The 111,482-nt window shown below is 59.5% G+C and carries 120 protein-coding genes, 1 tRNA gene and 1 pseudogene (2 of these 122 cut by a window edge); 71 read left to right on the top strand and 51 right to left on the bottom strand.

What is annotated here, in order from left to right; all coding sequences use genetic code 11:
• The 9 genes from EK369_RS16380 to EK369_RS16340 form a co-directional block, all read left to right on the top strand.
• On the top strand, positions 1–696 hold the 3' portion of the coding sequence (locus EK369_RS16380) for a polysaccharide pyruvyl transferase family protein (RefSeq protein ID WP_164727024.1). It extends 357 nt beyond the left edge of the window; 696 of the gene's 1,053 nt are visible here — the last part of the coding sequence; its start codon lies off the left edge, out of view; it ends in the stop codon at positions 694–696.
• 374 nt (positions 697–1,070) lie between these two features.
• Complete coding sequence (gene acs, locus EK369_RS16375; protein WP_127115338.1) at positions 1,071–3,035, top strand: acetate--CoA ligase; 1,965 nt, start codon at positions 1,071–1,073, stop codon at positions 3,033–3,035.
• 5 nt (positions 3,036–3,040) lie between these two features.
• Entirely contained in the window at positions 3,041–3,724 is a 684-nt protein-coding gene (locus EK369_RS16370; protein ID WP_127115337.1) for an adenylate kinase, read from the top strand.
• Between the two features lie 78 nt (positions 3,725–3,802).
• Positions 3,803–4,057 carry a DUF4212 domain-containing protein gene (locus EK369_RS16365; RefSeq protein WP_127115336.1) on the top strand — a complete coding sequence of 85 codons (255 nt, stop codon included), beginning with the start codon at positions 3,803–3,805 and terminating at the stop codon, positions 4,055–4,057.
• Between the two features lie 15 nt (positions 4,058–4,072).
• Positions 4,073–5,938 carry a sodium:solute symporter family protein gene (locus tag EK369_RS16360; RefSeq protein ID WP_127115335.1) on the top strand — a complete coding sequence of 622 codons (1,866 nt, stop codon included), beginning with the start codon at positions 4,073–4,075 and terminating at the stop codon, positions 5,936–5,938.
• Positions 5,939–6,046: 108 nt separating this feature from the next.
• Positions 6,047–7,870, top strand: coding sequence for a DUF294 nucleotidyltransferase-like domain-containing protein (locus tag EK369_RS16355; RefSeq protein ID WP_127115334.1), 1,824 nt, complete (start codon positions 6,047–6,049; stop codon positions 7,868–7,870).
• Between the two features lie 63 nt (positions 7,871–7,933).
• Positions 7,934–8,464: a hypothetical protein gene (locus EK369_RS16350; RefSeq protein ID WP_127115333.1), complete on the top strand. Its 531-nt coding sequence runs from the start codon at positions 7,934–7,936 to the stop codon at positions 8,462–8,464.
• A gap of 2 nt (positions 8,465–8,466) precedes the next feature.
• Complete coding sequence (locus EK369_RS16345) at positions 8,467–9,885, top strand: 3'-5' exonuclease (RefSeq protein WP_127115332.1); 1,419 nt, start codon at positions 8,467–8,469, stop codon at positions 9,883–9,885.
• Positions 9,886–9,973: 88 nt separating this feature from the next.
• Complete coding sequence (locus EK369_RS16340; protein ID WP_127115354.1) at positions 9,974–10,471, top strand: flavin reductase family protein; 498 nt, start codon at positions 9,974–9,976, stop codon at positions 10,469–10,471.
• Here the strand turns inward: EK369_RS16340 and EK369_RS16335 are convergent.
• Positions 10,444–11,508 (bottom strand): hypothetical protein, encoded by a 1,065-nt coding sequence (locus EK369_RS16335; RefSeq protein ID WP_127115331.1) that lies wholly within the window; start codon positions 11,506–11,508, stop codon positions 10,444–10,446. The genes EK369_RS16340 and EK369_RS16335 overlap by 28 nt on opposite strands.
• On the opposite strand from EK369_RS16335, the gene EK369_RS16330 reads away from it, so the two are divergent.
• Entirely contained in the window at positions 11,501–12,658 is a 1,158-nt protein-coding gene (locus EK369_RS16330) for a bifunctional enoyl-CoA hydratase/phosphate acetyltransferase (RefSeq protein WP_127115330.1), read from the top strand. The genes EK369_RS16335 and EK369_RS16330 overlap by 8 nt on opposite strands.
• A complete protein-coding gene (locus EK369_RS16325; RefSeq protein WP_127115329.1) occupies positions 12,655–13,815 on the top strand; it encodes an acetate/propionate family kinase in 1,161 nt (386 codons plus the stop codon). Before EK369_RS16330 ends, EK369_RS16325 begins: the two co-directional genes overlap by 4 nt.
• Positions 13,816–13,828: 13 nt before the next feature.
• On the opposite strand, the gene EK369_RS16320 is transcribed toward EK369_RS16325, so the two are convergent.
• A tRNA-Thr gene (locus EK369_RS16320) sits at positions 13,829–13,904 on the bottom strand.
• A gap of 50 nt (positions 13,905–13,954) precedes the next feature.
• A complete protein-coding gene (locus EK369_RS16315) occupies positions 13,955–15,610 on the bottom strand; it encodes an ABC transporter permease (protein ID WP_235871452.1) in 1,656 nt (551 codons plus the stop codon).
• Between the two features lie 84 nt (positions 15,611–15,694).
• On the opposite strand from EK369_RS16315, the gene EK369_RS16310 reads away from it, so the two are divergent.
• Positions 15,695–16,573, top strand: a complete 879-nt coding sequence (locus EK369_RS16310; protein ID WP_127115328.1) for a hypothetical protein — start codon at positions 15,695–15,697, stop codon at positions 16,571–16,573.
• A 12-nt stretch (positions 16,574–16,585) separates the two neighbouring features.
• On the opposite strand, the gene EK369_RS16305 is transcribed toward EK369_RS16310, so the two are convergent.
• Positions 16,586–16,846: a DUF2312 domain-containing protein gene (locus tag EK369_RS16305; protein ID WP_127115327.1), complete on the bottom strand. Its 261-nt coding sequence runs from the start codon at positions 16,844–16,846 to the stop codon at positions 16,586–16,588.
• Between the two features lie 172 nt (positions 16,847–17,018).
• On the opposite strand from EK369_RS16305, the gene EK369_RS16300 reads away from it, so the two are divergent.
• Positions 17,019–17,234, top strand: a complete 216-nt coding sequence (locus EK369_RS16300) for a hypothetical protein (protein ID WP_127115326.1) — start codon at positions 17,019–17,021, stop codon at positions 17,232–17,234.
• A gap of 3 nt (positions 17,235–17,237) precedes the next feature.
• On the opposite strand, the gene EK369_RS16295 is transcribed toward EK369_RS16300, so the two are convergent.
• From EK369_RS16295 to EK369_RS16280, 4 genes are all read right to left on the bottom strand, one after another.
• Positions 17,238–17,768 carry a 3-hydroxyacyl-CoA dehydrogenase family protein gene (locus tag EK369_RS16295; protein WP_127115325.1) on the bottom strand — a complete coding sequence of 177 codons (531 nt, stop codon included), beginning with the start codon at positions 17,766–17,768 and terminating at the stop codon, positions 17,238–17,240.
• A gap of 9 nt (positions 17,769–17,777) precedes the next feature.
• A complete protein-coding gene (locus EK369_RS16290; protein WP_164727023.1) occupies positions 17,778–19,331 on the bottom strand; it encodes a 3-hydroxyacyl-CoA dehydrogenase NAD-binding domain-containing protein in 1,554 nt (517 codons plus the stop codon).
• Between the two features lie 150 nt (positions 19,332–19,481).
• Positions 19,482–19,697, bottom strand: coding sequence for a hypothetical protein (locus EK369_RS16285; RefSeq protein WP_127115323.1), 216 nt, complete (start codon positions 19,695–19,697; stop codon positions 19,482–19,484).
• A gap of 24 nt (positions 19,698–19,721) precedes the next feature.
• Entirely contained in the window at positions 19,722–20,051 is a 330-nt protein-coding gene (locus tag EK369_RS16280) for a TraR/DksA family transcriptional regulator (protein ID WP_127115322.1), read from the bottom strand.
• Positions 20,052–20,186: 135 nt separating this feature from the next.
• On the opposite strand from EK369_RS16280, the gene EK369_RS16275 reads away from it, so the two are divergent.
• From EK369_RS16275 to EK369_RS16260, 4 genes are all read left to right on the top strand, one after another.
• Positions 20,187–21,050, top strand: a complete 864-nt coding sequence (locus tag EK369_RS16275) for an MBL fold metallo-hydrolase (RefSeq protein WP_127115321.1) — start codon at positions 20,187–20,189, stop codon at positions 21,048–21,050.
• 91 nt (positions 21,051–21,141) lie between these two features.
• Entirely contained in the window at positions 21,142–21,567 is a 426-nt protein-coding gene (locus EK369_RS16270; protein ID WP_127115352.1) for a YeeE/YedE family protein, read from the top strand.
• Entirely contained in the window at positions 21,567–22,001 is a 435-nt protein-coding gene (locus tag EK369_RS16265; RefSeq protein ID WP_127115320.1) for a DUF6691 family protein, read from the top strand. The genes EK369_RS16270 and EK369_RS16265 overlap by 1 nt, the downstream gene beginning before the upstream one ends.
• An 11-nt stretch (positions 22,002–22,012) precedes the next feature.
• Positions 22,013–22,438, top strand: a complete 426-nt coding sequence (locus tag EK369_RS16260) for a protein tyrosine phosphatase family protein (RefSeq protein WP_127115319.1) — start codon at positions 22,013–22,015, stop codon at positions 22,436–22,438.
• Between the two features lie 2 nt (positions 22,439–22,440).
• Here the strand turns inward: EK369_RS16260 and EK369_RS16255 are convergent, their stop codons facing one another.
• The 5 genes from EK369_RS16255 to EK369_RS16235 form a co-directional block, all read right to left on the bottom strand.
• Positions 22,441–23,526 carry a FliM/FliN family flagellar motor C-terminal domain-containing protein gene (locus EK369_RS16255; RefSeq protein WP_127115318.1) on the bottom strand — a complete coding sequence of 362 codons (1,086 nt, stop codon included), beginning with the start codon at positions 23,524–23,526 and terminating at the stop codon, positions 22,441–22,443.
• Between the two features lie 71 nt (positions 23,527–23,597).
• Positions 23,598–26,288, bottom strand: coding sequence for an ATP-binding protein (locus EK369_RS16250; RefSeq protein ID WP_127115317.1), 2,691 nt, complete (start codon positions 26,286–26,288; stop codon positions 23,598–23,600).
• The gene (locus EK369_RS16245) at positions 26,289–26,555 is read right to left on the bottom strand and encodes a hypothetical protein (RefSeq protein WP_164727022.1); all 267 of its coding nucleotides are present in this window, start codon (positions 26,553–26,555) and stop codon (positions 26,289–26,291) included.
• The gene (locus EK369_RS16240; RefSeq protein ID WP_127115315.1) at positions 26,552–26,920 is read right to left on the bottom strand and encodes a response regulator transcription factor; all 369 of its coding nucleotides are present in this window, start codon (positions 26,918–26,920) and stop codon (positions 26,552–26,554) included. The genes EK369_RS16245 and EK369_RS16240 overlap by 4 nt, the downstream gene beginning before the upstream one ends.
• Positions 26,921–26,992: 72 nt before the next feature.
• Positions 26,993–28,291, bottom strand: coding sequence for a helix-turn-helix domain-containing protein (locus EK369_RS16235; RefSeq protein WP_127115314.1), 1,299 nt, complete (start codon positions 28,289–28,291; stop codon positions 26,993–26,995).
• 214 nt (positions 28,292–28,505) lie between these two features.
• On the opposite strand from EK369_RS16235, the gene EK369_RS16230 reads away from it, so the two are divergent.
• From EK369_RS16230 to EK369_RS16205, 6 genes are all read left to right on the top strand, one after another.
• On the top strand, positions 28,506–29,855 hold the full coding sequence (locus EK369_RS16230; protein WP_127115313.1) for a substrate-binding protein: 1,350 nt from the start codon (positions 28,506–28,508) through the stop codon (positions 29,853–29,855).
• Positions 29,856–29,958: 103 nt separating this feature from the next.
• The gene (locus EK369_RS16225; protein ID WP_127115312.1) at positions 29,959–30,981 is read left to right on the top strand and encodes a branched-chain amino acid ABC transporter permease; all 1,023 of its coding nucleotides are present in this window, start codon (positions 29,959–29,961) and stop codon (positions 30,979–30,981) included.
• A 4-nt stretch (positions 30,982–30,985) separates the two neighbouring features.
• Positions 30,986–32,194: a branched-chain amino acid ABC transporter permease gene (locus tag EK369_RS16220; RefSeq protein WP_127115311.1), complete on the top strand. Its 1,209-nt coding sequence runs from the start codon at positions 30,986–30,988 to the stop codon at positions 32,192–32,194.
• 3 nt (positions 32,195–32,197) lie between these two features.
• A complete protein-coding gene (locus tag EK369_RS16215) occupies positions 32,198–32,953 on the top strand; it encodes an ABC transporter ATP-binding protein (protein WP_127115310.1) in 756 nt (251 codons plus the stop codon).
• 12 nt (positions 32,954–32,965) lie between these two features.
• Entirely contained in the window at positions 32,966–33,721 is a 756-nt protein-coding gene (locus EK369_RS16210) for an ABC transporter ATP-binding protein (protein WP_127115309.1), read from the top strand.
• Between the two features lie 154 nt (positions 33,722–33,875).
• A complete protein-coding gene (locus tag EK369_RS16205) occupies positions 33,876–34,784 on the top strand; it encodes a DMT family transporter (protein ID WP_127115308.1) in 909 nt (302 codons plus the stop codon).
• Here EK369_RS16205 and EK369_RS16200 read toward each other — a convergent pair.
• Positions 34,711–35,418, bottom strand: a complete 708-nt coding sequence (locus EK369_RS16200; protein WP_306461219.1) for a thiamine diphosphokinase — start codon at positions 35,416–35,418, stop codon at positions 34,711–34,713. The genes EK369_RS16205 and EK369_RS16200 overlap by 74 nt on opposite strands.
• A 143-nt stretch (positions 35,419–35,561) precedes the next feature.
• Between EK369_RS16200 and EK369_RS16195 the strand changes: the two genes are divergently transcribed.
• On the top strand, positions 35,562–37,583 hold the full coding sequence (locus EK369_RS16195; protein WP_127115306.1) for a prolipoprotein diacylglyceryl transferase: 2,022 nt from the start codon (positions 35,562–35,564) through the stop codon (positions 37,581–37,583).
• Between the two features lie 65 nt (positions 37,584–37,648).
• Here EK369_RS16195 and EK369_RS16190 read toward each other — a convergent pair whose 3' ends face one another.
• The 4 genes from EK369_RS16190 to EK369_RS16175 are packed head-to-tail and all read right to left on the bottom strand — an operon-like array spanning position 37,649 to position 41,005.
• Complete coding sequence (locus EK369_RS16190; RefSeq protein ID WP_127115305.1) at positions 37,649–38,122, bottom strand: DUF2269 family protein; 474 nt, start codon at positions 38,120–38,122, stop codon at positions 37,649–37,651.
• Entirely contained in the window at positions 38,119–39,402 is a 1,284-nt protein-coding gene (locus tag EK369_RS16185; RefSeq protein ID WP_127115304.1) for an SDR family oxidoreductase, read from the bottom strand. Before EK369_RS16185 ends, EK369_RS16190 begins: the two co-directional genes overlap by 4 nt.
• 56 nt (positions 39,403–39,458) lie before the next feature.
• Positions 39,459–39,698 (bottom strand): DUF2842 domain-containing protein, encoded by a 240-nt coding sequence (locus tag EK369_RS16180; protein ID WP_127115303.1) that lies wholly within the window; start codon positions 39,696–39,698, stop codon positions 39,459–39,461.
• A gap of 11 nt (positions 39,699–39,709) precedes the next feature.
• Positions 39,710–41,005 (bottom strand): adenylosuccinate synthase, encoded by a 1,296-nt coding sequence (locus EK369_RS16175; protein ID WP_127115302.1) that lies wholly within the window; start codon positions 41,003–41,005, stop codon positions 39,710–39,712.
• A 136-nt stretch (positions 41,006–41,141) separates the two neighbouring features.
• Between EK369_RS16175 and EK369_RS16170 the strand changes: the two genes are divergently transcribed.
• Entirely contained in the window at positions 41,142–41,537 is a 396-nt protein-coding gene (locus EK369_RS16170) for a DUF6524 family protein (protein ID WP_127115301.1), read from the top strand.
• Between the two features lie 307 nt (positions 41,538–41,844).
• Here EK369_RS16170 and EK369_RS16165 read toward each other — a convergent pair whose 3' ends face one another.
• The 4 genes from EK369_RS16165 to EK369_RS16150 form a co-directional block, all read right to left on the bottom strand.
• On the bottom strand, positions 41,845–42,156 hold the full coding sequence (locus EK369_RS16165; RefSeq protein WP_127115300.1) for a nitrile hydratase accessory protein: 312 nt from the start codon (positions 42,154–42,156) through the stop codon (positions 41,845–41,847).
• Positions 42,153–42,827, bottom strand: a complete 675-nt coding sequence (nthB, locus tag EK369_RS16160) for a nitrile hydratase subunit beta (protein WP_127115299.1) — start codon at positions 42,825–42,827, stop codon at positions 42,153–42,155. Before nthB ends, EK369_RS16165 begins: the two co-directional genes overlap by 4 nt.
• Positions 42,824–43,441, bottom strand: a complete 618-nt coding sequence (nthA, locus tag EK369_RS16155; protein ID WP_127115298.1) for a nitrile hydratase subunit alpha — start codon at positions 43,439–43,441, stop codon at positions 42,824–42,826. Before nthA ends, nthB begins: the two co-directional genes overlap by 4 nt.
• 96 nt (positions 43,442–43,537) lie before the next feature.
• Complete coding sequence (locus tag EK369_RS16150; RefSeq protein ID WP_127115297.1) at positions 43,538–44,323, bottom strand: formate/nitrite transporter family protein; 786 nt, start codon at positions 44,321–44,323, stop codon at positions 43,538–43,540.
• 187 nt (positions 44,324–44,510) lie between these two features.
• Between EK369_RS16150 and EK369_RS16145 the strand changes: the two genes are divergently transcribed.
• The 15 genes from EK369_RS16145 (at position 44,511) to EK369_RS16075 (ending at position 57,758) form a co-directional block, all read left to right on the top strand.
• Positions 44,511–45,431 (top strand): LysR substrate-binding domain-containing protein, encoded by a 921-nt coding sequence (locus EK369_RS16145; RefSeq protein ID WP_127115296.1) that lies wholly within the window; start codon positions 44,511–44,513, stop codon positions 45,429–45,431.
• 130 nt (positions 45,432–45,561) lie between these two features.
• Positions 45,562–47,127 carry a sulfatase gene (locus EK369_RS16140; protein ID WP_127115295.1) on the top strand — a complete coding sequence of 522 codons (1,566 nt, stop codon included), beginning with the start codon at positions 45,562–45,564 and terminating at the stop codon, positions 47,125–47,127.
• Positions 47,128–47,308: 181 nt separating this feature from the next.
• Complete coding sequence (locus tag EK369_RS16135) at positions 47,309–48,313, top strand: lipase family protein (RefSeq protein WP_127115294.1); 1,005 nt, start codon at positions 47,309–47,311, stop codon at positions 48,311–48,313.
• Between the two features lie 178 nt (positions 48,314–48,491).
• Positions 48,492–48,842, top strand: coding sequence for a preprotein translocase subunit SecG (gene secG, locus EK369_RS16130; RefSeq protein WP_127115293.1), 351 nt, complete (start codon positions 48,492–48,494; stop codon positions 48,840–48,842).
• A gap of 215 nt (positions 48,843–49,057) precedes the next feature.
• Entirely contained in the window at positions 49,058–50,701 is a 1,644-nt protein-coding gene (pyrG, locus tag EK369_RS16125; protein ID WP_127115292.1) for a CTP synthase, read from the top strand.
• Positions 50,702–50,812: 111 nt separating this feature from the next.
• Positions 50,813–51,478, top strand: a complete 666-nt coding sequence (locus tag EK369_RS16120) for a hypothetical protein (protein ID WP_127115291.1) — start codon at positions 50,813–50,815, stop codon at positions 51,476–51,478.
• Positions 51,479–51,556: 78 nt separating this feature from the next.
• Positions 51,557–52,252, top strand: coding sequence for a hypothetical protein (locus tag EK369_RS16115; protein WP_127115290.1), 696 nt, complete (start codon positions 51,557–51,559; stop codon positions 52,250–52,252).
• Between the two features lie 27 nt (positions 52,253–52,279).
• Positions 52,280–52,573, top strand: a complete 294-nt coding sequence (locus EK369_RS16110) for a DUF1330 domain-containing protein (RefSeq protein ID WP_127115289.1) — start codon at positions 52,280–52,282, stop codon at positions 52,571–52,573.
• Positions 52,573–52,989: a tellurite resistance TerB family protein gene (locus tag EK369_RS16105; RefSeq protein ID WP_127115288.1), complete on the top strand. Its 417-nt coding sequence runs from the start codon at positions 52,573–52,575 to the stop codon at positions 52,987–52,989. Before EK369_RS16110 ends, EK369_RS16105 begins: the two co-directional genes overlap by 1 nt.
• Before the next feature lie 119 nt (positions 52,990–53,108).
• A complete protein-coding gene (locus EK369_RS16100; RefSeq protein ID WP_127115287.1) occupies positions 53,109–53,546 on the top strand; it encodes a tellurite resistance TerB family protein in 438 nt (145 codons plus the stop codon).
• A complete protein-coding gene (locus EK369_RS16095; protein WP_127115286.1) occupies positions 53,543–54,286 on the top strand; it encodes a phosphate/phosphite/phosphonate ABC transporter substrate-binding protein in 744 nt (247 codons plus the stop codon). The genes EK369_RS16100 and EK369_RS16095 overlap by 4 nt, the downstream gene beginning before the upstream one ends.
• Positions 54,287–54,428: 142 nt before the next feature.
• On the top strand, positions 54,429–55,205 hold the full coding sequence (locus EK369_RS16090) for an ABC transporter ATP-binding protein (protein WP_127115285.1): 777 nt from the start codon (positions 54,429–54,431) through the stop codon (positions 55,203–55,205).
• 29 nt (positions 55,206–55,234) lie between these two features.
• Entirely contained in the window at positions 55,235–55,945 is a 711-nt protein-coding gene (locus tag EK369_RS16085; RefSeq protein WP_127115284.1) for a transporter substrate-binding domain-containing protein, read from the top strand.
• Between the two features lie 125 nt (positions 55,946–56,070).
• Positions 56,071–56,955, top strand: a complete 885-nt coding sequence (locus tag EK369_RS16080) for an ABC transporter permease (protein WP_127115283.1) — start codon at positions 56,071–56,073, stop codon at positions 56,953–56,955.
• Positions 56,952–57,758 carry an ABC transporter permease gene (locus EK369_RS16075; protein ID WP_127115282.1) on the top strand — a complete coding sequence of 269 codons (807 nt, stop codon included), beginning with the start codon at positions 56,952–56,954 and terminating at the stop codon, positions 57,756–57,758. The genes EK369_RS16080 and EK369_RS16075 overlap by 4 nt, the downstream gene beginning before the upstream one ends.
• 16 nt (positions 57,759–57,774) lie before the next feature.
• Here EK369_RS16075 and EK369_RS16070 read toward each other — a convergent pair whose 3' ends face one another.
• Complete coding sequence (locus EK369_RS16070) at positions 57,775–58,188, bottom strand: hypothetical protein (protein WP_127115281.1); 414 nt, start codon at positions 58,186–58,188, stop codon at positions 57,775–57,777.
• Between the two features lie 244 nt (positions 58,189–58,432).
• On the opposite strand from EK369_RS16070, the gene EK369_RS16065 reads away from it, so the two are divergent.
• From EK369_RS16065 to EK369_RS16040, 6 genes are all read left to right on the top strand, one after another.
• The gene (locus EK369_RS16065) at positions 58,433–59,749 is read left to right on the top strand and encodes a glutamine synthetase family protein (RefSeq protein WP_127115280.1); all 1,317 of its coding nucleotides are present in this window, start codon (positions 58,433–58,435) and stop codon (positions 59,747–59,749) included.
• Between the two features lie 131 nt (positions 59,750–59,880).
• Positions 59,881–60,561, top strand: coding sequence for a type 1 glutamine amidotransferase (locus tag EK369_RS16060; protein WP_127115279.1), 681 nt, complete (start codon positions 59,881–59,883; stop codon positions 60,559–60,561).
• Positions 60,561–61,919 (top strand): glutamine synthetase family protein, encoded by a 1,359-nt coding sequence (locus EK369_RS16055; RefSeq protein ID WP_127115278.1) that lies wholly within the window; start codon positions 60,561–60,563, stop codon positions 61,917–61,919. Before EK369_RS16060 ends, EK369_RS16055 begins: the two co-directional genes overlap by 1 nt.
• 84 nt (positions 61,920–62,003) lie before the next feature.
• Positions 62,004–63,311 carry an NAD(P)/FAD-dependent oxidoreductase gene (locus EK369_RS16050; protein ID WP_127115277.1) on the top strand — a complete coding sequence of 436 codons (1,308 nt, stop codon included), beginning with the start codon at positions 62,004–62,006 and terminating at the stop codon, positions 63,309–63,311.
• Positions 63,312–63,463: 152 nt separating this feature from the next.
• Complete coding sequence (locus tag EK369_RS16045) at positions 63,464–64,681, top strand: DegT/DnrJ/EryC1/StrS family aminotransferase (RefSeq protein ID WP_127115276.1); 1,218 nt, start codon at positions 63,464–63,466, stop codon at positions 64,679–64,681.
• A 41-nt stretch (positions 64,682–64,722) separates the two neighbouring features.
• Positions 64,723–65,643: an aminotransferase class IV gene (locus EK369_RS16040; protein ID WP_127115275.1), complete on the top strand. Its 921-nt coding sequence runs from the start codon at positions 64,723–64,725 to the stop codon at positions 65,641–65,643.
• A gap of 142 nt (positions 65,644–65,785) precedes the next feature.
• Here EK369_RS16040 and phaR read toward each other — a convergent pair whose 3' ends face one another.
• The 3 genes from phaR to EK369_RS16025 form a co-directional block, all read right to left on the bottom strand.
• Positions 65,786–66,328 (bottom strand): polyhydroxyalkanoate synthesis repressor PhaR, encoded by a 543-nt coding sequence (gene phaR / locus EK369_RS16035; protein ID WP_127115274.1) that lies wholly within the window; start codon positions 66,326–66,328, stop codon positions 65,786–65,788.
• 153 nt (positions 66,329–66,481) lie between these two features.
• Entirely contained in the window at positions 66,482–66,931 is a 450-nt protein-coding gene (locus EK369_RS16030; RefSeq protein WP_127115273.1) for a phasin, PhaP, read from the bottom strand.
• Positions 66,932–67,060: 129 nt separating this feature from the next.
• A complete protein-coding gene (locus tag EK369_RS16025; protein ID WP_127115351.1) occupies positions 67,061–68,854 on the bottom strand; it encodes a PHA/PHB synthase family protein in 1,794 nt (597 codons plus the stop codon).
• 106 nt (positions 68,855–68,960) lie between these two features.
• Here EK369_RS16025 and phaZ point away from each other — a divergent pair, with 106 nt between their 5' ends.
• A complete protein-coding gene (gene phaZ / locus EK369_RS16020) occupies positions 68,961–70,247 on the top strand; it encodes a polyhydroxyalkanoate depolymerase (RefSeq protein WP_127115272.1) in 1,287 nt (428 codons plus the stop codon).
• Between the two features lie 47 nt (positions 70,248–70,294).
• Here the strand turns inward: phaZ and EK369_RS16015 are convergent, their stop codons facing one another.
• The 5 genes from EK369_RS16015 to EK369_RS15995 form a co-directional block, all read right to left on the bottom strand.
• Complete coding sequence (locus EK369_RS16015; protein WP_127115271.1) at positions 70,295–71,005, bottom strand: alpha/beta fold hydrolase; 711 nt, start codon at positions 71,003–71,005, stop codon at positions 70,295–70,297.
• 86 nt (positions 71,006–71,091) lie between these two features.
• Entirely contained in the window at positions 71,092–71,529 is a 438-nt protein-coding gene (locus EK369_RS16010) for a VOC family protein (protein ID WP_127115270.1), read from the bottom strand.
• A gap of 24 nt (positions 71,530–71,553) precedes the next feature.
• Positions 71,554–72,516 carry an alpha/beta hydrolase gene (locus EK369_RS16005; RefSeq protein WP_235871451.1) on the bottom strand — a complete coding sequence of 321 codons (963 nt, stop codon included), beginning with the start codon at positions 72,514–72,516 and terminating at the stop codon, positions 71,554–71,556.
• Positions 72,517–72,545: 29 nt separating this feature from the next.
• Complete coding sequence (locus tag EK369_RS16000; protein ID WP_127115268.1) at positions 72,546–73,295, bottom strand: alpha/beta fold hydrolase; 750 nt, start codon at positions 73,293–73,295, stop codon at positions 72,546–72,548.
• A 71-nt stretch (positions 73,296–73,366) separates the two neighbouring features.
• On the bottom strand, positions 73,367–73,624 hold the full coding sequence (locus EK369_RS15995) for a hypothetical protein (RefSeq protein WP_127115267.1): 258 nt from the start codon (positions 73,622–73,624) through the stop codon (positions 73,367–73,369).
• A gap of 281 nt (positions 73,625–73,905) precedes the next feature.
• Here EK369_RS15995 and thrS point away from each other — a divergent pair, with 281 nt between their 5' ends.
• The 6 genes from thrS to EK369_RS15965 all read left to right on the top strand — a co-directional run bounded on the left by thrS (position 73,906) and on the right by EK369_RS15965 (position 79,050).
• Positions 73,906–75,888, top strand: coding sequence for a threonine--tRNA ligase (gene thrS, locus EK369_RS15990; RefSeq protein WP_127115266.1), 1,983 nt, complete (start codon positions 73,906–73,908; stop codon positions 75,886–75,888).
• 233 nt (positions 75,889–76,121) lie between these two features.
• Positions 76,122–76,427, top strand: coding sequence for a BufA1 family periplasmic bufferin-type metallophore (locus tag EK369_RS15985; protein ID WP_127115265.1), 306 nt, complete (start codon positions 76,122–76,124; stop codon positions 76,425–76,427).
• A gap of 132 nt (positions 76,428–76,559) precedes the next feature.
• Positions 76,560–76,862 (top strand): BufA1 family periplasmic bufferin-type metallophore, encoded by a 303-nt coding sequence (locus EK369_RS15980; RefSeq protein ID WP_127115264.1) that lies wholly within the window; start codon positions 76,560–76,562, stop codon positions 76,860–76,862.
• A 23-nt stretch (positions 76,863–76,885) separates the two neighbouring features.
• Entirely contained in the window at positions 76,886–77,743 is an 858-nt protein-coding gene (gene bufB, locus EK369_RS15975; protein WP_127115263.1) for an MNIO family bufferin maturase, read from the top strand.
• Positions 77,740–78,489: an HvfC/BufC N-terminal domain-containing protein gene (locus EK369_RS15970; protein WP_127115262.1), complete on the top strand. Its 750-nt coding sequence runs from the start codon at positions 77,740–77,742 to the stop codon at positions 78,487–78,489. The genes bufB and EK369_RS15970 overlap by 4 nt, the downstream gene beginning before the upstream one ends.
• A gap of 9 nt (positions 78,490–78,498) precedes the next feature.
• Positions 78,499–79,050 carry a DoxX family protein gene (locus EK369_RS15965; protein WP_127115261.1) on the top strand — a complete coding sequence of 184 codons (552 nt, stop codon included), beginning with the start codon at positions 78,499–78,501 and terminating at the stop codon, positions 79,048–79,050.
• Here the strand turns inward: EK369_RS15965 and EK369_RS15960 are convergent.
• Complete coding sequence (locus EK369_RS15960) at positions 79,039–79,407, bottom strand: hypothetical protein (protein ID WP_127115260.1); 369 nt, start codon at positions 79,405–79,407, stop codon at positions 79,039–79,041. The genes EK369_RS15965 and EK369_RS15960 overlap by 12 nt on opposite strands.
• Positions 79,408–79,459: 52 nt before the next feature.
• Positions 79,460–79,771: an ArsC/Spx/MgsR family protein gene (locus tag EK369_RS15955; RefSeq protein ID WP_127115259.1), complete on the bottom strand. Its 312-nt coding sequence runs from the start codon at positions 79,769–79,771 to the stop codon at positions 79,460–79,462.
• 209 nt (positions 79,772–79,980) lie between these two features.
• Between EK369_RS15955 and EK369_RS15950 the strand changes: the two genes are divergently transcribed.
• On the top strand, positions 79,981–80,187 hold the full coding sequence (locus tag EK369_RS15950; RefSeq protein ID WP_127115258.1) for a cold-shock protein: 207 nt from the start codon (positions 79,981–79,983) through the stop codon (positions 80,185–80,187).
• Between the two features lie 52 nt (positions 80,188–80,239).
• Here the strand turns inward: EK369_RS15950 and EK369_RS15945 are convergent, their stop codons facing one another.
• The 5 genes from EK369_RS15945 to EK369_RS15925 all read right to left on the bottom strand — a co-directional run bounded on the left by EK369_RS15945 (position 80,240) and on the right by EK369_RS15925 (position 85,776).
• Positions 80,240–80,518: a hypothetical protein gene (locus EK369_RS15945; protein ID WP_164727021.1), complete on the bottom strand. Its 279-nt coding sequence runs from the start codon at positions 80,516–80,518 to the stop codon at positions 80,240–80,242.
• 122 nt (positions 80,519–80,640) lie between these two features.
• Positions 80,641–81,072: a universal stress protein gene (locus tag EK369_RS15940; RefSeq protein WP_127115257.1), complete on the bottom strand. Its 432-nt coding sequence runs from the start codon at positions 81,070–81,072 to the stop codon at positions 80,641–80,643.
• Complete coding sequence (locus tag EK369_RS15935; RefSeq protein ID WP_127115256.1) at positions 81,069–83,690, bottom strand: TRAP transporter permease; 2,622 nt, start codon at positions 83,688–83,690, stop codon at positions 81,069–81,071. The genes EK369_RS15940 and EK369_RS15935 overlap by 4 nt, the downstream gene beginning before the upstream one ends.
• 141 nt (positions 83,691–83,831) lie before the next feature.
• The gene (locus EK369_RS15930; RefSeq protein WP_438672167.1) at positions 83,832–84,782 is read right to left on the bottom strand and encodes a TAXI family TRAP transporter solute-binding subunit; all 951 of its coding nucleotides are present in this window, start codon (positions 84,780–84,782) and stop codon (positions 83,832–83,834) included.
• A 106-nt stretch (positions 84,783–84,888) separates the two neighbouring features.
• Positions 84,889–85,776 carry a MurR/RpiR family transcriptional regulator gene (locus EK369_RS15925; RefSeq protein WP_127115254.1) on the bottom strand — a complete coding sequence of 296 codons (888 nt, stop codon included), beginning with the start codon at positions 85,774–85,776 and terminating at the stop codon, positions 84,889–84,891.
• Positions 85,777–85,858: 82 nt separating this feature from the next.
• Between EK369_RS15925 and EK369_RS15920 the strand changes: the two genes are divergently transcribed.
• On the top strand, positions 85,859–86,743 hold the full coding sequence (locus tag EK369_RS15920) for a beta-keto acid cleavage family enzyme (protein ID WP_235871450.1): 885 nt from the start codon (positions 85,859–85,861) through the stop codon (positions 86,741–86,743).
• A gap of 17 nt (positions 86,744–86,760) precedes the next feature.
• Positions 86,761–88,086 carry an aspartate aminotransferase family protein gene (locus tag EK369_RS15915; RefSeq protein WP_127115253.1) on the top strand — a complete coding sequence of 442 codons (1,326 nt, stop codon included), beginning with the start codon at positions 86,761–86,763 and terminating at the stop codon, positions 88,084–88,086.
• Here the strand turns inward: EK369_RS15915 and EK369_RS15910 are convergent.
• Both EK369_RS15910 and EK369_RS15905 read right to left on the bottom strand, forming a co-directional pair.
• The gene (locus tag EK369_RS15910) at positions 88,083–88,556 is read right to left on the bottom strand and encodes a dihydrofolate reductase (protein ID WP_127115252.1); all 474 of its coding nucleotides are present in this window, start codon (positions 88,554–88,556) and stop codon (positions 88,083–88,085) included. The two genes, EK369_RS15915 and EK369_RS15910, sit on opposite strands and share 4 nt — an antisense overlap.
• 3 nt (positions 88,557–88,559) lie before the next feature.
• Positions 88,560–89,363 carry a thymidylate synthase gene (locus EK369_RS15905; RefSeq protein WP_127115251.1) on the bottom strand — a complete coding sequence of 268 codons (804 nt, stop codon included), beginning with the start codon at positions 89,361–89,363 and terminating at the stop codon, positions 88,560–88,562.
• Positions 89,364–89,495: 132 nt separating this feature from the next.
• Here EK369_RS15905 and EK369_RS15900 point away from each other — a divergent pair, with 132 nt between their 5' ends.
• From EK369_RS15900 to EK369_RS15890, 3 genes are read left to right on the top strand one after another with little or no spacing between them, the layout of a single operon-like run.
• Positions 89,496–89,924 carry a VOC family protein gene (locus EK369_RS15900; RefSeq protein ID WP_127115250.1) on the top strand — a complete coding sequence of 143 codons (429 nt, stop codon included), beginning with the start codon at positions 89,496–89,498 and terminating at the stop codon, positions 89,922–89,924.
• Positions 89,921–90,634, top strand: a complete 714-nt coding sequence (locus EK369_RS15895) for a DUF1194 domain-containing protein (RefSeq protein ID WP_235871449.1) — start codon at positions 89,921–89,923, stop codon at positions 90,632–90,634. The genes EK369_RS15900 and EK369_RS15895 overlap by 4 nt, the downstream gene beginning before the upstream one ends.
• Positions 90,631–91,323, top strand: coding sequence for a DUF1194 domain-containing protein (locus EK369_RS15890; protein WP_127115249.1), 693 nt, complete (start codon positions 90,631–90,633; stop codon positions 91,321–91,323). The genes EK369_RS15895 and EK369_RS15890 overlap by 4 nt, the downstream gene beginning before the upstream one ends.
• 66 nt (positions 91,324–91,389) lie before the next feature.
• On the opposite strand, the gene EK369_RS15885 is transcribed toward EK369_RS15890, so the two are convergent.
• From EK369_RS15885 to EK369_RS15875, 3 genes are all read right to left on the bottom strand, one after another.
• Positions 91,390–91,887: a MarR family winged helix-turn-helix transcriptional regulator gene (locus EK369_RS15885; protein ID WP_127115248.1), complete on the bottom strand. Its 498-nt coding sequence runs from the start codon at positions 91,885–91,887 to the stop codon at positions 91,390–91,392.
• Positions 91,888–91,978: 91 nt separating this feature from the next.
• Positions 91,979–92,242: a succinate dehydrogenase assembly factor 2 gene (locus EK369_RS15880; protein WP_127115247.1), complete on the bottom strand. Its 264-nt coding sequence runs from the start codon at positions 92,240–92,242 to the stop codon at positions 91,979–91,981.
• On the bottom strand, positions 92,235–92,660 hold the full coding sequence (locus tag EK369_RS15875; protein ID WP_127115246.1) for a helix-turn-helix domain-containing protein: 426 nt from the start codon (positions 92,658–92,660) through the stop codon (positions 92,235–92,237). Before EK369_RS15875 ends, EK369_RS15880 begins: the two co-directional genes overlap by 8 nt.
• 86 nt (positions 92,661–92,746) lie before the next feature.
• Between EK369_RS15875 and EK369_RS15870 the strand changes: the two genes are divergently transcribed.
• On the top strand, positions 92,747–93,949 hold the full coding sequence (locus EK369_RS15870) for a pyridoxal phosphate-dependent aminotransferase (protein ID WP_127115245.1): 1,203 nt from the start codon (positions 92,747–92,749) through the stop codon (positions 93,947–93,949).
• Positions 93,950–93,958: 9 nt separating this feature from the next.
• Positions 93,959–94,363, top strand: coding sequence for a hypothetical protein (locus tag EK369_RS15865; protein WP_127115244.1), 405 nt, complete (start codon positions 93,959–93,961; stop codon positions 94,361–94,363).
• Between the two features lie 67 nt (positions 94,364–94,430).
• On the opposite strand, the gene EK369_RS15860 is transcribed toward EK369_RS15865, so the two are convergent.
• A complete protein-coding gene (locus tag EK369_RS15860) occupies positions 94,431–95,786 on the bottom strand; it encodes an MATE family efflux transporter (RefSeq protein ID WP_235871448.1) in 1,356 nt (451 codons plus the stop codon).
• A 110-nt stretch (positions 95,787–95,896) separates the two neighbouring features.
• On the opposite strand from EK369_RS15860, the gene EK369_RS15855 reads away from it, so the two are divergent.
• Positions 95,897–96,538 (top strand): DUF2461 domain-containing protein, encoded by a 642-nt coding sequence (locus EK369_RS15855; RefSeq protein ID WP_127115242.1) that lies wholly within the window; start codon positions 95,897–95,899, stop codon positions 96,536–96,538.
• 19 nt (positions 96,539–96,557) lie between these two features.
• Here the strand turns inward: EK369_RS15855 and ppk2 are convergent, their stop codons facing one another.
• Positions 96,558–97,538, bottom strand: coding sequence for a polyphosphate kinase 2 (gene ppk2, locus EK369_RS15850; RefSeq protein ID WP_127115241.1), 981 nt, complete (start codon positions 97,536–97,538; stop codon positions 96,558–96,560).
• A gap of 203 nt (positions 97,539–97,741) precedes the next feature.
• On the opposite strand from ppk2, the gene EK369_RS15845 reads away from it, so the two are divergent.
• From EK369_RS15845 to EK369_RS15835, 3 genes are all read left to right on the top strand, one after another.
• Positions 97,742–98,026 carry a DUF2218 domain-containing protein gene (locus tag EK369_RS15845; protein WP_127115240.1) on the top strand — a complete coding sequence of 95 codons (285 nt, stop codon included), beginning with the start codon at positions 97,742–97,744 and terminating at the stop codon, positions 98,024–98,026.
• A 108-nt stretch (positions 98,027–98,134) separates the two neighbouring features.
• Complete coding sequence (locus EK369_RS15840) at positions 98,135–98,995, top strand: alpha/beta fold hydrolase (protein ID WP_235871447.1); 861 nt, start codon at positions 98,135–98,137, stop codon at positions 98,993–98,995.
• 27 nt (positions 98,996–99,022) lie between these two features.
• The gene (locus tag EK369_RS15835) at positions 99,023–99,634 is read left to right on the top strand and encodes a glutathione S-transferase family protein (RefSeq protein ID WP_127115238.1); all 612 of its coding nucleotides are present in this window, start codon (positions 99,023–99,025) and stop codon (positions 99,632–99,634) included.
• A 129-nt stretch (positions 99,635–99,763) separates the two neighbouring features.
• Here EK369_RS15835 and EK369_RS15830 read toward each other — a convergent pair.
• Both EK369_RS15830 and EK369_RS15825 read right to left on the bottom strand, forming a co-directional pair.
• Positions 99,764–100,051, bottom strand: a pseudogene (locus EK369_RS15830) (hypothetical protein); the annotation flags it as partial.
• A 33-nt stretch (positions 100,052–100,084) separates the two neighbouring features.
• Positions 100,085–100,708, bottom strand: coding sequence for a redoxin domain-containing protein (locus EK369_RS15825; RefSeq protein WP_164727020.1), 624 nt, complete (start codon positions 100,706–100,708; stop codon positions 100,085–100,087).
• 375 nt (positions 100,709–101,083) lie between these two features.
• Here EK369_RS15825 and parE point away from each other — a divergent pair, with 375 nt between their 5' ends.
• Positions 101,084–103,039 carry a DNA topoisomerase IV subunit B gene (gene parE / locus EK369_RS15820; RefSeq protein ID WP_127115236.1) on the top strand — a complete coding sequence of 652 codons (1,956 nt, stop codon included), beginning with the start codon at positions 101,084–101,086 and terminating at the stop codon, positions 103,037–103,039.
• A 111-nt stretch (positions 103,040–103,150) separates the two neighbouring features.
• Here parE and EK369_RS15815 read toward each other — a convergent pair whose 3' ends face one another.
• Complete coding sequence (locus EK369_RS15815; protein WP_127115235.1) at positions 103,151–103,804, bottom strand: cell envelope integrity protein TolA; 654 nt, start codon at positions 103,802–103,804, stop codon at positions 103,151–103,153.
• Between the two features lie 383 nt (positions 103,805–104,187).
• Here EK369_RS15815 and EK369_RS15810 point away from each other — a divergent pair, with 383 nt between their 5' ends.
• The 4 genes from EK369_RS15810 to EK369_RS15795 all read left to right on the top strand — a co-directional run bounded on the left by EK369_RS15810 (position 104,188) and on the right by EK369_RS15795 (position 106,497).
• A complete protein-coding gene (locus EK369_RS15810; RefSeq protein WP_127115234.1) occupies positions 104,188–104,541 on the top strand; it encodes a hypothetical protein in 354 nt (117 codons plus the stop codon).
• 126 nt (positions 104,542–104,667) lie between these two features.
• Positions 104,668–104,988 carry a hypothetical protein gene (locus EK369_RS15805; protein ID WP_127115233.1) on the top strand — a complete coding sequence of 107 codons (321 nt, stop codon included), beginning with the start codon at positions 104,668–104,670 and terminating at the stop codon, positions 104,986–104,988.
• Between the two features lie 39 nt (positions 104,989–105,027).
• A complete protein-coding gene (locus EK369_RS15800; protein ID WP_127115232.1) occupies positions 105,028–105,699 on the top strand; it encodes a hypothetical protein in 672 nt (223 codons plus the stop codon).
• 51 nt (positions 105,700–105,750) lie between these two features.
• Positions 105,751–106,497, top strand: coding sequence for a hypothetical protein (locus tag EK369_RS15795; protein ID WP_127115231.1), 747 nt, complete (start codon positions 105,751–105,753; stop codon positions 106,495–106,497).
• Between the two features lie 48 nt (positions 106,498–106,545).
• Here the strand turns inward: EK369_RS15795 and EK369_RS15790 are convergent, their stop codons facing one another.
• The 3 genes from EK369_RS15790 to EK369_RS15780 form a co-directional block, all read right to left on the bottom strand.
• Positions 106,546–107,124: a PA14 domain-containing protein gene (locus tag EK369_RS15790; protein ID WP_164727019.1), complete on the bottom strand. Its 579-nt coding sequence runs from the start codon at positions 107,122–107,124 to the stop codon at positions 106,546–106,548.
• A gap of 121 nt (positions 107,125–107,245) precedes the next feature.
• Positions 107,246–107,899 (bottom strand): phosphoglycolate phosphatase, encoded by a 654-nt coding sequence (gene gph / locus EK369_RS15785; protein WP_127115229.1) that lies wholly within the window; start codon positions 107,897–107,899, stop codon positions 107,246–107,248.
• A gap of 87 nt (positions 107,900–107,986) precedes the next feature.
• Complete coding sequence (locus tag EK369_RS15780) at positions 107,987–108,910, bottom strand: MBL fold metallo-hydrolase (protein ID WP_127115228.1); 924 nt, start codon at positions 108,908–108,910, stop codon at positions 107,987–107,989.
• A gap of 338 nt (positions 108,911–109,248) precedes the next feature.
• Here EK369_RS15780 and aceE point away from each other — a divergent pair, with 338 nt between their 5' ends.
• Positions 109,249–111,482: the 5' portion of a pyruvate dehydrogenase (acetyl-transferring), homodimeric type gene (gene aceE / locus EK369_RS15775; RefSeq protein ID WP_127115227.1), read on the top strand. It continues 421 nt past the right edge of the window; 2,234 of the gene's 2,655 nt are visible here — the first part of the coding sequence; the start codon lies at positions 109,249–109,251; its stop codon lies off the right edge, out of view.

The raw sequence follows: 111,482 nt of genomic DNA, 5'->3' as shown, positions 1-111,482 counted from the left end.
GCCTATTTCGGCTCTTTCGTGTCGCCAGAGACAACCCGGATCATCATGTACGCCCCGAGCTCTTCGGCTGAATCTGCGCTGGTCAAGAACGCGGCCACGATTGCGCCGCTGCTGCAGCAGATGCACGCGATTTCCGTGCGGGACGCGCAGACCGGACAGGAGTTGACGCAGACGTATGGTATTGAGGCCCCTCAGGTTCTGGACCCGACCCTGCTGGAGCCCTTCACCGAGGAAACACATGTTGCGCCCCCCTTTCCAAACTATCTGGCTGTCTACGCAGAAAAGACCGAGACCCATACTCAGGCGCTGCGCGCGTTTGCGGATCGCAATGGGCTGAAGCTTGTCGGATTGGGATTTGAAAACCCCGCCTTTGACAAGTGCTACGTCGGCCTCGGCCCCGGAGAATGGATGAGTCTGATGCGGCAATCTTCGGCTGTGTTTACGCATTTTTACCACGGCATCATTTTTGCACTGATCTACGGCAGGCCGCTTTATGCGCATGTGGACAATTCCAAACGCCATAAGGTGCGCAACCTGATCGAGATCGTCGGGCTTGAGCACCTGCTGCATGCGACGCCGGATCAAATCTCGGAAAAGACACTGGACGATCTCGCATATCCCGCGAGCCAGCTGCAGCGCATTGACCCCATGGTTGCGCAGTCTCGTGCGTATCTGAAGCAAGCTCTCTCTTCGTGACGCTGGACTGCCTGTGCGAGTCAGCCTGGCGAGGGTCAAACGGCATACAATCGCATACCGAAACACTTTGTCACACCTAAGTAGTATTGGGTATTTGCGCTAACAGTCTGCCCCTTCAGGATGACTTTGCACTCTCGTCGCAGCATGTTTGACTCTTAATCGATTGCTTTTCTTAGAAATTTTCCCTCACGATCCCGTGAATTTACAAAAATGCACCTCTCCATGGAAAGGTTTTTACAAAAACTTCCTTACCTTTCTGCATGTTATTTCATAATTTTCAGTCTCGACTATGATCCAAGCAACGCTGGATAACTTTATTTTCGCGTTCGCTCGACACAGCCCGAGCCACACCAATTCAAGAGGGAGGAGCCTCAATGTCTTCTGATGCAACTGCAAACCCCAGCTATCCGCCGTCTGCCGAGATGGCCGCCCGCGCCCATGCGGACGAGGCAAAGTATAATGAGATGTATGCGGCGTCGATCAGCGACCCCGAAGCATTCTGGGGTGAGCACGGCAAGCGGGTTGACTGGATCAAGCCCTTTACCAAGGTCAAGAACACCTCGTTTGAACCCGGAAAGATCGATATCAAGTGGTTCGAGGACGGCACGCTGAACGTCAGCGCCAACTGTATCGACCGCCATCTTGAGACACGTGGCAACCAGACCGCAATCATTTTTGAACCCGATGATCCCAAGGAACAGGCACAGAGCATTTCTTATGCCGACCTGCACCGTCGTGTGTGCCGTATGGCAAACATCCTAGAGGATCTGGGCGTGCGCAAAGGCGACCGCGTCATCATCTACCTCCCGATGATCCCGGAAGCTGCTTATGCTATGCTGGCCTGTGCCCGCATTGGCGCCATTCACTCGATCGTCTTCGCGGGCTTTTCCTCGGACGCGCTGGCGGCACGGGTGAATGGCTGTGATGCCAAAGTGGTGATCACTGCCGACACCGCGCCTCGTGGCGGTCGCAAAACACCGCTGAAGTCGAACGTCGACGCCGCCCTGTTGCACTGCAAGGACACGGTTAAGTGTCTTGTTGTAAAGCGCACCGGCGACCAGACCACCTGGATTGCTGATCGCGACTACGATTACAACGAAATGGCGTTTGAGGCGGACGACTACTGCAAGCCGGTTGAGATGAACGCCGAAGATCCGCTGTTCATCCTCTATACCTCGGGTTCGACCGGTCAGCCAAAGGGTGTTGTACACACCACCGGCGGCTATCTGGTTCAGGCGGCCATGACCCATGAATACGTCTTCGACTATCATGACGGGGACATCTACTGGTGCACCGCAGACGTGGGCTGGGTCACCGGCCACAGCTATATCGTCTATGGCCCGCTGGCCAATGGCGCGACCACGCTGATGTTCGAAGGCGTGCCGACCTACCCGGATGCCTCGCGCTTCTGGCAGGTGTGCGAAAAGCATAAAGTAAACCAATTCTACACCGCCCCAACCGCGCTGCGCGCATTGATGGGTCAGGGCGACGAATGGGTCGAGAAATGTGATCTGTCGTCCTTGCGCGTTCTGGGCACCGTGGGTGAGCCGATCAACCCCGAGGCCTGGAACTGGTATTACAACGTCATTGGCGGCGGCAAATGCCCGATCGTCGATACATGGTGGCAGACCGAAACTGGCGCTCACATGATGACCCCCCTGCCCGGTGCCCACGCAACCAAGCCCGGTTCGGCGATGAAACCGTTCTTTGGCGTGCATCCGGTTGTTCTGGACCCGCATTCTGCAGAGATCATCGACGGCAATGGTGTCGAAGGCGTTTTGTGCATGGCCGACAGCTGGCCGTCGCAAATGCGTACGGTCTGGGGTGACCATGAGCGGTTCGAGAAAACCTATTTCTCGGACTACAAGGGTTACTACTTTGCCGGTGACGGCTGCCGTCGCGACGAAGATGGCGACTATTGGATCACAGGTCGCGTCGATGACGTGATCAACGTGTCCGGTCACCGTATGGGTACCGCCGAAGTGGAAAGCGCCCTGGTGGCACATGCTGCCGTGGCCGAGGCTGCCGTGGTGGGCTATCCGCACGACATCAAGGGTCAGGGCATCTATTGCTACGTCACCCTGATGAACGATCAGGAGCCAACCGAAGAGTTGCGCCAGGAACTGCGCAAATGGGTCCGCACCGAGATTGGCCCGATTGCCAGCCCCGACCTGATCCAATGGGCCCCCGGCCTGCCAAAAACCCGGTCGGGCAAGATCATGCGCCGCATCCTGCGCAAGATCGCCGAGAACGACTATGGCGCACTGGGTGACACCTCGACCCTGGCAGAACCGGCGGTGGTCGATGATCTCATCGAAAACCGTATGAACAAAGGCTAAGACACATGCTCGACAATGTTGGAACCGCAGCGCCGGTTCTGATCCTTCTCGGCCCTCCCGGGGCCGGGAAAGGAACTCAGGCGCGCGTATTGGAAGAAAAATTCGGGCTTGTGCAGCTCTCGACTGGCGACCTTTTGCGGGCTGCTGTGGCTGCCGGAACCGAAGCTGGCCTGGCCGCCAAGGCCGTGATGGAAGCTGGTGATCTGGTCAGTGATGAGATCGTGATCAACATCCTGCGCGACCGTCTTCAGGACGATGATTGCGCCAAGGGTGTGATCCTTGATGGCTTTCCACGCACAACTGTTCAGGCCGAGGCGCTGGACGTCCTGCTGGCCGAAAGCGGTCAGAGGATCAACGCCGCGATCAGTCTCGAGGTTGAGGACGCTGCGATGGTGACCCGGATTTCGGGCCGCTACACCTGCGGCGCATGTGGCGAAGGATATCACGACGAATTCAAGCAGCCCGCCAAAGATGGCGTCTGCGACAAATGCGGAGGCACGGAGATGAAACGCCGCGCCGACGACAACGCCGAAACCGTGGCAAGCCGACTTGAAGCTTACCACGCGCAGACGGCACCGCTCATTGCCTATTACGACGGCAAGGGCGCCCTGCAAACAGTCGACGCGATGGGAGACATCAACGCGATTGCAGGAAATCTGAGCGCGATCGTCGCAGCGGCGACCGCGTAAAGGGGAAGTTGTAAGGCAGGCCCCTGCTGCATGGGGGCCGGTCTTATGGAGGAAACGGAAAAGAGGGAGGAGCCTTTCATGGCCGACAACTCATCCAACGCATATTGGTCTGCCAACTTGCGCATCATCAAGATCAGCCTCGTTATCTGGGCGCTGGTCTCATTCGGATTCGGCATTCTGCTGCGTCCCATGCTTGCCGGTATCTCGGTGGGCGGAACCGACCTGGGCTTTTGGTTCGCCCAACAAGGGTCGATCCTTGTCTTCCTGGCGCTGATCTTTTTCTACGCCTGGCGGATGAACAAGCTCGACGCCGAACACGGCGTAGAAGAGTAAGGAGCTCAGGGACAGATGGATCAGTTTACACTTAACTGGATTTTCATTGGCGCGTCCTTCGCGCTTTACATCGGGATCGCAATCTGGGCTCGCGCCGGATCGACCTCGGAATTCTACGCTGCGGGCCGCGGCGTTCACCCCGTGACCAACGGTATGGCGACGGCAGCTGACTGGATGTCGGCCGCATCGTTCATCTCGATGGCGGGCCTCATCGCCTTTACCGGCTATGACAACTCTTCCTTCCTGATGGGTTGGACCGGTGGTTATGTTCTCTTGGCTCTGATGCTGGCACCTTACCTGCGCAAGTTCGGCAAGTTCACCGTTTCGGAATTCATCGGTGACCGTTTCTACAGCCCGACCGCGCGTCTGGTTGCCGTGATCTGTCTGATCGTGGCCTCGACCACCTATGTGATCGGCCAGATGACCGGTGTTGGCGTGGCCTTTGGCCGCTTCCTCGAAGTGGACAAGACAACCGGCCTGTTCATCGGTGCCGCGGTTGTGTTTGCCTATGCGGTTTTCGGCGGCATGAAGGGTGTGACCTACACCCAGGTTGCGCAGTACTGCGTTCTGATCGTTGCCTACACCATTCCGGCAATCTTCATCTCGCTGCAGCTGACCGGCAACCCGATCCCGGGTCTGGGCCTGTTTGGTGACCACGTTGGTTCTGGTGAGCCTCTGTTGGCGAAACTGGACGCTCTGGTGACCGAACTCGGCTTTGCGAGCTACACAGGACACCATGCGGACACGCTCAACATGGTTCTCTTCACCCTGTCGCTGATGATCGGTACCGCGGGTCTGCCCCACGTGATCATGCGCTTCTTCACCGTGCCGCGCGTTGCTGACGCTCGCTGGTCGGCAGGCTGGACCCTGGTGTTCATCGCGCTGCTCTATCTGACGGCTCCTGCTGTTGGTGCCATGGCACGTCTGAACCTGATCGACACTGTCTACCCGAACGGTACGGAGTCGGAATCAATTGACTACGAAGCGCGTCCCGACTGGATGGCGACTTGGGAAACAACTGGCCTGTTGAAGTTCCAAGACATGAACGGCGACGGCAAGATTCAGTGGTACAACGATGGCGGTGTTGGTGCTGCGAAAATGGCGTTGACCAAACTTGAAACCGCAGACAATCCGGACGCTGACAAGATTGCAGCAGCGAAAGAAAAGGTTGCAAGCCTTGAAGCCAAAACCGCTGATTCAGTGTTCACTGCGAACGGCTGGAAAGGCTCGGAACTGTCGGTTAACCGCGACATCCTCGTTCTGGCCAACCCGGAAATCGCACAGCTTCCTGGCTGGGTGATCGCTCTGGTCGCAGCCGGTGGTCTTGCCGCCGCTCTGTCGACCGCTGCGGGTCTGTTGCTCGCGATTTCGTCGGCTGTGTCTCACGACCTTATCAAAGGTGCGATCAACCCGAATATCTCGGAAAAAGGCGAACTTCTGTCCGCCCGGATTGCAATGGCCGTGGCAATCTGTGTGGCAACCTATCTGGGCCTCAACCCTCCGGGCTTCGCTGCACAAACCGTGGCTCTGGCCTTCGGTCTGGCTGCTGCATCGATCTTCCCGGCCTTGATGATGGGCATCTTTACCAAGGTGAACAACAAGGGTGCCGTTGCTGGCATGCTGACCGGCCTGATCGTGACCCTGATCTACATCTTCATGCACAAAGGCTGGTTCTTCATTCCGGGCACCAACCAGTTCACCGATGCAGATCCTCTGCTGGGCACCATCAAGTCGACCTCGTTCGGCGCCATCGGTGCACTGCTTAACTTTGCGGTTGCCTTCATCGTCTCGAAGTCGTCGGATCCGATCCCGGCCGAGATCGAGGAACTGGTCGAAAGCGTGCGTGTACCGAAAGGTGCAGGCGTCGCTCAGGACCACTAAAGACCCATGGTGGGAGGTCCATCTGCGACCCCCCGCCATCTGTAGAATCAGTCCTGTCCGGTCTATACTGGGCAGGACTTTTTCCTTTATCTTTCAAGGCGGTTTTCCATGCCTCTCACCCAAGACCAGATCATCCGATTTCTGAAGTCCGTCCACCCCTACGATGCGCTGCCTGAAGCCGCGATTCAGGAGCTCGCACCGCTCTTTGACGCTTGGGAGGTGGAAAAGGATTTCTCGGTTTACGATTACGGTGAGAAACTGCCGGGCCTGTTTCTGGTCTATGAAGGCATGATCGAGGTTCGTGATGAGAACGATGTCGTTGTCTCGCATCTGGGCATACGCAACTCGTTTGGCGAAAGGGGTCTGTTGCGCGATGGTATGGCCGTGACCAGCGCGCGTGCAGATGAACACTCAATCGTGCTGGTTCTGCCGTCCATCTCGTTTTACAAACTTGTGGAAGAGCACGCGCCGGCCAAGAAATTCTTTGACCGCACTCGGATCGACAAGCCACGCGAAGCCTCTCTTGCGACAAGCCTCGTGGATACGCTGATGGCGCATAGTCCCATGGCCTGCGGACCGGATGCGACCGTGCTGGATGCGGCCCGGATGATGCGAGACAAACGGATCTCGTCACTTTGCGTGACCGAAGGCGACGCACTGACCGGCATCCTGACCACCCGGGATTTGTCAGGCAAGATCCTGGCCGAAGCACGCCCCGTCGATACCCCTGTGCGCGAGGTCATGACCTCCAATCCGGTGACACTGGCCCCGAATGCCATTGGTTCGGATGTGCTACACACAATGATGGAAATGAAAATCGGTCACGTCCCCATCGTCGAGGGGGGCAAGTTGGTGGGTATTGTCACCCAGACTGACCTGACGCGTTTTCAGGCTGTCAGTTCCGCCGAACTGGTGAGTGAAATCGCACACGCGACCACGCCCGGGGAAATGGCCGAGGTTACGGCCCGCATTCCGCAGTTGCTTGTGCAACTTGTGGCAGGAGGCAACCGTCACGAGGTGGTCACCCGCCTGATCACCGACATTGCCGACACCGCCACACGGCGTCTGCTGACGCTGGCCGAGGACAAGCTTGGCGCCCCTCCTGCCCCCTACCTGTGGCTGGCCTGTGGGTCTCAGGGCCGGCAAGAGCAAACCGGTGTCAGCGATCAGGACAATTGCCTGATCCTGCATGACTCGGTGTCCGAGGCGGACATGGGTTATTTTCGTGATCTTGCGACCTTTGTCTGCGATGGTCTCAACACTTGTGGCTACGTCTATTGCCCCGGCGACATGATGGCGACCAACCCGCGCTGGTGTCAGCCGATGAAGGTCTGGAAAGAGTATTTCGCGGGATGGATCAACAAACCCGACCCCGAAGCACAGATGCTCGCGAGCGTGATGTTCGACTTGCGCCCCATTGGTGGCCATAAGCACCTGTTCGAGGATCTGCAGGAAGACACGCTGAACATCGCCAGCAAGAATTCGATTTTTGTGGCGCATATGGTTTCGAACTCGTTGAAACACCAGCCGCCACTGGGTTTGCTGCGTGGGCTTGCAACCATTCGCTCGGGCGAGCGGCGCAACCAGTTGGACATGAAACATAACGGCGTGGTCCCCATCGTCGATCTTGCCCGCATCTATGCGCTGCAAGGGGAGTTGACGGCGGTCAACACACGGGCGCGGCTGGAAGAGGCCGAGGCCAAGGGCGTGTTGTCGAAATCGGGCGCGCGGGACTTGCTGGATGCTTATGATCTGATCGCTGAATCACGCCTGTTGCACCAGGCCAACCTGGTCAAGGATGGCAAGGCGCCAGATAACTATCTGGTGCCTGCCGAATTGTCCGACTTTGAACGCAGCCATCTGCGCGACGCATTTGTCGTCGTGAAATCGCTGCAATCGGCCATCGGGCACGGACGCGGTATGCTGAGTTAACGAAACTCGGATTCTACCTGCCACAGAGGAGTGGTGCAGGCAGGGTCTTTGGGAGGACGCAAAATGTTTATGACACTGGTCGCCACGTTTCTGGCGGGGATCGCCGCCGCGGGTTTCGTGATGCTGCTCAACCACCTGTTGGGCAAAACCGCGGGACGAACCCTGCCCCGTTGGTTCACGCCGATTGCCGCCGGTGCCGCGATGATCTTGGCCGCGATCTCAAGTGAATACAGTTGGTATTCAACAACAAAGGCCAACATGCCACCGGAGTTTGCCGTGGTTCAGACCGTCGACAGCAAGGCGTTTTACCGGCCTTGGACCTATGTCAGACCCTTCGTCGACCGTTTTGTCGCCGTGGACATGGCCTCGGTCCGCAATCATGACTCGCATCCCAACCTGCGGATCGCCGATCTCTTTTTCTATGGGCGTTGGGCGCCCATTCACCAACTGGCCGTGCTTGCCGATTGCGCGAACGGGCAACGCGCGGCCCTTGTTGAAACCATCGAGTTTAACAACGATGGCAGCGTCACCGGGGCCGAATGGATCTCTGCCGAGCGTGGCGATCCCGTTCTCAACAAAATCTGTGGAGGGTAGCGATGTTTACATCCCTCAGTTTGCGCATTCGCATTTTTCTGTTTTTCTGCCTGATCGCCCTTGGCGGCGTGGCTCTTGTACTGTTGGCGATCTATGTCGGCTACCAGCGTTCGCTGGGCGGGGATGTCATGTCGGCCTTTGTTTTCTCCGGCATCCTGTCCGGCTTTGGCCTTGTGGCGCTGACGGTGGGTGTTTGGCTGTTGTTTGACGAAAACGTCGCCAAACCCATTGAGCGGCTGGCCGCCACCATGCGCACGCGGGCACATGCCGGTGTCGATCAGAGGGTGGACACCCATTCCGCGCGCTACCTGGGTGATCTTGCCCCCGCAGCTGAGGCCGTATCGACGGTGCTGAGCCAAACAGCCCTGGAAACGGCTGAAACGGTGGCACAGGAGACCTCGCGGCTGGCATCCGAAAAGGATCGTCTGACGGCCCTGTTGACCGAAATCCCCGTGGCGATGATCCTGGTCAGCCCCAACCACCAGATTGTTTTGTACGACGGTCAGGCGGCAGAGGCCTTGGGACAGATCCATACCCCTCGCCTGAATGCCTCGGTGTTTGATTACTTCAAGGAAAAGTCGCTCAAGGCAGCCTACAAGAAGCTGATCACCACCGGCATGGATGTCTCATTCACCGCTGAAGGTGTTGAGAACAAACTGACATTTGACGCAAGGCTAAAGCCGCTGGGAGACGCGCCGGGGTACATGATCCTGATTGATGATGAGCATGCGCAAATCACGCCCGATGCCCCCCGTCCGCTAGTCTATGACTTTGAATTGATGGAGCGCGAGGTTCAGGCTGAATATGCGATCGAGGACACCCCGATCCGCAAGCTGACATTTGCGGTGTTTGACACCGAAACCACCGGGCTCTTGCCGCATAAGGACGAGATTGTGCAGATCGGTGCCGTCCGCGTCCTGAACGGCAGGATTGTACCGGGAGAAGAGATCAACCAGCTGGTCAATCCCGGCATGAAGATCCCGCCGGCTTCGACCAAGGTGCACAAGGTTACCGATCTCATGGTGGCGAATGCGCCGGATATTCACATCGCCTCGCAACGGTTTCACACCTTTGCCAAGGACTCGGTCATCGTGGCGCATAATGCGCCGTTTGACATGGCGTTTCTGCGTAGGCATGGCAAAGTCAATGGGCTGGATTGGAACCACCCGATCATCGACACGGTCCTTTTGAGTGCGGTCCTGTTCGGAGCTAGTGAAACGCACACGCTGGACGCGTTGTGTGAGCGGCTGAACGTGACCATCCCGCCGGACCTACGCCACACGGCTTTGGGGGACGCCGTCGCCACGGCCGAAGTTCTTTGCCATTTGCTGCCGATGCTGGAATCCCACGGGTACAAGACTTTTGGTCAGGTCGTGGAACAAACCCGCAAACATGGCCGTCTTCTTGAGGACCTGAACTAGACAGGCCCTTGTTTCCACTTGCGTGTGACCTAGTTTCGCGTAAATGCGGTACGATACGCGCGCACAGGAACACTTTGGCAGGCAGGTTATGGCACGGAATTTTGTCCCCGGCACAGACAATACCCGCGATTTTCGCGATGCGTTGGGCTGTTTTGCCACCGGTGTCACGGTCGTCACTGCGCCCGGCAGTCCAGATGGGATTGGCATGACGGCAAATTCGTTTTCGTCCATTTCCCTCAGCCCGCCACTGGTGCTGTGGTCACCTTCGAAAACATCCCTGCGGTATCCATATTTTGCCCAGGCCATGAGGTTCGCAATCCACGTGATGCAGGCAGATCAAAAGGATCTGGCACTGGAATTCGCCCGCCGCGGGGACGCCTTTGACCGCGTGGCGACCGAGTTTGATGAGGATGGCCTGCCGCTCATTCAGGAGTGTCTGGCACGCTTTGTGTGTCGGACCACTGCACTACATGACGGCGGCGATCATGCCATCATCGTTGGTCATGTTGAGCAAGTCATGCTGAACGAGGGCACACCACTGGTGTTTGCCCAAAGCAGCTATGGTGCATTTTCCTCAGGCGGCTGATCTTCGGTGTCGGCAAACTGACCAACTTTCTCCCACCATTCAAACAAGGCCTCGGCCGCCTGTGAATACCAGCCGGACAATGGCACCGTCAGGGGATCCATCGCCGCCAGCTCGTCCGCGTGTTTTGCGACATTCATCGCCAATTCGGGCGCAGCCCCCATGCGGTCATAGCGCCGTGCGCGTTCAAACCGGGTCCAGCCGCGCTTGAACACTTCTTTCTGGATCAAACGCAGGCGTTCACCCGCCTGCAAAGTTGAGAACCGGATGAGATGTGGCAGCAGTGCTTCGGCGTTGCCGGGGCAAGTATTGGAGAAGGCTTGCAACGAATCTTCGGGCGAAAGAGACCAGAACTCATCCGCGATCAGAAAACCAAAATCTTCGATCCCGTGGCGACGTCCCGCGTGTTCCCAGTCAAACCACATCACGCGACCATCCGCTTGAACTGCCGCGTTGCCGGACCGTGCGTCCCATTTCACGAAATGGCGTGGCACGGGCACGATGGCGCGGCTGATTGCAGAGTAATCCGCAGCGGGCGCCGGAATATCGAGTGCAGTGGCCAATTTCCGGCAATCGGTTGCGAACCGTGAGACCCATTTCGCGCTTGATGCGACGGCGGGCACCTCTTCTGTCAGCCCGGTATCGCGGGCCGCCCGCTTAATTTCCCATAGGCTGGTAAAGGCGGCTTCGGCCAAGGATATCTGTCCGTCGCGATCACGTCGGTGCAACTGGGTGCTGAGCCGTCCTTTGCCAACATCCGATTGAAACAACAGCGCCCCTTGAACACCCAACAACTCCGGCACAGGCGCCCCCGCCCTATGCAATGTCTCCAGCACCAGCACTTCACGTTCACGGCGCGAGGCTCGGTGGCGATAGGACGCGATAACGCTGTGATTTTCGAAATGCACACGCAAACTATCACGTGTCTTGCCGCCGGGCGCGGTAATGCCACGAACAGGTTCACCAAACTGCAATTCGGCGAGACGCGAGATTTCCTCGGGCTCGATGCTCTCAGGGTAAGGGGGCTGTGGCGTGCTCATCTGCTCTCGGGCTTGTTTTTTGGGCAGTGTGACGGCAAGGCGCGTTGGAAACAAGGTTATTGGACACCTGCGGCAACGGTTTCCGCGTGGTTCACAAATATTTCTCTGGCACCGGCGCGCGCGAAGGGACATATCAAGCTTAGTTGGCACTGTGGTCGACACTCAGGAGGTTCGCGTGATCTTGCCCATCGATACAACGCCGTCAAACGGCGAAGCCCTGCCCGATATGGGCGAGAGCTTTGCCGCCATACTGAAGGCCACTGGCCCGTTGGACCCCATTGTCACCGCTGTTGTGCACCCCTGTGACGACGCCTCACTGGGTGGCGCCCTGGAAGCACGCGATCAAGGTCTCATTACCCCGCTTCTGGTTGGCCCGGAGGCACGCATCCGAAATGTCGCTGAAGAGAACGATCTGGACCTGACGGGGCTTGAGATCGTCACCAGCCTGCACAGTCACGACTCGGCCCAAAAAGCCGTTCGGCTTGTACACGAAGGCCGAGCACAGGCATTGATGAAGGGGGCGCTGCACACGGATGAGATCATGAGCGAAGTGGTGCACAAAGAGCGCGGGCTGCGTACCGAGCGCCGCATGAGCCATATCTTTGTGCTCGACGTTCCGACCTATTCCAAACTCCTTTTGATCTCGGATGCGGCGATCAACATTTTCCCCGACCTCCAGACCAAGGCCGATATAATTCAAAACGCCATTGAACTTGGTCACGCACTGGGTGTCGACCTGCCCAAGGTTGCCATTCTTTCGGCTGTCGAAACGATCTACCCCAAAATCCCCTCGACCGTGGAAGCGGGTGCACTGTGCAAAATGGCGGATCGCGGCCAGATCACAGGAGGCCTGCTGGACGGCCCGCTGGCCTTTGACAATGCGGTGTCCAAGGAAGCCGCCGAAGCCAAGGGAATCGTGTCCGAGGTGGCCGGCGATCCGGATATCCTGATCGCGCCAGACCTTGAAGCTGGCAACATGATCGCCAAGCAACTCATGTATCTCGCCAGTGCAGATTCTGCAGGCCTTGTTATGGGTGCAAGGGTGCCCGTGATGCTGACCAGCCGGGCCGACGGAACGCTGTCCCGCGTGATTTCTGCGGCACTTGCGCAGCTTGTAGTGCATCACCGGCAAGGAAAATCAATCCTGTGACCAAAGCTATACTTGTCCTGAATGCCGGGAGTTCCTCGGTCAAATACGGTGTTTTCCGCGCAGTTCCCAAGGGTGAATTGCTACTGAAAGGTGTGATCGAGCGGATCGGAAACGGGCCGGAAATCCGCGAAGAGGAGATGCACGAAAAGCTTCCTCTGCCGGATGATGCGGACCACGTTCAGGTTCTGCGCTGGCTGGCGGGCCACCTGTTGGATAGCCTGAAAGACGTCGAGGTCATCGCAGCCGGACACCGCGTGGTGCACGGTGGGCAAGAGTTCGCCACCAGCACCCTGATCACCGCAGAGGTCATTGAACAAATCCGCCTGCTATCCCCCCTGGCCCCGGCACACCAGCCCCACAACCTGGCGGGCATCATCGCAATGGACAGTGTTTGGCCAGATATCCCCCAGGTGGCCTGTTTCGACACGGCCTTTCACCGCACCCAGCCGCGCCTGGCGCAGATGTTTGCTCTGCCCAGGGCGCTGACTGCAGAAGGCGTTTTGCGCTATGGGTTTCATGGTCTGAGCTACGACTATATCGCCTCGCAATTGCCGCAGTATCTGGGAGATGCCGCAGATGGCCGCGTGATCGTGCTGCACCTTGGGCATGGGGCCAGCATCTGCGCAATGGTCGAACGCAAAAGCATGGCCACGACGATGGGATTCACGGCGCTTGACGGGCTGATGATGGGCAAACGTTCTGGCGACATCGATCCCGGTGTGATCTTTTTTCTGATGCGCGACAAGGGCATGTCGTTGAAAGAGGCGGAAGAGGTTATTTCAAATGAATCCGGTCTGTTGGGCGTCTCAGGTTTGAGCAGCGACATGCGGGACCTGACAGCAAGCAACGACCCGGCGGCCACTGAAGCGATTGATCTGTTCTGCTACCGCGCGGCGCGACAGGTCGGGTCCATGGCAGGTGCGATTGGCGGGGTTGATGCAATTGTCTTCACCGCGGGTGTTGGTGAAAATGCGGTGGCCGTGCGTGAGAAAATCCTGGCCCGCTGCACGTGGCTGGGCGCTGAAATCGATCATACCGCAAATGAAGAGGGCGGTGCGCGAATCTCGAAAGAAGGCTGCCAGGTCAGCGCCTGGGTGATTCCAACAAACGAAGAACGGGTAATCGCCGAAGCCACCTGCGCGCTTGTAACTGGGTAGTTTGTTTGAAAAATGGTGCCCCCACACGGACTCGAACCGCGGACCTACTGATTACAAATCAGTTGCTCTACCAGCTGAGCTATAGGGGCACTGGGCGACGGTTTAAGCAGATTGCGCGCGCCCTGCAAGTGCAAAATCATCACCGATTGGCGCGCGCCAAAAGTCCCACCGCGATCATGCCGACTGCAACAATCAGGATGGCCCCCGGGCTGGCATCTCCGAGGTTTTCCAAGCTCGCCTGGTCATGCACGCGCGTTGCAAGCGTGTCGAAATTGAACGGCCTCAAGAGCATAGTCGCGGGCAGCTCCTTGACACAATCGACAAAGACCAAAAGCAGTGCGGACCCAACAGAGGCGCGGATCAGCGGGAAGTAAACCTCGCGCAGGGTTTGTCCTTTGGTGCGGCCCAAGGAACGCGCGGCCATTGGCAGGCTTGGCGACACACGGCCCATTGCACCGTCAGCGGCACCCTGCGCTATGGCAAAGAACCGCACGCAGTAAGACAAGACCAAAGCAAAAGCAGAGCCGGTCATCATCAGACCGACGTCAAATCCGAGTGTTTCAAGGAAGTCAGCCAGACGGTTGTCGAGAAACGCCAGCGGAATAAGAATACCGACGGCCAGGACAGCCCCCGGAGCTGCGTATCCGATGGTTGTGAGCGGCAAGAGCAGCTTGGGCAACGTGCGGCCCGAGAGGCGCACGCCATAGACCAGGAACACGCCAGCCAATACGGTCAACACTGCCGCAGTGCCACCCACGGCTACCGTGTTCACAAGCGCGCGCAGCAACTCAGGATCTGACCAGCGATCGCTGCTGCCCAGTGCGTGACTGAGAATCACGCTCACGGGCAAGACAAACCCCGCAAGAAATGGGATCAGACAGGCAATCGTTGCCGCCCATCCCCACCCATGGGTCAATGCGGTTTGGCCGGGCGGTCGGTGGCGCGTGGTCAGTGAAAAGAACTGCAGCTTTCGACGGCTCGATTTTTCCAGCGTCACAAGCAAGATCACCAACATCAATACGACGCAGGCAATTTGCGCGGCCCCGCCGGCATTGTTGCTTTCAAGCCAGACGCTAAAAATTCCGGTGGTCAGTGTTTGCACGGCAAAATAATCAACCGTGCCAAAGTCGTTCACGGTTTCCATCATGACAATGGCAGTGCCTGCTGCAATGGCCGGGCGCGCCAAGGGCAGGCCAACCCGACAGAAACGCGCAAAAGCCCCGGCCCCAAGCGAGCGCGCCACCTCTTCCCCTGCTCCTGATTGCTCGCGAAAAGCGGCGCGGGCAAGGATATAGACGTAAGGGTAGAGCGCTGCAGACAGGACAATCACGGCAGCACCCATGGACCGGATTTCCGGGAACCAATAGTCGCGCGCTGTTTGCCAGCCAAAGAGCGCGCGCAACCCAGTCTGAACGGGTCCGGCATATTCCAGAAAATCCACCAGCGCATAGGCCCCGACATAGGCCGGGATGGCCAGAGGCAACAGCAGCGCCCATTGCAACCAACGCACGCCCGGGAACGCATACCGGCTGACCAACCAGGCCGCCCCTGTCCCCATGCTTGCCGTGAGAACACCCACACTTGCCATCAGGATCAGCGTGTTACGCAGGTAGCGCGGCAACGTCGTAGAGATCAGGTGACCCCAGATGTTCTCCGTTGGATTGAGGGCCATCCAAAACACGGCTATGATAGGGGCAAGCACAATCACGCAAATCAAAACCGCCCCAATCGACCACGGGCTGAGCTCGCGAAGCGATAGCCGTTTTCGGCCTGCGACTGTTTGCATCTCGGTCATGGCCTTCCTGTTGCCTGAATATGGTTTCACTGTCCAGAAACGAAGATATAATAATCACCTAGAACACGGAAAGTCCGGAATACGATGCAAATTGTCCTTCATACAGGCCTCCACTTTACTGATGAGGGCAAGCTTTTGGGGTCGCTGGCCAAAAACCGAGAGGTCCTGGCCGAGCGCGGGATCTCTTTGCCCAAGCCAAGCAGCTACCGCAACAGGCTGCGCGACCTGCTGAATGATGGCGATGTTGTCCACGGTTCAGAGACGCGCGATGGCTTTGTATTGGGACTAAAGGACAAGCATGTCCAAAGTCCGGACCGGATTGTGCTATCCAATGACAATTTCTTCTGCGTCCCCCGGTTGGCTTTGCGGGACAACACGTATTACCCGGACGCAGAAGAAAAGCTGCAGGATTTCTGCAATCTGTTTCACGGGCTGGACATTGAAGTCTGTCTTGCAGTTCGAAACACGGCAACATTTGTTCCGTCGTTATTGAGCTGTGTTCCAGAAGGCAGCGCCCAGGACATGCTGAGCGGGCTTGTGCCTACTGCCTTGCGTTGGTCCGAGATGGTGCGCCGCCTTCGCGAAGCATTGCCCAATGTTGCACTGACGGTCTGGTGTAACGAGGACACCCCGATCATCTGGGAACAGCTCATGCGGGAAATGGCCGGCGTTGAGCCAACCCTGCATTTGGACGGCGGCGATGACCTTCTGAGCGAGATCATGTCGTCTGAGGGGCTCCGTCGCTACTCGGAGTACCTGAAAAGTCACCCGACTATGACAGAGGTGCAAAAACGCCGCGTGATCGCGGCGTTTCTTGACAAATTTGGTCTTGAAGACGAGCTGGAAGAAGAGCTGGAAGTGCCCGGGTGGAACGAAGAATACATCGATGCGCTGACCGATATCTATGACGAAGATGTCTACGAGATATCACGTGTTCCCGGCATCACACTTGTGACACCCTAAGGCTCCTGAAGCTTAGGACATGCCCAAGGCTTCTTTATACATCGCCAGAACGGCTTCTTCTTCGGCAATATCGTCCTGATCACGCTTGCGCAATGCAATGACCTTGCGCATGACCTTGGTGTCATAGCCGCGCGACTTGGCTTCGGCCATCACCTCTTTCTGTTGGTCTGCGATGTCCTTTTTTTCCATTTCCAGCCTCTCGAACCGTTCGATGAACTGGCGCAGCTCGTCTGCGGTCACTCGGTAAGAGGCGTCGGGGGAATACTCGTTCATGGGGGCTCCTTCAGGGATGGGACCAACTGGGATCGGGGCCAGACCCTAGCCCCCCTGCCCGCGCCCCGCAAGCGGGCTTTTGACCGTTCAGCGGGAAATGCCAAGCGGCCGACGCTTGCGATGGCTTGCGCAATCCTTTAGGCGGTGATCCAACCAAAAATAGGAGTGGCACATGGAGTGGTTGATCTGGAGCGGCGCATTGGTTTCGCTGATTGGGCTTGCGGGGCTCATCCTGTCGATCATCAAGGTGGCCAAGGCACGCAAAGCGGGTTTGACTGACGACGATCTGCGCGCGGCTGTCCAAAAGGTTGTACCGCTCAACATGGGGTCGCTGTTTTTGTCCGTGATCGGACTGATGATGGTCATTCTGGGGATTTTCCTGGCCTAAATCTCAGCCATTCAGGCTTTCAAACCCACGACCGGTCTTGATCAGTTCGGCAAAAATGGCATCGGGCGCCCAAAACTCCGGTTCTTCCTGTTCAAACAGGTGCAGATCGCGTTGGATCGTTAGCAACCCTGCCAGATCGGCTGCCATCATCGGGCCTCCTCGCCACCGTGGAAATCCAAACCCATGGATCATCACCGTGTCGATATCCGAGGGCCGTATGGCAACGCCTTCGCGCAAAAGCCGCGCGCCCTCGTTTGCCATGGCAGCCAGGCAGCGGCGCTGGATTTCCTCGGGCTTGAAGCCTCGCGCGGTAATGCCCTTGCGCTCACGTTCTGCGCGGATCAATGCGATCACCTCGGGGTCTTGCACCCCTTTGGGGTTCCCATCCGTATAGAGGTAGTAGCCGCGCCCGGCTTTCTGACCAAACCGACCCCCATCGCAGAGTCGATCACCAATCGCGACTCGTCGTTCATGCGGATCGCGGTCGTTAGCCAGTTGCGCACGCCTCAGCCAAGGTTGATTGAGGCCGTTCAAATCCTGAACTCAGTAGGGCCCACGGGCCATACCCCAGTTTTCCATGGCCTCGTCGATCAAATAGGGTGTTGCGCCCGCCTCCAGCATCAAATCTGCCGCAAGGTAACAGGCGCTCTGGACGCGGTTGCCGATGTATCCGTCCGACATACGTGATTGAACGGGGAACCTTCCCAGTCGTTTTATCAATGCCAAGCTGGTGGCGGTGGTGTCCGGACTGGTTTCTTCCCCGACAATCACCTCGACCACGCGTGGGGATGTTGCTGGCGGAAAAAAATGCAAGCCAAGAACATCGCCCGGCGCCCCGGTGGCGCGGGCCATTTGGTTCACATCAAGATACGAGGTGCTTGTGGCAAGGATCGCGCCGTCTTTGACCACACCATCGAGCTGGGAAAACACGGCCAGCTTGACGTCCATATCTTCCGGGGCGGCCTCGATCACAAAGTCGACGTTAGACAAGGCCACAAGGTCGCTTGCTCCTGTCAAGGCAACTCGCTGACGATCCCGATCTGATGCAGTTAGTTGAGCGCGTTTGACAGCGCGGTCCAGCGTCAAGTCTACGCGGTTCATCGCGGTTTCAAGTGCGGTCATGTCGCGTTCAACCAAGATGACCTCCAGCCCTGCGGCGAGACAAGACATCGCAATGCCCCGCCCCATTGTGCCGCCACCTACAATCCCGACCTGGGTCACCTCGCGCAGGCGCGCGCCTTTCGATTGGGGAAACGTCGCGGCGCGGTTTTCAGCAACAAAAGCGTGACGCAAAGCCATCGATTGATCCGATGACACCAAAGTTTCAAAAGCGGCCCTCTCAAACGTCACCCCCTGGTCGAAGGGTAATAGCGCGGCGGCCTCAACACAGTTCACGATTTCACGGGGCGCAGCTTCGCGTGTCCTGGCAAGCTTGGACCGCGCTACGGAAATGCTGCGCTGATAGTCCATGGGATCCTCAAACCCGCTCTCAACAGCGCGGGTCGGACGTGGTCCGGCACCTTGATCCACCAGCTCTTGCGCAATGGCTATGGCACCTTCTCTCAGGTCACCTTCGATTAGCGCGTCAAAAAAGACCGCGGCCCTTGGATCGCTGGCTTGCATCGGTTTGCCCGATAGCATCAATTCCAGGGCCAGCTCTGCGCCGGCCAATCGCGGGACCCGTTGCGTGCCTCCGGCCCCCGGCAGGATACCAAGAGACACCTCAGGCAGACCAAAACACGCGTCAACGGTTGCCACTCGGTAATGCGCCCCAAGCGCGATTTCAAACCCGCCTCCCAACACCATTCCGTGCAGCACCGCGATCACCGGTTTCCGGAAGGCTTCGAAACGATCGCAAACATTGGAGATCGTAGGCTCTTGCGGTGTCTGACCGAGTTCAGAGATGTCAGTTCCAACCGGAAAGCTGCGCCCCTCACCCATCACCAGAACCGCCGCCACATCGCTGTCTGCCAAGGCCCGATCCAACCCATCAATCAATCCACGACGCATGGACACAGACAGGGCGTCTCCAGGTGGATTGGACACCGACAAAATGGCGATACCGTCCACGACTTTGTAGCTGACGCTGTCTGCCATCTGTCCCCTCCCCGCACGAACTGTCCTGCACGTTTTGGCATCTGGTCTGTGCCCCAACTTTAGCCGTGAGGCGTCACCTTGCAAGCGCGCAAAGAAAAAGGCACCTCGAACCATATTCGAAGTGCCCTACGATTGGATATGGATCGGTCGCTAAACAGGCATGTTGTCAAAAACGTCCTCGACCTCTTCATCGACAAGCTCAAGATCGAGATCGCGCAGATATGCAGGCACGTGCCCTCCCTGAAAACGGATATTTTCAAGCGCTCTGTGCAGTTTCTGGTGCAATTCGTATCGAAGATCACCCTCTGTGCTCTTGATCTCTTCCGAAATGCCAAGGGCTTGGCGCAAAAGCTCCTCAACCGTCATTGTAATCTCCTCCAAAAAAATGTGTTATTGCGCAACGGCGGCTGCACAGTTTCGACACAATGGCGTGTCGGGCAGAACGTCCAAGCGTTCTGCGGAAATCTCATCACCACAACGGGCGCAAAAGCCGTATTCTTCATCACGAATGCGCTGAAGTGCTGCACGAATACGCGCAATCTCGTCTTGACCGCTCTGGCCGAGTTGCTCCAGCACCTCGTCACCTTCACGTTCGACAGCCAACTCTTCCCAGTCCTTCGAATGCGGCGCATCCAACTCGGCCTCGATGGCGTGCAGGCGCGTATCAAGTTCGGAAAGACGTTTGAGCAAAGCAGATTTTCGCGCGGCAATATCGGTCATCGCGGCCTCCTTAAATTAGCAATGAAACATTGACATGACAGCGCCGAAAAAGCCTTGATTTAGGTCAACAGGATTTCTGGGCTTGAAACATATGCAGCAAACAATATATGTTCGACAACAAATGGAGGATTCCTGATGACACCCGAAGTGACCGCCTTTTTTGACGAGGCAACAAACACAATATCATTTGTTGTGAAAGACCCTGCGGGATCGTCCTGCGCCATTATCGACAGCGTTCTGGATTTTGACTATTCCTCTGGCCGCACGGACACCAAGTCGGCAGACGAAGTGATCGCCTACGTCAAGGACAACAACCTGACCGTTGAATGGTTGCTGGAAAGCCACGTACATGCCGATCACCTCTCTGCCGCGCCCTACATTCAGGAACAGGTCGGCGGCAAGATTGGCATCGGCAAAAACATCACCATCGTGCAGGACACATTTGGCAAGGTGTTTAACGAAGGAACCGAGTTCCAGCGTGACGGCAGCCAGTTCGACCAGCTGTTCACCGAAGGCGACAGCATCATGATTGGCCAGATGCGCGCCGACGTGCTGCACACGCCGGGCCACACCCCTGCTTGCCTGACTTATGTCATCGGCGATTCGGCTTTTGTTGGCGACACGTTGTTCATGCCCGATTTCGGCACGGCGCGCTGTGACTTTCCCGGGGGGTCGTCAGAAACTCTGTACAACTCCATCCAGAAAATCCTCTCGTTGCCGGACGAGACCCGCATTTTTGTGGGCCATGATTACAAAGCACCGGGTCGCGATGAATATGCCTGGGAAACCACCGTCGCAGAACAAAAGGCCCGCAACGTCCATGTTGGCGAAGGTCGCGACAAGGATGCTTTTGTTGAAATGCGTGATACGCGCGATGCGACGCTGGCAATGCCCAAGCTCATCATCCCTTCGTTGCAGGTCAACATGCGGGCTGGCCAGATGCCGGAACCGGATGACCAGGGCGATGTCTTTCTCAAGGTGCCGGTTAATAAGATCTGAGCACGCAATTGGCGGCCTGATGTGACGCGAACCGGTCAGGCCGTGATCAACCACTCACGGGACAAACAAAGGAAACGCAATGTTGGAGACAATTCCAGTCGACTGGATATGGGGCCTTGTCGGCGGCCTGATCATTGGCACCGGTGGTGCCGTTTATCTTCTGGGGAATGGCCGGATCATGGGGGCCAGCGGCATCATCGGCGGGCTGGTCGACGGCTCTGGACGCAACGCGGCAGCAGAGCGCATCACCTTTTTGATTGGGGTCTTTCTGCTGCCAATCTTTCTGAAACCGCTCTATCGGCCGTTTGAAACCCATGCGAGTGAGAACATCGCAGTTCTGGTTGCTGCCGGTCTGCTGGTTGGCATCGGCACGCGGATGGCGAACGGGTGCACCTCGGGCCATGGGGTCTGCGGGATCTCTCGACTTTCCCTGCGCGGTATCGTCGCCACCGTTTTCTACATAGGCGCGGGCGGTCTCGCCGTCGTGTTGTTCCGCCACATTCTGGGGGTGATCTGATGCAGCGTCTCATCTTTGCTTTTGTCGCCGGTGGCCTGTTCGGCGCGGGCCTGTTCGTTTCGGGTATGACCGACACCACCAAAGTCCAAGGTTGGCTTGATGTCTTTGGCAACTGGGATCCCACGCTGGCGTTTGTGATGGGCGGCGCCATGATCCCGATGGCCATTGCCTGGCTTTTGACACGCAACCGCAAGCCTCTTGTTGGAGGCGAGTTCCCGAAACCGTCCGAACCGAAAATTGGGCGCAACCTGGTTCTTGGCTCGGTCATGTTTGGCGCAGGCTGGGGACTCGCGGGCCTTTGCCCAGGACCTTCTGTGGCTTCGTTAAGCTACGGCGGCTGGCCACATTGGGTCTTTTTCGTCGCGATGCTCGCCGGCATGTGGGCCGCCCCCTCTGTGCGCGCACGGCTGGACAAAGCAATCCCCGCAGAATAACCGAGGCAACCATGCAACTACGCCAAGTCACACCCCGCTATTTCGTCTCACCGCAGATTTCTGCGGAGGATATTGCAGCCCTGGCCGAAGCAGGTTTCACCCATGTGATCTGCAACCGCCCCGACGCCGAAGTGCCGCCATCGCATCAAGCGGCTGCAATAGCCGCCGCTGCCGAGGCCGCAGGTCTGACATTTGTGGCCAACCCGCTGACCCATGACACCATGACGCCGGATCGTATGGGGTTGCAACGCGACACGCTAGAAGCGGCCAATGGCAAGGTGCTGGCCTATTGTGCTTCGGGCACCCGGTCGACCGTTGCCTGGACGCTTGGCCATGTTGCCGATCTGGGGGCAGATACGGTTCTTCAGGCGGCGGCAGATGCGGGCTATGATCTTGCGGCGCTACGCCCGCGCCTGGAGATGATGACAGCAGGCTGACGTCAAACAGGCGTCAGCAGATCTCCGGTCTCGGCTTCGTCAAGAAGTGCATCCAGATCATCGCTTCCGGTCTCCGGAGCGCTTTCGATCTGGGTGCGCACATCGTGTTCACCTGGTGTGACAACATCGGTTCCGGTCGACAGCGCAGTCTGAACCTGAGGCTGAGCTGGCATTTCAATGGCCGCTGCTTCAAGCGGGTCATCCAAGTCAGAGTTTACTTGCGTCGATCTTGAGGCCGAGCGCAGCCGCACGGCCCGGAACCCGTTCAGCTGACCCAGATGTACATGGAACGCATGATCCCCTCCCATCGCCTCAAGACGAGTCTGGGCAAGGGCATCGGCAGGAATGTGCAACGTGTCGCCAAGCTTCAGCGCCTGTAGCTCTTTTAGTGGCACGCCTATGCGGGCGATCACTGCATCCAAGGTTGCAGGAGAGGACAACACACCGGATCGCACCGTTTTACGGCCCTCAAGAGGGGCGTCTGTTTCCACGGCTTCAACCTCGGCTTCCGGCAACTCGCCAAAGCCAAGAGACACCATACCTTCGCGCTGCCCCCCACAAAGACGCACCTGAAACGAAAGCACCTGATAGCCACGTACCGGCAAAGCCAAGAGCAATGCGCGCGCGTCCGGTACCATCGCACCAAAGCCCACGCCCTGCCCCCAATCAGCAAGCTCGGCGGATTGCGCTGCCTGACCAAACCGATGCAGTGCAGCATCGACAAATGGCGCCACCAATGCGGCATCCACCCGCGTGGGCCGTCTGTCAGGCTGGCTTGCTGACAGAATGCGGCCGATGGTCAGGTGCTCTACAATCCCGCCCATTACCGGCAAATCCATGGCCAGAAACCCCGGCACCTGCCCCTCCAACACCGCAAAAAGAGCGCCATCTCGGAGGTGATCTGACAAACCTTCCCTTGTGCATTCAATCCGTTGTGCGTCTGCCACGTCTAGCGGCAAAGACAACGCACTTTCCGAGGCCTGCTCCATGGCAAGTCGCATCATCGCCATGACCGACGGCCTCTGGCGTGGCGCGCGCGCCTCTGTCGTCATCCTGCGGAGGACCGAGCCTGTTTTCTCGCTGGCCATTGGGTTTCGCCTGTCTGCCCGTCGTTGGGTCAAGCCTAGGGCAAACTGGTTACCAGAGATTTAAATCGCGCCTAGTGGGCCGGTTTTGCGAGGGAAACAGGCAGCAGCACACGAAAGGCCGCCCCGCCCTGACCTGGCAAATAGTTGATGGATCCATCCAGCCTTACCATAATCTCACGACAGATGGCCAAACCCAGGCCAGCCCCGCCTGCCTTCATTTCACCAACACGGGCAAATTTTTCAAAGATCACAGCCTGGTCCGTCTTGCTGATCCCAGAACCATTGTCGACAAAATCGATCTGAATCTGATTTGCAGATGGCCTGACTACTATCGTCAGTTCCGGCGCATCGGCGTCGCAATACTTTTGCGCGTTACTGATGAGGTTGATAAACACCTGACTCAAACGGTCCAGATCGGTGTTGATCGGGATCGCCTCTTGCGTTCTGTCCCGATAGACGTGCAGTCGCGTGTCAATACTGCCGGTCAAGGCCGAGGAAACAGCGTGATCCAACACGTTGGACAATACGCCCCGTTGAAGGTTCAGATTGACCTGACCGTTCTCCAGCACGCTCAGATCCAATAGATCATCCAGCAATCGCGTCAGCCGGATTGCCTCGCCATGAATGATCGATGAGTATTTCACCTTTTCAGCTTCACTCAGCCGTTCGTTGTCGCGCAAAATCTCGGAAAATGCCCGGATCGACGTCATGGGCGTGCGCAGCTCATGGCTGACCTGACTGAGAAACGCGTCCTTTTGCACCGAAATCTGGGTCAGTTTCTCGTTGGCCTGCCGCAATTGCCGGGCCGTTCTTGCCTGTTCTTCGGACTTGGCTTCCAACTGGCTGGAATGCTCCATCATCTGAGCAGTTTCATCCGCCACAGCCATCAAGTCCCTTACAGAAACAGAGGCACCACCGACGATTTGCCCGATCATGGCATGCGCCGTCGCTGCTCCGACCGAGCCAGATAGCTCGCGCTCAAGCACCTGCAGAAAATCCGGACTGGGGTCGGGAAGGTAGCCGCTGACGCCTTGGCGTCGAGCCTCGGATTCAAACAGCTTCTGAGCCTCTTGTGCGCCAAGGATCCGTTGCGCCATGATCATCAGATCCTCACTCTGTGCAACATTGCCGCTCCACCCCTGTGGTCGGCGAGAGTGCTCAAAGACATTAACGAATTGTGCCCCCTGAAGGCGCTCGAGCGGGGACGGAAAACCCATCAGCGAGGCGACAAAAAACACAAGGGTATTTAGAGAGATGGACCAGAGGATCGCATGGACCAGAGGATCCATCCCATCAATGCCAAAAAAGGCTTGCGGACGCAGCCAACTCAGCCCAAAGGGACCGTTCAGCATCACGCTTTCCGATATCAGTGCACCGCTGCCGAAACTGGGCAGCAATAGCGCATAAGTCCAGACGACAAAACCAACGGATAGCCCCGCAAAAGCCCCGATCCGTGTTGCCCCGCGCCAGAAAATCCCGCCGAGAAGGACGGGCAGAAACTGGGCCACACCGGCAAAGGAAATCAATCCGATCGAAGCCAACGCTGTGCCTCCGCCGGAAAGCTGGAAATAGAGGTAGCCCAGCGCCACCACACCACCGATCGAAATGCGCCGGGACAAGATCACCACGTTGCGCACATCTCCGGAAATCGTCGCGCCGCCTCCGGTCGCAGATAGCCAGATCGGCATGACAATGTGGTTCGAGACCATGGTCGAAAGCGCCAACGCCGCGACAATCACCATGGACGTCGCAGAAGAGAACCCACCAAGAAAGGACAACATCGCAAGGCTCTCATTTCCCGTGGCCAGCGGCAGGGTCAGTACGAACAGGTCCGGGTTTGACCCTTCCGGCAAGAGATCAAGACCCAGCACCGCAATCGGCACCACAAAAAGGCTCATCACCATCAAGTACGCTGGAAAAGCCCAAGACGCCGTGCGTAAATGGCTTTCCCGGTCACTTTCAACCACCATGACCTGAAACATCCGTGGCAGGCACAGAAAGGCTGCTGCTGACAGGAATATCAACGAGGCCCAACGGTCTCCGCGCATCTCCCAACGGCCAATTTCGGACGCATCAATCCGTTGCAGAGTTTCGTCCAGACCACCACCTACGCCCCATACCACAAAGACCCCAACGGCCAGCAGAGCGAACAGCTTAACCACCGCCTCTACGGCAATCGCGATCACCACACCGTGGTGGCGTTCGTTGACGTCCAGGTTGCGGGTGCCAAAAAGAATGGTGAACAGAGCCAGCCCCATGGCAACCCAGAGCGCTGTGGAGTCTTGGTCCGTAATACCCCCTGCAACGGGCTGGCTTTCACTGAAAACTGCAAAGCTAAGCGTGACCGACTGTAACTGCAGGGCGATATAAGGCGTGGTGCCAATGACTGCGAGGATCGTCACGCCGACGGCCAAAAGGTTCGATTTGCCATAGCGCGACGAAATCATGTCGGCGATCGACGTAATGCGCTGACTGCGCCCGATCCGCACCAGCTTGCGCAGGATCCACCACCACCCGACCATGACAAGTGTTGGGCCGATGTAGATCGTCAGATACTCCAGCCCCGAGCGCGCGGCATATCCAACCGCGCCGTAAAAGGTCCAGGCCGTGCAATAGATCGACAGCGACAGCGTGTAGACAAGAGGCGACCGCAGCCAGCCCCCGTGTCCCCGACGCGCCGCGCGCTCTGCAGCAAATGCAACGGTGAACAAGAATGTCACATAGATAAGACAGACTGCGACGAGGATATTCAACGTCGCCATTTAAGTGTCCTTTATGTCCTGCTCTGTCTCGGCCAGTTTTAGCAACTTAGCCATAACCGCCCCCAAAAGCACCATGGCCAGCCAGACTCCGAATAGATAGATGATTGCGGTTGACGTCGATACGTCACTGTCGGGGCCACTGCGCCACAAGAGTGGGACGGCCCATAGCAAGGCGCCAATGACGGGCAGCATTCGGATCATGTCGATCAAGCGGCGGCGGCGATAGCTTTGCCGCTCGAGGAACAGAGGCGTGCGCCTCTCACTCACGATGCAACGAGCTCGCGCACGGCCTCGAGAACCTCGGCATTGGAAAAGGGCTTGGTCATGAAACGACTGGCCCCTGCGCGCTCGGCCATTTCACGGTCTCTCGTTGCCCCCCGCGCAGTCAGCATCAGGACAGGCAAAGATTGGGCGGCGTTGTTCTCGCGCAACTCCTTCAGGATGTCGTACCCACTCTTACCCGGCAACATAACATCCAGAATAAGCAGATCAGGTTGGTTGCCCAGAACCACGTCAACAGCATCATGGCCGTTGGAATGCGTGGACACATTCCACCCATCGCGCGACAGGATAAAACTGATCGCCTCAATAATGTTCGGCTCATCTTCTATAAGAAGAACGCGCTTCCCCATAAATGTCCTTCCTCCCCGTACGCGTATACATCGCGTTTTGCCGATCTTATCCAGCTCTAAAAAGATTCCAAGCTAAATCCCGTCCACCAGGATTGATGGCTCGCGGCGTCCGGCACAGTCTGCGCTTGGACATACCCGACAGGTTGAGCCCACTTCACGCGCATTTTCACTTGCCACTTCCGCCGGGATCACAAGCATAAAGGCACGATAGAGAGGGTCTTCGGTGAAGCCAACCGCGCTCACCGTTTCAGCAATGGCGTAACAATGAAACGGCTTAGCCTCGCGACCTGTCACTGTGACACATCGATAGATCGGATGCATGGGGCGGGCCAGGGCCTGAAACAACGGCCACTTTGGACAGGCCGCAGAAAACCTGGGGACCGGAAAGCCGTCTACAGGTTTGCGCAGTGTCAGGGTGCCCGAATTGTCGCACATGATCAAACCAGCGGGATCCTCCAAAAGGTCATTGGACAGAACCGCAACGCGCCTGAAAACCACCGCCATGGACACCCGAAAGTGACGTGTCAGAGCTTGGAGGTCCAATCCGTGCGCCTGCAATACCTCGGCCACTTCGGCACGGGGCATCTTGCGGGCATCAGAGCGCAACTGCTTCAGAACGCCTAATGCTGCTTTGCGCGCCGCGTGTGTCGTTAAATGCGGCTGGCCCTTTACAAAAGCTTCGATGTCTTCGGCTTCTTCTTCTAGGTGAGGAAACCGATAATCATTGGCCGCCAGCATCACCTCGACCTCTTCCATCGGCGAGGTGAGCGCTGCGTCCGCGTCCCCCGCCCCATCGAGGTACTCCACAAGGCGTTGAGAACTCTCAGCCAGACGCTGGCTGTCTTCGTTGATATTGCGGTGAAAACGATTGCGCCATTCTGGTTCGATCTCCCGCGTGTCTGCCAGGATGCCCGCCGTGGACTTGATCGCCGTCACCATGGTCAGCATTTCGTGCATCGAGGTCGCGAGATGCGGGTCGTGAGTCAGCCGGTCAGTCAGCGTAGCGGCTGTGCGCTCCAGCGCGCCGATACGGCGATGGCCATCGGCAATCAACTCGGCCCAGCCCGGAAATCGACCTGCAAACTCGTCGATCCGGTCCAGTTCCGGCTGTACGTTTCCGGCATCGGCCGCTGCCTCTCGCAGGGTGGAAATCAGCGCAGCCTCGGCACCTTCGCTTAACAGCGACGGCTCCACGCCAAGTACATTGGCAATGTCGACCAACAGCTTACCGCCGATTCTGCGGCGGTTGTGTTCTATGAGATTGAGGTAAGAAGCTGATATCCCCACCTGCCGCGCAAGATCCGACTGCCGCATCCCAGCCATCGCGCGGCGTTCTCTGATCCGACTGCCTGTCAAAGTGTCGCGGGACATGTGGTTTTCCTCGTAGTTTTCAACGGCTTTCCGCAGCGCAGAATAATTTATTTACACAATGCTGCACCAAGGTGTGGATTACTTTACAAAAAAATTGTTGCTTTGAAAGCAGTTGTTGCGAACTTTTCCAACCCTCCCTGATAATGAATTTGCACAAATGTGCCTTTGGCGCGGAGGAGGAGCCCACGCCATTTACACCAAACGGGAGGATTACATGTCCAAAACCAACCTGACACGTCGCGGCGTGCTCAAGACCGGCGCAGTTGCAGGCGCTGGCGTTGCACTGCCCACCATTTTCACGGCGTCGTCCGCTGCTGCCTACACCAATGAGCCCACCGGCTCGTCCGTGACTCTGGGCTTCAACGTGCCCCAGACTGGCCCCTACGCTGATGAAGGCAACGACGAGCTTCTGGCACAACAGCTGGCCGTTGAGCACCTGAACGGCGAAGGCGATGGCGGCTGCCTGAACACCTTCACCTCGAAGGCTCTCAAAGGGAACGGCATCCTGGGCAAGAAGGTCGAGTTCGTCACCGGCGACACCCAGACCAAATCGGACGCAGCCCGCGCATCGGCCAAGTCGATGATCGAAAAAGACGGCGCCATCATGATCAACGGCGGTTCGTCCTCGGGCGTTGCCATCGCGGTTCAGGGTCTCTGCCAAGAGGCGGGCGTTATCTTCATGGCCGGTCTGACCCACTCGAACGACACCACCGGTAAGGACCGCAAGGCAAATGGCTTCCGCCACTTCTTCAACGCCTACATGTCCGCAGCCGCTCTGGCGCCTATCCTGGAAAAGGAACTGGGTGCGGATCGTCGCGCCTATCACCTGACCGCTGACTACACATGGGGTTGGTCGCAGCAGGAATCGATCGCAGCCGCGACCGAAGCCATGGGCTGGGAGACCGTCAACAACGTGCTGACACCGCTGGCATCAACGGACTTCTCGTCCTACATCGCGCCGGTTCTGAACTCCGGTGCTGACGTGCTGGTTCTGAACCACTACGGCGGCAACATGGTGAACTCGCTGACCAACGCGATCCAGTTCGGCATGATGGAAAAAGTCGTGAACAACAAAGACTTCAAGATCGTTGTTCCGCTTTACTCTGAACTGATGGCCGCTGGCGCGGGCGAGAACATCAAAGGCGTGTTCGGCTCGATGAACTACAACTGGCAGCTTCAGAACGAAGGTTCCAAGCAGTTCGTCAAGTCGTTTGGTGAGAAGTACGGCAAGCCGCCATCCAACTCGGCACAGACCTGCTATGCACAGACCCTGCTCTATGCAGACGCCTGTGAACGCGCTGGCACCTTCAACCCCTGTGGTGTTGCAGAAGCCCTGGAAGGCTTCGAATTCGACGGTCTGGGCAACGGCAAGACGCTCTATCGCGCAGACGACCACCAGTGCTTCAAGGACGTTCTGGTCGTGAAGGGTGCAGACAACCCGACCAACCAGTACGACACGCTGGAAATTGTCGAAGTGACCCCTGCGGCACAAGTGACCTACGAACCGAACCACCCAATGTTCGGCGGCGACGAAGCGTCGCTGGGTACATGTAACGCTGGCTAAATCTTAGATAGCCAATCAGCCGACCGCGCCCCGGCGCGGTCGGCAATGCGAATGTCGAGGGAGATATCCCCGACCGCGCCTCTAAACGTCACAGGTGGGAAATATGGACGCGATCCTCCTTCAGATTCTGAACGGGCTCGACAAGGGCTCCGCCTATGCGCTGATTGCGCTTGGGCTCACACTCATTTTCGGCACGCTGGGGGTTGTGAACTTTGCCCACGGCGCGCTGTTCATGATCGGTGCATTCTGCGCTGTTACCCTTCAACGCTTTCTGAGCCTGAGCTTTGAGACAATCAGCGAAACCGAAAAAGACTTTCTCGGCAACCCGCTGAAGGTTGAAACACCCTATGTCGAAAGTTGGTTTGGCACCGAGGTGGGGTCCTCGATCATCGATTGGTCTGTGCCGCTGTCGATCCTGCTGGCGATCCCAATCATGATGCTTGTTGGCCTGATCATGGAGCGCGGGCTGATCAAGCACTTTTACAAGCGCGAACATGCAGACCAGATCCTCGTGACCTTTGGCCTGGCCATCGTGCTTCAGGAAATCGTCAAGTACTACTTCGGCGCAAACCCGATCCAGACCCCGGCCCCCGATGCGCTTTCGGGTGTGGCTAATCTGGGTGCGTGGTTTGGCTTTGAGCTGGCCTATCCTGTCTGGCGGATCGTCTATTTCTGCTTTGCCGCTCTCGTCATATTTGGCGTGTTTGCCTTCTTGCAATTCACCACTTTCGGTATGGTGGTTCGGGCCGGCATGGCCGATCGCGAGACCGTGGGCCTTCTCGGCATCAACATCGACCGCCGCTTTACCATCATGTTTGCCATCGCCGCCGCAGTGGCGGGACTGGCGGGCGTGATGTACGCACCGATTAACCCACCCAACTACCATATGGGCATGGACTTCCTTGTCTTGAGCTTCGTGGTTGTTGTGGTTGGCGGCATGGGCTCTCTGCCCGGCGCCGTTCTGGCAGGGTTCATGCTGGGCATTCTGGAAAGTTTCGCCTCGACCACCTGGGCGACCACCACGATCCCCGGCATCAACCAGATCATCATTTACCTTGTCGCCATCATCGTGCTTCTCACCCGTCCACGCGGGCTGATGGGTCGCAAAGGCGTGATGGAGGAATAAGACTATGCTTGGACTAAACAAGAAAGACACGACTCTTCTTATCGCAGTTGCGGTGCTGACCATGTTTGCACCCTTCTTCCTCAACCCCTTTCCGAGCGACAGCGCCATGGCGCAGTTCAACGCAGGCTATCCCGACCTGATGCAGCGCTTCGTGATCTTCGGGATCTTCGCCATCGGGTTCAACATCCTGTTTGGCCTGACCGGATACCTGTCCTTCGGTCACGCAGCCTTTCTGGGTGTCGGCTCTTACGCAGCAGTGTGGATCTTTAAGCTCTTCACTTACAACGTAGTGCCCGCCATCATCCTGGCCGTGATCGTTGCAGCGGTGTTTTCGGTGCTGATGGGCTATGTGTCCTTGCGGCGCTCAGGGATCTACTTTTCGATCCTGACGCTGGCATTTGCCCAGATGATGTTCGCGCTGGCCTACTCTGTTCTGTCGAACCCCAAGTTCAACCTGACCAACGGTGAAACCGGCCTGCAGGTCTATCCTAATGACCCGCAAATGTTCCACCCCGACAGCATGCAGGATTTCCCACATCTGTTCGGACTATACATGAACAGCACCTACACCATGAACGTCGGCCCCTGGGCGTTTGACTTTAACACAGGCTACTATCTCTGTGCAGTCGTGCTATTGGCGGTGTTCTATCTGGCCATCCGCATCTTCCGCTCGCCCTTTGGCATGATGCTGCGCGCGATCAAATCAAACCAGACCCGTCTGAACTATACCGGTCTGAACCCGCGCCCCTACACGCTGGCTGCCTTTGTGATCTCGGGTGCCTATGCCGGTCTGGCCGGTGGCCTGATGGCTGCGATGGACCCGCTGGCAGGTGCCGAGCGCATGCAGTGGACCGCCTCGGGCGAGGTTGTTCTGATGACCATCCTTGGCGGTACCGGCACCCTGATCGGTCCGGTTCTGGGCGCAGGTTTCATCAAGTACTTCGAGAACATCTTCTCGAAGATCAACGATGCCGTGCTTCATCAGTGGTTCGCCTTCCTGCCTGATGGCCTCGAAGACTTCGTGGTCTTCCTCATCCACCCCTTTGTCGGCAAAGGCTGGCACCTTACTCTGGGTATCCTGTTCATGCTGGTCGTGATCTTCCTGCCCGGTGGTCTGGTCGAAGGCGGACAGCGCATTGGCAAGTGGATCAAATCCCGCGGCAAGTCGAAAGACACCGGCCCCAAAACCGAACCTGCTGAATTAGGAGAGTGACTGATGGGTATTCTTGAAGTCAAAGACGTTGGCAAACGGTTCGGTGGCCTGCAAGCCCTGGGCGATGTCAACCTGAGCGTTAAGGAAAACAGCGTTCACGCCATCATCGGTCCCAACGGGGCCGGCAAATCCACCCTGCTCAACTGTCTCGTGGGCAAGCTGATCCCCGACACCGGCAGCGTCATGTTCGACGGCCAGTCGGTACTGGGGCGCACGCCTTACGAGATCAACCAGATGGGCATCTCCCGTGTGTTCCAGACCCCAGAGATCTTTGGCGATCTCTCGGTGATGGAAAACATGATGATCCCCTGCTTTGCCAAGCGCGACGGGTCATTCCGCATGCACGCGATCGAGAACATGATGTCGGAAAAGGACATCGTGGAAAAAGCCGAAGCCATGCTGGTCGACATGAATATGGCCGACAAGCGTGACATGCACGCGGCCTCGATGTCTCGTGGCGACAAACGTCGCCTCGAGATCGGAATGTGTCTCGCGCAGGAACCGCGTCTCTTGCTGCTCGACGAACCGACCGCAGGCATGGCGCGCGCCGACACCAACAACACCATCGACCTGCTGAAACAGATCAGCGATGAGCGCGACATCACCATCGCCATCATCGAACACGACATGCATGTGGTGTTCAGCCTTGCGCAGCGCATCACCGTGCTGGCCCAGGGCACCCCACTGGTCGAGGACGATCCGGAAAACATCAAGGGCCATCCCAAGGTGCGCGAAGCGTACCTGGGTGAATCGGCGTAAAGGAGAAATCAGATGAACGTGAAACCCGACTTCTCCAAAGGTCACAGCCACGCGGAAACCGCACCCGCCTTCCTCTCCGTCTGGAACATGGAAAGCTACTACGGCGAAAGCTACATCGTGCAAAACATCTCGTTCAACGTGCACGAAGGTGAAATTCTCGCTCTTCTGGGCCGGAACGGCGCAGGCAAAACCTCGACCCTGCGCTCGATTGCCCGCATGGACAGCCCGCAGGTGACACATGGCGAGATCTGGCTGGATCACAAGCCGTTGCACATGATGAAAAGCTACGAAGCCGCAGCCGTCGGCATCGGTCTGGTCCCGGAAGATCGCTGTATCATTCCCGGCCTGACCGTAGAAGAGAACATCCAACTGGCCCAGATTGCCCCGCCGATCGGCTGGTCGCTCGAACGCCTGTATGAACTCTTCCCACGCCTCGGTGAACGCCGCAAGCAAGAGGGCGTGACCCTCTCCGGCGGCGAACAACAGATGCTCGCCATTGCGCGCGCCCTGTCGCGCGACATCAAGGTGCTCTTGCTGGATGAACCCTATGAGGGCCTAGCACCGGTGATTGTCGACGAGATCGAACGGACTCTGCGCCTCATCAAGGAACAGGGCATGACCACGATCATTGTGGAACAAAACGCTGTCCGGGCGTTGGAGCTGGCTGACCGTGCCGTCATCCTCGACACTGGCGGTATCGTCTTTGACGGTTCAGCCAACGAAGTTCTGTCAAACGAAGAACTGCGCGCAGAGTACCTCGCGATCTGAGCCACGTTTTCCCCGATGCTCGGTGCATTCCTTTGCGCCGGGCTCACTCCCTGTCGGGCCGGTCTTTGCACCGGCCCGTTTTTTTTACACTTACGTAAGGGAATACACGCATAAGGCGATTGCACCCGAATGCGATCCAGCCTAGCCTGCCCGCATGGCTCAGGATCGCCCTCTTCTCGGTATCATGCTCATGTTGTGCTTCTGCATTCTTGCCCCTTTGGGAGATGCGGTCGCAAAAATACTTGGGCAATCGGTCCCCTTGGGCCAACTCCTGCTCGTTCGCTTTGGCGTTCAGGCTCTTATTCTGTTTCCGGTCGTCTTTCTGACAGCACGTCCCTGGATGATGCGTGGCCGTATCCTGCGCCTGACCGTGCTGCGCACCCTTTTGCATATCATCGGTATCGGAGCCATGTTCACCGCCCTGCGGTACCTGCCGCTCGCCGATGCCGTGGCCATCGCCTTTGTCATGCCGTTCCTGATGCTCTTGCTGGGCAAGATGGTTCTGGGTGAAGAGGTCGGCAGCCGCCGCATCATGGCTTGTGTGGTGGGGTTCATCGGAACATTGCTGGTCATCAAGCCCAGCTTTGCCGAAGTCGGCCTGCCTGCCCTGCTTCCACTGGTTGTTGCCGTGGTGTTTTCACTGTTCATGCTGATTACGCGACAGATCGCCAAAGAAACCGATCCAATCAGCCTTCAGGCTGTGAGTGGTACGATGGCGTCGGTTTTTATCCTGCCGCTCCTGGTATTGGGCGACACGATGGGATTGCCTGAGCTGCAATTGGTGGGCGTGAATACCTCTACTGCGAGCTTGCTGTTGTTTATTGGCGTTCTCGGCACGTTCGCCCACCTGTTGATGACATGGTCTTTACGCTATGCGCCCTCGGCCACTCTGGCACCGATGCAGTATCTGGAAATCCCTTTTGCGACCCTGATTGGCTGGGTTCTGTTTTCCGATCTTCCCGATGGCCTCGCGGCAGTGGGGATCTGCATCACGATTGCTGCGGGTCTCTATATTGTTCTGCGCGAGCGAACCATGAGCCGCGCTGTTCCAGAAGTGCCTTAACCAACATAGACAGGGCCACGCGCGGCAGGATCAGCAATAGCCCCGGCGCGTCGATTTCCAGAGTGACAGGTCCCTTGGCGGCATTAGAGGTTCCGATGGCTCCGTCCGGGGCAAACTGCACGCCCTCGATGGGCCACGCCAACCCATCTGATCGGCCGGTGACGGGCGCCAGAGGAAACAGGGACACCCGCGTTTCGGCCTCTAGCGGCAGGTACAGCTTGCGGGGGCACAGACAAACCACATCATCACTGCCCACAAGTATACAGCGTCGATCTGCATGTCTCAGCAAGGCATTGTAGCAGGCCAATTCGTGATCGATCCGCCGTCCGGCAAAGCCCACCCCCAACACAAGTGGCGCGTCAATGTTACGAAGCGCCTTGTCAAAGTCGGTGCTGTCCTGCTCGTCGATCCGGTGCAGGGCCTCTGGGGGCACACCCCGGTCTTCGACATCATGACCAGAGTCCATATCGCCAATGACGGCCTCGGGCATCACGCCGAAATCCAAGGCTTGCAGCGCACCGCCATCGGCCGCGACCAACCTTGGTGCCAGGGTCAGGCAGTCTGTCAAATCGCTCTCTCGAACCAGTCCTCCGCCAATCAGCGTGATTGGTTCCAAATCGTGAACAATAGCCACCAACACCCCCTGTTTTCGGCCCAAAAGGGTTTTTCGCCACATTCTGGACACTAAATGATACGCTGACTTTCACAGAATCGGTCAGCTTTTGTCTTGCCTCCCGTGGTAAACACTCCGTTGAGTAGTGCAAAGGACCCGCGATAATGGTTACGAATAATAAGGTTTTGACAGTCTCTTACGGGACGTTCTCCTGCACCCTTGAGGGATTCGACGACTCGTTCGACACAATGAAAGCCATCGCAGAATACTTCCGCGATCTGGCAGCCGACGACCGTTACTTCGGGGCCGAACCCCCGACCCCGGATGCAGAAATGCTGGCACGTATCGCTGAACGCGAGATTGAGCGCCGGGTCCAGGCACGCACCGAGCATGGCGCCATTGTGCTGAGCGCAGGCGATGCCACCCCGGAAAACGCACCGGTTCAGGAAGACGCGCAGCCCGAGGTCGCCGAAGAGGCGCAGCCCGCCCCTCTTGAGCAGGATGCTCTCGAAGAGGATGCAGAGGAGGTTTCCGAAGAAGCCCCCGAGGTCGATGCCGAACCGGAAGTCGTTGATGTCACCGCGTCCGTTCTTCAAGCCGTGGCCACCGACGAAGAGGCCATTGATGAGGCCGAAGAGCCTCACGTGGAAGAAGAGTCCCACGTGGAAGAAACTACCGAGGCAGACAGCGACGACGAGACCGAGATCGTCGCCCTGACCGAGGTCGAAGCCACCGAGGACACCCCTTCTGAACAGGTCGACGACGAAATCGAAGATGCCGAGATCATGGAGACCGAGGTTGTCGAAGTGGCTGAAGAAGAAGACGCTTCGCCAGACGAGGACTCTCCGGACGACACCATGATCGCCGATATTCTTGAGGCATCGGAAGAAGACGCAGCAGAAGACAACGAAAGCGCAGAAGCGGAATTTGTTGAGCCTGAGCCGGCGCAAGAACCGCCTGCCGACAGTATTGCCGCCAAACTGCAGCGCATCCGTGCCGTGGTCTCCAAATCGCGCGCCGAGCCCGATGCCGACGATTTCTCCGAAGACGAACACGCCGAGCCGCTGTTGGCCGAAGCGCCGAAAGACGTCGAACCTGTGTTGACGCTGGACGGTGACATGGCCGCCGCAGCAGCAGCAATGGATGCAGAAGTTTCGGAAGAGGACGTTCAGGAAGAGGCCGCGGAAACCACCGCGATTCAGCCTGTGCGCGCCCGTGTCATCCGCATGAAGAAGACTGATCTCGAGGCTGCCGTGGATACCGGTCTGCTCGAAGCAGAAGTGATTGAAGACGATGGCGAAGACGCCCGCACAAGCAGCCTCAGCGCCGAAGAAGAAGCTGACCTCCTGGCTGAACTTGCCCAGGTCGAAGCAGAACTCAACGGCGATATGGATGATGACGAGCCGGTTGAAGCCATCGGCGCAGACATGGACTCAGACTTGGACGATGTGCCCCAGCGCTCAGAGCGTGGACGCCATCTGATCGATGCCTCGGGCCAGAGTGACTCGGACGTCGCGCGCCTGCTGCAGGAAACTGACAGCCAGATGGAAGAGCCTGATGGCTCACGCCGCCGCCAGGCGATTGCCCATCTGCGCGCGGCCGTTGCCGCAACCAAGGCCGAGCAAAAGGCTGCCAAGGAGTCCGATAAGCCCAAGGATGTGACCGAGGCCTATCGCGATGATCTTGCAAGCGTCATGCGCCCGTCGGCCTCGGACGCCCCCAAGAAGGCATCAGCCCAACCACCGTTGAAATTGGTGGCCGAACAGCGTGTGGACGACGCCGAAGAAGCCCAGGCAGAAGAGATGCCAGAAGAGACACCGCGCGCCCCTGTTCGTCCGCGCCGTGTCTCGGCTGCCGACCGGAATGAGCGCGCGGAAGCCGCCCCGGTCGGCCAGGATATCGGCAGCTTTGCCGAGTTCGCCGAAACCGTTGGTGCCCATGATTTGACAGAGATCCTGGAAGCAGCTGCGGCCTACCTCACCTTTGTTGAGAAACTCGATGTTTTCTCGCGTCCCATGATCGTTCGGATGGCGCAAGGGATGGGCGATGGCGATTTCAGCCGCGAAGACAGCCTGCGTGGATTTGGCCAGCTGTTGCGTGAGAACAAAATCACCAAGGTCTCGGGCGGCCGCTTTACGGCCTCGGATGAAATCAGCTTCCGCCCCCAGGATCGCGCTTTCGGCTAAGCGCATAAACCATCACAAGACAGAAATGGGGTCGCCACACGGCCCCATTTTCTTTTTGCTATTGCTCACAGTGTTGGGCGGGTCAGCATCAGCCATAAGATGCCGAGAACCGCAGCAAAGGCGGGAAATCCAAAGGCAAACCAGATGCGATAGAGCTGATGATAGGCATCGGGCAGGACAGTGTCCGCATCACGCGATTGCCGCGCCATATCCCGCAATCGGATTTGTATCCACACCACCGGCAGCCAGAACACCCCGACAACGATGTAAAGACCAATCGCCCAAAAGACCCAGCCTTCCAACAGCGGCCAGCCAGCCTCGCGTGCCAAGAGCCAGCCGGTGAGGGGCTGAAAAACCGCCGCCGTGGCCGTAAACAGGCCGTCTGCGATCACGACGGTTCCCGCAACATGTGCGATGACCGCCGGATCCTGGCTGCGCTGTGCCACAACCATGAAAAACGCGATTCCGGCGCCGGTGCCCAAGAGCACACAAGCCCCGATCACATGCGCAAACCGCAGGATGTCCCAATACTCAATCATCGTTTTTCAAGAAACATCAAAGGGATAAGTGCGGCAAGCATCGATGGCAAAACCTTGACCATCGGCCCCAGCGGGTCAAGCCACAGGTCCGGCGCAAACAGCAGGCTCCCCACCAAATACGCAAAGGACACCAACAGCATTCCCGCAGCCGCCGCGCGTGCCCATCGCCGCCATAGGATGGCAGCGCCAAGACCAATGTCGAGAAAACTGCCGCCCAAAACAGCGACACGCGCGAATGACTCTGTCTGCCCCCGCGACACCAAGACCTCTATCGCGGCGCTGGTCTGCATCACCCCCACCAGCCCGGAGAGTAGCCAAAAGACGCTCAGCACCAGAATAGTGAGCGGCAGCAAAAGATACATGCGGGCGAACCACCGTTCCTGCGTATGTGCCGGCAGGCTGGACAGCGTTTCCTCCAAAGATGACAAGCGCTTACCAGAAATCTTTTGCCAGTTCGACACGTCGGCATGAATACCGGCCTGCATCACGCGCAATGACGTTGAACGCAAGGGAGAGCGCCACCCAAGCCACCCTGCTACGTCTGCAAAACCCGCCAGAAGCCTCAAGAGAGGCCCGGGCATGGGCGCTGCCATTCGTTGCGCGGTGAACCCCTGCCAGCGGCGAACCTGCTCGGAGAGCTCTGCGAACTCATGGGGCGTATCCTCTGCAAGCTCTGCCACCAGACCGGACGGCACATCCCCGCGGGCACAGGCCACAACAGCCCCGACCACATCCGCCAACGAGACGGTCTGTATCGTCGCCGCATCAAACAAACGCCAGGATATGCCGGGAAACCCGGCGTGCGCCCGCAGCAACGCGGTGCCGCCATAGGCCTCTGGCCCGATCACCAGGCCCGGACGCAGGACAACCCAGTTGTCATGGCCCTGCATGAGGGTGTTGTCCCCAAGGGCCTTGGTGCGGAAAAAATGCGTGTCGGCCTGTGCGTCGACCCCGGCCGCGCTGATTTGCACCACGCGTGCGGGCGATCCCTGCAGCGCGCGCACCATACGCTCCACGGCATGTACATGGACCCGCTCAAGTGAATCCCGCGCCCCGTCCTGTAGCGCCCCGGCGGCATTTACAACAACATCGGCGTGACGCATGAGGGTCTGCCATTCGGCATCGGAAAGCTTTGAAATATCAGCGGAAATCCATTCTCCGCCCCACCCCAGAGGGCGCGAACGGCTGAGGCTGACCACATCGAACCCTTCGGCCTCAAGCGCCCGCGCGCAGGCCATGCCGATAAAACCCGATCCGCCCAGAACAACGGCTTTGGCCATGCGTTACCTCACTTTACAAAGAAAAATGGCGCGCCCAAGTGAGGCGCGCCATTTTCTCAGTCTTTGAACCGGGTCTGGTCCGGGTCATCCGGATCAGCCTGCCCGATCCCTTTGAAAATGTTCTTGAACGGCAGGATCCAAACCAGGCCAAGCCCGACATAGATCAGGAACTCAATCAGAATACCGGGGCGGTTCAGAACATTCACAAGCGTCACCGCCAGCACGATGTAAATCGGCAGGCCCAGCAACAGGATCACGAGCGCCCAGCGTCGTTTTGCTTTATATGTCAGGGCCATAGGTAGGTTCCTTAGTCCGCAAAAGGATCGGTCACAAGGATCGTATCCTCGCGTTCCGGCGACGTCGAGACCAGCGCAACAGGGCAGTCGATCAGCTCTTCCACGCGGCGCACATACTTGATCGCGTTGGCCGGCAGGTCCGCCCAGCTGCGCGCGCCTTCGGTGGATTCGCTCCACCCGTCGATCTCTTCATAGATGGGGGTGCAGCGGGCCTGTTGATCTGCGGCAGTAGGCAAATAGTCGAGGCGTTTGCCATCGAGATCATAGCCGACACAGATTTTCAGCCTGTCGAAACCGTCCAAAACATCCAGCTTTGTCAATGCGATACCGCTGACTCCGGAGGTGGCACAGGTTTGACGCAGAAGGGCCGCGTCAAACCATCCACAGCGGCGTTTGCGGCCGGTGGTGGTGCCAAACTCGTGGCCGCGTTCGCCCAGACGTTGGCCGTCGGCGTCATCCAGTTCGGTCGGGAACGGCCCTTCGCCAACACGGGTGGTATAGGCTTTGACGATGCCCAGAACAAAGTCGATCGAGTTGGGGCCGATGCCGACGCCTGTGGCCGCCTGACCTGCGATCACATTGGACGAGGTGACAAAAGGATAGGTGCCGAAATCAATATCCAAGAGCGCGCCCTGTGCCCCTTCAAACAGAATCCGTTTTCCGGATTTTCTGTTTTCGTTCAACACCTTCCAGACCGGAGCGGCAAACGGAAGGATCTGTACTGCGATCTCTTTCAACTGGGCCACAAGCGCGTCGCGATCCACGGGTTCGATGCCCAATCCCTTGCGCAGGGGGTCGTGGTGTTGCAGGGCGCGGTCAACGCGCGCTTCGAGGGTGGCGTCATCGGCGAGGTCGGCAACGCGGATCGCGCGGCGGCCAACCTTGTCTTCGTAGCAGGGACCAATGCCGCGACCGGTGGTGCCGATCTTGGTGCCCTTGGAGGCTGCGTCTTCGCGGGCGCGATCCAGCTCGCCGTGGATCGGCAGGATCAGCGGTGTGTTTTCCGCGATCATCAGGGTTTCCGGTGAGATTTCAACACCTTGCGCGCGCACGGTCGCGATCTCTTTCATCAGGTGCCAGGGGTCCAGCACCACGCCATTGCCAATAACCGACAGCTTGCCGCCCCGCACCACACCCGAAGGCAGCGCGTGCAGCTTGTAGACTTTGCCATCAACCACAAGGGTGTGACCGGCGTTATGGCCACCTTGGAATCGTGCAATGATATCAGCACGTTCGCTGAGCCAGTCCACGATTTTGCCTTTGCCTTCATCGCCCCACTGGGCGCCTACGACGACGACGTTTGCCATGACGGTTCCTTTTTGATGACGTCAAACCCGCGTCCTTGTAACGATCTTGCCTGCGACGCGAAACCGCAAATTCGCCGCAGCACTGGACAGAAGCGCGAAATTTTCGCAAACCAGTGTAAATGGGCAAGAGGGTGACATGAGTTTGTTGCTGCGGTGGGTCTTTGCTTTTATGCTTTTGGCCCTCACATATAATCCGACCCAGTGGAATTATGTCCGCTGGACAATGGATAATTACGTGGAAGAACAACCACTTGCGGTGCTTCTGGGCCTGCTGTTGGTGATTTGGTACATCATCTATCTGCGCGCCACGCTGCGCTCTATCGGCGGATTTGGCATGTTCCTTGTGCTGGCGGTGGTCGCGGCGCTGGTGTGGGTGCTTTATGATTGGGGCATGCTCAACCTGGAAAATCCTGATCTCAACACCTGGATCGCCATTCTGGCCTTGTCGATTGTTCTGGGCATTGGTCTGAGCTGGTCGATTGTGCGGCGGATGCTGTCCGGGCAGGTCGACATGGACAACGTCGACAACTGACTCTTTGACCATGTTGTACATCTTTTTGAGGGGCGACTCTCCAAGTTGTACAACATTTTTTGGCGGGTTTCTCCATGTTGTACAACATGGTCACTTTGGGAATTTTTCGAATTTGTTAACGGTTTTGCGCCGTTTTTGACGGGGTGGGGTTTCACTGCCTGCGCACGATGGCGAAGACGCCCCCGGATGTGCAGGGGAGACACAGGAAAGCGCCGACCAGGTCAGCGACGCTAAGGGGCGCTGCCCCTCTTGGCCTGCGGCCAATTCACCCCGGAGTATTTTTGGCGAAATGAAGTGCTGGCCGGCATCACGAAAGGCGCACCGGGTCCCCGTGCGGCGTCGAAAGATAGGCCTGTTTCCAGGCATCCCGCGTGGCCTCGACCGCAGCGGGAGGGGCCATGTTGTTGGCGTCGAGCAGACGCTCGAGCGTGGCGAGCCAGGCGGTGAAGTAATCATCGCCGCCATTGAGGTCACCCGACAGGCGGTGTTCAGCAAGTGTCGCGCCAAAGGCTTCGGTCCATGCGGGCCAGTCAAAGGTGCCTTGTGCGTGCAGGTGCACGGTGAGGGCAAAAAGCTGGGCGTGCCAGGGGGCTTCAAAGACGGGATCGGGGCAGCTCATGTTGTGGGCTCCAGGTAGCTTTGCCAGAGGTCGAGGACAACCTCGTCCTGTGCGCATGCCTCGTCCCCCCAGAGATCACGGGCCGGGAAAGCGACAGCATAAAGCGGCTCGGCCGCTTCGCCGAGGCCATGGGCGTTGGCGTCCGGCAGGACATGGGCGCCGTGCCGAAGGACAATCGTGCCCGACAGACCCGCGGCATAAGACGGCAGTCGGGTGTGGCCGCCGGTGACGTGGAGGTTGTGGGCCGGACGGCGGGTCCGCACCCGGTCGCCGGGGGTGAAGGTGGCGGCGGGGGCCTCGGGGCGCTGGTAGGGGCTGCCCTTGGCCAGAACACCCGCCACGGCCTCGGCACGCAGGACACGGTCTGCGAGGTCTGAGCGCCCTGCCCCGTGGCCCGATTGCAGTTCTTCGCGGGTGACGATGCCCTTGGCGACCAGCATGTCAGCAAGACCCGCCATCCATTTTTCGTAATAGGAAAACCGGGCGTAATCCTTGGGCGAGAGGGTTTCGCGGGCATGGCGGGAATAGTCGATGTTCCATTGGCCAAGCGCCCCGGCGGCGAGTGTTACCGCCAGCGCGCGGGCGTGCCAGCCTTCGACAAAGGTCGCGTCATCCTTCGGGTTGATCGCACCGTCGCCGTAGCGCCCGCCCATGTCGTGCACGCGGCTCATGTCGTCGGCTCCGTCGCCAGCGCCGTGCCGATCATGGAATTTCGGCTGACCAGCTTTTCCAGCTCGGCCACGGTCATGCCCTCGGTGCCTGCGGGGCGTTCGGGCACGACGAGGTAGCGGATTTCGGCGGTCGAGTCCCAGACGCGGACCTTTTTGTCGGCGGGCACGGTGACGCCAAACTCGGCCAGAACCGCGCGGGGTTCACGCACCACGCGGGCGCGATAGGCGTCGGATTTGTACCAACCGGGCGGGATGCCAAGAAGCGGCCATGGGTAACAGGAGCAGAGCGTACAGACGACGACGTTATGCACCTGTGGTGTGTTTTCGACGATGACCATATGCTCGCCCTGACGGCCGTAAAAGCCCATCTCGTCCAGCAAGGGCATGGGGTCGGTCAGCATGGCCTCGCGAAAGGCCGGGTCGGTCCACATTTTGGCGACCACCTTGGCGCCGTTCTGGGGGCCGATTTTATGTTCATAGGTGTCGATGATCTCATCCAGCGCGGCGGGATCAATCAGGCCTTTTTCGGTGAGAATGGTCTCGAGCGCGCGAACCCTGAGGGCAGGATCAGGCGGCAGAAGGGCGTGCGGGTGGTCGTGGGTGTCATGAGGCATGGGGGGAGATTGGCACACGTGGCGAGGATGTCCAGAGGGTTTGCGCCCTTTGGGGGTGGGGCCACCTTAGCCGTGTCCTGACGGGTGACGTGCCAGCTATGTCCTCACGCCGCCCCGATAGGCGACCCAATAGGCCAGTGCGACGCCGCCTGCCCCGCCGAGGATATTGCCCAGCGTGACCCAGATGAGATTGCTGATGGCGCCCATCGGCGCGGTATCGGCCCCGGCGAGCCAGCCCTGGGGGAAGAAATACATATTGGCGATCGAGTGTTCGAGGCCGAGGAGCACAAAGCCGGTGATCGGCCAGAGGATGGCAAAAATCTTGCCCACCACGGTGCGCGCGGCAAAGGTTAGCCAGACCGCGAGGCACACTAGGGCATTGCAAAGCGCGCCACGCACAAAGGCGTGCAGCGGCGACAGGGTGGACTTGGCCTCGGCAATCGTGGCGGCGACGGTGCCCATGGGGCCGTCCAGAAGACCCGTGAGGCCAAAGGCGATGGCAAGGCCGACGGCGCCGACGAGGTTGCCAAGATAAACCACAAGCCAACTGCGAAGAAGCAGCGGCAGCGGCAGTTTGCCGTCGACCACCGCCATGACCATGAGCGCGTTGCCGGTGAACAGCTCGGCCCCGCCGATGATGACCAGGATCAGGCCCAGCGAGAACACCAGCCCGCCCAGCAGGCGCGCCGGGCCAAGTGTGGCGTCCACCCCGGCCATGGTCATCGAGTAAGCCGCCGCGCCAAAACCGATAAAGGCCCCGGCCAGCATTGCCAGCACGAACATCTGCACCAGCGGCAGATGCGCCTTGGCCACGCCTGCGGTCTCGATCAGCGCGGCGATGTCCTTGGGTTTGTGGGCGTCAAAGTGGTTGGGCTCGGTCATGCGGGCAGGATAGCGTGATCGCGGGACGCGTTTCGAGAGGCAAGTTCTGGTTCCGGGGAAAAACTGGCGGGCTTTGCGGGTTAAACGCTTTGGCAACACACTCTGGTCGGGGTCAGGGTCCGGGGCCGAGGCGCTCTGAGGATGCATGGCGCTGGACTTGGGCGCTGGTTTCCCTGAAGAATAAGTCATGAAACGACGGTTGATTGAAACGGTGTCCCTGGATGCATTGCGGGTGTTTGAAGCCACCGGCAGGCTGATGAGCTTTTCCGCGGCGGCGCGGGACCTGTCGGTCACGCAGGCTGCGGTCAGCCGGCGCATCAAGCATCTGGAGGACATGTTGGGGTTTCAGCTATATCGCCGCAACGGGCGGCAGCTGACCCTGACGGCCAAGGGAGAGAGGCTGTTGGTCCGGGTGCAGACCGCGCTGGCGTATCTTGGGACCGAGTTGGACGAGTTGGGGGCAACCGCCCCTGAGACCTTTGTCACCCTGGCTGCACCGGCTGCCGTTTCGCACCTGTGGCTGGGGCCTGTGTTGCATCGCTTTCACGACACGTATCCAGAGGTGTCGGTCAAGCTGACCACGACGGACAATCTGAGCGAGCTTGCGCAGTCGGAGAGCGACCTTGCCATCGTGTTTTCCAAGGGGACACATCCCGAATGGCGGCTTACGCCCCTGCTGGACGAGGTGCTGATCCCCGTGGCGGCGCCCCTCTATCTAACGCGCGTCGGATTGTCTGAGGCCCCGGAGGCGTTGCGCCCTGAGGACCTGCCGGGCCTGCATTTGCTGGACTATAGCCGCTCGGGCGTCAACAGCGTCACCCTGCAGGATTGGCTCGACTGGGCCGCGCCGGGTTGCGCGCCCTTTGTGCCCCGGGTGGTGTTCTCGTCCTATGCCATGGCGGTCGAGGCGGCATTGCGGGGCGAAGGGGTAGTCCTGGGCAGTCGGGCGCTTGTCGGGGCGCATCTGGAGAAGGGATCTTTGGTTGCCTTGACGCGGCACGATCTGAAGACCGGGTTTGGGTATTATCTGGGAGAGCCGCGCCACCGATCACCGGGCCATGACGCGGACCTGTTGTCCAGCTGTCTTTTGGCCCGTTCTTTTGCATAACTTTTTGTGCAGGGAAAACCGGAGAATTTCTGGAATTTGAGAATGGCTGTGCTGCGGCTAGGCTGCTCGCGAAAATGTCCGTCGCCCACAGGGTCACGCTGGACGTCAGGCCGCCCAAGGAGAGATCAGCATGAAAGCCATTGTCGTCATGTTCGACACGTTAAGCCGCCATTTCCTGCCCTGTTATGGCAACACTTGGGTGCATGCGCCGAACTTTCAGCGGCTGGCAGATCGGGCGGTGACCTTTGACACCTCTTACGTCTGTTCGATGCCCTGCATGCCGGCGCGGCGGGACTGGCACACCGGGCGGCCGAATTTCCTGCATCGCAGCTGGGGGCCTTTGGAGCCGTTTGATGACTCGATGCCCAAGATGCTGAATGACGCGGGCGTGCACACGCATCTGACCACCGATCACAACCATTACTTTGAAGATGGCGGGCTGAACTATCACACCCACTACACCACGTGGGCTTATTGGCGTGGACAAGAGGGCGATCCGTGGATTGGCGACCTGAACGAGCCGGACATTCCAAAAGGCGCCTTTGGGAAGAACGGCATCTATTCGGAACCCGAGGTGTTTGAGGCCTATAAGAAGGCCTTTCCGGAAGAGAGTGACGCCTCAATGCAGAGGCTGCGCTATCTGACACGGCAGGACTGGGTCAATCGCGGTTTCATGAACGTGGAGGAAAACCAGCCGCAGGCGCGATGTTTCAAGGACGGGTTGCAGTTCATCGACAAGAACGCCGATCACGACAACTGGATGTTGCATATCGAAACCTTTGATCCGCACGAGCCGTTCTACACGCTGGACCGCTATAAAGAGCTCTACAAAGAGCATTACGAGGCTTACGACGGGCCGATGTTCGACTGGCCGATGTATGCGCGCACCACGGAGCATCCGGAAGAAAACAAACACCTGAGGGTGGAATATGCCGCGCTTGTCAGCATGTGCGACGAATACCTGGGTCAGGTCATGGACATGATGGACGACAAGGGGCTGTGGGAGGACACGATGCTGATCGTCTGGACCGACCACGGGTTCCTCTTGGGCGAGCATGACTGGTGGGGCAAGATGTCGATGCCCATATACCAGGAGATCGCCAATACGCCGTTTTTCATCTGGGACCCGAGAGTTGGCGCCAAGGGTGAGCGGCGGCAAGCGCTGGTGCAGCCGTCGATTGACCTCGCGCCTACCCTCTTGCGGTTCTTTGGGCAGGAGCCGACCGGGGACATGATCGGGCAGGATCTGGCGGACGTGATTGCGCGGGATGAACCGGTGCGCGATGCGGCGATCTTTGGCATGCACGGGGGGCACGTCAACGTGACGGACGGGCGCTATGTCTATATGCGTGCGCCGCAGAGCGAGGACAATCAGCCGCTTTATCAATACACGCTGATGCCGACGCATATGCGGGCATCCTTTGCGGTTGAGGACTTTGCCGAGATGACGCTGGCGCCGCCGTTTTCCTTTATGAAGGGCGCGCAGACCATGAAGATCCAGAACGTCACCTGGGTGGCGCGGGACCGGCAGTTTGACACGATGCTGTGGGACACGGCGGCGGATCCGGGTCAGGTGGCAGAGCTGGACGATCTGACGCTTGAGGCCCGGATGCAAGCGCTGATGGCGGGGCTGATGCGCGACGCCGATACGCCCGAAGAACAGTTTGAACGGTTGGGGTTGTCTCCGTCCCTGTAGGTCGGACAAAATTGTCCGACCTACGCTGCGTTGGACGAAAGATGTATTCTGCGCTAGGGTTTTGATCTGTTCACCAAAGCTCTCTGAGACCAACGCCTCTGAGGCTTGTGTTCTGGCCGTCCTGTGCCATCTGCCCGCATGATGGACCCAAGACGGCGTGACACGTCAGGGAGACGACCACATGATCGCAGACCACAAAATGGCGCGCCGGATGATGAATGCCAGCCTGTGCGCCTATCACATCCATCACCAGGAAGACCCGTCAGACGCAGGCACAGAGGTGCTGCGACAGGTCGATAACGGCGACGGCTGCATATACGACGTGGATGCCAAGGTTCAGGCCGAGGTGGGTTTCGTGGAAGGGCCGGACACCTACGTGCCCGCCTTTGTCTGTTCAGGCGAAGACCATATCAACGGCTGCCTCGTGGGGCTGACCGAAGACGGCTATGCGGTGGTTGCGGTGCGCGGCACCTTGCCACCGACACTGGGCCACCACAACGTCATGGAGTGGGTCAAGGACTGGGTCAACGACGCCCATATGCGCCCGCTGAAATGGGTGATGGGCAAGGCGCATCTGGGCCACGCGGAACGCGGATTTGCCGAGGCCGCGCAAGAGCTGTGGCCGTGGATCGAGGCGCAACTGGGTGCAATTCTGGACCGCGCGCCCAAGGGGGTTCTGATCACCGGGCACAGCAAGGGCGGCGCCATGACCTATTTGCTGGCGGCCCTTGTGCATCAGACATGGCCCGAGCTGGAGGGGAAGATCGAAGTCTACGCCTATGCCCCGGCGGTCTCGGTGGATGAGGCCTTTGCCAAAGGCTACAGGGCCTCGGGGTTGGATGCCAAAACCTATCGGTTTCAGCATGAGAACGACCTGGTGCCCTTTCTTCCGAACTGGACCAAGGCCAGCATCTGGCATGCGGTCAGCTTTAGCGGTTTCCTGCACGAGGCGGAGTGGCTGGCGCTGTCGGCCTTTGTTGGTGCCCGCACCGGGGCAGGCTATTGGGCGCCGGGGCACATGATCTTTTTTGACAGCAATTACCGCCATGTCGATGACCCGAACCCGGTTGATCGTGCCTTGGCGGCCGTCGCTGAAGCCTTGAAGGCCGGGGAGTTCAAGAAAGTCGGTGAAGCCCATAGCGCGCGAGAGAGTTATCTGCCGTGTTTTGAGCCGGTGTCAGACTAGGGACGTTCCGGGCAATTCACGCCCAAACCGGTGATTTCCAATGGCTGCGCTGTGGCTGGCGCGAAAATCGCCGCAGATATGCTGGACCAAGCGGCGCCTGCACCGCGAAACCGGCTTGCCCCCCGGAGCAAACTTGCCTACATAGCGCGCTGAACCAACCGAATGCTTGCGGGTCCTTATGGAAAACGTTGTCCTTATCATCCACCTTCTTCTTGCGCTGTCGCTGATTGGCGTCGTGCTGCTGCAACGCTCGGAAGGGGGCGGTCTGGGTATGGGCGGCGGTGGCGGCGGCGCCATCTCGGGCCGCGCGGCTGCAACCGCATTGGGCAAGGTCACCTGGATTCTCGCGATTGCGTTCATCTGCACCTCGATCGCCCTGACGATCATTGCGGCCAACAACTCGGCCGGGAGTTCGGTTCTGGACCGTCTGAGCGATCAGCCGACCGCCACCGAGACCACCGACGAGCCTGCATCGGACCTGTTGCCGCCCACGACCAGCGACACGCCGCTGGTGCCACGCGCCGACTGATCGACGCGGATCGGGCCGGTTCGGCCCTTTCACCCCACAGTTTGAGATTGCCAATCTGGCCGCAACAGCATCTTGCGGTCCGGTTGCCAAGTTGTGGCGAATCTTGTAAGACTCAAGTCCCGTGATGCTGCCGTAGATTCTGAACCGAATCACTGCGTGTGGGCACCTAAAAATGGCTGAAGAGCAGACGAAAATTCACGGGGGATCGCGAGCCGATGGCGCGGTATATTTTCATTACAGGTGGTGTTGTGTCGTCGTTGGGCAAAGGCCTTGCGTCCGCAGCTTTGGGCGCGCTCTTGCAGGCGCGCGGATACACGGTACGGCTGCGCAAGCTGGACCCCTATCTGAACGTTGATCCGGGCACGATGTCGCCCTTTGAACACGGCGAGGTGTTTGTCACCGACGATGGCGCCGAGACCGATCTGGACCTGGGCCACTACGAACGCTTTACCGGCGTTCCGGCGCGGATGACCGATTCCGTCTCATCCGGCCGCGTCTATTCCACGGTTCTGGAAAAAGAACGCCGTGGCGATTACCTTGGCAAAACCATTCAGGTCGTCCCCCACGTCACCAACGAAATCAAGGACTTTATCAACATCGGTGATGATGAGGTCGACTTTATGCTCTGCGAGATCGGCGGCACAGTTGGCGACATCGAGGGGCTGCCGTTCTTTGAAGCCATCCGCCAGTTCAGCCATGACAAGCCCCGCGGCCAGTGTATCTTTATGCACCTGACGCTGTTGCCTTATCTGGCAGCTTCAGGCGAGTTGAAGACCAAGCCAACGCAACACTCGGTCAAGGAACTGCAATCCATCGGGATCGCGCCCGACATCCTCGTCTGCCGCTCTGAGCAACCGATCCCCGAGAAAGAACGCAACAAGATCGCGCTGTTCTGTAATGTGCGCAAGGAGGCCGTTGTGGCGGCCTATGATCTGAAATCGATCTATGAAGCACCTCTGGCCTATCACCGTCAGGGGTTGGATCAGGCGGTGCTGGACGCCTTTGGCATTGCGCCTGCGCCGAAACCCGACCTGCGCACATGGGAAGACGTATCCGACCGCCTGTACAACACCGATGGCGAAGTGAATGTCGCCATTGTCGGCAAATACACGCAGCTCGAGGACGCCTATAAGTCCATCAAAGAGGCGCTGACCCACGGTGGCATGCACAACCGCGTCAAGGTCAACGTGAAATGGGTCGACGCCGAGGTGTTCGACAATGACGATGCCGCCCCCTATCTGGAAGGGTATGACGCCATCCTGGTGCCCGGCGGCTTTGGCGAACGCGGCACCGAAGGCAAGATCAAGGCGGCGCAGTTTGCCCGCGAACGCGGGGTGCCCTATCTCGGCATCTGTCTTGGCATGCAGATGGCGGTGATCGAAGCCGCGCGTAATGTCGCCGGGATCACCTCGGCGGGCTCGGAAGAGTTCGACCACGAAGCTGGTGGGAAACGCTTTGAGCCTGTGGTCTATCACCTGAAAGAATGGGTGCAGGGCAACGCCAAGGTGCAGCGCAAATCCACCGACGACAAGGGTGGCACCATGCGCCTGGGCGCCTATGATGCGGTGCTGAGCGAAGGCTCGAAAGTGGCCGGCGTCTATGGCACCACCGCCATCGATGAGCGTCACCGCCATCGCTATGAGGTCGACATGACCTATCGCGAAAAACTCGAAGCCTGCGGATTGCAGTTCTCGGGCCTCAGCCCGGACGGCCGCCTGCCCGAGATCGTCGAATGGAAAGACCACCCGTGGTTCATCGGCGTGCAGTTCCACCCGGAGCTAAAGTCGAAACCCTTTGATCCGCACCCGCTGTTCAAGGATTTTGTGCGCGCCGCAAAAGACAACTCGCGCCTGGTCTAGACGCGCCCTAGGTCACGCCCCGTAAGTCGGACAAGATTGTCCGACCTACCCTGGCCGGGGTATTTGGCCTGCGATTTTGCGAAAATCAAAAGCTGCGTTAGGATGGTGTCCATGCGCAGCTTTTTTGCCTTCTGCTTTTCGCTTTTGACCACCCTGCCCGCGCTGGCCTGCGAGCGCGCGGTCTGCAGCGTACCTGCCGACAGCCTGATGCTGTCGCGCCACATCACCTTTGACGACCTGCCTTCGGGCTTTGGCGTCGGGCGCAAGATCGACGGCATCCTTGAACAAAACGGAGCCCGCTTTGGCGAGCGCTTTGCCGGCCAGCCGCTGGAAAGCGACGGCGATTTCGACGTGGTGCCCGGCCCGGCCCGCGCCCCGCTGACACTTGTCCCCGGCGCCCCCGGCGAGGCATTGGGCATCCTGCGGCTGATGCGCACCTCGGTCCTGCAGGGCCACGGGCCGCGCGGCTTTCCCAAGACCGAAGCCGTGGGAGAAGGCGCCATTGCGGTGATCTTTGACTACGACCAAAGCGCGATCGCGCTCGACATTCGGGGCGGCGAACAAGGGATGGCAACGCTGAGCTTTCTGGCCCGGGACGGGCGCGTGATCGACACCCATGTGATCGGCCCCCTGTCGGAAACCAGCCATGGCTTTCTGCGCGCCGATGAACAGACCGACATCGCCGGTCTGATCCTGACCAACAAGGACCCGGAGGGCATCGCGCTGGACAATCTGCGCTTTGACAAGGCGGCGATCCTGAGCCTGTTGCAGCCCTAATCTTCGTTTTGCCAAAAATACTCGCGCCGCAGGCACCTGCCCTTTCCCCAGTCGCTGCGATTGACTAGCGTGCAGATCATGCGCCTCATGACCTGTCTTTGCCTTGCCCTTGCCGCACCGCTTCATGCCGAGATCACCCCGGTGCCCTACACGGAGCTGCAACGCGACCTCAGCAGCACGATCACCTTTGAGACCCTGCCCCGGCGCGCTGAGCCGGGGTTCAATCTGGACCACCCGATCCGCGTGGCCGGCGCCTGGCTGGGCGAGCATTTTGCCGGGCAGTCCATTCGCCACCTTCCGGGCCGAAATGGCACGCCGCATGATGCGCTGGGGCATGCCTATGGCCACCGCCCCCTGGCGATCCGCCCCGGTGCACCGGGCCAGAACCTGTCCGTGGCCTATCACCGCGGGTTTGGCTCGAACGCGGTTCTGCCTTTGGGTCCGCATGGGTTCGAGCGTCTCTCGGGGCGCGGCGAAGGCGCCTTGGCGGTGGTGTTTGACAGCGATCAATGGGCCTTTGGCTTTCGACTGCACACGGATTACGCGCGCCCGTTGGGCAACAGTTCTGTGCGAGGTGAGGTGCGGGTGCAGACCTTTACGCGACAGGGGTATCCCCTTGATGTTGCGGTGATTTCTCCGGGTGAAGGTGTCAGCGAGCATGGGTTCCGCGTGACCGGCGGCCCTTTGGTCGCGGGCATTGTCATCACCAATACCGACCCGGGAGGGGTTGCCTTGGACGATATCCTCTTCCAGATTGATCTCATGCTGTTTTGAGCAGCCAAAAACACGGGGGAGAGGAACATGGCCAAGGGCTATTGGATCGGGCGGATCGACGTAAAGGATCTGGACACTTACAAGAACTACGTAGCAGCCAATGCCGCGCCTTTTGCAGAATACGGCGGGCGGTTTCTGACCCGCGGCGGGGCGTATGAGGCCGTCGAGGGCGAGGCGCGCTCGCGCAATGTGGTGATCGAATTTCCAAGCTATCAGGCCGCGCTGGACTGTTATCACAGCGACGGCTACCAGGCGGCCAAGGCGATCCGCCTGCCGGTGGCCGATGGGGAACTGGTGATCGTCGAAGGGTATGACGGCTGATGTTTGAAAGCCTGATAAACCGGTTGCGCGGCAAGCGCGAAGCCCCGTCCCTGCCCGAACCTGACGAGCATCTGGCGCTGGGGGCGCTCCTGGTGCGGGTGGCGAAATCGGACAATCACTATGACGCGGTGGAAATTGGCGAGATCGACCGTATCCTGGCCGACAGTTTCAGCCTCAACCCCATTGAGGCTGCCAAGATGCGGGCCACCTGTGAAAAGCTTGAGGCCCAGGCGCCCGGCACGCCGGATTTTGCGCTGCTCATTCGTCAGACCGTGGACTATCCGCACCGGCTCGAGATGATCCGGGCGTTGTGGCGGGTGATCATGGCGGATGGCGACCATGCGCCGGAAGAGGACGAGACCCTGTTGGAGATCGAAAAGATCTTTGGCATACGTCCCGAAGATCGGCCGGTTTAAGGGATTGAGGGCAGTCGGGGGCTTTGCCCTTCGTGCCCCCAAGTCACCCCGGGTATTTGGCCAGTCAGACATGGCTGGGGTTTGTTTTTGGCGCCGTGGCGCCTAGATCGGGTAGTGAGATGATTGCAGGGTTTTTCAAGAGACTGACCGAAGGCGCCAATGCGGGGCTGAGTGCTGACGACGAGCGGTTGGCGCTGTGTGCGCTGTTGGTGCGGATTGCGCGGGCGGACGAGGTGTACTCGACCGATGAGGCCGCCCAGATCGACAAGGTGTTGATGGGGCGCTACGGGCTCTCGCCCTTTGAGGCCACGGCGTTGCGGCGCGAGGGGGAAGAGGTAGAAGCAACTGCGCCGGATACGGTGCGCTTTACCCGCGAGATCAAGGATGCGGTGCCGCATGAGGAGCGTATCGGCGTGATCGAAGCCTTGTGGCGCGTGGTGCTGGCTGACGGGGTGCGCGACGCCGAAGAGGATGCGGTGGTGCGGCTGGCGGCAAATCTTTTGGGGATCAACGACCGTGACAGCGCGTTGGCGCGCCAGAGGGTTAGCCGCGCATGACCGCCATGCTGGGCATGTATGACCGTCCCGAGACGCGCGAGGCCAATGATCGGCTGTGGTCGAGCATGCGGTTTGAGCTGGGCTTTGGGCCACGGACGCTGGAGCGCGAGCGGGATTTCTTTGACATCTGGACCGACCCGGAGCTGATCTTTGCCCAGACCTGCGGCATGCCCTATCGGCTGGGGCTGCACCGGCAGGTGCAACTGGTCGCGACACCCGACTATGGCTTTCCCGATTGCCCGGCGGGGCACTACTATAGCGTGCTCATCTGCCACAAGGATCAGGCGCAGGCGACGCTGGCCGAGCTTTGCGGTGGGGTCTTTGCCTATAATGAACCGCAGTCACAATCGGGTTGGGCCGCGCCGGTGTCGCATCTAGCCGAGATGGGTTTAAAGCCTGAGAAACGGCTGCAGTCCGGAGCGCATTACCTGTCGGCACGGGCGGTTGCCGAGAAACAGGCCAGCTTTGCATCTTTGGATGTGCTGACCTGGGAATTGATCCGGCGCTATGACGATTTTGCAAGCGAGCTGCATGTGTTGGGGCGCACCAAGGCGACCCCCACCCTGCCCTATATCACCGGCCCTAGGCAGAACCCGGCCGAAATCCGCGCCGCGCTGAGCACCGCCATTGGCGCGATGAGTGATGCGGACCGGGCGACCCTGGGATTGCAGGGGCTGGTTCAGATCCCGCCAAGCACCTATCTGGCGGTGCCCACGCCACCGCCCCCCGAGGCGCTTTGATCCGGCAAATGGGTGCCAAATCGGCAGGCAAACCTTCCACTTTGGCCGATCTCCACCCGCGTCACCCGTTTTGCAAGTTGCATTTGGTCATTTTTTCGCCCCTTATGGGGTCCGGATCGCAATAAAAAGAAGCCTGCCAATCGTGTCTGACACAACCCCCGTTCTGGAAATTCGCAATCTGCACAAAGCTTACGGTGACCTTGAGGTCATCAAGGGTGTGGATATCACGGCCCATCGCGGCGATGTCGTTTCGTTGATCGGCTCTTCGGGATCGGGCAAGTCGACCATCCTGCGCTGTGCCAACCTTTTGGAAGACAGCCAGCAGGGCGAAATCCTGTTCAAGGGCGAACCGGTGACGTGGAGTGGCCAGGGCCGTGACCGCCACCCTGGGGACGCCAAGCAGGTGCTGCGCATTCGCACCAACCTGTCGATGGTGTTCCAGCAGTTCAACCTGTGGTCCCACATGACCATTCTGCAAAACGTGATGGAAGCGCCGCTGACCGTTCTGGGCCGTGACCGGGCCGAAGTGGAAGAGGCCGCCCATGGCTATCTCAACAAGGTGGGCATTGCGGACAAGCATGACGTTTACCCGGCGCAGCTGTCCGGGGGCCAACAGCAGCGGGCGGCCATTGCGCGCGCCCTGTGCATGGAGCCCGAAGCGCTGTTGTTTGACGAGCCGACCTCGGCGCTGGACCCGGAGCTGGAACAGGAGGTTGTGCGTGTTATCAAGGCATTGGCGGAAGAGGGCCGCACCATGCTGATCGTAACCCATGACATGAAGATGGCCCATGACGTGAGTGATCACGTGGTGTTCCTGCACCAGGGCAAGATCGAAGAAGAAGGCGACCCGGCGACCCTGTTCGGATCGCCGAAGACCGAACGGCTGCAGGGATTCCTGTCGGCCACTGCTGCACATTAAACAAGAACCAAACTAGTGGGAGTGAAACTATGAAGAAACTGATCCTCAGCACGGCTGCGCTGGCACTTGTTGCCGGTATCGCGTCAGCCGACGTGGTGCGCATGGGCACCGAGGGGGCCTATGAGCCGTGGAACTTTGTCAACGACAAGGGCGAGATCGACGGCTTTGAGCGCGAGCTGGGCGACGAGCTGTGCAAACGCGCCGAGCTGACCTGTGAATGGGTCAAGAACGATTGGGATTCGATCATTCCGAACCTCGTCAGCGGCAACTATGACACCATCATCGCCGGCATGAGCATCACTGATGAGCGTGACGAGGTGATCGACTTTACCCAGGCCTACACCCCGCCGGATCCGTCGGCCTATGTCGCCATGGACGCTGGCCTGGACGTTGAAGGCGGCGTGATCGCGGCGCAGGCGACCACCATCCAGGCGGCCTTTATCGCTGAACAGGGCTGGACCCTGATCGAATTCGCCACCCCCGAAGAAACCGTGGCGGCTGTGCGCAACGGCGAAGCGGACGCGGTTCTGGCGGACCAGAGCTTCCTTGACACCGTGGCGGGCACCGATGGTCTGGTGATGCTGGAGCGCAAGGAAGCCATTGGCGGCGGCGTTGGCATGGGCATCCGCGAATCGGATGGTGAGCTGCGCGCCAAGTTCGACGCGGCAATCCAGACGATGAAGGACGATGGGTCGCTGAACGAACTGATCGCCAAGTGGAAAGTTTCCTCGCAGTGGTAAACTGATCCCCCAGGGGATGACCGGGTTCGCAGCCCCAATAGGTTGCGAACCCGACTGTTGCAGGCTCCTGCCCCAACCGGGGTAGTCTGAGCGGACAACACGACGAACAAGGACAGATCAACCGCATGTTTTCCTATTGTACAGACCCGGACACGCTGGAAGGCCTGACCTGGCTCAGCTGTTACCTGACCACGGGCAAGCATATGGGCATGTATGTGTCCGTTGTTGTTGTTCTTGTGCTTTTGGCCATCACTGCGCCTGTGGCGCTGATGTTCGGCTTTGCCGGGGCCACGGCCGCACGGTCGCGGATCGCGCCGCTGCGCTGGCTGGGCAAGGGCTATACCGCCATCGTGCGCGGCGTGCCCGACATTGCGTTTTTCCTGTTTTTCGTGATCGCGCTGGATCAGGCCTTTGAATGGTTGCGCCATCAGGTCAAATGCCCGGACTGGGATCAGCCCGTTCGTCAGGGCAACGATTTTGTGGTCTGCGCCGAGGCCAAGCTGCCGTTGTCGACCTCGGCCCAATGGGTGCATGAAACTTATGGTTTTTTCCTTGCGGTGCTGACCTTTGCCATCGTGTTTGGCGCCTTTGCCTCGAACGTGTTGTTTGGCGCCATGCGCGCCGTGCCGCGTGCGCAATTGGAAACCGCCGAGGCCTATGGCATGACCCGCCGCCAGACATTCTGGCGGGTGCTGGTGCCGCAGATGTGGGTCTATGCCCTGCCGGGTCTGTCGAACCTGTGGATGGTGCTGATCAAGGCGACTCCTTTGTTGTTCCTGCTGGGTGTCGAGGACATCGTTTATTGGGCGCGCGAGTTGGGGGGCACCAAGAACGCGCGCTTTACCGAATATCCGCATGGTGATTGGCGGATGTACTACTTTGGCGCGTTGCTGGTGTTCTATCTGGCCTTTACCAAGGTCTCCGAGGTGGTGCTGGACAAAGTGATGAAACGTCTGACCCATGGGCAGGCCACGGCGGGCGGTGAAGCCCAGCGGAGGGCCAACGCATGAGCTGCTGGATCACCATTCAGGACTATGCCCTGCGCTCGATCGGGATTGGCGAGCGGCTGTTGCCGCGCGAGGATTACACCCTGTGTCAGCAGTTCACGCTGATCGGCTCGGGCATGATCTGGAACATCTATTTCGGGGCGCTCGCGTTGATTGCCGGGTTCTTTTTCGCCACGGCGCTGGCGGTGGGTAAAAACAGCCAGAGCCGATGGCTGAGAAAACCGGCGGAGTGGTTCATCTTTGTCTTCCGCGGCTCACCGCTGTTCATCCAGTTTTTCTTTGCCTACTTCCTGTTCCTGTCGCTGAAACAGGCGGTGCCGTTCTTTTCGCCCTTTACCTCGGCGTGGCTGGGGGCGCTGGTCGTCTTGTTCTTTAACACGGCAGCCTATTCGGGCGAGATTTTCTATGGCGCGCTGTTGTCGATCCCCAAGGGCGACACGGAAGCCGCCGATGCCTATGGCATGTCGGGGTGGTCGCGGTTCAAACGGGTGGTGTTTCCGACCATGATGCGGCTGGCCTGGCCTGCCTATACCAACGAGGCGATCTTTCTGTTTCACGCCACAACGCTGGTGTTTTTCTCGGGCTTTCCGGTGCTGCGCCAGCGCGGAGACGCGTTGTATTACGCCAGCTATTTCGCGGATAAGACGTTCAACCCGTTTGTGCCCTACCCGATCCTGGCGATGTATTTCATCATCCTGACGCTGATCATTGTCGGGTTGTTCGGGTTGATCAACAAGCGTCTGAACCGGCATTTGCCGCAAGAGGCAAGGGCCAAGATGCGGTTCCGCCCCAACATCATTCGCTGAGGCGGACCATCGTTTATCAGATGCGCAGCTCTTTACGCGCCCTGGCTTCGTCGACGCGCTGGAATTGCAGCTTGCCGGTATTGGTGGCGGCATCCAGGAAGCAGCGAATCCAGACGGTTTCGCCTGCTTTCACGGGGATGGTGCCCTCGGTGTTGTTGGCCTCGGGCACGCGGAAGAAGTTGTCGCCAGCGGGCACATGCACAGGCTCAATCGCGCCGCGTTGCAGGTTTGCGACAACGTTGCCATTGGCGTCTTCGATGCTGAAACGCACCGCATTGCCTGCAGTTGAGCCACCACGGTAGAACACCACGACACCGCCGCCGCCCTTGGGCGCGGGAATATCCGCGGCAAGCGCCATGGGCGCATAGGTGGTCAGCGCCGTGGCGGCAACGGTCACAGCCAGCATCTGGCGTCTGGACAGGTTGGACATGATTTCAATCTCCCCTTTAAGAAAATTCTGATCTACGCCCAAGATGGGCCTCGGGCGCAATGAGTCAATTATGCCAGCTACTATGACGCGGGCAGGCCGGGAAAGGTCAACACATTTACGTGAAAATCCCCAGGATCACCCAGCTGCCCCTCTGCAATTTGCCTTGCCTTTCATTTTTTGATCAAATTATGGACAGGGCCGAAACCCTGCGCTACAAACGGGCAAATCCAACCGGAGTCCTCCCATGGATCTGAGCCAGTTTTCGACCCTTCGTGTGGCCGCATCGGACCTTAATGGCCAGATGCGCGGGAAACGCGTGCCCTCTTCGTATGGCGCAAAACTCGACAAGGGCGCGATCCGCATGCCGCTGTCCTGTCTGAACGTCGATGTCTGGGGCGCGGATATCGAGGATTCGCCGCTGGTGTTCGAGACCGGCGATGCGGATGGCATTCTGTTTCCGACCGATCGGGGTGCGGTGCCCATGCCGTGGCTGGCGACCCCTTCGGCGCTGGTGCCGCTGACCATGCATATGGAAGACGGTAGCCCCTATCTTGGCGACCCGCGACAGGCCCTGGCGAGCGTGTTGGACCGCTATACGGCACGGGGATGGTCGGTGATGGCGGCAACCGAGATGGAGTTCTCGCTGGTCGATCCGAATGGCAAGCGCCCCAAGCCTCCGCGCGATCCGCGCAGCAAACAGCGCCTGTTTGGCCCCGACATCCTGTCGGTGGATGAATTGGACGCCTTTGATGCGTTTTTCACCGAGTTGTACGATGGCTGTCAGGCCATGGGCCTGCCGGTGCAGACCATCATCAACGAAAGCGGTGTCGGCCAGTTCGAAGTCACCCTGACCCATCAGGCGGCCTTGCGCGCGGCGGATGATGCCTGGCTGTTCAAGTTTCTCGTACGTGGCATTGCCCGCAAGCACGGCATGGCCGCAAGCTTCATGGCGAAGCCCTATGCCGATGATGCTGGCAACGGCATGCATGTGCATTTCTCGGTGCTGGACCAGGACGGCAACAACGTCTTTGACAATGGCGGCCCGGAAGGCACGGAAACCCTGTTGCAGGCTGTCGCAGGCTGTGTGCAGGCGATGCCCGCCTCGACCCTGATCTTTGCCCCGCATGGACCCAGCTATGATCGTCTCGTGCCCGGCGCCCATGCGCCGACCGGGGCCTGCTGGGCCTATGAGAACCGCACTGCGGCGATCCGCATTCCGGGCGGCCCCCATCAGGCGCGCCGCATTGAACATCGCGTTGCGGGTGGTGACATCAACCCCTATCTGATGCTGGCCTGTGTTCTGGGTGCCGCCATCGAGGGTATCGAAGAAGGGCTGACGCCCCCTGCCCCGATCACTGGCAACGCCTATGATATGGAGCTGCCGCAACTGGCCCCGGACTGGGCCGCGGCCATCGACATCTTTGAAAGCGACGCGTTCATCGCGCGCTGCCTGCCTGCGCGGCTGATCGAGAACATGGTCATGACCAAGCGGCAGGAACTGGCCAAGCTGGCCGAGATGCCGGAAAAAGATCACTGGAAGCTCTACCTCGAAAGAGTCTAGGCCCTTCCGCGCAAGCACCGGGCCACGGCCCATGCGCGGAAGGACGACAACGAGAAACCCGGCGATCAGCGCCCTCTTGCGGGAAGCGATTCGCTCGGTTAGGCTAAATTTGATCAAAAAATCGGTGACACATGAAAATCGGTATTCTGCAAACCGGACATTCCCCGGACGAGTTGAAGGACGATCTGGGCGACTACGGCGATATGTTTGTGGAACTCCTGCGCGATCAGGGGTTCGAGTTTGAAATCTTCAGCGTGGTGGACAACCAGTTCCCTGCTTCGGTCGAAGAGGCGGACGGCTGGCTGATCACGGGCTCGAAACACGGGGCCTACGAGGATCACGACTGGATCCCCCCGTTGGAAGAGCTGATCCGCGAGATCGCCGGTATTGGTGACCCGCTGATCGGGGTGTGCTTTGGCCACCAGATCATCGCCCAGGCGCTGGGTGGCAAAGTTGAGAAATTCGCGGGCGGCTGGGCCGTGGGGCGGCAATCTTATGACTTTGGCGGCGTCGAGATGGCCTTTAACGCCTGGCACCAGGACCAGGTGACTGAACGGCCCGAAGGTGCAAAAGTGCTGGCCTCGAACGACTTTTGCGAAAACGCCGTGCTGCTGTATGGCGACCAGATTCTGACGATCCAGCCCCACCCCGAGTTTGGCTCGGCCTTTATCGACGGGCTGATCAACACCCGCGGCAAAGGGGTGGTCCCGCAGGATCAACTGGACGCAGCGGCGACAAAACTTGATTTACCGGTGGCGAACGAAAGCTTCGCCGACCAGATGGCGGATTTCTTCCGCAAGGAGCGTGCATAATGGCCGACTGGATGAAAAAAATCCCGCAAGCGGCTTTGGATTACCTCGAAGGCAGACGCCTCGATGAAGTGGAGTGCATTGTCTCGGATCTTCCGGGCATTGCCCGCGGCAAGGCGGTGCCTGCCAAGAAGTTCGCAGACCAAAGCTATTTCCATCTGCCGGATTCGATCTTTTACCAGACCATCACCGGTGGCTGGGGCGAAGCGGCGGGTGACGACGGCTTTATCGAAAAAGACATGGTGCTGCGCCCGGACTGGAGCACCGCCACGGCAGCGCCCTGGACAGGTGACTGGACGCTTCAGGTGATCCACGACGCCTATGACATTGACGACAATCCCATTGAGTACAGCCCGCGCAACGTACTGAAACGGGTTGTCGACCTCTATGCCAAGAAGGGATGGAAAGCCGTTGTCGCGCCCGAGATGGAGTTCTACCTCGTCGCGCGCAACATTGATCCGGCCAAGCCGATCGAGCCGATGATGGGCCGCTCGGGGCGCCCTGCGGCGGCACGTCAGGCCTATTCGATCACGGCAGTCGACGAGTTCGGCCCGGTCATTGACGACATCTATGATTTTGCCGAGGCACAGGGCATCGATATCGACGGCATCACCCAGGAAGGCGGCGCCGGTCAGCTGGAAATCAACCTGTTGCACGGCGATCCCGTCGCCCTGGCCGACCAGGTGTTCTATTTCAAACGCCTGATCCGCGAGGCCGCGATGCGGCACGATTGCTATGCGACCTTCATGGCCAAGCCGATCGGGGACGAGCCGGGAAGTGCCATGCACATCCACCATTCGATCGTGGATATCGAGACCGGCGAGAACATCTTTTCGGGGCCACAGGGGGGCGACACCGACGCGTTCTTTCACTTTATCGCGGGCCTGCAGAACCACATGCCGGCGGCGATCCCGCTGATTGCACCTTATGTGAACAGCTACCGCCGCTACGTGCGTGACCACGCGGCACCGATCAATCTGGAATGGGCCCGCGACAACCGCACGACGGGCATTCGTATCCCGATCTCGAAACCCATTGCGCGCCGGGTGGAAAACCGTCTGGCAGGTATGGACTGCAACCCCTACCTCGCCATCGCGGCGTCATTGGCCTGTGGCTATCTCGGCATGATGGAAAAAGAACGCCCCGATGCGCAGTTCAAGGGCGACGCCTATGAAGGGGAAGAGGATATCCCGCGCGAGCTGGGAGCCGCGCTCGACATCTTTGACGAGGCCAAGGACTTGCACGAAGTACTGGGCCCGGATTTTGCGCGTGTCTATTCCATCGTGAAACGCACGGAATACGACGAGTTCCTGGCGGTGATCTCACCTTGGGAACGTGAGCATCTTTTGCTCAACGTGTGATCTGCAGGCATTCGGGCGCCTGCAGGCCCCCGAAGCCTGCGGCGCGAGTATTTATTGGCAACACGAAGACATGGGGGGTGTGCCGTGAACTTGCTGTATTCAAACGATAAACAGGGTCAGTATCCAGAGAGCTGGTATGCGGCCACGGCTGAGATGCTGGAGCCCTTTGCCCCCTTGCGCGGTGAGACCAAGGCGGATGTCTGTGTCGTGGGCGCAGGCTATACCGGGTTGTCGGCGGCGCTGCATCTGGCGGAACAGGGCTATGACGTTGTGCTGCTCGACGCGCATCGCGTCGGCTTTGGCGCCTCGGGGCGCAACGGCGGGCAGCTGGGCTCGGGGCAGCGCATGGGGCAGGACGGGCTGGAAAGCCTGTTGGGCAAGGAAGACGCACATAAGATGTGGCTCTTGGCGGAAGAGGCCAAGCAGGTCACCAAGGGGCTGATCGAAAAGCACGATATCGACTGCCATCTGAAACCCGGCATTGCACATGCCTGTTTCTCGGCCCGCGAAGTGCGCCATGAACACGAGTATGCCGCCTATTTGCAGAGCGAATATGGCTATGACGCCATTGAACCGCTGGATCGCGATCAGATGCAGGCCATCTGTCCCTCGCCCAAATACGTCGGGGGGTCGCTCGACATGTCGGCCGGGCATTTGCATCCCTTGGCCTATGCGCTGGGACTGGCGCGGGCCTGTGTGGCGGCCGGGGTGCGGATTTATGAGAACTCTGCTGTTCAAGGGCTGGAGAAGCGCAGCCCCAATGTTGTGCAGACCGATAAGGGCCGCGTGGTGGCCGAACATGTGGTGCTGGCCTGCAATGGCTATCTGGGCAACCTTGATCGCAAGGTCGCCGCACGCGTCATGCCGATCAACAACTACATCGCGGCCACCCGGCCCCTGAGTGACGAAGAATTGGACGGCGTGCTGCGGCGCGATGTGGCGATTGCCGACAGCAAGTTCGTGATCAACTATTTCCGTCTGAGCCATGACAAGCGGCTGTTGTTCGGCGGCGGCGAAACCTATGGCTATCGCTTTCCCGACGACATCAGCGCAGTGGTGCGCAAGCCGATGGTCGAGATTTACCCGCAGCTCAGGGACATCGAGATCGACTATGCCTGGGGTGGCACCTTGGGAATCACCATGAAGCGCATGCCGTTTTTTGCCCGGCTGGGCAGTGGCATCATCAGTGCCTCGGGCTATTCCGGGCATGGTGTGGGCACGGCGACCCATGCAGGCATGCTGGTGGCGCAGGCCATTGCGGGCCAGAGCGAAGGCTTCGACACCATGGCCCGCGTGCCCACCCCGTCGTTTCCCGGTGGCGCAGGCCTGCGCACGCCGCTGTTGGCGCTGGCGATGACCTGGTTTTCCTTGCGGGATCGTCTCGGCGTCTGAGCCCCGTCAGCAAGTTTCTGCCTGATTGCCCCCGCCTGCCCGCCAGGTGGGGGTTTTTTGTGAAAAGGTCCGGTTTTCGTGACCTCGGGGCTGGATTTCAATTTTTGCTTTATTTATATTTCCCAAAGCAAGGATTAAGAAAAGTGAAATCTATGACCCTTCCGCCAAACGTTTATGACGCCGAGCCCATCCCTGCCTCAGCCAAAGCCGAGGTCGAGCGCCTGCTGCAATCCGGGGACCTGTTCCGCTATACCGCGCCGCAGGATGCGCCGGTCGCGCTGTTGGAATCCGAGTTTGCCGCGATGATGGGCACGAAATACGCGCTGGCGGTGTCGTCCTGCTCGGCGGCGCTGTTCCTGTCGCTGAAGGCGCTGAACCTGCCCCGCGATGCCCGTGTGCTGATCCCCGGCTTTACCTTTGCCGCTGTGCCCTCGTCGGTGGTGCACGCCGATTGCGTGCCGGTGCTGTGTGAAGTGGGCGAAAACTATCGCATCGACGTGGCGGATTTCGAGAAACGGCTGGATGACGACATTTCCGCCGTCATCATCAGCCACATGCGCGGCCATACCAGCGACATGGACGCGATCATGGCGCTCTGCGACGCGCGCGACATCCCGGTGATCGAGGACGCGGCGCATTCGCTGGGCACCACCTGGCATGGGCAGAAGATCGGCACCATTGGGCGGGTCGGCTGTTTTTCATTCCAATCCTACAAGCTGGTCAATGCCGGCGAAGGTGGCATTCTGGTCACCGATGATGCGGATCTTGTGGCCCGCGCGGTGATCATGTCGGGGGCCTATGAGCACAACTGGCAGAAACACAAATCCCCCGAAGGTGACAACACGAACGACCTGGCCGCGGCCTTTGAACGTTGGCAGAACCAGCTGCCGCTCTACAATCTGCGGCTCAACAACCTGTCGGCCGCCATCATCCGCCCGCAGCTGGCCGAAGTGCCGCGCCGGGTGCGTGACGGGCGCGCCAACCATGACTATGTGGCTGGTGTTCTGAACGCCTCGCCCTGGTTGGAGGTGCCTGAAAAGCTGGCGCCGGAAGACCGCGCACCGGATTCGATCCAGTTCAATCTGGTGGGGCTGGACACTAATCAGATCCTCGCCTTTCAGGACGCTGCCAACACTCGCGGCGTCAAGGTGCAGGTCTTTGGACAGTCCACCGACAACGCCCGCGCCTTTTGGAACTGGCAGTTCATCAAGGACCTGCCTGAGCTGCCCCAGACCCGCGCCATGCTGATGAAGGCCTGTGATGTGCGCCTGCCCGCGCGGCTGACACGGGAAGAGCTGGACATTATCGCTGGCGCGCTGACGGGCGCTGCCGAAGATGTCATGGGTGAGGCCCGCGCCTACGGCACCTGACCTCTTGCCAAACATGGGGCAATGTGGCCAAGCTTTGCCCCATGACCATCAAGACACCCCCTGATCTGAGCAACGGCGCCGCCTGGATGGGCGGACGCGTCATTCCCATTGCAGACGCAGGTGTTCCTGTGACCGATTGGGGGCTGACCCACGCCGACATCGCCTATGACGTTGTGCCGGTGTGGCACGGCGGGTTCTTTCGGTTGGAAGACTATCTGACCCGTTTTATCGCGTCGCTGACGGCGCTCAGGATGGATGTGGGCATGGACCGGGACGCCATGCGCGCGGCACTGGCCGAGATGGTTGCTGCCTCGGGGCTGCGCCAGGCCTATGTCGCAATGGTGGCGGCGCGCGGGCGCAACCCCATTCCCGGAGACCGCGATCCGCGCAATTGCGACAATCACTTTTACGCCTGGGTTGTGCCCTATGTGCATGTGGTGCCGGAAGAGATTGCCGCACGTGGAACCCATGTCTGGATCGGCAAATCCGTGCGCCGCATTCCACAAGACAGTGTGAACCCAAGGGTCAAGAACTATCACTGGGGCGATTTCACATCCGCACTGTTTGAGGCTAAGGACGCAGGCTATGACACGGCGATGCTGCTTGATCATGCGGGCAATGTGACCGAGGGACCCGGCTTCAACGTCTTTGCCCTGTTCGGCGACCGGCTTGTGACCGCAGACCACGGTGTCCTGCACGGGATTACGCGACAGACAACCCTGGAGATGGCAGACAGCCTGGGGCTGAAAACTGAGACGTGCGCCTTGCCGCTTGAGGAGTTGATGCAGGCCGACGAGGTGTTTTTGTCTTCTTCCGGCGGCGGGGTGGTGCCTGTCACCCGCGTGGATGACCGCGTGTTCTCTAACGGTGCGCCCGGCCCTGTGGCGCAGCGTCTTCGCGCCACGTATTTTGACTGGATGCAACAGGACCGCCTGAGAACGCCGATCACCTACCCCGCATAATTGCAAAACCGCCAAGGTCCCGCGGGCCCCGAAAATCTTCTAGAAGATTTTCACCTGTCAGAGTTTTCTAGAAAACTCTGCTGACACAATGAAAAAGCCCCGGAGGGTTCCGGGGCCTTTGGTCTGTCGCAAGGTGGCGGTCCTAGCTCATTTTGTTGAGCTTGGACTGCAACTCGGCCAGTTGTTTCTTGATATCGTCGAGGTCTTCGCCCTCTTCCGCTGGCTTGTCTTCGGCAGGCTCGGTGGACCCTGCCCCGCTCCAACCGCTGAAACCGCTGGTCATCGCCTTCAGGAAAGCCTCTTGCTGGGCCTGTATCACGTCCAGGCCAGGCACTTTCATACCACCGCCAATCATTTTTTCCTGCCCTTCGCGGAACATGTCGAACGAGGCCTGCAGGAACTGCGGCATCATGCTCTGGGCCTGATTGGTGTAGCTGCGCACAAGATCGTTGAGCACATTCACCGGCAACATGTTTTCGCCACGGCTTTCGTGTTCTGCGATGATCTGCAACAGGTACTGGCGCGTCAGGTCATCGCCGGACTTGAGGTCGACAATCTGCACCTCGCGACCATCGCGGATAAACCCGGCAATATCGTCGAGTGTTACATAATCGCTGGTCTCGGTGTTGTAGAGCCGACGGCTCGCGTAGCGCTTGATAAGCAGTGGTTTATTATCTTCGGCCACAAGTCTCTCCCCAAGATCTTTTTGCGCGTTGCAGCAAAGTCTATGCGACCGCAGCAAAAAAGGAAACAAAAAGAAAAAGGGCGAGCCATCGGCTCGCCCACGCGTTCGGCACCACTACAGGGAGGAGGGAGGGTGCCGAGAAGTTCGCGTTACTTACTTGGCTTTGGCAGTTGCCTTTTTCGCAGCCGAAGTCACCTCGTCGGTGGCTTTCTTGACGGCGGCGGTTGCCTCTTCGGTGACGTCTTTGCCAGCAGCCATCATCAGTTCAACGGTTTCCATTTGAACTTTTTTGGCAACTTCAGCGAAGGCGGCCATGTTTTCGGCAGCAACTTCGGCCTGAGCCGATGCGAAATCGGTCATGGCTTTGGCGTAGTCGGCGGGCTCAGCTTTAGCTTTCGACATGTCTGCCAGTTTGGTCAGAGTGTCTTTGGTCCATTTCGACGAGATTTCCGAAGATTTCTCGACGGCTTCCAGCGCAACGCCGGCCAGCTTTTCGTTCAGGGCTGCGGTGTTTTTGTACGCGCCTTCCAGAGCCGAAGTGTCAACGGGGAATGCACCCATCATGTCTTTCAGCATCGCGGTCATGTCTTGAGTCTTAGCCATTGTTCAGATCCTTAATGTTCGGTTGCGGTGTGGTCCGCGGTTATCTTCTGCAAACAATATGCTTTCTGCAGCGCAGCATTTCAAGATTTTTTTGCTGCACCGCAGAATAATTTTAATTTTCGTTTTAATTCAACGCGTTGCCTTGACCTGGACATAGGGTCCAGGAGCGTCACAAAGCACAGGATGCTCCGAATCGCCGGGTTCGCGGGCTGGAACCTGCTTGCCCGAGCGCCCGGAAAGCCACTTGTCCCAGACCGGCCACCACGAGCCTTCGTTAAAGGTTGCGCCCGCCATCCAGTCGTCCGCCGACCCTTTGACGTCCTTGTTGGTGTAATGGCCGTACTTCTTTTTCGACGGCGGGTTCACGATCCCCGCGATATGGCCCGACTCGGACACGATAAAGGTTTTCGAGCGGCTCTTGGTTTGCTGGAACCCGTGGTAACAGTCTTTCCAACGCGCAATGTGATCGGTTTCGCAGGTCACCGAGCAGACCGGCAGATCGACGTCCGAGATATGCAGGCGTTCCCCGCACAGCTCGATGCCCTCGCCGACAAACTCGTTTTCCTGGCACAGCTCGCGCAGGTACTGGTGCGCCATCTTGCCCGGCAGGCCCGAGCCGTCGCCATTCCAGTACAAGAGATCAAAGGCTGGCGGGGCCTCACCCATCATGTAGCTTTTGATCGCCGGGCCATAGACCAGGTCGTTCGACCGCAGGAACGAAAAGGTGCGCTGCATGATGTAGGACCTCAACAGCCCCTCTTCTTCGATCTCCTTGTCGATCCCGTCGATAAAGTCGTTCTGCAGGAAGGGCGTGAACTCTCCCTGATCGCCAAAGTCGGTCAGCGTGGTAAAGAAGGTGGCCGATTTCACCGACTTGTCACCGCGCTGTTTCATCAGCGACAGGGTCATGTGCAGCGTGGTGCCCGCAATGCAATAGCCCACGGCGTTGACCTGTTTCTGACCCGTCAGTTTCTTGACCTCGGAGATCGCGGTCAGGAACCCCTCTTCGATGTACTCGTCCAGGCCCACGTCAGAATAGGACCGGTCGGGATTGATCCAGCTGACGATAAAGACGGTATAGCCCTGATCCACGGCCCATTTGATCAGGCTGTTCTGCTCTTTCAGATCAAGGATGTAATATTTGTTGATCCATGGCGGAAAGATGATCAGCGGGATCTCGTGGACGGTTTCCGTGGTCGGGCTGTATTGCAGCAGTTCGAACATGCGGTTGCGATAAACCACCTTGCCCGGCGTCGTGGCAATGTTCCGGCCAATCTCAAAGGCGTCTTCATCCGCCAGCCGCACGACCAGCTCGCCATTGTTGGCTTCGAGGTCCGAAATCAGGTTCTCCAGCCCTTTGACCAGCGATTCCCCCTCGGTTTCGATGGCTTTCTCCAGAACATCCGGGTTGGTGCCCAGAAAGTTGGTGGGGGACATCATGTCGATGATCTGTTGCGAGAAGTATTCCAGTCGCTGTTTATCCTTACCCTCAACGCCTTCTGCGTCCTCGACCGCCTGACGGATGGCTTCTGCGTTGCGCATATATTGCTGCTTGAGAAAGTTGAAATAGGGGTGCGACTGCCACAGAGGGTTGGAAAACCGCCGGTCTGTCGGGGTGTCATCGGGGGCCGCCTCGAGCTTGCCGTGCAGCAGCATATTCTGGGCGTCGACGAAATGCCGCACCGACTTGGTCCAGTACTCCAGCTGATGTTCGAACAATTTGCCGGGGTTTTGCACCATGGACTGCATGTAAGCATTTGCAGCGTTTACAAAGACTTCGGTGTCTGGTGCGTTCAATTCCGCACGCAGGGGTTTACGGTGAGTCATCACGTCCACAAGACGCTTGGACAACTCTTCTACACGCGCCAAATTCTCGTTCAAAACATCCAGATTTGCGTCTGCGGCATTCTCTTTAGTTGTCATATTCAAAAATTGGTCCTATTCTCGCTGCTACGCAGCATTAACCCGTGCACTTAACAGGGCAAATGTAATTCCGGGCAGCCAATACCCGGTCAAACAGGAGACGCACATGCGGTACATGGCCACGTACGACTGGATGGAAACCGTCCGAAACACCAACCAGTGGATGGGCGCCTCTGCCCTTGCAATGGCATCGTACCCGGTTTTTTCCTGGATGCCTAACCCTGCGTTGGAGTGGATGCGGGCCTGGGGCGAAGTGACGGAGCGCACGTTTCAGCGCATGGTCGTCAAGCCTGACTGGGGCATCCGCACCTTTACCTGCGAAGACGGCAAGGATCACCTGGTCAATATCGAGACCGTGGTTGAACGCCCCTTTGGCGACCTGATCCACTTTAACGTGGCCGGTCGCAAAACCCAGCCACGCAAGATCCTGCTGGTTGCTCCGATGTCCGGTCACTATGCCACCCTGCTGCGCTCGACTGTGAAAAGCTTGATCGTGAATTGCGAAGTTTACGTGACGGATTGGCACAATGCGCGTGACATTCCGGTGTCCGAAGGCAAGTTCGACATCGAGGATTACACCCTTTACCTGGTTGATTTCCTGAAAGAATTGGGTCCCGACACCCATGTGATCGCGGTTTGTCAGCCGGCACCTCTGACCCTGGCCGCCACCGCTTATCTGGCCGAGGAAGACCCCGATGCGCAGCCCCGCTCGCTGACGCTGATCGGTGGGCCGATCAACCCGAACGCTGCGGCGACCGATGTGACCGACTTTGGCCACCGCGTCACCATGGGCCAGCTCGAAGAGATGATGATCCAGCGCGTGGGCTTTAAATATCCCGGCGTCGGGCGCATGGTCTATCCGGGCCTGTTGCAGCTGGCATCCTTTATGTCGATGAACGGCGATCGCCACTCAAAAGCATTCCAGGACCAGATCCAGCGTGTCGTGCGCGGTGACGCCTCGGAACACGACGCCCACAACCGTTTCTATGACGAATACCTCGCGGTGATGGACATGCCGGCGGAATTCTACCTGTCGACGGTCGAACGCATCTTTAAGAACGGCGAGATTGCCAACAACGAGTTTGTCGTTAACGGTCGCAAGGTGGATATCGGCAAGATCACCACCGTGGCCGTGAAAACCGTCGAAGGTGGCAAGGATGATATCACCGCTCCCGGCCAATGTGTTGCCGCGCTGGACATGTGCACCGGCCTGCCCGACGAGAAAAAGGCCAGCTATGTTGAGCCCGAAGCCGGTCACTACGGGATCTTTGCAGGCAAAAGCTGGCGCAACAACATTCGCCCGCTCGTGCTCGAGTTCATCGATGCAAACGCCGAGGCCCCCCAAAAGGCCAAGGCGGCCAAGAAGCCGGCAAACAGCAATGCTGCCGCCTGACACTGGGCTGACACGCAAATGAAATCAGGGGCCTTTGGGCCCCTTTTTCATTGCAGAACAAACGGTTGCTTTAACCACTCCCGCAACGCAGCCGTCACGGCGGCAGGCTGTTCAAGCGTCGGCAAATGGCCTGCATCCTCGATCATGCGCAACTCGGCATAGGGAATCAGCTCGGCCATGAACGTGTGGCGTTTGGGCGGGGTCAGCCTGTCATGCTCACCGCACAGCACCAGTGCCGGGACTTTGCAGCGCCGCAGGGTGCCCTGTTGGTCGCGGCGGCGTTGGAGCGCACGGGCCTGCCGCACAAAGGTCTCGGACCCAAGATAAAGACCCATGTCACGCACGAGCGCCAGAATCTCGTTTCGGAGCGGTCCGGGGGCCAGAAACTCGGGCCGCATGAAATCGCTCAGAACCTGTTCCAGCCGCCCTGCCCGTGCGCCCACGATCATCGGCTCATAAGCCGCTGAACTTTGGGGGGTTTCGGCCAATGGGTTGGTGTCCATCAATGCGATCCGGGTGACCCTCTCGGGTGCCCGGCGCAGGATTTCCATGGCCACGATCCCGCCCATGCTGAGCCCCGCCAGCGCAAACTTGGCAGGCAACAGGGGCAGAATATGCGAGGCGATCTCTTCGATCCGCTCGCCTTGGGTGATCGGGGCCACCGTCACCACGAACTCAGAAGACAGTTCTGCGATTTGCGGCCCAAAGAGGCGCGCGTCACACATCATTCCGGGTAAGAGAACCAGGGGTTCGCTCATCTCTCTTGCCTCTCTTGCCTCACACGGGTCGTTGCCCACCCGGTCAGTTTGGCACAGTGGCCGGTACGGTCAAGCGCGGCCACGCCTTATGACCCGGCGTAACCGGCCCAGCGAAATGCCCCTTCTGGCGACAATTCGGAGAACGGATTCCATGCGATTTCCCAGACGTGGCCGTCGGGATCGGCGAAATATCCGTGGTGGCCGCCCCAGAACACATCCTGTGCAGGTTTGAGGATTCTGGCGCCTGCCGCTTCGGCGGTGGCGAGCAAAAGCGCCACATCAGATTTCTCTCTTAAGTTGTGGGCCAGGGTCACGCCTGAAAAGCCGCCAATCTCGGACTCTGGAATGCCCATTTCTTCTGCCAAGGCCGATTTCGGGTAGAGCCCGAGGGTCTGGCCGATCAGGTCAAAGGCGATGACGCCATCCGGGCTTTCGACCCGTGTCCAGCCAAGCGCTTCGTAAAACGCGGCGCTGGTGGCCATGTCGGAAACCCCCAGTGTAATCAGGCTGACACGTTGTTCCATCACCTTATCCATAACGTTAGCTTTCTATTTTAAATTATTGATCCAGATCAGAATATTCTCAGAAGCTGTATCCGTGAACCCAGGCGAGAGAATGTCGCCTGCGATGACATGGTTATTGATGTCGTTGCCCTGTGGCAAGTCAACAACCGACAGGGACACAGCACCGCCCCATTGATTGGCAATTTCCCGCGTAACCCTGTGGTCGACAACATCATCCGCATCGGAAAACATGAACATCACCGGATGCGAGGCCGCCGCATGATCCAAGGCGCGGCTGTGCTGAACCAGCGCAGCCATCTGGAACAATCCCGCTGTCGGATAGGTTGTGGTCCAATAGGTGTCATGGCTTTCGTTCTGCCCTTTCCAACTGCGGGTTTTACCGGCCACAGAGGGCACCCAATGGCGCGCGGCAGGCAGGGTCAGCGCAAAGGCGGCGGGGTCGTTGATGCGGAAATTGGGTGAGATCATGACGATGCCCTTTACCCCTGCCATCATCTCGGGCTGCAGGGCCGCTTCGGCCATCAACGTCGCGCCGGTGGACGTTGCGATCACGATGACTTTGTCGCCGATCCGGCGGCCAACCTCCAACGCTTCGGCCACGTCATCCATCCAGTCCTGCACCAAAGCCGTTGGCATCGCCTCTCCCGGGCGACCGTGGCCCGTTAGCCGGGTGAAATGCAGGTTTGCGCCTAGGTTTGCGGCCACGTTGTCCGGCACCGGGCGAATTTCTTCCGAGGTGGCGGAAAACCCGTGCACATAGACAATCGACAAGGGCGTTTTGACACCCGGTTCCCCCAGCCAGACCACCCGCTTTTCGGTGCCTGGCGTGATGTCATCCAAGGCACCCTCCTGAGCCGCCAGATATCCATCGACATCCACCCCGATCGCGGCCGGATCAAAGTCGGGAACCACGGAAATACGCTCGTACGGGCCAAAGACCCACAGTGCAAAACCGGCCAATACCAGCAGGGCCAGAAATCGCCCCATAAAACGCCCAAATGTTCGCATTGTGTAACTTATCCCCGCTTCATGACCTTTTCGACGCTCTTTTCGATCAGGTTCAGACAATCTTCATCCGAGAAACGGTGATCCGCCCCCTTGACCAGAGTGAGGCGAATATCCTCGCCCTCAGCATGATCCAGAAGCCGCAGCGCAACAGAGGTCTCCACGGCAGTATCCTCGGTGCCCTGCAACATGCGCACCGGGAATGGCAGCGCCAGGGGGGACCGCAGAACCAGGTTTTCGCGGCCATCCTGGATCATGCGTCGTGTGATGATGTAGGGTTCCATGTAGTCCGAAGGCAGCTCGACAAAACCCACGGTATCGAGCGCCTGTTTTTCCGCGTCCGAGAACCCCGCCCAATAGCTGTCTTCGGTGAAATCCGGCGCGGCGGCAATCGTGACCATGCCAGTGATCCGGTCTGGGATGGCGCGGGCCAGCAACAGCGCCTGCCAGCCGCCCATGGACGAACCCACCACGATCAGAGGGCCAGTGGTCAGCGCATCAACTGCCGCCAGCGTGTCCTGATGCCAATCGCCGATGCAACCCTCTTCAAAGGTGCCCGAACTTTCGCCGTGGCCGGAATAGTCGAACCGCAGGAAGCATTGATCGCGTTTATGCGCCCAGGCCTCAAGATGCACGGCCTTGGTGCCTTCCATGTCGGATTTAAGACCACCCAGAAACACCACGGTCGGCCCCTTTGAGCCGCTTTTGTGATAGGCGATACGGCGCCCTTGCGGGCTCTCGAAGAATTGCGTCTGGCTCATGGTGGCCCCCGTGCGTGATCTGTGACGTTGATCGTCAATAGACCCGGCCCGGCCGCGCGCTTCAAGGGGTCTCAGGCGCCGACAGACATGCCCCCGGACGAGCGACCGTAGCTTTTTCGGGAATTCAGCCGTCCCAGAAGCTCTTGTATCTGGGTCATGGTGTCATTGACCCGCCGCGCCTTGTCGCAGTTCTGCACACCTTCGATGGCGGCTTTCAACTCGTGGGACATCTGGTTCTGGGACAAAACCTCCTGGGTTTGTAACAGGGCCGTTGCAATGAGATCCATGTCTTCATTCGTCAGATCGAGATCTGAATTCGGGCGGGTCATAGGAAAACTCCTCGGGGTATGACCATTTCGCTTAACGTTCCACAGCGTTGCCGCAACGGAACCTTGGATGCAACATTTTTTTCATATTTTTCAAATATTTATGGGTATACCCGCGCGTACGAACGCATACCTTTGCACACAATGCCTGTGCCGGGTGTGTCGTGTTCCGCGGTGCCATGGCGTCTTGACTTGCCCTGGAATTGGGCGCACAACCGCGCACGAACCACATACCCGCAACCGGGCGTCCCGTAGGCGCCAAACTGACGAGGAGCTATAGGCACATGGCCGATATTTCCCTTACATTTCCCGATGGCAACGCACGTTCTTACGAAGGTGGTGTTACCCCTGCCGAGGTCGCAGCCTCGATCTCAAGCTCGCTTGGCAAAAAAGCGATCTCAGCCACTGTTGATGGCAAGCACTGGGACCTGCAATGGCCCATCAACGCCGACGCCAGCATCGCGATCAACACGCTGAAAGACAGCGACGCCGAAGCGCTTGAGCTGATCCGCCACGACTGCGCCCATATCATGGCGCGCGCGGTGCAGGAAATCTGGCCCGACGTCAAAGTCACCATCGGCCCGGTGATCGAGAACGGCTGGTACTATGACTTTGACCGCGCCGAACCGTTCACGCCCGAAGATCTGGGCGCGATCGAGAAAAAGATGAAAGAGATCATCAACCGCCGCGATCCCGTGACCACCGAAATCTGGGAACGTGACCGCGCGGTGGCTTTCTACGAGGCCAACAACGAGCCCTACAAAGTCGAACTGATCGAAGCCATCCCCGGCGACGAACCGCTGCGCATGTACTGGCATGGCCACTGGCAGGATCTGTGCCGTGGCCCGCACCTGCAGCACACCGGTCAGGTGCCTGCCGACGCCTTCAAGCTGATGCGCGTCTCGGGCGCCTATTGGCGGGGTGACAGCAAGAACCAGATGCTGCAGCGGATTTACGGCGTCGCCTTCAAGAACAAGGAAGACCTCAAGAAACACCTGCACTTCCTCGAAGAGGCCGAGAAACGCGACCACCGCAAGCTGGGCCGCGAGATGGACCTGTTCCACATGCAGGAAGAGGCCCCCGGTCAGGTCTTCTGGCACCCGAACGGCTGGAGCATCTATACGCAGCTGCAGGATTACATGCGCCGCAAACAGCGCAAGGGCGGGTATAAAGAGATCAACACCCCACAGGTGGTCGACCGCAAACTGTGGGAAGCCTCGGGGCATTGGGACAAATACCAGCACCACATGTTCATTGTTGAGGTCGACGAAAGCCGTGATGGCGAGAATGACGACGCCAGCGCCAAGAGCCGCGAGCATACGCGCATCAACGCGCTGAAGCCGATGAACTGCCCCTGTCACGTGCAGGTGTTCAATCAGGGTCTGAAATCCTATCGCGACCTGCCCCTACGGCTGGCTGAATTCGGGTCCTGCGCACGGTTTGAACCCTCGGGCGCGCTGCACGGCATCATGCGTGTGCGTGGCTTTACGCAGGACGATGCGCATATCTTCTGCACCGAAGAGCAGATTCAGGATGAATGCGCCAAGTTCATCGATTTCCTCGCGGACGTCTATAAAGAGCTCGGCTTTCCCGAGTTCGAGATCAAGTTCGCCACCCGCCCTGAAAAGCGTGTTGGCTCGGACGAGAGCTGGGATTACGTCGAAGGCGCGCTGGAGAACGCGATCAAGGCCGTGGGCCGTGACTATACGCTAGAGCCGGGTGACGGCGCGTTCTACGGGCCAAAGCTGGACTTTTACCTGACGGACGCCATTGGCCGGGTCTGGCAATGTGGCACCTTCCAGGTCGACCCCAACCTGCCCGAGCGACTGGATGCCACCTATATTGCGGCGGATGGTGACAAGCACCGCCCCTATATGTTGCACCGCGCCTGCCTGGGATCGTTTGAGCGCTTTATCGGCATCCTGATTGAAAACTGGGAAGGCAAGCTGCCGTTCTGGCTGGCCCCGCGTCAGGTGGTTGTGGCGTCCATTGTGTCGGATGCGGATGACTATTGCCTTGAGGTGACCGAAGCGCTGAAAGCCGTTGGCGTGCGCGCCGAGGCCGACCTGCGCAATGAAAAGATCAACTACAAGGTCCGCGAACACTCGGTCGGCAAGGTGCCGGTGATCCTTGCCATTGGGAAGAAAGAGGTCGAAGAGCGCACCGTTTCGACCCGCCGCTTGGGTGAGAAGCAAAGCAAAGTCCAGACATTGGACGAAATCGTGAGCCAACTCGCGGCCGAGGCGACACCGCCTGACCTCGCGTAACATCGATTGCAACAAATCGCGGGCGCGCATCGGAATTCCGGGCGCGCCCGTTTCGTTTTCGAAACATTTGCCGCCCTCCAGCGCTGGAATCTTCACGAAACCGTCACGTGCCCTGACGCGCCCGTGATACACGCCCCCGTGATTGGTACGTGTGGGTTCTCCCGGCTTAGGTTTTGTTCATGCCACCCGGATCGGTGGCCCGAATGACAAACCTAACTAGGGAAGAGAACATCATGTCGAAGACCGTAAAAACCCTCGCAGTTGCCAGCGCCGTCGCCGCAGCCCTGACCGCCGTCAGCCACACCGAAGCCACCGCGGCTGGCAAGGAAAAATGCTATGGCGTTTCGATGGCCGGCAAGAATGACTGCGCCGCTGGCCCCGGCACCACCTGCGCAGGCACCTCGACCGTGGACTATCAGGGCAACGCCTGGACCCTGGTTGATGCAGGCACCTGCATGGAGATCGAACTGCCCGCACAGGCCGATGGCTCGATGCGCAAAGGATCGCTGGAAGCGCTCGAGCGTGACCTGCCGGCATAAGCCGACATTATCCCCGGCGTGGTTTTCGCGCCGGGGACCTCTTGCCCCCGATCAGATACCCCATGCTATGTTGGGCCATTAACCAGTAAAGTTTCGTTAAAAGCTCTGACGTATAAGGGAAAGGGAGTGCCCATGTCTGATCGGATGAAAGCCGTCACAATGGCCAGCGCAGTTGCCGCGGCCCTGATGATGCAAACTTCTGCGGCAGAGGCCGCGAAGAAAGAGAAATGTTTTGGCGTCGCCAAGGCCGGACAGAACGGCTGTGCCGCAGGGCCCGGAACCACATGTGCGGGCACCTCCACTGTGGATTACCAGGGCAACGCCTGGGCCTTGGTGGATGAGGGCACCTGCCTGGAAATCGCCCTGCCGGATATGGCGGATGGCACGCCCCGCGAACCCGCGCTCGAGGCGATGGACCGCGACCTGCCCAGTTGACACCAAGGATCAAAAAGCCCCCCATGTTTGACGAGACGTCCCGTTTCCCCGATCTGCCAAACGCCCCCGGCGTTGGTTATAAACCTCAGCATTTTCAGAACATTATGGATGATGCGGGGGTTGTGGGCTGGTTGGAAATCCACGCCGAGAACTACATGGGAGCTGGCGGGCGTCCGCTGGCACAGCTGCGCCATCTGGCCGAACGGTTTCCTGTCTCGGTGCATGGCGTTGGCCTGTCCATCGGAGGCGAAGGCGCGTTGGATGCCGAGCATCTGAAGCGTCTGAAGCACCTGGTGGACTGGCTGAACCCCACCGTGTTTTCCGAGCATCTGGCCTGGTCGAGCCACGAGAACGCCTTTCTCAACGACCTCTTGCCCCTGCCCTATACAAACGACACCCTGACGCGCGTGGCCGATCACATCGACCAGCTGCAAGAGGTGATCGGGCGGCAAATGATGCTCGAAAACCCCTCAAGCTATCTGGCCTTTGCCGAAAGCACCTGGGCCGAGCCGGATTTCCTGCGCGAGGTGGCCAGGCGCACGGGCTGTGGCCTTTTGCTGGATGTGAACAACGTCTTTGTCTCTGCCACCAACCTGACCTATGATCCGCGTGACTATATCGCCGCCTACCCTCTTGATCTGGTGGGGGAAATCCACCTTGGCGGCCATGACGAAGACACCGATGACCATGGCGCGCCCCTGCTGATCGACAGCCACGGCAAACCCGTGGTTGATCCGGTCTGGGCGCTGTTGGATCACACGCTGGCCCTATCCGGCCCGCGCCCGATCCTGATCGAATGGGACAATGACGTGCCCGACTGGCCGGAACTGGAATCTGAGGCCGCGCGTGCCGCCGCCGCTCTGGCCAAGGTGCCCGCATGACCGTGACCCAGACCGAGTTTCGCACCGCACTCTTGGATGGAGCACAGCCCACCCCCGAGGGGTTGCGCAATGCCGATGGCAGGGCCGCAGGGCGACGCTTCGACGTCTATCGCAACAATGTGGCGGTGTCGCTGACCGAAGCCTTGGAGACCGGCTTTCCGGTGATCCGAAAACTGCTGGGCGAAGAGAATTTCAAAGGTATCACCGGCATTTACCTACGTCAGTCCCCACCCGAAAGCCCGGTGATGATGTACTACGGCGCCAGCTTTCCCGACTTTCTGCGCGGGTTTGAGCCGTTGAAACACATTGGCTATCTCGGGGATGTGGCGGCGTTGGAAATGGCGCTGCGCCGGTCTTATCACGCCGCAGATGCCGAGGCTGCTGGCGGCGATGTGCTTGCACGGGTGCCCCCTGAACAGCTGGAGCAGGTACGTTTGCAGTTTGCCCCCTCGGTCGAGGTGCTGTCCTCGCCCTGGCCCATCCACGACATCTGGCGGTTCAATATGGTGGACGGCGCCGACAAGCCGCGTGCCGAGGCCCAGGATGTTCTGGTGACCCGGCCCGAGTTCGACCCGGAACTGCACCTGATGCCGACCGGTGGCGGGGCGTTTGTCACCGCTCTGATGGCGGGTGCGCCGCTGGGTCAGGCGGCCGCACAGGCCACGACCATCGCGCCGGATTTTGACCTTGGCGGGTGCCTTGCGCTCTTGCTGACAGGTCATGCGATTACCACTGCAACGACCTGAGGAACTCTCATGAACGCCTTGATTTCACTCCACAACTCAGTCTTTTCAAGGCTCGAGCGCGCCGATTGGCTGGCGCCGACGCTGGCGCGGTTTGTCTTTGCCGCGGTGCTGTTGGCCTACTACTGGAACTCCGGTGTGACCAAACTGGGGGATGGCGTTCTCGGCATCCTGCAACCGTCAACCGGGGCCTATGTACAGATTTTCCCGCGCGTGTTCGAGGCGGCAGGCTATGACACCTCGCAACTGTCGATCTTTCATTGGGCGGTGGTTGTCGCGGGCACCTGGGCCGAGTTCATTCTGCCCTTGCTGATCGTGGTTGGTCTGTTTTCCCGACTCGCCGCCCTTGGCATGATTGGCTTTGTGGTCATGCAATCGCTCACCGATATCGTCGGCCACCATGCCGATCCTGCCACCATCGGGGCCTGGTTCGACCGGATCGAAAACAGCGCCATCATGGATCAGCGCGCGCTCTGGATTTTTGTTTTGCTGGTGATCGTCATCAAGGGCGCAGGGCCGCTGTCCGTGGACCGTATCCTGCGCCGCCGCGCCTCAGAAATGTGATTTCGGCTCGTCCGGTTTCCCGGCGGCAATCGCAAGAATGCCGCCCAGACCGGCAAAGGAAATCGGGAACATGGTGAAAACACCAAAACCAAAGGCGGCGTACATGCCGATGGCCGAGAGGATCAGCAATATGCCGCCCCACAAGGCCCGCGACCGCGCCATGGCGCCCCCTGCGATGGCCAAGAGCGGCGACAACAGACCGGCCGCACGCACGAGCTGCTGATTTTCGACAAAGCCAAAGGTTTCGCCCACCTGTTCGTATTGTGTGGTCAGCTCGGTATAGCCCCAGCTGAAAAACCCGATGATCATGCCGACAATCCCGGCGATGATCCCCAATGTCAGGGCTGCGTTGCGCATCTACTCGTCCTCATTAACTCTTGTCGCATAGCACATAGGCAAGGTTCGCTCCTTATCCAAGAGCTTCCTGCACGTCCTTGCCCCACCCGAGGTAGAGGCGATCCCCGGTATCGATCAGCGGTCGTTTCATCAAAGCCGGATAATCCGCCAAGAGACCTAGAGGTGGCCGCGCGCGTTGGGCTTCATCCAATCCCCGCCACGTTGTTGAACGCGTATTGAGCAAACTGCCGCCGAATTCAGCATAAGCGCGCGCCATAAGGTCGGCGGGCACACTGTCGGCCCGGACATCAACCATCGTGGCATTTTCCAAAGATTTCAGCGCCTTGCGGCAGGTGTCGCAGTTTTTCAGGCCATACAGCTTCATCAGCCTCTCCCCATTTGCCAAAATAATGCATCCTGATGTCAGTTTTCTGACTCGGTTTTGCTTGCTTTTTACATATCCCGTGCAATCCTTCGACCCAGCATTTTATTTCAGGCGTCCGTTGAGGACATTTCTTTACGGGCATTTGGGATCAGGTGTGGTCCCGGTTTCAATTCAGGCCGGGGCGGAAAGACATTATAAGGAGACGCGGTATGGCACGTGGTACCGTCAAGTGGTTCAACACCACAAAAGGTTATGGATTTATTGCGCCGGATGATGGCGGCAAAGATGTGTTTGTGCATATTTCGGCGGTTGAACGCGCGGGGCTGACAGGGCTCGCCGACGATCAAAAGGTCGAGTTTGAGCTGATCGAAGGCCGTGATGGCCGCCAGATGGCGGGCGATCTCAAGGCCCTCTGACCAATCCCCCCTGAAACAGATCGGGGCGCGGTGTTGCGCCCCCTTCAGTGTCTCAGCTGCAGCCCTTGGTGCCCGCCGGGCAGCTTTGCGGTGCGCTGTAGCTGGCTGGCGTATAGCTGGCATTGGGTTTGCCACAGCAGATCACGCCGCCCACCACAACCGGCTGATACCCGGTCTGGCAGTAGTTGGTGCTGGCTGGATAGGCTTGGATCAGAACCCCCTCGGGCTGATTAACCGGACCGATCTGTGGGGCGTTGCTGCTCCAGGTCTGGGCCGAAGCCGGGGCGGCCAGCGCCATTGCGACGGCCAGTGCGGAAAATAGTTTCGTCATGCGGGGCCCACCTTTTCTGGATCGGGAAATACCGTTAACTCCCTGAAAATACGGGGCCTGTGGGCCCACTGTCAATTTCCAGAATGGAAACGGATTGTTTTTAATTCGACAACAGTCCCGGCTCAGCGCACCACATGCACCGAGCAGGAGGAATGGCGCACCACCCGCGCTGCGTTTGGCCCCAGCAGGTAATCACGCAGCTCGGGTGTATGCGAGCCGATCACGATCATGTCCGCCCCGGCCTTTTCCGCCACGTCGAGAACCTGTTGATAGGCGGTGCCCGTGGCCACCACATGCCGCACCTTGGCGTTCAGCTCGGGCCCAAAGGCCTCTTCGCAGAGCGCCACCAGCGCCTCTTGGGCGTGTTTCGTGGCCTCATCGTGATAATCGGGCTTAAAGAACCCCGACACCCAGCCCTCGCCAAAGTCGGGGATCACCGTCACCACATCCAGCCGCGCGCCATCCAGTTCGGCCAGTTGCGCGGCACGTTTCAGCACCGGAAGGTCGTGATTGCCATTGCTGATATCGACAGCGCAGAGAATGGAATTGCTCATGCCGGTTCTCCTTGTGGGTCTTCGTGTTTCGGGGCACGCCGACGTTGCAACATGGCGATCAGGGCCAACAGCAACAGCGCCGGGATAAAGATCAGCTCTTTCGGCGGCTGGCTCGAGGGGGCCTGGATGGTCGCGATATGCACCGCGTCATCGGCGTAAAAGTCAAAGCTCTCCAGGTTGGCCGACACCGGCGAGCCGAACATCGGCTCATCCAGTTTGACCATGCCATCCTCTTCCAGCAGCAACAGGCCAAAGGCCTCGACCCGTGCGGCCCCGTCCGCCTCGTCGCCAACGCTCAGCACCAGGGTGGTTTCCTTCATGTTGCCGGTATCAAAGTCCGGCCCCGCCACGGTCAGGCGCATCTCGGCACCCGGCGCAGCATCCCCCACAGCCTGTACAAAGGCCGCCGGTTCAATGGCCTCAAAGGGTGGCGCAATGCGGTTCATGAAGAAATCCGGCCGGAACAGCGCAAAGGCGATCAGGATCAGCGCAACGCTCTCGTAGATCCGGTTGCGGGTGAGGAAATAACCCATGGTGCCCGCGGTAAAGACAAGGATCGCGATGGTCGCGGATATCGCCACCAATATGCCTCCGAGCCATCCGACATCGATCAGCAACAGATCGGTGTTGAAGATGAACACAAACGGCAGCGCCACGGTGCGCAGGCTGTAAAAGAACGCCGTAAAGCCGGTGCGGATCGCGTCCCCGCCCGACACGGCAGCCGCCGCAAAGCTGGCCAGCCCCACCGGCGGTGTCACGTCGGCCATGATGCCGAAGTAGAACACAAAGAGGTGCACGGCGATCAGCGGCACGATCAGGCCCGATTGCGCGCCCAGTTCCACGACCACACCCGCCATCAGCGAACTGACCACGATATAGTTCGCCGTGGTCGGCAGGCCCATGCCGAGGATCAGGCTCAGCAAGCCCACCATGACCAGCATCAGGATCAGGTTGCCGCCCGACAGGAATTCGACAAGGTCAGCCATGACCTGCCCCACCCCGGTCAGCGTCACCGTGCCCACGATCACACCCGCCGTCGCCGTGGCCAGGGCGATACCGATCATGTTACGCGCGCCGTCAATCAACCCGTTCCACAGGTCACGCACCCCGTCCATGGCCGCATTGGCCATCTCGCTCTGACCGCGGAACATCGCCTTGAGCGGCTTTTGCGTCAGCAGGATCACGAACAACAGCGAGGTCGCCCAAAAGGCCGAGAGACCCGGCGATTTCTGTTCGATCATCAGGAAGTAGACCAGCACGATGATCGGCAAGAGGTAATGCAGACCGGCCTTGTAGATCTCACCCACCACGGGCAGCTCAACCTCTTTGGCGTTGGGATCATCCGGCACAAGGTCATCCACCCCGGCGGCCAGTTTCAGCAGCGCCACATAGGCCAGGACAACCAGCACGGACAGGGTCAGACCCGATGCGCCCGGCATCATGGCAATGACCCAGCCCACCGGGTATTGCACGCCATAGCAAAGCCCCGCGAACCCGGCAAAGAACAGCGCCATGCCGCCGATGGTCTTGCCCATCGACACCACGCGGTTGCCCAAAGTGGGCATGTTCCGTTTCACCGCTTCAAGGTGTACGATATAGACCAGCGCGATGTAAGAGATCGCCGCAGGCAGAAAGGCGTGGGTGATCACCTCGACATAAGAAATGCCGACGTATTCCACCATCAGAAAGGCCGCAGCCCCCATGACCGGCGGCATGATCTGGCCGTTGACTGACGAGGCCACCTCGACCGATCCGGCCTGCTCGCTGGTAAAGCCCACGCGTTTCATCAAAGGGATGGTAAAGGTGCCGGTGGTCACCACGTTGGCAATCGACGAGCCCGAGATCAGGCCAGTGGCGGCCGAGCCGACCACGGCAGCCTTGGCCGGACCACCGCGCAGGTGGCCAAGTGCGCCAAAGGCCATCTTGATAAAGTAGTTCCCGGCGCCTGCCTTATCCAGAAGCGCGCCAAACAGAACGAAAAGAAAGACAAACTTGGTCGACACGCCCAAGGCGATGCCAAACACGCCCTCAGAGGTGATCCACATGTGGCTCATCGCCTTTTTCAGGCTGGCACCTTTCCAGCGGATCACTTCGGGCACCCACCCGGATGAGCCGAAGAAAACATAGGCCAGAAAGATCGTGGCGATGATCGCCATGGCAGGCCCCAACGCGCGGCGTGCGGCCTCGAACAACAGGATCAGGCCGATCAGAGCGACCCACTTGTCGGTATTGTCCGCCAGACCGCCCGCATCGACGATCTTCTGGTAAAAGAAATACCCATATAGCGCGATCCCGGCCGCTACGATGCCCATGATCCAGTCCTGGATCGGGATATAGTGGCGCGGGCTTGTGCGCAGGGCCGGATAGGCCGAATAGGCCAGGAACAGCGCAAAGGCGAGATGGATCTGGCGCGAATTGTTGATCACGCTGCCGGGCAGCAGAAGATTAGCCAAAGGCGAGGCCAGCACCACCTGAAACACCGACCAGATCACCGCCACAATGGCGAGAAACAGGCCCACGTTGCCTGCGGGGTCACGCGCCCCGGCATCAGAAGAGGCAACAAGTTCCTGGAGTTCTTCTTCACTTAGCGGACGATTGCCCTGTTGTTCAGCGGCCATGTCTCATCTCCCTTTGGGGCCCCGTCTTTGATCTGCGCGGCCTCTGGTCTTCCCGGTTTTCCGGGTGGCAAACGAGGCGCCCCGGGGGACGCCTCGTTCAATGTCATGCGTTGTCAGACATCGTCAGTCACGCGGACCGGATCAGTTCATCCAGCCTTTTTCCTTGTAGTACTTGGCCGCACCCGCATGCAGCGGCGCCGACAGGCCATCCGCAATCATTTCCTCGGGCTTGAGGTTGGCAAAGGCCGGGTGCAGTTTCTTGAAGGCGTCAAAGTTCTCGAAGACCGAGCTGACAACCGCGTAGACCGCCTCATCCGAGACATCCGACGAGGTCACAAAGGTCGCGCCCACACCAAAGGTCATCGTGTCATTGTCGCTGCCGCGATACATGCCGCCGGGGATGGTGGCGGTGCGGTAGAAGTCGTTGTCATCCACCAGCTTGGTCACCGCGTCACCCGACACGTTCACCAGAACCGAGTCGCAGGCCGTGGTCGCTTCCTGGATCGAGCCCGAGGGGTGACCAACGGTGTAGACCATCGCGTCAATCTGGTTGTCGCACAGGGCCGCCGACTGCTCTGCAGCCTTCAGCTCGGTGGCCAGAGCAAAATCGCCGGTGGTCCAGCCCATCGCACCCAGCAGCACTTCCATGGTGCCGCGCTGACCGGATCCGGGGTTGCCGATGTTCACGCGCTTGCCTTTGAGGTCTTCAAAGGACGAAATGCCGGCATCTGCCCGCGCCACAACGGTAAAGGGTTCCGGGTGCACCGAGAAAACCGCGCGCAGTTTCTCGAACTTGCCCTTGTCTTCAAACTTCGAGGTGCCGTTATAGGCGTGGTACTGCCAGTCCGACTGGGCCACACCAAATTCCAGCTCGCCTTCGCGGATGGTGTTGATGTTGTAGACCGAACCGCCGGTCGATTCGACCGAGCAGCGTACGCCGTGTTCCTTGCGGCCCTTGTTCACCAGACGGCAAATCGCGCCACCGGTCGGGTAATACACGCCGGTTACACCACCGGTGCCGATGGTCACGAACTGCTGTTCAGCAAAGCTCATACCACCCGCAGTCATGGTCACGGACGCAACAACGCCCATGAGGGCTTTTGAAAAAGTCATAATGTTCTCCCACTATTCAAACGCGTTTCTCACGCTTTTTGATTTGCACAGGGTCGCGAATGTTTTTCCGACTGTCACCCAAAAACTAATGTTTTTTTGGCGCGATCCAGTAGGCGTTGTTGTCTCTGCGCAGATCCTCATAAGATTTGATTCGCGCCCGGGCGTCGTCTCCGCCCAGTTTCATCAGCATGGCCAGGAGGTTCTCAATCAATGCCATGGCCCCGGAAAAGCAGCCAAAATCATGTGTCGAGATCACCGACGCCACCATTGTTTCATGTGCTGTAAACTCGGATGAAATCACGTCGCTGTCGGAAATCATGATCAGCTTGACGCCCTTTTTCAAAGCGAATTTGCAGGCCTCGATGGTCTCGCGCGAATAGGGTGTAAAGCTGATCGCAATCATCACGTCGCGGTCACTGGCATAGTTCAGCTCGTCAATCGCGCTGTTCATGTGGCGGGGTATTAATTGCAATGATGGCAAGGCCATACGCCCCACGTAGTGAAAGTAATAGGCCAAAGCATAGCTCGCCCGGACTGCCGTCAGATAGACATTCTCTGCCCCCAGCAGCATCTCGGCGACCCGCGCCATCTGCTCCGGGGTCTGGCGTTCCAGCGAGCGTTCGACAATCGCAAGCGTGTTCATGGTGGCATCCGCCTGCACCTGCCCCAGTTCCCCCTTTTCACGCAGGCTTTCGATCCAGGCAGGGCGTTCGGTCAGCGCGGTTGACGACACCAGCGCATGACGAAACGGCTCGCGCAGCTCGTCATAGCTGGCAAAACCGATGCGTTCGGCCATGCGCACCAGCGTGTAGGTGCTGACATCACACTTGCGCGCCGTCTTGCGGATCGGGTCAAGACCAAAGTCCGAAGGGTGGTCCACGATGTACTTGGCCACAGTCCGCAACCGAGGGGACAGCTCGGGCAGCATGGCCTTAAGCTTTGAAATCGTTTTTATTTTCAGCGTCGGGTCCATGTCGAATCGGGTCCTGTCGGGATAGCCTGATTCAAAACATACGTTATTTTTCCCAGTCATTGACTGTTTTTGTATTTCCGACATGCTTTTGGCTCAGAACACAACAACGAAAATCAAACCGATGCCTTCGACCCTCTCGCCAGACGCCAAGGTCCTGTCGCCCCATGGGGACAGCGGTGGCTATCAGCTGACTGTTGCACCAAATGGCGCACGCAGAACCCGTGCCGACCACCCTGCCCTGCCGATGACGGCCGACGAGCTGGCCCAGACCGCACGCGCCTGCCAGATCGCCGGTGCCACGGGCATCCATCTGCACGTGCGTGATGGCGCGGGCGTTCATTCTCTGGACCCAGGCCGCTACCGCGAGGCCATCGCAGCGATCACCGAGCGCGCACCGGGCATGCGCATCCAGATCACCACCGAGGCCGCAGGGCTATACGACGTGGACACCCAGCTTGCCTGCCTCGACCAGCTCCGCCCCGCCGCGGCCAGCGTCTCGGTGCGGGAAATGGCGCGCGACCCTGCGCTGGCTGCGCAGCTCTACGCGCTGGCGGATGAGGCGAGCACACAGGTCCAGCACATCCTTTATGACCCCTCTTGCGTTGCGCAGTATCAGGACTGGCGCGCCAAGGGCGTGATCCGGCCCTCACAAGACGATGTGATCTTTGTGCTCGGCCAATACGCCCCTCCGGTTGCGGCAAAGCCGAGCGACCTGTCTCCTTTTCTGACCGCGCTCGACCCCGCGCCCGGCAGCTGGACGACCTGTGCCTTTGGTCGGACCGAGATTGCCTGTCTTCTGGCCACGATTGAACGGGGCGGACACGTGCGGATCGGGTTTGAAAACAACCTTGTAACGGCCGCAGGTAAAGTGCTTCCTGACAACGCCGCCAGTGTTCGCGCCCTTGTCGCCGCCGCCTCGGCCCAAGGCCACCATCCTGCGACCTTTCCCCCTGATCTGGCTGCCTGACCAAAGGAACCCCGCGTATGTCCCATGTCTTTCCTCGCCATACCAAAAAACCGCCGCCCAAGGCTGTCTCGGGCCAGGGCTGCTACCTGATCGACGCCGACGGCAAACGCTATTTCGACGGCTCGGGCGGGGCTGCCGTCTCATGCCTTGGTCATGGAGACGCCGAGATTGCCGCGGCCATCAAGGCACAAGTGGATCAGCTGGCCTTTGCCCACACCGGATTTTTCACCTCGGACCCTGCCGAAGATCTGGCGGACCTGCTGATCGCCAACGCGCCCGGTACTCTGGACCGTGTCTACTTTGTCTCGGGCGGCTCCGAGGCCACCGAAGCGGCCATCAAACTGGCCCGCCAATACCACGTGGAACGTGGCGAGCCGCAACGCAGCCACATCATCGCCCGCAAACAAAGCTATCACGGCAATACCCTTGGCGCGCTGGCAGCAGGCGGCAATGAATGGCGGCGTGAACAGTTCGCACCGCTTCTGGTGAACGTCAGCCACATCTCGCCCTGCTATGAATACGTGGGCCGCGCCGACGGGGAAACGGCGCGGGACTACGGTCTGCGCATGGCGCAGGAACTCGAAGACGAAATCCTGCGTCTCGGCACCGACAAGGTCATCGCCTTTATGGCAGAGCCCGTGGTGGGGGCCACGGCGGGGGCTGTCCCTGCGGTTGAGGGATATTTTCAGAGAATCCGTGAAATTTGTGACACTTACGGGGTGCTCCTGATTCTGGACGAGGTCATGTGCGGCATGGGGCGCACCGGCCACCTCTTTGCCTGCGAGGCCGATGGCGTGGCGCCGGATATCCTCTGCATCGCCAAGGGTCTGGGCGCAGGATATCAACCCATCGGCGCCATGCTGTGCACCGATGCCATCTATGCCACGATCGAAAACGGGTCGGGGTTCTTTCAGCACGGCCACACCTACATCGGTCATCCGGTGGCCACCGCTGCGGGGTTGGCCGTGGTGCGCGCCATGCTGGACCGGGGCCTGATTCCGCGTGTGCGTGACATGGGCGACAAGCTGCAACTGGCTCTGGTCGCAAAGCTGGGGCAACACCCCCATGTCGGCGACATTCGCGGACGCGGGCTGTTTCGCGGCATTGAGCTTGTCGAAGACCGCGAGACCAAGACGCCGTTCGACCCTGCGCGCAAGCTTGCCGCCAAGATCAAAAAGGCCGCCTTTGCCGGTGGGCTGATCTGCTATCCGATGTCCGGCACCCGTGACGGGGTGCATGGCGACCATGTGCTGCTCGCCCCGCCCTTTATCCTGGAGGACCACCACATAGACGAAATTGTCGACAAGCTTTCCACGGCAATTGACACGGCGCTGGCGACTTAGCGCCTCAGGTATTCATGCACCACACAGGCCGGAGCCTCGTCACGCAACGGGGTCTTGCCGATCAGTTGCCACTCGTCGCCGAACTCGGGAAAGAACACATCCGCATCCGCGACCGTCAGCGCCACCTCGGTCACCAACAGCCGATGGGCCAACGGCAGAAGCTCGCGGTAAATGCGATGCCCGCCGATGCCATAAAGGCGCCGGTGGCCTGCCGCATGGGCAAACGCGATGGCCTCTTCAAGGTTGGAACAGACATTCTCCGCCAACTCCGGGTTCGACGATACCACAATATTCAGGCGGTTTTTCAGGGGCTTGAAGGGCAAACTGTCCCATGTGTTGCGCCCCATGATGATGGCAGCACCACTGGTTTCACGTTGAAAGAACTTGAGATCCTCGGGCGCGTGCCACGGGATTTCATTGCCCCGGCCTATGGCCCCGTTGCGATCCCGCGCGACAATCAGCGAGATCATGGATTACACCGCCACCGGCGCGGAAATCGCCGGGTCCGGATCATAATCCAGCACTTCAAAATCCTCGAATTTGAAATCGAACAACGACGTCACCTCAGGGTTCAACCGCACTTGTGGCAAGGGCTTTGGCGTACGTGCCAGCTGTTTGGTCACCTGCTCCATGTGGTTCGAATAGATATGGGCATCACCAATCGTGTGCACAAAATCCCCCGCCTCGTATCCGGTTACCTGCGCCAGCATTTTCAACAGAAGCGCATAAGACGCGATGTTGAACGGCACGCCAAGGAACATGTCCGCTGAACGTTGATACAGCTGCAAATGCATCTTTTTGCCGATGATCCGCACCTGCCACAGCGTGTGACACGGCGGCAGCGCCATCTCGGGCACGTCACCGGGGTTCCACGCCGAGACAATCAGGCGGCGACTGTCGGGCGACGTCTCGATCATCTTCAACAGGTCAGCGATCTGGTCGACCTCCCCAATGCCCTCTGGGCCAAACTTTGGAAAATGCCGCCATTGGTGCCCGTAGACTGGCCCAAGGTCACCCTTGTCATCCGCCCATTCGTCCCAGATCGAAACACCGTTTTCCTTGAGATATCCAATGTTTGTGTCCCCCGCGAGGAACCACAACAGTTCGTGAATGATCGACTTCAGATGCAGTTTCTTGGTCGTCACCAACGGGAACCCATCCGCCAGCGAATACCGCGCCTGCATCCCGAAATGCGAGATGGTGCCGGTGCCCGTGCGGTCGGTTGATTCCTGGCCATGCTCCAGAATGGTGCGCAACTGGTCGTGATACTGCTGCATCTGCTCTTCCCCCCGGAAGTTATCGTTGCTTCCCTCATAAAGCCTTCGTGAAGGTCCGCCAAGACGGTTTGGACTGGAAAGCGCCCCCCGAGGGTGGTTTGATCGTGGCAACCACATGCGAAGGGGAAAACAATGCACGTGAAATACCTGCACACCATGGTGCGCGTCAGCGATCTCGAGGCGTCGATGGCGTTTTATGCGCTGCTGGGGCTCAAGGAAATCCGCCGCTGGGACAGCGAAGGGGGCCGCTTTACGCTGGTCTACCTCGCCTCCGAGGGCAACGAGGACACGCCGCTCGAGCTGACCTGGAACTGGGATGGCGACGACGGGTTGCCCAGCGACTCGCGCCATTTCGGGCATCTGGCCTATGAGGTCGGCAATATCTACGAGATGTGCCAGCACCTGATGGACAACGGTGTCACCATCAACCGCCCGCCGCGTGACGGGCGCATGGCCTTTGTCCGCTCGCCCGACAACATCTCGATCGAGCTGTTGCAACAGGGCGAGGCGCTGGCCCCGGCGAACCCCTGGGCCAGCATGGACAGCGTTGGCCACTGGTGATCCGGGCGCTTGCCCTCTGGGCCGCGCTTTGGGCCATGCCAGCCGGGGCGACCGAGTGTCGCCTCGCCTTGGCGCTGGCGCTGGATGTGTCCTCGTCCGTGGATGCTCTCGAGGACAAGTTTCAGCGCAGGGGTCTTGCAAACGCGCTGATCTCGGCCGAGGTTGAGCGGGCGTTTTTCCTGTCTCCTCAACCGGTTGCCCTCGCTGTTTTTGAATGGAGCGGCGCACATCACCAGCACGTGCTGCTGGATTGGCGGCTGATCGAGACGCCCAATGACCTCTATGACGTCTCCGCGCGCCTGGGTGGCTCTGCCCGCACCCGCGATGACGAGGCCACCGCCTTGGGTCAGGCCCTGGCCTTTGCCGCACAGCTCTTTGCGCGGGCGCCTGACTGTCTGGGCAATACCCTGGATATCAGCGGCGACGGCATGAACAACGACGGCTTTGGCCCGCACCTCGCCTATAGGAATTTCCCCCTTGGGGGCATCACCGTCAATGGCCTGGCGATCCGCTCACTGGGATTTTCCACCGGGGCCTTTACTGCCGCCCCTGTCGACATTCGCGGGTATTTTGAACGCGAGGTGATCCGTGGCCCGAACGCCTTTGTCGAAGTGGCGGCGAACTATGGGGATTATGAACGCGCGATGCGGCGCAAGCTTGAGCGTGAACTGGCCCCCTTGATCGTCACCCGACTGCAGGCAGAGCCATGACTTGGGCGCGCGCCCTGCTTTTGTCGCTGGTGCTGGCCGGCCCCGCCGCGGGGGAATGCCGTCAGGCGCTGGCGCTGGGGCTGGATGTCTCGGGCTCGGTCGACAGCCGCGAATACCGCCTGCAGCTGGACGGTCTGGCCGCCGCCCTCAACACCCCTGCGGTGCGCGACGTGCTGCTTGGGGATCCGGAATGGCCCGTGCGCCTGGCGGTGTTTGAATGGAGCGGCCCGCGCAAGTTCAACCGCCGCTTGCTGCTCGACTGGACCGCCATCCGCTCCGAGGCCGATCTGAGCCAAGTCACCACAACCCTGCAGGACACAACCCGCCGCGCCGCTGACCCGTCCACCGCCCTTGGCGAGGCGATGCGCTTTGGCACGGCGCTGCTGGCCAGCCAATCCGATTGCCCGAAACGCACATTGGATATCTCAGGCGACGGCAAATCCAACACAGGCCCCCGGCCCCACGACATCGACAGCCCCACGTGGCTGACCGTAAACGGTCTGACCATCGGCGATCCGGACGCACGACGCCTGACCCTGCAGGAACTCAGCGCCTATTACACCGCCAATGTCATCCGCGGCCCCGGTGCCTTTGTTGAAACCGCTCTGGGGTTTGACGACTACGAACAGGCCATGGCCCGCAAGCTTTTGCGCGAACTCGAGGGGCTGTCACTGGCCCATCTGCGCTAAGGTGGCAAGAGACCCGCACTCGTCACTCGTGACATTGCGCTTTACCCACGGGTCGTTTGCGCAAGTTCAATAGATATAGCGGATCTGATCGCCCCAATAGCGTTCCACCCGGCGCAGGGCAAAGGTGATGGTGTCGATCCCATCCGCGTCCAGTATGCCCTTGGATTGCAGCCCCTCGGCGTGGCGTTCGAACAGGGCCTCGACCACCTTGTGGATTTCGCGCCCCTTCTGGGTCAGCCGCACCCGCACCGAACGGCGATCAATCTCGCAGCGCTGGTGGTGCATATAGCCCATCTCGACCAGTTTCTTCAGGTTGTAGCTGACGTTCGAGCCCTGATAATAACCGCGCGATTTCAGCTCGCCCGCAGTGACCTCATTGTCCCCGATATTGAACAGCAAAAGCGCCTGAACGGCGTTGATTTCCAGCACCCCCACACGTTCAAATTCGTCCTTGATGACATCCAGCAACAGACGGTGCAGGCGTTCCACGAGGGCCAATGAATCCAGATAAGCCAGCATAAAGCTCTTATCTGTTGTCTCCCCGATCGATCCGTGAATACTCATGTTTTTCTCCGGCAGTCTTTCCTTGCAAAGGAACCTGGGGGAAAAACACGAACATTAGGTTAAGTCGTCAGGTAATCTCGTAAAATGCAATCTATTCCGATCCCGAGATCGCCTGCGAGATATCCTGGATCAGATCAGCGAACCTTGCCGGGGCCGAAACCTGCCCGGTGACCCATTGGTAGAGGTCCTGGTCGTTTTCGTGCAGCAGCGCATCATAAAGATCCAGCGCCGCCGCATCCATCCCCGCCAGATTGTCGTCGGCATAGCGCTCAAGGATGATATCCATCTCCTTGATACCGCGCCGCATCGAGCGCATCTTCATCCGCTTCAGACGGTTCTCGTGGGTCTCAGTCATTCTGAACGGTCTCTTTCAACTGCTCGCGCAGCTTCTTCTCCAGCCGCGCCAGCCGGTCCAGGTTGGACTTCATCTGCACACGCACATCGCGGATTTCAATCAGGATGCCAGCCATGTCCGGCATGCCGTCACCGGCAACATCCGGCGCGTTCAGGCCACCGTCGCCTTCACCCGTCAAAAGCCAGCCCACAGACACATTCAACAACCCCGCCATCATCTGCAGCTTGTTGGCGCGCGGCTCATTGGTGTCGTCTTCCCAGCCTCTTGCGGTGGACAGTTTCACGCCCAGCCGACGGGCAAACTCTTCCTGATTCAGGCCCGCAAAGCCGCGCGCTGCCGCGAGGCGGTCCCCAAACGTTGCCACATCTTCGCCGTACCAATAGTCGTGATAGTCCTGTTCCGTGGAATCGTCTGACATTTTCTGCTTTCCTCTGTGTTGGCGCTTGATCGGGTGCCGGGCGCACCCTAAGACATGGGCTTGGTGAATACAAACGAGGAACCGCCATGTCTTTCCTGTCCGCGACACTATCCCGCGTCAAACCCTCTCCGACCATCGCGGTGACCACCAAGGCAGGCGAACTGCGCGCCGCCGGGCGCGATGTGATCGGCCTCGGTGCAGGCGAGCCAGACTTCGACACGCCCGAGAACATCAAGGCCGCCGCCGTGCAGGCCATCGCCGATGGCAAGACCAAGTACACCGCCGTCGATGGAATCCCGGAGCTCAAGGCCGCGATCTGCGCGAAATTCGCGCGCGAGAATGGCCTGACCTATGCCCCCAACCAGGTCAGCGTCGGAACCGGTGGCAAGCAGATCCTCTATAATGCGCTGATGGCCACGCTGAACCCCGGCGACGAGGTGGTGATCCCCGCGCCCTATTGGGTCAGCTACCCCGACATGGTGCTGCTCGCCGGTGGCACGCCGGTCGTCGCCACCGCAACGCTGGACAACAGCTTTAAACTGACGCCCGCCCAGCTCGAGGCCGCGATCACGCCTAAAACCAAGTGGCTGATCTTCAACTCGCCCTCGAACCCCACCGGCGCAGGCTATAGCCGTGCGGAATTGAAAGCGCTGACAGACGTCCTGATGCGTCATCCCCATGTCTGGGTGATGACCGACGACATGTATGAACACCTCGCCTATGACGATTTTGAGTTCTGCACCCCGGCCGAGGTTGAACCCGCGCTTTATGACCGCACCCTGACCTGCAACGGTGTGTCCAAGGCCTATGCCATGACCGGCTGGCGCATCGGCTATGCGGCGGGTCCCGTCGAGCTGATCAACGCCATGCGCAAGATCCAGTCACAGTCCACCTCGAACCCCTGCTCGGTCAGCCAATGGGCCGCGGTCGAGGCACTGAACGGGCCGCAGGAGTTCCTTGCCGCCAATACCGAGACCTTCACCCGCCGCCGCAATCTGGTGGTCTCCATGCTGTCTCAGATTGACGGCATCACCTGCCCGGTGCCCGAGGGTGCCTTTTACGTCTATCCGTCGATTGCCGGGCTGATCGGCAAGACAACCCCGGCGGGCACCGTGATCTCGGACGACGAAGCCTTTGCCACGGCACTGTTGGAAGAGGCCGAGGTGGCCGTGGTCTTTGGCGCCGCATTCGGGCTTTCCCCGAACTTCCGTGTCAGCTACGCTACATCGGACGAGGCGTTGAAAACCGCGTGTGAACGGATTCAAGAGTTCTGCGCCTCGCTGGGTTAAGGGGGCGCAATGTCGGCAGAACTGCCTGAATACTATTTCCGTGTGCGCGAAAACGGCGCGCTGGTGTTTCGGGTCGACACCCAGAACCGCCAGCGCCGCATCGACATGGATCAGATCGCCGTGGTGAACATCCGCAATGGCGAGATCAAACCCCATGGCGACCGCATCCTGTCCCAGGCCGATCTGGCCGCGATCCAGACCTGGATGGACGAGCGCCACGAGGTGCTGGCCCATCGTGACATCGACGACATCCACCGGGCGGTGGACTACATGAACCTCACCACGCAATGGGCGCAGTCGCGGGCCACGCCGGAGCAGCTCGAAGAGGTGACGGATGCGCTGTTGCTGGCGATGCACGACCTGCGATCCGTTCTGGTGCGCAAGAAAGCGGATCGCTTGATGAAGGGGGAGTGAGGGGCGCTGCCCCTCTTGGCCTTAGAGGCCAATTCACCCCGGAGTATTTTTGGCGAAATGAAGCGGATCAGGTCGCGAATTGCCGCCGCAAGCTGGCGAGTTTCGGCCCCCAGAAGCGCCACATCAGCAGCACTGCCGCAACGCTGAGCCCGACCACCAGCCCCAACCAGACGCCAACGCCGTTCCAGCCCACCACAAAACCCAGCACATAGCCGCAGGGCACGCCGATCCCCCAGTAGCTGATGGCGGCGATGATCATCGGGGCGCTGGTGTCCTTGACCCCGCGCAACAGGCCCAGCGCCATGACCTGGGCGCCGTCGGTCAATTGGAAGATCGCCGCGACAAAGACCAGCGACACACCGACGCCAAGGATCGCCTCGCGTTCCGGTTCATTGGGGTTGAGGAAGAGCGACAGCAGCTCTTCGGGGAAGATCAAGAGCATTGCCACCGCAAGCAGCGCCGTCACCAGCGACAGGACAATCGCCACATTGGCGCCGCGTGCCAGATGCTGTGCATCGCGCCGCCCCATGGCGTTGCCTGCGCGCACGGTGGCGGCGCTGGAAAACCCCAGCTGCACCATGAAGGCAAGGCTGGCCAGTTGTAGCGCAATCCCATGCGCCGCCAGCGCAATGGTGCCGAGCCACCCCATCATCACGCTGGAGGCGGCAAAGAGGGACACTTCGGACAGGTTGGTGACGCCAATAGGCGCACCAAGACGAAAGACCTGTCCGAAGGCCTCCCAGTCCGGACGCCAGAGCCGGGCAAACAGGCTGTGTTCCGGCAGCGCCATCCGTGCGTAGATCGCGCAGCCCACCAGCGAGACGACCTGCACCAGAAGCGAGGCAACAGCCGCACCAACCACGCCCAGTTCGGGCAGGCCCCAGTTGCCGAAAATCAGCGCGTAATTGGCAAAGGCATTGACCACGGCCGCCGCCACGGTCACCCAGAACACCACGCGCGTGTGCTCCAACGCGGCAAGGTAGGACTTTAGCACCATCACCAGGAGTGCAGGCAACATGCCCAAACCCACAAGACGCAGATAGCGCTGGGCCAGTTCGGCGGTCTCCGCCGTTTGCCCCAGAAGTGACAGGAAGGCCCCGGAGTACCAGAACAGCGGCAGCACCACCGCGGCAAAGATTGCCGAAAGCCACATGCCCATGCGCGTCACACGGCGCAGCGTGACCTCGTCCCCTGACGCATCCGCCTCGGCCACCAGCGGCATCACCGCGATTGCAAAACCCGAGCCAAAGATGAAGGTGACAAAGAAAAACGTGCTGCCCAGCACCACAGCGGCCAGTGCCTCGACCGAATACCAGCCCAGCATGATCGTATCCGTAAGACCGATGGCAAAATGCGCCACATGCCCGCCAATCAGCGGAATGCCCAGGCGCAAAACCGCGCGCGTATGTTCTCTATAGGACATGGGGTGTGACATGGCCGTACCTTAAGCTCTGGATTTTTTGAGGTCTGAGCCGGGGACTTTGCCCAAGCTTTGTGCACTTGTAAAGTGCCTGCATCCACAAGGAGGCGCTTATGTCAGATGGATTTGAAACTTTGGTGCCGGATGCCCGCAGCTTCTTGCGGGATCTCTCTGCCAACAACAACCGCGATTGGTTTCTGGACCACAAATCCCGCTACGAAGATCAGCTCAAGGCGCCAGCCCTGGCGCTGCTCGATGTGACAGGGGCAGAGCTGGAAAAACGGACCGGTGCCCCGGTTGAAACCAAACTGTTCCGCCCGCACCGCGATGTGCGCTTTTCCAAGGACAAGACGCCCTATCACACCCATCTGCACATGCTGTGGTCCGGTGGTGGCATGGGCTGGTTCCTGGGCATTGCCCCGGATTATGTCAGCGCCGGTGCCGGGGTTTTCGGCTTTGACAAATCGCAGCTCACCACCTGGCGCGAGATGGTGGACAATGACGGGGACGCCATCGCGGCAACGCTCACCGGTTTGCAGGACAAGGGCGCGCGCCTTGGTGAGCCCGAGTTGAAACGGGTGCCCGCGCCCTTTGACAAAGAGCACCCCCATGGCGCGCTGTTGCGGCGCAAGGGGGTGCACCTGTGGTTTGACACGGACGAGGCGACCTTGAAAAAAGACGGCCTAACCCAATGGGTCTCGGCCGCCTTTTCAGAGCTTCTGCCCGTTCAGACTGCGCTGCGCCCCCTCCTGTAGCACAGCGCAAGCAGTGCTCTTATCTCTTGCGCGAGTCCGGATGCAGCGAGGTGCCCAGAATGTGATCCGAGCGATGGATCACATGGCTCGCCGTGTTCACGATCAGCGGATCAGGCGCATGGGCGATGTCCAGATCCTTGCCCGGGTAATCCAGCGAATTCAGGAAATGCAGCATACAGTTCAGACGTGCGCGTTTCTTGTCGTTCGACTTGATCACCGTCCAGGGGGCATCCGCCGTGTCGGTGTAAAAGAACATCGCTTCCTTGGCCTCGGTGTAGTCGTCCCACTTGCCCAGTGACGCCTTGTCGATCGGCGACAGCTTCCACTGTTTCAGCGGGTCCTGCTCGCGGCTTTCAAAGCGGCGGCGCTGTTCGTCCTGGGTGACCGAGAACCAATATTTGTAAAGCCGGATGCCCGACCGCACCAGCATCTGCTCCAGATCCGGGGTCTGGCGCATAAATTCCAGGTATTCGCCCGGCTCGCAAAAGCCCATGACACGTTCCACACCGGCGCGGTTGTACCACGAGCGGTCATAGAGCACGATCTCACCGGCGGTGGGCAGGTGGTCGATGTAGCGCTGGAAATACCATTGCCCGCGCTCTTCATCGGTGGGCTTGTTCAGCGCCACAACCCGCGCAGCCCGCGGATTCAGGTGTTCGGTAAACCGCTTGATCGTGCCCCCTTTACCGGCGGCGTCACGGCCTTCGAACAACATCACGAATTTCTGGCCGGTCTCCTGCGCCCACAATTGCACCTTGAGCAGCTCGGCCTGAATCTGGGCCTTTTGCGCCTCGTAGGTGCGGCGCGACAGCTTCTTGTCATAGGGGTACTGCCCGCTTTCAAAGGCGCGGCGCACTTCTTCCGCCGAGGGGGGCGTAGTGCGGCCTTCGGTCGGGCTATCCGTTGACAGGACGGCCTTGTCTGCGGGCGCGGCTGGCGCCTTTGCATCCTGGGTCGCTTTTTTGAGTGCAGCAGGGGTGTTCGCAGCGGTTGCGGTCATAAAAATCTCCATTTGTCTGAACTGCGCAAACCTTAACGGAACAACGACGCACTTACCTTGATGTGCGTCAAAACAGGTGCGTCACGTGCAGGTTTTTGAATTGATATTGTGGCAATTCTTATTGGTGCCTGCCCGCGCACCGGACTAGGGTTACACCTGTGCCCCAAACGGCACGCAAATTCCGCGCGAACACAGGCTTTCTCATGACCCAACACGCCACAGGCACTGCCCCCACCGCAAGCGCCAGCCGCTACCTGCAACAACTCTGCAAACACTGGTCCCACAAGGCCAAGGCCGAGTTTACCCCCGAGGCCGGAAGCATCCGGTTCGACAGCGGCAACCGTCTGCAGATGACCGCCCTGCCCGACAGCCTGAGCCTCAGCGTCACTGTGCCCGACGACGGCGACCTTGCCCAGTTTCAGGACGTGGTCGACCGCCACCTGGTGCGCTTCGCCTTTCGCGAGGACCTCGTCATCACCTGGTCCTGAGCCGCATCCCGCCTGACGGAAGGTCACGACAAAGTTTCATTCACATCCCTGCCCAAGACTGGTTCACTGCCCCTCATCGGGATGAACGCACCACATTGGGGGGGCCAAATGCGCAGCGAGATCGTGACGCTGAACGGACAGGCGTTTTTCCTGCGGCGCTGGGGCGATCCCTCTCTGCCAATCCTGCTGCTGTTGCACGGATTTCCCGAATACGGCGGGGCCTGGCAGGATCTTGCCCCTCACCTCAGCCACCGCTTTCATTGCGTCGCCCCGGATCAACGCGGCTACGGCCAAAGCTGGTGCCCCGAAGGCGTCGCCCACTACCGGACCTCGGCGCTTGTCGGGGACATGCGGGCCCTGATCGAACACATCGGCGCGCCGGTCACGGTGATGGGGCACGACTGGGGGGCCTCTGTGGCCTATGGGCTGGCCATGTTCGCGCCTGAATGCGTCGATCGGCTGATCATTGCAAACGGCGTCCACCCGGTCCCGTTCCAGCGCGAGATGGCGGCGGGCGGCGCCCAATCCGAGGCCTCGCAATACATCAACATGCTGCGTGCCCCCGAGACAGCAGACCAGATGCTTGCCGATGACTGCGCCGGCATGGAAAGCTTCTTTCGCCACCAGTTTGGCGCGGACTGGCTGGAGGAGGACACGCTCGCCCTCTACAAAACCGAATGGGCCCGCCCCGGACGGCTTCAGGCCATGCTGAACTGGTACCGCGCCTCGCCCTTGCAGGTGGCTGCCCCCGGCAAACCGATCACCGACCTCGCACCGCTGCCGCTGGACAGGCTGCATGTGCGCTGCCCCCACCTCTTAATCTGGGGGCCGGATGACACCGCACTCTTGCCGCAATCCACCAAGGGCCTCGAAGCCTTCGCCCCCGACCTGACCCGCATCACCATTCCCGACACGGATCACTGGCTGATCCACCAAAAACCCCCACGCCATCGCAGAGGCCATCCTTAACTGGATGCCCGAAACAGGAGAGACCCCATGATCAAAGTTCACCACCTCAACCACTCCCGCTCACTGCGCATTCTCTGGCTGCTCGAAGAGCTGGGCGTCGATTACGAGGTCATCCGCTACGCGCGCGACGCCAAAACCAACCTCGCCCCACCCGAGCTTCTGAAAATCCACCCCCTGGGCAAATCCCCGGTGATCGAGATCGACGGCCAAACCGTCACCGAATCCGGTGCCATCGTCGAAGTGCTCTGCGCCCTTCATGGCCCGCACATGGTGCCCGAGGCCGGAACGCCCGCGCATTGGCAGCACCTTGAACTGATTCACTTTGCCGAAGGTTCGGTGATGACCCCGATCCTGCTGAACCTCTACGTGGGTCTGCTGGGAGAGGCCGGCGCACCGCTGCATCCCCGCATTCAGGCCGAGCTGAAAAACCACTTCGATCATATGGAACGGGTTCTGCGCCCCTCGGGTCACTTCGTGCTGGATGATCTCTCAGCCGCCGACATCATGCTCAGCTTTCCCGCCTCGGTGATCAAACGACTGGGTCGCCAAGACACCTACCCCCGCCTCTCTGCCTTCCTCGAGATGATCGAGTCCCGCCCCGCCTATCAACGCGCGCTCAAGGCCGGTGGCGGCGCCTGAACCGCACTCCAACAGGATCTCCCGCCCCCGCTTGTGCCCTTGCGGGCCCATCGCGGCCTTGGGCCCAGCGCCTCGCCTTTGGCGAGGCGCTGCCACCCCCAACCGGCGGCGTGGCATCTGTGATGCCGCTCAGACGGGCGGGAGCACTCCCCTCTCACAAGAACAACTGTGGGTCCAATCGTCGGGATCACCCGAGTTGTTTGGCGACAGCCCCAGAATGTCGCCCTCGGTTGAGCATCCCAGCCCCAGCACCGTGCGATTGGCATAAGAGAAATGGGCCGGGACCTGGTTGATCTCGAGGATCTCTCCATCCGCAAAGCCAACCTCCCGCACCCCCCGCACATCCGCCTCAATCAGCGTCGCCGGTGCCTCGGTCAGCTTCTGCGCATAAACCATCGCTGTGGTTTGCGCGGCATTCGGTTGCTTCGTCATGTCCGATGGCTAGAACCGTCAGAGATTATCCGTTCGGACAAACCGAAATCCGCGCAGCAACTCGCGCATCCGGCCGCCATATCGAGACTGAACCTCTGCCTCGTCAAGATGCACCGGCACCATCGCAGCATCGCCACTTTGCCAGTCACATGGCGTGTTCAACCCTGTGGCCTGATGCAGTTGCTCCGCCTCCAGCGCGCGAAGCATCTCCGGGAGACTGCGCCCCATGTTGATCGGATATTCTATGATCAGCTTAACCTTTAACGAAGGGTCGATCAGAAACATCTTTCGCACCGCATCGGCCTGTGTGCCTCTCCAATGGGTCATACCAAACAGTTCCGAGATCTGGCTGTTTTCGTCGAAAGCCATCGGAAACCAAATGTCACGGTCAAAATCCCGCTTGATCTGCCGCGCCCATTCAGTTTGAGTTTGTAAATTGTCCGCCGAGACGCCCAAAAGCTGTGCGTTACAAGCCTGCAGTTCCTCTCTTGCCATCGAAAAGGCCGCCATCTCTGTGGTGCCCACCGTGCCGCCAGTGAACGGTTGATTGAACAGAAATGTCCAACTTCCCTCGGCCCAGCTGAAGAATTCCAGTGGTCCGGCAGTGGTGGTGCATTGAAAGTTTGGAACAATGTCGCCCACGTGTGGCATCCATTGGTATCGGCGCCGATAGGAACCCGGGACAGATACGATGCTTGCCGCATCCTTAGAAACCGTATTCTCAAGCCACCGCCTGCCCATGTCTCACCTCATCCCAAGCTGCTCCAAAAAAATCGTTACCCTTAAGGGGCTTTCGGCACACAATCATGCAAACCCCTACCCCATACTTTACCTTTTAATAGAATTGGTCAAACACAATTTCCTCTTAAGGTTGCATTTTCCGAACGCTCTCATATGGAAATTCCGCTGATCTGCCCTGCCAAACCACGGCACCCGCAACGAGTATGCCTCTTCCCCCTCCCTCAATCCCCTGCCATAATACTCGCCAACCAAAACCAAGAATGAGCAGCCCGACACATGGCCAACGATCTCCTGACCGAGAGCAAGTCCGACGACTACGACGCCTCTTCCATCCAGGTCCTTGAGGACATGGAACACGTCCGCCTGCGCCCCGGCATGTATATCGGCGGTAAAGACGACCGTGCTCTGCACCACATGGTGGCCGAGATTGTCGACAACTCGATGGACGAGGCTGTGGCCGGACATGCCACGTGGATTGAGATCGAGTTGCATGAAAACGGCCATGTCTCGGTGCGCGACAACGGCCGGGGCATCCCCACGGGACCCCACCCCAAGGACCCGGAAAAATCAGCGCTCGAGATCATCTTTTGCACCCTGAACGCTGGCGGCAAATTCTCCGGCGACAGCTATGAAACCTCGGGCGGTCTGCATGGCGTCGGCTCATCCGTCGTGAACGCGCTGTCGGATCATCTGCGGGTCGAAGTGGCCCGCAACAAGGAACTCTACGCGATGACGTTTTCGCGTGGCATCCCGCAGGGCAAACTGGCCAAGATCGGCGCGGCCCCCAACCGGCGCGGCACCGCTGTCACCTTCCATCCCGATCCGGAAATCTTTGGCTCGCTGAAACTGAAACCCGCCCGCCTGTTCAAAATGGCGCGCTCCAAGGCCTATCTGTTCTCGGGCGTGGAAATCCGCTGGAAAACCGGCATCGACGATGGCGAAACCCCGGCCGAGGCCAAGTTCCACTTTCCCGGCGGTCTGTCTGATTACCTGAACGAGACCCTGTCCGGCGCCACAACCTATTCCGAACAGCCGTTTTGCGGCACCGTCAGCTTTGACAAGTTCAACGCTCCGGGCAAGGTCGAGTGGGCGATCAACTGGACACCGTCGCGCGATGGCTTCATCCAGTCCTACTGTAACACCGTTCCCACCCCCGAGGGCGGCACGCACGAGGCCGGGTTCTGGGCCGCGATCCTCAAGGGCATCAAAGCTTATGGCGAGCTGGTCAGCAACAAAAAGGCCGCGACCATCACCCGCGAAGACCTGACCACCGGTGCGGGCGCGCTGGTCTCCTGTTTTATCCGCGAGCCGGAATTTGTCGGCCAGACCAAGGACCGCCTCGCCACGGTCGAAGCGCAACGCATGGTCGAAAACTCGGTGCGCGACCACTTTGACAACTGGCTGGCCTCTGACACCAAATCCGCGGGCGCGATCCTCGACTTCCTCGTGCTGCGCGCCGAAGAACGCCTGCGCCGCCGTCAGGAAAAGGAAACCGCCCGCAAGACCGCGACCAAGAAACTCCGCCTGCCCGGCAAGCTGGTCGATTGCTCGGCCACCAACCGCGAGGGCACCGAGCTGTTCATTGTCGAGGGCGACAGCGCGGGCGGCTCGGCCAAGATGGCCCGCGACCGCAAGAACCAGGCGCTGCTGCCCTTGCGCGGTAAGATCCTCAACGTCCTTGGGGCCGCCTCGTCAAAACTCGGCACCAACGCCGAGATCAGCGACCTGACCCAGGCGCTTGGCGTCGGTTTGGGGACCAAGTTCAACGTCGACGACCTGCGCTATGACAAGGTCATCATCATGACCGACGCCGACGTCGACGGCGCCCATATCGCCGCCCTCCTGATGACCTTCTTCTTCACCCAGATGCGCCCCATGATCGACAAGGGCCACCTCTATCTGGCCTGCCCCCCCCTCTTCCGCCTGACCCAAGGCGCGAAACGCGTCTATTGCATTGACGAGGCCGAGCGGGATGTCTGGCTGGAAAAAGGCCTCGGCGGCAAAGGCAAGATCGACGTCTCGCGGTTTAAAGGTCTTGGGGAAATGGACGCCAAGGACCTCAAAGAAACCACCATGGACCCCGGTTCCCGCAAACTGATCCGCGTCACCATCGACGAAGACGAACCCGGCGAAACCGGCGACCTCGTGGAGCGCCTCATGGGCAAGAAACCTGAGATGCGGTTCCAGTATATTCAGGAAAACGCGCGGTTCGTGGAGGAGTTGGATGTTTGAGTTCGCTTGCACTGTTGAATACCACATGGCGGGCTACCTTAGCTTAGCAGTATGCCCATGCTTGCAAGGTTGACGTGGAGGTGAAGCCATAGTGCCCTACGAGGGTTCAAATCAGTCTGCATCCTCTGATCCAAAGCTTGGTAGACTCCAATTACTCGGATTGAACCAATCAAAGGAAACATCTGGCCATGTCCAGTCACCCGAATCTATCGAGCCAACTTTTTGGACAATCCAATCGTTAGCCTTCCAAAGCTTCTCAGGATCAAATCTGAGAGCTTCTGGTAATTCGCCAATTACTTCATTGGCTACTTCTGCACTAACACTCGCGACTTCTCTAGTGTACTGCTCAATGTCGCCGTCAGGGTTTTCGTTCTTCCACTGTTTGTAATCGCTATACTCAAACCCGGAAGCTATAACCGCGCCAATCATCGGAACTGCCACCGCAACTCGTCGAACTCGGCCTCTGGCCTTTTCTTTAGCAACCGCCTTGGAAACGGCTGCCTTTTGTTCGACTTCGGCTTCCGCTTTAGTCTTTGCGACTGCCCTTCTCTCTGCCAGTTCAGCCTTCGCTTTGGTTGCCGCGATCGCACTCGCCACCTCTGCCGCCTTCCAAATGGGCTGTAGCACAAAACTCAAAACTCCCAATCCGAGGTTCACCAACAAACTCGCGACCAAAACTAACTTCCAAGAAGTCCGCAAAAAAGTCGCAACGTACTTTACAAAGCCAGAAATGAATTGAAGAATTGGTGTTCTTTGATCACTCATGAACGTTCCCATGAAGAAAAAGCAATAGGGGGCCGCAATTTGGCTATGCGACTACCAAACCCTCGGGTGCAGGTCGCGTCAACCCAGCCTTACGTCACGGCGGCATGCCAAAAAGTACCTCTTTGGGACGCCAAACCCTTCAATCACAAGGTGGGGTAAACCCCACACTACGCTCCCTCCATCAACACCCCTCGCGCCCGTCTCGCCAAAGGCGAGCCACCCATATTCGGCGCGCCTCTGGTGCGACGGGGCGGGTCGGGCGCGTGCATGATGCGGGGCATCATGCATTGGGGAGTGGACAACGTGTGGTAGAGTCAGCATTCATAGAAACCAACAATTCAACTTTGCCCACGACATTCCTCCACACAAAACGCTTCATTCCCATGCATATTCTCAAATTCCTCTTCCCCCTGTTACTCGTCAGCCCCCTTGCAGCCAGCGAGCCTCACTCCATCACCTGCGCGCCCGACAACAGCCCGGAAACCCGCGCCAAGGTGATCGAAATTCTTAGGCCACACCCAGACCTCAAGTACGAGTTGGCCAACGGCGAGATGAATTCGATCGAGAAGGAGTTAGAGCATTACGATCTCATAATCTCCGATTGCGGCAAAACCTATGTCGCTGAGTTCGAAATCAACCAAAACGGCGTGACGGACGGGAGCATTCGAATAGGCGCAAACATGATCTTCACCATTTCTAAGACAACGGACAAGGTCATGTCGGTAGCCTTTGAATGATTGGAATTAAGGGGCTGACATCCCCCCCCTTACCAACCCCTTACCACCCCGCACGGTCGCACCGACGTCATACCGACGTGATACCGACGCGATACACACCCCGTTTTCCCGTGCTAATCTCCCCCCATGCGCCCCATTCTGATCCTCTGTCTCCTCCCCCTCCCCGCCCTTGCCCAGGACTACGAACGCACCCACATTTTTTGCGATCAATACGCCCGCTCCGCCGCCGGGCAATCCGGCACCGTCCGGGGTGGACGCAGCGGGGTTTGGGTCGGCGGCGCGGCGGGGGCCGTCACCAAGGGCTCCAAAGGGGCGGCCGCCGGCGGTCTGATCGGCGGCACCCTCGGGGCGGCGCAGGGCGGCAAATGGGACAAGCAAGTCATTGATTTCTTTTACCAAGAGTGCATTTCTGGCCACAAACTATCCGCCCCCTGGCCACCGAAATAGCCCCCTTGATCCGCGCCCATGTCCTGCTAACGTGATCCCATGCGCGCGCTGTTTCTGTTGCCTCTGGTCCTGATCTCCTGCACCCGCCCCCTCACCCCGTCCGAGGCCGCGTTCGCCAAGGCGTTGCAGGGCGAGACCATCGACACCCAGGCCGTGACCGTGGTGCGCGACGTGCCCATGGCCTCATTCACCGTCGAACGCGAGGCCCGCCCCCGCCTCACCTGCCGTGAACGCATCCTCCCTGCCCCAAAAACCGAGACCGTCACCGTCTCACCTGCTGCCGTGGTGGTCTGGAATACTGCTTATTATTCAAAGGATTGGCACAAGCCCGACTTTATGGAGGGCTACCCACAAAAGATGGACCTGATCGACGCCATGCTGTTCGGGCACGAGATCACCCACGTCTGGCAATGGCAGAACCGCAAGGAAACCGGCTATTCGCCCTGGCGCGCGGCGGGCGAGCACAAGAACGGCGCTGACCCCTATCTGTTCGACATCTCCACCAGCACGGATTTCCTGGAGTATGGCTATGAACAACAGGCCAGCATCGTCGAGGAATACATCTGCTGCGCCCTGCTTGATCCAAAGGCCCCGCGCACCCATCGCCTTAAAAACCTGATCTCTCAGGCCATGCCGATCAGCACCCTGCCCCGCCCGGACTCTTTGCGCATCCCCTGGAAGGACGCCCAGATCGACGGCATCTGCCGCTGACACTTGCGTGAGCGGCCTTGTCCCGCCCTGCGGCACCCGTACACTCGCCCCATGTCCAATCTTTTCCAGTCCGCACAGCTGCCGCTCATGATCGGATGCTTTCTGATCGGGGCCCTGTTGACCCTGATTCTGTTCCGCATGCCTCCAAGCGATAAGCCGTGGCGGATTGCCGACCTTGTGTGGGTGGTGCTGGGTGGTATCGGCGCGCTCACGGCCCTGATCGCGGGTATCTATGCCGAGGACAGCACGCGGCTCGAACGTCAGGTTGCCATCGCCCACGAGGCCTCGATCCGGTTCGATCACGACGCCGCGCGGTTCCGGCTGACCTATTGCGAGGCGACACAGTCCGACACTGCCATCCCGCTTTGTGAAAAGGTCGAATTCCTCTCGGCCTCAACCGCCAAGAACGCGGCCCTGCCGCTGTTCATCTCCGCCACCCAAAGGGCAGCGCCGCTTCGGAACCTGCCCATCTTCGGGCGCATGAAAACAGGCATGCCCGAGATGATCGAGACCGCTGATGCCTTTGATCCGGACACATTTCTGGCCTTTGAAACGCGCGATCCGACCACGAACGCCGCACTCATCAAGGCCCGCAAAACCGATCCCGCGATGGCCGCCGACTATCAGGTTCTGGCGCTGGCCTACGATCACCTGATTGCCCAGGTTTCCCGGCTCAAGATCGAATGGGACGTGCTGCGCGCCAACGCGCATATCCTGCTGCTGCAGATGATCGCGCTGTGTCTTGTGGCCTTTGCGGCGCCATTCCGGCTGGGCAAATCCCTGAAAGACCTGATCTGACGAAAAAAGGGGCCGCGCGGCCCCTCTCTCAACGCATATGCGTTTGGCTTACTTGTAGCCAAAGGCGCTGTTGGGGATCAGCTGCACCGATCCACCGGGCGCTTTCCATTCCGATTCCAGACAGGCAGTGCCTTCTTTCTGAAAGTAGAGTGCCTTGAAATCATACCAGCCCGCCTTGGGCACATTCACCTTGGGGCGACCGGCGCTGGAACAGGGGGTGATCTCGTCCAGCTTGGCCACGGACTTGCCGCTGATCCAGAATTGCGCCCCGTCATTGGTGAAGAACTCCAGCTCGTAAACCCCGGCCGAGGGGAACTTGATATAGCCGCTGATGTCAGCCACGACCAGTTCGGGAATACCCGCGGTCAGCACCGGCGCGCCCTTACCCTTGTCCGGATAGTTCAGCCCTTTCAAAGGCTTACCGGGCTTGCTCGAGTTCTTGATCCGGCCTTTCGCCGCGCCCAGAGACCGCACCTGACGGTCGCCGGTGAAGTACTTGACCTTCAGGCCCTGCTTCAGACCGCTCGGCTGCGGGTTCGCCGGGGTGAGTTCGATCACACCCGCCGTCGCGACCGAGGCCGCAACCATGACACAGGCAGCAAGCAATCCTGCAAACAGCTTCTTCATGAATTCTTCTCCCTCAAAACCCCGCGCAATCCGGGGGAAAACCTTAACATACCTTGTTAACTTAGGCGTGGAATTTGTATTAGACAATCCCGTGCGCAAGGCTCTGCCACCGCGCGCGGGATCAACCCGCAAAATGCGCGCGCACGATGTCAGGCAGATGACAGAACTCATCAAATGCGTAATCATGCGCAATCTCTGCCACGGGGCGCTTGCGATATCCCCTGGTGAACAACGCAAAACCAACCCCCGCATTCACGGCCGTTTCGGCATCCACTTCACTATCGCCAACATAGAGCGCGGCACCGCCCCCCAGCCCTGCCAGCGTCGCCTGCAGCATCTCTGGTGCGGGCTTGCGGGTGGGCAGGCTGTCGCCACCGATCACCGTGGTGAAATAGCCGTCCAGCCCCATTTCACACAACAGATGCACCGCAGGCCCATGAGGTTTGTTGCTGCAGACCCCCATCGCATAGCCCGCGCCCTGCAAGGATTTCAGCGCCTCCTCCATCCCCGGATAAGGCTGCGCCAGCTTGGCCGGCGTGGTTTGGTAAATGGTCAGCAAATCCGCCGTAATACGCGCATGGTCGGCCAGGTCCATACCCCGGTGATCCATCACCCGTTCCGCCAGCTTGGGCAGGCCGTTGCCGACAAATGACGTGACCGTGGCGATATCCAGCGCCTCCTGGCCTTCGTCGGCCAGCATCCGGTTCACCGCCAGATGAATGTCGGGCACACTGTCCACCAGCGTGCCGTCCAGATCAAAAACCACAGCCTTCATGCCCTGCCTCCGCGTGATTGCGCCTTGGGTTCCGGCCCTCACACAGGCCCTCACACAGGCGCCTGCGCACCGCCAAAGCCCGAGGGTCTACGCGCCGTCGGGCACAAACCGATAGGTATCGCCGCTGCGCTCGACGTGGCCCATGCCCCCTTGCGGCAAGTGATAGCCGATCAGCCGGGTCTTGTCTGCCGCCAACTGGTCCAAAAGCGACTGGCGCGTCGCGACCGCCGTGGCCCCGTCCTGATCCGAGCCGCTCTCCCACCCCGGTGCCGCAAAGGCAACGTGGTGATTGCCAATGGCGTCGCCCACGACCATGACGCTTTCACTGCCCTGACGCAGCTCAAACGCCATATGGCCCGGCGTGTGCCCGTAAGAGGCCCGCGCCGCCACCCCGGGCAGGATTTCCGCGCCATCGTCAAACAGCGTGATGGCGTCTTCGATCATTTCCATCCGGCGCTTGGCCCCGATCGCCATGGTGGTGCGCGCCGCCTCGATCGTGTCGACGGTCTTGGGGTCCCACCAGTAATCCCACTCGGCACGCCCCATCATGTACTGCGCCTCGGAGAACAGCGGGTCGTCAAAATCATCCAGCACCCCCCACAGGTGATCGGGGTGGCAATGGGTAAAGACAACATGGGTCACCTCCTCGGGCGCGACCCCGGCCTCGTCCAGCGCGTCGATCAACAGACCTGCGCTGTCCTGAAACCCGGTGCCCGAACCAACGTCAAACAGCACCGTGCGCTCGCCATCCTGCATCAGCGTCACATTGCACTCCGGCGTCAACGGGCCTTCAGTAATGCCAAACTCGGCCCGGATCGGGGCGAGCTGATCCTGAGGCATCGGGGCAAAGATGAATTCCGGCGGCAGCGTCAAGGTGCCATCCGACAGGGTGCGGATCTGCATGCTGCCCAGCGTTGCGGTATTTGCGGCAAAGGACGGTCTCAGACCCAATCCCGCCAGCCCTACGCTGGCCCCGGCCCCCTGCAACAGGCGTCTGCGCGTCAATGTCATGTGAATGTCCTCTTCCCTCATGTCGCAATTTGCAACATGCTGACATTCAAATGTGTGAATGGCAAGATGTTGGTTACAGGCGCTGGTGGTCGAACCTTATGCCGCGCGCCCCTTGCGACACCATCACCACCGACACCAGAAAAGCGCCCCCATGCCGCTCGGACCAATGCGGATCGCCATCCCTGTCGCCCTTTCCGACCAATTATTTTGCGAAATACCCAATACTACGAGTGTCCCTCTTGCTGCATGACTGCTATGACGCCAGCGACCTAGCTAAGTAGTTTAACATTAAACTATAAGCACCCAACGCCACGTTACTTAGAGGGAGGACGCTGGATATGGCGACCCATTTCGAAGACATCGACCCCATTGAAAGCCGTGAATGGCAGGACGCGGTCGAGGATGTCATTGCCCGCGACGGTGCCGACCGCGCCCATTATTTGCTGGACAAAGCTGTGCAACAGGCCCGCGCCTCGGGTGCCAACCTGCCGTTCTCGTCCACCACGCCCTATCAGAACACCATCCCGGCCGACGATCAGGAACCCTTCCCCGGTGATCTCGACATGGAATGGCGCATCCGCACCATCAACCGCTGGAACGCCATGGCCACCGTCGTGCGCCGTAACAAGGAATCCTCGGAATACGGCGGCCACATCGCCTCCTTTGCCTCATCCGCAGTCATGTATGATATAGGGCTAAACCATTTCTGGCGCTCCAAGTCCGCGATCCACGGCGGCGACCTTGTCTTCTTCCAGGGCCACGTCATCCCCGGCATCTATGCGCGCTCCTTCATGGAAGGACGCCTGAGCGAAGAGCAGATGGAGAACTTCCGCTCCGAGGTGAACGGCAAGGGCCTCTCGTCTTACCCCCACCCCTGGCTGATGCCCGACTACTGGCAGTTCCCGACCGTCTCAATGGGTCTCGGCCCGCTCATGGCGATCTATCAGGCGCGGTTCATGAAATACATGCACAACCGCGGCCACATCGACATGGCCGACCGCAAGGTCTGGTGTTTCCTTGGTGACGGTGAGATGGACGAACCGGAATCGCGCGGCGCCATCGACCTTGCCGCTCGTGAAGGCCTCGACAACCTGATCTTTGTGGTCAACTGCAACCTGCAACGCCTTGATGGCCCGGTCCGTGGCAACCACAAGATCGTTCAGGAGCTCGAAGGCGACTTCCGCGGCGCTGGCTGGAACGTCATCAAGCTCCTCTGGGGCAAAGGCTGGGACGATCTGCTAGAGAATGACACCTCGGGCAAGCTGCGTCAGTTGATGGACGAAACTGTTGATGGCGACTACCAGACCTTCAAATCCAAGGATGGTGCCTATATCCGCAAGCATTTCTTCGGCAAGTACCCCGAGACCGCCAAGCTGGTCGAAGACTGGAGCGATGAACAGATCTGGTCCCTGCGTCGCGGCGGCCATGACCCGCAAAAGGTCTACACCGCCTTCAAACGCGCGACCGACACCAAGGGCACGCCCACCTGCCTGCTTGTGAAAACCGTCAAAGGCTATGGCATGGGCTCGGCGGGTGAAGGCATGAACATCACCCACCAGCAAAAGAAGATGGCCGAGGATCAGCTGCGCGCCTTCCGCGACCGCTTTCAGATCCCGGTCAGCGACGAAGACCTGCCCAAGGCCCCCTTCGTCAAGCTGAACAATGCGCAGAAATCCTATCTCGCCGACCGCCGCAAGGCTCTGGGCGGCGAATTCCCCAAGCGTTTCTCGGACGCGCCGTCGCTACCCATCCCGGCGTTGGACAAGTTCGAAACCCAGCTCAAGGGCACCGGCGAGCGTGAGATTTCCACCACCATGGCCTTTGTCCGCATCCTGACCACGCTGTTGCGGGACAAAGAGATCGGCAAGAACATCGTGCCGATTGTGCCGGACGAAAGCCGCACCTTTGGCATGGAAGGCTTGTTCCGCTCGGTTGGCATCTACAACCCCGAAGGCCAGAAATACACGCCCGAAGACGCCGACCAGATGATGTACTACAAGGAAACGACCAACGGTCAGGTCCTGCAAGAGGGCATCAACGAAGCCGGTGCCATGGCCGACTGGATCGCCGCCGCCACAGCCTACAGCAACCACGGCGTGCCGATGATCCCCTTCTTCATCTACTATTCCATGTTCGGCTTCCAACGCATCGGCGACCTCGCTTGGGCTGCAGGCGACAGCCGTGCGCGCGGCTTCATGCTGGGCGGCACCGCAGGCCGCACCACGCTGAACGGCGAGGGCCTGCAACATGAAGACGGCCACAGCCATATCATCGCGGGCACCATCCCGAACTGCATCACCTATGACCCGACCTTCCAGTTCGAAGTCGCCGTCATCGTGCAGCACGGGCTGAAACGCATGTATCAGGAACAGGAAGACGTTTTCTTCTATCTCACCCTGATGAACGAAAACTATGCCCACCCCGACATGCCCATGGGCGTCGAGGATGAGATCATCAAAGGTCTCTACCGCTTCAAAGAGGTCAAGAAGCCGACCAAGAAGCATGTCACCCTGATGGGATCGGGCACCATCCTCGTTCAGGCCCTCAAAGCCGCCGAGATGCTCGAAGAAGA

Source organism: Shimia sediminis (genome assembly GCF_003990645.1).
In the GTDB taxonomy this organism is placed as follows: domain Bacteria; phylum Pseudomonadota; class Alphaproteobacteria; order Rhodobacterales; family Rhodobacteraceae; genus Shimia; species Shimia sediminis.
This window is presented reverse-complemented; position numbering and strand designations above follow the sequence as displayed.

Excerpts from the sequence above, each read along its gene's own strand:
- acs (WP_127115338.1), top strand. The coding sequence starts at position 1,071 with ATGTCTTCTGATGCAACTGCAAACCCCAGCTATCCGCCGTCTGCCGAG.
- EK369_RS16370 (WP_127115337.1), top strand. The coding sequence starts at position 3,041 with ATGCTCGACAATGTTGGAACCGCAGCGCCGGTTCTGATCCTTCTCGGC.
- EK369_RS16365 (WP_127115336.1), top strand. The coding sequence starts at position 3,803 with ATGGCCGACAACTCATCCAACGCATATTGGTCTGCCAACTTGCGCATC.
- EK369_RS16360 (WP_127115335.1), top strand. The coding sequence starts at position 4,073 with ATGGATCAGTTTACACTTAACTGGATTTTCATTGGCGCGTCCTTCGCG.
- EK369_RS16355 (WP_127115334.1), top strand. The coding sequence starts at position 6,047 with ATGCCTCTCACCCAAGACCAGATCATCCGATTTCTGAAGTCCGTCCAC.
- EK369_RS16350 (WP_127115333.1), top strand. The coding sequence starts at position 7,934 with ATGTTTATGACACTGGTCGCCACGTTTCTGGCGGGGATCGCCGCCGCG.
- EK369_RS16345 (WP_127115332.1), top strand. The coding sequence starts at position 8,467 with ATGTTTACATCCCTCAGTTTGCGCATTCGCATTTTTCTGTTTTTCTGC.
- EK369_RS16340 (WP_127115354.1), top strand. The coding sequence starts at position 9,974 with ATGGCACGGAATTTTGTCCCCGGCACAGACAATACCCGCGATTTTCGC.
- EK369_RS16335 (WP_127115331.1), bottom strand. The coding sequence starts at position 11,508 with ATGAGCACGCCACAGCCCCCTTACCCTGAGAGCATCGAGCCCGAGGAA.
- EK369_RS16315 (WP_235871452.1), bottom strand. The coding sequence starts at position 15,610 with ATGACCGAGATGCAAACAGTCGCAGGCCGAAAACGGCTATCGCTTCGC.
- EK369_RS16310 (WP_127115328.1), top strand. The coding sequence starts at position 15,695 with ATGCAAATTGTCCTTCATACAGGCCTCCACTTTACTGATGAGGGCAAG.
- EK369_RS16305 (WP_127115327.1), bottom strand. The coding sequence starts at position 16,846 with ATGAACGAGTATTCCCCCGACGCCTCTTACCGAGTGACCGCAGACGAG.
- EK369_RS16300 (WP_127115326.1), top strand. The coding sequence starts at position 17,019 with ATGGAGTGGTTGATCTGGAGCGGCGCATTGGTTTCGCTGATTGGGCTT.
- EK369_RS16290 (WP_164727023.1), bottom strand. The coding sequence starts at position 19,331 with ATGGCAGACAGCGTCAGCTACAAAGTCGTGGACGGTATCGCCATTTTG.
- EK369_RS16285 (WP_127115323.1), bottom strand. The coding sequence starts at position 19,697 with ATGACGGTTGAGGAGCTTTTGCGCCAAGCCCTTGGCATTTCGGAAGAG.
- EK369_RS16280 (WP_127115322.1), bottom strand. The coding sequence starts at position 20,051 with ATGACCGATATTGCCGCGCGAAAATCTGCTTTGCTCAAACGTCTTTCC.
- EK369_RS16275 (WP_127115321.1), top strand. The coding sequence starts at position 20,187 with ATGACACCCGAAGTGACCGCCTTTTTTGACGAGGCAACAAACACAATA.
- EK369_RS16265 (WP_127115320.1), top strand. The coding sequence starts at position 21,567 with ATGCAGCGTCTCATCTTTGCTTTTGTCGCCGGTGGCCTGTTCGGCGCG.
- EK369_RS16260 (WP_127115319.1), top strand. The coding sequence starts at position 22,013 with ATGCAACTACGCCAAGTCACACCCCGCTATTTCGTCTCACCGCAGATT.
- EK369_RS16255 (WP_127115318.1), bottom strand. The coding sequence starts at position 23,526 with ATGGCCAGCGAGAAAACAGGCTCGGTCCTCCGCAGGATGACGACAGAG.
- EK369_RS16250 (WP_127115317.1), bottom strand. The coding sequence starts at position 26,288 with ATGGCGACGTTGAATATCCTCGTCGCAGTCTGTCTTATCTATGTGACA.
- EK369_RS16240 (WP_127115315.1), bottom strand. The coding sequence starts at position 26,920 with ATGGGGAAGCGCGTTCTTCTTATAGAAGATGAGCCGAACATTATTGAG.
- EK369_RS16235 (WP_127115314.1), bottom strand. The coding sequence starts at position 28,291 with ATGTCCCGCGACACTTTGACAGGCAGTCGGATCAGAGAACGCCGCGCG.
- EK369_RS16230 (WP_127115313.1), top strand. The coding sequence starts at position 28,506 with ATGTCCAAAACCAACCTGACACGTCGCGGCGTGCTCAAGACCGGCGCA.
- EK369_RS16225 (WP_127115312.1), top strand. The coding sequence starts at position 29,959 with ATGGACGCGATCCTCCTTCAGATTCTGAACGGGCTCGACAAGGGCTCC.
- EK369_RS16220 (WP_127115311.1), top strand. The coding sequence starts at position 30,986 with ATGCTTGGACTAAACAAGAAAGACACGACTCTTCTTATCGCAGTTGCG.
- EK369_RS16215 (WP_127115310.1), top strand. The coding sequence starts at position 32,198 with ATGGGTATTCTTGAAGTCAAAGACGTTGGCAAACGGTTCGGTGGCCTG.
- EK369_RS16210 (WP_127115309.1), top strand. The coding sequence starts at position 32,966 with ATGAACGTGAAACCCGACTTCTCCAAAGGTCACAGCCACGCGGAAACC.
- EK369_RS16205 (WP_127115308.1), top strand. The coding sequence starts at position 33,876 with ATGGCTCAGGATCGCCCTCTTCTCGGTATCATGCTCATGTTGTGCTTC.
- EK369_RS16195 (WP_127115306.1), top strand. The coding sequence starts at position 35,562 with ATGGTTACGAATAATAAGGTTTTGACAGTCTCTTACGGGACGTTCTCC.
- EK369_RS16190 (WP_127115305.1), bottom strand. The coding sequence starts at position 38,122 with ATGATTGAGTATTGGGACATCCTGCGGTTTGCGCATGTGATCGGGGCT.
- EK369_RS16185 (WP_127115304.1), bottom strand. The coding sequence starts at position 39,402 with ATGGCCAAAGCCGTTGTTCTGGGCGGATCGGGTTTTATCGGCATGGCC.
- EK369_RS16180 (WP_127115303.1), bottom strand. The coding sequence starts at position 39,698 with ATGGCCCTGACATATAAAGCAAAACGACGCTGGGCGCTCGTGATCCTG.
- EK369_RS16175 (WP_127115302.1), bottom strand. The coding sequence starts at position 41,005 with ATGGCAAACGTCGTCGTCGTAGGCGCCCAGTGGGGCGATGAAGGCAAA.
- EK369_RS16170 (WP_127115301.1), top strand. The coding sequence starts at position 41,142 with ATGAGTTTGTTGCTGCGGTGGGTCTTTGCTTTTATGCTTTTGGCCCTC.
- EK369_RS16165 (WP_127115300.1), bottom strand. The coding sequence starts at position 42,156 with ATGAGCTGCCCCGATCCCGTCTTTGAAGCCCCCTGGCACGCCCAGCTT.
- nthB (WP_127115299.1), bottom strand. The coding sequence starts at position 42,827 with ATGAGCCGCGTGCACGACATGGGCGGGCGCTACGGCGACGGTGCGATC.
- nthA (WP_127115298.1), bottom strand. The coding sequence starts at position 43,441 with ATGCCTCATGACACCCACGACCACCCGCACGCCCTTCTGCCGCCTGAT.
- EK369_RS16150 (WP_127115297.1), bottom strand. The coding sequence starts at position 44,323 with ATGACCGAGCCCAACCACTTTGACGCCCACAAACCCAAGGACATCGCC.
- EK369_RS16145 (WP_127115296.1), top strand. The coding sequence starts at position 44,511 with ATGAAACGACGGTTGATTGAAACGGTGTCCCTGGATGCATTGCGGGTG.
- EK369_RS16140 (WP_127115295.1), top strand. The coding sequence starts at position 45,562 with ATGAAAGCCATTGTCGTCATGTTCGACACGTTAAGCCGCCATTTCCTG.
- EK369_RS16135 (WP_127115294.1), top strand. The coding sequence starts at position 47,309 with ATGATCGCAGACCACAAAATGGCGCGCCGGATGATGAATGCCAGCCTG.
- secG (WP_127115293.1), top strand. The coding sequence starts at position 48,492 with ATGGAAAACGTTGTCCTTATCATCCACCTTCTTCTTGCGCTGTCGCTG.
- pyrG (WP_127115292.1), top strand. The coding sequence starts at position 49,058 with ATGGCGCGGTATATTTTCATTACAGGTGGTGTTGTGTCGTCGTTGGGC.
- EK369_RS16120 (WP_127115291.1), top strand. The coding sequence starts at position 50,813 with ATGCGCAGCTTTTTTGCCTTCTGCTTTTCGCTTTTGACCACCCTGCCC.
- EK369_RS16115 (WP_127115290.1), top strand. The coding sequence starts at position 51,557 with ATGCGCCTCATGACCTGTCTTTGCCTTGCCCTTGCCGCACCGCTTCAT.
- EK369_RS16110 (WP_127115289.1), top strand. The coding sequence starts at position 52,280 with ATGGCCAAGGGCTATTGGATCGGGCGGATCGACGTAAAGGATCTGGAC.
- EK369_RS16105 (WP_127115288.1), top strand. The coding sequence starts at position 52,573 with ATGTTTGAAAGCCTGATAAACCGGTTGCGCGGCAAGCGCGAAGCCCCG.
- EK369_RS16100 (WP_127115287.1), top strand. The coding sequence starts at position 53,109 with ATGATTGCAGGGTTTTTCAAGAGACTGACCGAAGGCGCCAATGCGGGG.
- EK369_RS16095 (WP_127115286.1), top strand. The coding sequence starts at position 53,543 with ATGACCGCCATGCTGGGCATGTATGACCGTCCCGAGACGCGCGAGGCC.
- EK369_RS16085 (WP_127115284.1), top strand. The coding sequence starts at position 55,235 with ATGAAGAAACTGATCCTCAGCACGGCTGCGCTGGCACTTGTTGCCGGT.
- EK369_RS16080 (WP_127115283.1), top strand. The coding sequence starts at position 56,071 with ATGTTTTCCTATTGTACAGACCCGGACACGCTGGAAGGCCTGACCTGG.
- EK369_RS16075 (WP_127115282.1), top strand. The coding sequence starts at position 56,952 with ATGAGCTGCTGGATCACCATTCAGGACTATGCCCTGCGCTCGATCGGG.
- EK369_RS16070 (WP_127115281.1), bottom strand. The coding sequence starts at position 58,188 with ATGTCCAACCTGTCCAGACGCCAGATGCTGGCTGTGACCGTTGCCGCC.
- EK369_RS16065 (WP_127115280.1), top strand. The coding sequence starts at position 58,433 with ATGGATCTGAGCCAGTTTTCGACCCTTCGTGTGGCCGCATCGGACCTT.
- EK369_RS16060 (WP_127115279.1), top strand. The coding sequence starts at position 59,881 with ATGAAAATCGGTATTCTGCAAACCGGACATTCCCCGGACGAGTTGAAG.
- EK369_RS16055 (WP_127115278.1), top strand. The coding sequence starts at position 60,561 with ATGGCCGACTGGATGAAAAAAATCCCGCAAGCGGCTTTGGATTACCTC.
- EK369_RS16045 (WP_127115276.1), top strand. The coding sequence starts at position 63,464 with ATGACCCTTCCGCCAAACGTTTATGACGCCGAGCCCATCCCTGCCTCA.
- EK369_RS16040 (WP_127115275.1), top strand. The coding sequence starts at position 64,723 with ATGACCATCAAGACACCCCCTGATCTGAGCAACGGCGCCGCCTGGATG.
- EK369_RS16030 (WP_127115273.1), bottom strand. The coding sequence starts at position 66,931 with ATGGCTAAGACTCAAGACATGACCGCGATGCTGAAAGACATGATGGGT.
- EK369_RS16025 (WP_127115351.1), bottom strand. The coding sequence starts at position 68,854 with ATGACAACTAAAGAGAATGCCGCAGACGCAAATCTGGATGTTTTGAAC.
- phaZ (WP_127115272.1), top strand. The coding sequence starts at position 68,961 with ATGCGGTACATGGCCACGTACGACTGGATGGAAACCGTCCGAAACACC.
- EK369_RS16015 (WP_127115271.1), bottom strand. The coding sequence starts at position 71,005 with ATGAGCGAACCCCTGGTTCTCTTACCCGGAATGATGTGTGACGCGCGC.
- EK369_RS16010 (WP_127115270.1), bottom strand. The coding sequence starts at position 71,529 with ATGGAACAACGTGTCAGCCTGATTACACTGGGGGTTTCCGACATGGCC.
- EK369_RS16005 (WP_235871451.1), bottom strand. The coding sequence starts at position 72,516 with ATGGGGCGATTTCTGGCCCTGCTGGTATTGGCCGGTTTTGCACTGTGG.
- EK369_RS16000 (WP_127115268.1), bottom strand. The coding sequence starts at position 73,295 with ATGAGCCAGACGCAATTCTTCGAGAGCCCGCAAGGGCGCCGTATCGCC.
- EK369_RS15995 (WP_127115267.1), bottom strand. The coding sequence starts at position 73,624 with ATGACCCGCCCGAATTCAGATCTCGATCTGACGAATGAAGACATGGAT.
- thrS (WP_127115266.1), top strand. The coding sequence starts at position 73,906 with ATGGCCGATATTTCCCTTACATTTCCCGATGGCAACGCACGTTCTTAC.
- EK369_RS15985 (WP_127115265.1), top strand. The coding sequence starts at position 76,122 with ATGTCGAAGACCGTAAAAACCCTCGCAGTTGCCAGCGCCGTCGCCGCA.
- EK369_RS15980 (WP_127115264.1), top strand. The coding sequence starts at position 76,560 with ATGTCTGATCGGATGAAAGCCGTCACAATGGCCAGCGCAGTTGCCGCG.
- bufB (WP_127115263.1), top strand. The coding sequence starts at position 76,886 with ATGTTTGACGAGACGTCCCGTTTCCCCGATCTGCCAAACGCCCCCGGC.
- EK369_RS15970 (WP_127115262.1), top strand. The coding sequence starts at position 77,740 with ATGACCGTGACCCAGACCGAGTTTCGCACCGCACTCTTGGATGGAGCA.
- EK369_RS15965 (WP_127115261.1), top strand. The coding sequence starts at position 78,499 with ATGAACGCCTTGATTTCACTCCACAACTCAGTCTTTTCAAGGCTCGAG.
- EK369_RS15960 (WP_127115260.1), bottom strand. The coding sequence starts at position 79,407 with ATGCGCAACGCAGCCCTGACATTGGGGATCATCGCCGGGATTGTCGGC.
- EK369_RS15955 (WP_127115259.1), bottom strand. The coding sequence starts at position 79,771 with ATGAAGCTGTATGGCCTGAAAAACTGCGACACCTGCCGCAAGGCGCTG.
- EK369_RS15950 (WP_127115258.1), top strand. The coding sequence starts at position 79,981 with ATGGCACGTGGTACCGTCAAGTGGTTCAACACCACAAAAGGTTATGGA.
- EK369_RS15945 (WP_164727021.1), bottom strand. The coding sequence starts at position 80,518 with ATGACGAAACTATTTTCCGCACTGGCCGTCGCAATGGCGCTGGCCGCC.
- EK369_RS15940 (WP_127115257.1), bottom strand. The coding sequence starts at position 81,072 with ATGAGCAATTCCATTCTCTGCGCTGTCGATATCAGCAATGGCAATCAC.
- EK369_RS15935 (WP_127115256.1), bottom strand. The coding sequence starts at position 83,690 with ATGGCCGCTGAACAACAGGGCAATCGTCCGCTAAGTGAAGAAGAACTC.
- EK369_RS15930 (WP_438672167.1), bottom strand. The coding sequence starts at position 84,782 with ATGGGCGTTGTTGCGTCCGTGACCATGACTGCGGGTGGTATGAGCTTT.
- EK369_RS15925 (WP_127115254.1), bottom strand. The coding sequence starts at position 85,776 with ATGGACCCGACGCTGAAAATAAAAACGATTTCAAAGCTTAAGGCCATG.
- EK369_RS15920 (WP_235871450.1), top strand. The coding sequence starts at position 85,859 with ATGCTTTTGGCTCAGAACACAACAACGAAAATCAAACCGATGCCTTCG.
- EK369_RS15915 (WP_127115253.1), top strand. The coding sequence starts at position 86,761 with ATGTCCCATGTCTTTCCTCGCCATACCAAAAAACCGCCGCCCAAGGCT.
- EK369_RS15910 (WP_127115252.1), bottom strand. The coding sequence starts at position 88,556 with ATGATCTCGCTGATTGTCGCGCGGGATCGCAACGGGGCCATAGGCCGG.
- EK369_RS15905 (WP_127115251.1), bottom strand. The coding sequence starts at position 89,363 with ATGCAGCAGTATCACGACCAGTTGCGCACCATTCTGGAGCATGGCCAG.
- EK369_RS15900 (WP_127115250.1), top strand. The coding sequence starts at position 89,496 with ATGCACGTGAAATACCTGCACACCATGGTGCGCGTCAGCGATCTCGAG.
- EK369_RS15890 (WP_127115249.1), top strand. The coding sequence starts at position 90,631 with ATGACTTGGGCGCGCGCCCTGCTTTTGTCGCTGGTGCTGGCCGGCCCC.
- EK369_RS15885 (WP_127115248.1), bottom strand. The coding sequence starts at position 91,887 with ATGAGTATTCACGGATCGATCGGGGAGACAACAGATAAGAGCTTTATG.
- EK369_RS15880 (WP_127115247.1), bottom strand. The coding sequence starts at position 92,242 with ATGACTGAGACCCACGAGAACCGTCTGAAGCGGATGAAGATGCGCTCG.
- EK369_RS15875 (WP_127115246.1), bottom strand. The coding sequence starts at position 92,660 with ATGTCAGACGATTCCACGGAACAGGACTATCACGACTATTGGTACGGC.
- EK369_RS15870 (WP_127115245.1), top strand. The coding sequence starts at position 92,747 with ATGTCTTTCCTGTCCGCGACACTATCCCGCGTCAAACCCTCTCCGACC.
- EK369_RS15865 (WP_127115244.1), top strand. The coding sequence starts at position 93,959 with ATGTCGGCAGAACTGCCTGAATACTATTTCCGTGTGCGCGAAAACGGC.
- EK369_RS15860 (WP_235871448.1), bottom strand. The coding sequence starts at position 95,786 with ATGTCCTATAGAGAACATACGCGCGCGGTTTTGCGCCTGGGCATTCCG.
- EK369_RS15855 (WP_127115242.1), top strand. The coding sequence starts at position 95,897 with ATGTCAGATGGATTTGAAACTTTGGTGCCGGATGCCCGCAGCTTCTTG.
- ppk2 (WP_127115241.1), bottom strand. The coding sequence starts at position 97,538 with ATGACCGCAACCGCTGCGAACACCCCTGCTGCACTCAAAAAAGCGACC.
- EK369_RS15845 (WP_127115240.1), top strand. The coding sequence starts at position 97,742 with ATGACCCAACACGCCACAGGCACTGCCCCCACCGCAAGCGCCAGCCGC.
- EK369_RS15840 (WP_235871447.1), top strand. The coding sequence starts at position 98,135 with ATGCGCAGCGAGATCGTGACGCTGAACGGACAGGCGTTTTTCCTGCGG.
- EK369_RS15835 (WP_127115238.1), top strand. The coding sequence starts at position 99,023 with ATGATCAAAGTTCACCACCTCAACCACTCCCGCTCACTGCGCATTCTC.
- parE (WP_127115236.1), top strand. The coding sequence starts at position 101,084 with ATGGCCAACGATCTCCTGACCGAGAGCAAGTCCGACGACTACGACGCC.
- EK369_RS15815 (WP_127115235.1), bottom strand. The coding sequence starts at position 103,804 with ATGAGTGATCAAAGAACACCAATTCTTCAATTCATTTCTGGCTTTGTA.
- EK369_RS15810 (WP_127115234.1), top strand. The coding sequence starts at position 104,188 with ATGCATATTCTCAAATTCCTCTTCCCCCTGTTACTCGTCAGCCCCCTT.
- EK369_RS15805 (WP_127115233.1), top strand. The coding sequence starts at position 104,668 with ATGCGCCCCATTCTGATCCTCTGTCTCCTCCCCCTCCCCGCCCTTGCC.
- EK369_RS15800 (WP_127115232.1), top strand. The coding sequence starts at position 105,028 with ATGCGCGCGCTGTTTCTGTTGCCTCTGGTCCTGATCTCCTGCACCCGC.
- EK369_RS15795 (WP_127115231.1), top strand. The coding sequence starts at position 105,751 with ATGTCCAATCTTTTCCAGTCCGCACAGCTGCCGCTCATGATCGGATGC.
- EK369_RS15790 (WP_164727019.1), bottom strand. The coding sequence starts at position 107,124 with ATGAAGAAGCTGTTTGCAGGATTGCTTGCTGCCTGTGTCATGGTTGCG.
- gph (WP_127115229.1), bottom strand. The coding sequence starts at position 107,899 with ATGAAGGCTGTGGTTTTTGATCTGGACGGCACGCTGGTGGACAGTGTG.
- EK369_RS15780 (WP_127115228.1), bottom strand. The coding sequence starts at position 108,910 with ATGACATTGACGCGCAGACGCCTGTTGCAGGGGGCCGGGGCCAGCGTA.